The following is an 89,766-nucleotide window of genomic DNA, read 5'->3' as shown; positions in this document are numbered from 1 at the left end:
CACTTCTTCAAAGGCTTTGAGAATCGGGTAGAGCAGGTTCGCCGCCTGCAAGCGCGAGACCTGCCGGCGGAAGTCGAACTTTTCGAGGATGTCCTGCACGTCGGGGCTGAAGCCGTTGAAGTAGGCGACCAGATTTTGCGCTAGGTCGCTTGGAGCGTTCAACAAACGTTCCCAATCGAACTCGGAGTAGTTGTAAACCGACGAGTTGCCCGCCGCTTTCGACAGCACAAGATGGAGATTTTCCAGTTTGCCTTTGTACGTATCATAGGCTTGGCGCACAGCGGCGCGGGTGGGCGCCATCGCCTAGTCGAGGCGGCGCAGCACCACCAGCGGCAAAATCACATCGGCGTACTCGTGCGGCTTGTAGTCACCGCGCAGCAGGTTGGCAAGGTTCCAAATCAGGTCGGCTTTTTCGCGGAAATTATTCATAGGACTGATATCCTGACGTGCAGCTATTGAGCTATAGCATTGTTACCCAACTCGCTAACCGGTAGCGCAATGCACTGATAGCAAAACTGTACATTATGCAAACGTCCACGTAGGTGCAGGTATAACAGTCACCCTATACGATTTGCCGATCATCAAACTAGCAGTATGCGGCAAACAGACGTTTGCGCGCAGCATACTGCCAGTACTGAATAACCCCATCTATATTACAGCACAACCGGTAGAAACGCACAACCGTGCGTCTCTACCGGTTACGGGCCAACCATCATCGCATAGCCGGCGGCCTTCCATGCGCGCATACCGCCGGCGACATTGATTGCCTTAAAGCCGCGTGAACGCAGCAGATCGCACGCTACTGCACTGCGATTCCCTGATCGGCAAATGCAGACAATCGGCTTATCGGTGGGCAATTCGTTCAAACGCTGTTCAAGTTCTTGCAGCGGGATGAGCGTCGCCTGCGCGATCCGTCCGTCTTGGACAAATTCCTGCGGCGTGCGCACATCAAGCAAGAAGAAATTTTCATTCTGATCAAGCATCGTTTTCAGGTGGGTTACGTTGATTTCTGCCGGCAGCTTGGTCGTCGCCGCCGGTGCGGTGTTCGTCGTAGTGGCTGGCCCGCAGGCGGCAAGCGTGACTAACACCAAGAGGAATACACTGATGAAAAAGCGTCGCATGGGTGTACCTTTCAAATCAGATAGCGACGTAGCACAACGATGCCGTTATGGAGTGCGGTCGTTCAACTGCCGCACAGCTCAGTAGAATTCGCACCGGCCGCCCCTTCCAGTAAAAGCGCGCTCCCCTGCGTAAGCAGGGGACGCCACCCAACACGATAGTTACGATATGTCAATCTCGGCATCCCAAGGCCAACATCGCAGCGTGGGTCGTCATGTGAATATGATCTTGGCCAATCTTATCGAGCAACTCCGACTGCTTGAGCCGATCCATGACCGGCCCTTTAATATCGGCAAGATGGAACTCGACGCCGGCGTCGTGCAGACTATCGATCAGACTGTCGAGGGTATGCAAGGCGCTTGAGTCAATGAAGTTGATTGCCGAACCGATCAGTACCAGATGCTTCACTTCTGGTCGTTCGGCCACAATCCGCAGCAGGGTCTGCTCGAGATAGCGCGTGTTGGCGAAATAGAGGCTCTCGTCAACCCGCACCGCGACCACGTGCGGCCATGTCTTAACCGGATGCCGCTCAACATTGCGGTAGATCTCACTCTCCCCCAATCGCCCCACAATCGCAATGTGGGGCCGGCTCGTCCGCCAGAGGTAGAGCACAAGTGCCGAGGCCACCCCAACAAAGATGCCGGTCTCGATGCCAAGCGCCAGCACCGCGACGAAGGTGAGCAACCACGTGAAGGCATCGCCGCGGTTCGTGCGCCAAATCCGCTGCGGCTCGCGCAGATCGACTAACCCAATCACCGCGACGATCACAGTCGCGGCCAACACCGCCTGCGGCAAGTAATAGAAGATCGGGGTGAAGAAGAGCAGGATCAGGGCGATGCCGGCGGCGGTAATCAGCGACGCCAAACCGGTAATCGCACCAGCCTGCGCATTGACCACCGAACGGGCAAAACCGCCGGTCACCGGATAGCCGCTGAAGAAGCTGGCGGTGATGTTGGCTGCTCCGAGCGCAACCAATTCCTGATCGGGATCGATGGCTTGCCGGCGCTTACTGGCCAGCGCCTTCGCCACCGCAATGGATTCAACCACGCTCACCAGTACGATGGTCAGCGCCGTTGGCAGCAAGGCTTGCGCATCGGCCATCGTCATGGCAGGCATGCTGAGCGGCGACAAACCGGGAGGAATCGCGCCAACCACGGCCACCTTTGCCGTCTGATCGAGCTGAAAGGCCTGTGCGATCACAATGCCGAGAATGACGGCCAGCAGCGGCGCACCGCTCACGATCAGGGTAACGGCCAGCGGCGGCAACCCCGCCCGCCGCAGCAACGGGCGTAACCCCTGCCGGAAGAAGAGCAGCAGGCCAATGCTGCCCAACCCAATCGCCAGCGTTACAAGATTGGTCTGACCTAAGCCGGCAATCGCTTGGGCAATCGTCTCATAGATATGTTCGCCGCCAATTCGGTAGCCAAGAATATATTTCAACTGGCCAACTGCAATGATTAGCGCCGAGGCGCTTGTGAATGCTGCCAGCACTGGGTGCGAGATAAAGTTAAGGATCGCTCCCAGTCGCAATACCCCTAACGCCAACTTGATTGCGCCGACCATGAACGCCAACAAGAGGACTAACTGGATATAGCGTTCGCTACCCGGCGTTGCCAGTGGACTAACACCACTGAAGACCAGCAGTGAGGTAATTGCCACTGGTCCGACTGAAAGCTGACCCGACGTACCGAGCAAGGCATAGACGATCAGCGGTGCTACCGAGGCGTAGAGGCCGATCTGCGGCGGCAGACCGGCCAACTGCGCGTAGGCCATGCTCTGGGGAATGAGCATGATGGCGGTGACAATGCCCGCCACTACGTCGCTCGGCAAATGCTCGCGCTGGTAGCGACGCAGCCAGTTCAGAAACGGTAGATAACGGTAGAGCGCCGCCAGCAGTGCGGCTTGAACGCCGGACTGGCGAGCAGAAACGGGCGCCATAATATCCCCCTACCCCTGCATACCAACGCGCTCGAAGAAGTCACCCGCGCAAAATGCAAACGTCTCCATCGCATCATCATCGTAGCCGGCAGCGCGTAGTTCGGCCTCGGCCTGCTCGCGCGTCCATCCTTGATGCATCATCCGGTAGAGCATCCAGATCAGACCGACACGAGTCGCGCTACGACAGTGGAAGATGAGCTTACCGGTTTCCGGGTCTTCGACAATGCGGGCAAACTCGGCCAGATGCTCCGGTTCAAGCTCGTAAGCCGGCCACGGTGCATGAATATAGCGCAAACCGGCAGCGCGGGCATTGGCCGCCTGCACTGCCGCCCGCTCAGGATCGCTACGGATATTCAAAACCGTTTTGTAGCCCGCTTCGGCAAAGCGTTGCCAGTCTTCCGGCTGCGGCTGCGCTGCGAGCAAAACCTGCTCGGTGACCGCATAGCTGCGCAGCGGCGCGACTTCAGTTTGGTGTTGTAAGGCGTTGCAAGAAGTCTGATGATGCATAGGTGTATCCTCGGCGAGGGCGATGCAGTGCGACGCCCCCACAACATGCGAATCTGTACAACGTACCGTTGGCGATTATCGAGGGCGGTAGAGACGTTGCAATGCAACGTCTCTACTGTTGGCGATGGATGGGGTAGCCGGCCCGTTGCCATGCTACCATCCCACCGACCACATTGGTCACGTTGGTGAAGCCATGGCGCTGGAGTATCTCACAGGCCACTTGGCTGCGGTTACCCGACCGGCAGATGCAGACGATCGGCTGATCCTTGGGCAATTCATTCATCCGCATCGCCAGCATCGGCAACGGCAACAGCCGCGCCCCAGCCACATGGCCGTCATAGGCAAACTCTTCGGGCTGGCGAACATCAACCAGCACCATCAGCTTGTGGGAGTCCAACTGGGCTTTCAACTCTTGCACGGTCATCGTGCCAATTTGATTGGCTTGCGTTTCACGTGGATTGCGAAATAATTGACGAAACATTGTCTCATTACCCTTTCTCAATAAATGACGGCGCGCCCTCTTTGGCCGAGTGATCGCGCCGTCGTCGATCAGATTTTGCTTTTGGCCTGCCTTGGCCCTTCTGTTAAATGAACAGGGTCACTTTGGACCGGGCGGCATCGCCAAGGAAAGTCGCCACACCACCGGTTTCCAACCCTTCGACCAGCTCTTCATCTTTGATGCCGAGCAACTCGCGCGACATATCGCAGACAACCATCCGCACCCCCAACTCACGCGCCATTGCAAAGAGTTCTTCTGGCGAAGCAACATCGTGCTGCTTCATCAAGCCTCGGATGATTTGTGCGCCGGCACCGAAGAAGTTCATCTGCGACAGACCCAGCTCACCCAGCTTGCCCGGCAGCATCGCGGTGAAGCCTTGTTCGAGCAGGTTTTTGCCGCTGAAGACCTTCTGCTTCTTGACCGCGCTGATACCCCAGAAGGTGAAGAACATGCTCACTTCGAGACCCATCGAGGCGGCGCCGGTGGCGATGATGAACGCGGCGATTGCCTTGTCAAGATCGCCAGAGAAGACGACCATTGCCAGCCGATCTTCGATCCCCTGCGCCGGCGACTGCTCAAGCGCGGCGACGCGCTGCTCGAGTTCGGCAATCCGGGCTAGCAGAGCTTGCGTATCAACGGCTTCCGTCATCGGTGTTGTCATTGATTTTCCTTCCTTCACGTATGTATTCCACCTGCCGGAGCAACCGCTTTGGGTTAGGCCGTGCGGCGCAGATAGTGAATGTACAGCTCCTGCCCATTCTCTTGCACGGTCTCTTGCGCAATCAGCTCGACATTCTTGGCCGTCTTGACCCACCCCTGAAAATCGGCCACCGAACCGCGGTCGGTCGAAATAACCTGCAACACCTGCCCCACCGGCAGCTCAGTAATCGCCTTGCGGCTCTTTACTAGCGGCATGGGGCACTTCGCGCCCTTTACGTCCAATGTCTGATCAAAATGCGGCATGTTGGTCTCCTCCTCTATTCACCGGCGGCAGGCGTATCACCTGCCGCCCAACTATTCTCTATTGTACGATACTCACCCGGCCAATGCACAGATATTCTTGCCCAACTCCAACTCGTTTGCCTTGCCCTCGCACGGTTCGACCAGCCCAATATTGACCCGCTTGATCTCGACGTATTCCGGCGGGAAGACCGGCAGGTGGCTGAGCACGAAGCTGGTGAACTCTTCCAGCGTGCGCGGCTTGAGGCTGTCGTTCTGCGCCAACACCTGCTTGTACGGCGCGGCAAAGATCCCGTTCCCGGCATCTTCATCAAGGGTGCTAAAGTGAGCCGGCAAGATCACGGTATCGTCGGTCAGGTGACGTGGCAGCCACTCGAACATGCTGCGGTAGAGGATCGGCGTCCACGCCTCACCTTTGCCACCGAGGTCAGGCCGGCCAAACGAGCGCAGGAAGATACCGTCACCGGTAAACAGGTAGCGACCGCCGTCCGGCGTTTCGGCAAGGAAGTTGACTTGGCCGAGCGTGTGGCCCGGATACCAAATCGTCGTCATCCGTACCTGCCCGATCTGAAAGACCTGCCCGTCGCGCAGCGGTTCGTAAGCAATCACAGCCGGCAGCATATCAATCGGGTGAATAGCATCGTAGGGGTGGATGTAATACGGCGCGCCGGTCTCTTTGGCCAGCGCTGGGCCACCACTGATATGGTCGGCGTGGACGTGGGTATCGAGAATAGTGGTGAGCTTCGCGCCGGCACCATCGATCACTTCGCGGTAGACATTGATGTGACGAAGCGGATCGACGAGTGCGGCCTGCCCATCGCTGATAATGGCAAAGCTGAGATCACCGCGTGCCGGGCGAGCAATCTGAACGATCCGCCCCCAAGCAGCCTTCACCACATCACGCACATCGTAGTAGTTACCCCATCCGATCATGCCCTCGCTCAACGACACTGCCCGGTAGCCGTGGTTGTTCAGCACCTCAGCCACGTACTGCGAGGCGCCGCCCTTAGCGCAGATGACCACCACCTCTTCGACATCCTTCGGCAAGCGAGCCAGCGCAGCCTCTTCATCTTCGATAAAGTCGTAGTACGGCAGATTGAGCGTGCGCAACGTCGCATGCCCTTCAACCGGCATACGCTTAAACTCATCTTCGTTGCGCACATCGAGGATGAAGAGCGGCTGCGCACTTAGCAAGCGGGCATACAGTTCGCGTGGCGAAATCTCAGTGACGGTTGATTGATTCTGGGTGAATGTCATTGCTCTGCAACCCTTTCATTCTTTGTGAACCGATACACTTTTTTGGTTCACTGGTAGCATACCGCGCCAGCGTTAGAGCTATACGAGGGTTTTGTAAGGGTTTGGTAAGGAAAATGACACCGTTAGCCACTTCTTTCCGCTCGTCGATCAGAGAGCGTGCAACGCTTGTCCTTACCTCTCTCCTATACGAGATGATGCTCTCATTGACACGAGCCAGCATTTTCCCATCTTCCGTAACAACAATTCTCGCGTTTTACTACGATCACCAGCTAAACCTGAGGTATACTGAAAAATAGATCGCTATCCAATGAAAGGAATGACCATGGTTCGCCCACTCGTACCATTGACCGATACGTTTCTCAATGAACTCTTCCGACCGCGCGGCCCGACCAACGTACCACCGGTGGGCAGTGTCGCGCCCGACTTTACCCTACCTTACGCTCAATTTCTCAGCGGCCCGCCTGAAGATCGCGTTGAATATGGCCGCACCATCACGCTCAGTGCGCTGCGCGGACGACCGGTCGTGCTCAATCTCACCCGTATTTTCAGCGAACGAGTCTTCTGCCCCAACTGCGCACCGCACTTGGCTGCCCTACGCACCCAGTACGAAGAGTTTGCCCGTCGGAATGTTCATTTGCTGGTTGTTAGTAGCACCGATCTTGAGACAACCAGCTACGTCGCCGAGGTCTTGCGCGCGCCATACCCAATCCTGAGCGACCCAGAGTGGCGCGTCTTTACCCAATACGGCATGGGATCAGCAATGGGAGCACCACTCCCCGGGGTCTTCATTATCGACGCACAGGGCATCATCCGCTGGAATTGGGCCGCCCCCTTTTCACCGATCTTTTCACCGCCAGACATCGATGAATTGACCACCGTGCTCGATAGCCTTAACAACTAATAACCTCCGTTGTACGGGCACAGCACTACTGTACCCGTACAGCGTACCCTGCCGCAACAGGAGAACCCAATGGCACGACCCTTTATTCCGCTGACCAACAAATGGCGCCAAGAATTCATCCGCCCGCGCGGCCCGGCCAACGTGCCGCCTGTCGGTAGCGAAGCGCCCGATTTCACCCTCCCCTACGCCCAATTCCTTAGCGGCCCGCCCGAAGACCGGGTTGAATACGGTCGCACTATCACCCTCAGCGCCTTGCGCGGGCAACCGGTAGTGCTTAACCTCACCCGGATTGTCAGTGACCGCTTCTTCTGACCGCATTGCGCGCCGCAACTGGATGCGTTGCGGGAGCAGTACGAGGTCTTTGTGCAGCGCAATGCCCATCTGCTCGTGGTCAGCAGTACCGACCTCGACATGACTAGTTATGTGGCCGAAGTGTTACGCGCACCGTACCCTATTTTGAGCGACTCCGAATGGGGGGTGTTCTACCGCTACGGTGTCGGATCGTTACTGGGAGTGCCTCTCCCCGGTACCTTCGTCATTGACGCGCACGGCATCATTCGCTGGAGCTGGGTAGCGCCACTGGCAGTCGTGTTTACGCCGCCAAACCCGACAGAACTGGCGGCGGTGTTGGATAGGGTTGCTTCGTAGCCACTAAAACAGCAGGTGTGCCAGTTCACCCATCTGGCGTTGGAGCCATTCGATGGCATCACCCGCTTCTGAGCAAAAACAGCACCCTTCTCCTGCATAGCAGGAGAAGGGTAGGAGTAAGGGCAGACTCCCAATCGAAACCCTATGTCGCAGCTACAGGATGCGGTCAAGCGGCATATCTGGCCTCACGGACACACTACCTCGCCACCAACGGCACATACACCTCACGGCGCGTGCCGATCGTGAAGCTCATCGTGTACGGCGCTGCCAATGCATTCCCAGCGACATCCTTTACGCCTGTTGTTACGGTGACGCGGTAGACACCGTTGTGCAACAGGCTGCGTGGCGTTACCACTATATAATTGGCGCCACTGTCAAAGCGCACGCTCGCCGCCACCGATGTACCGTCACGGGTCAGCGTTACCGTCGTTGGTGTCAGCGTTGTCTCATCAAGCGCCTCCGACACCTCCACCAGCACAACCGGCCCATACACCACCCCCTCGGTATCAGTATAGATCGGCGTAGAAGCCAACCCGGTGGCATCCGCAAGGTTGCTCCATAATACCCGTGGCGGTGTTGTGTCGCCCTGCGGCGTCACCTCAATGCTCACCTGCGCCGCTCGGCTCGTGGACGTGCCGTTGCTCACGCGGAAGGTAAACGCATCAACGCCGGTGAAATCCGCGGATGGCGTGTAGGTCAAGTTCGGCGCCGTCCCGGTTAGGGTACCGCCGCGCGGCTGCTCCACCACCTCATACGTCACCGGCAGGTCACTGGCCTCACGTCCGCGTAACGTGATTGCACGCGACGTGCGGTACGTCGTGGTGATAGATTGCGGCTCGGCCACCAGCGGCGCCACCAGATTCACCCACGTATTCGTCGGTGTCTCTTCCGGCACGCTGGGGAAATAGACCACCGCTTGGTTCGCCACCACCGTCCCCGACGCTAGACCGCTGCGCAATTGGACGGTGTAGGTAATGATTCCCTGCGAATCGGCGGCCCCCTTCGGGCCAAGCTCGCCAATGGTCCAGACCAGCTCACGAGTGGCGGGCAGATACGTCCCGCTGCGATTGACGAACGTCACGGTATTCGCATCGAGCGCGTCGGGCAGTTGATTGACTACGTACACCCCGTAGGCCCGCCCATCACCCTCGTTCTCGTAGCGAATGGTGTAGGTGATGGTCTGGCCGGGCAGCAGATCGCCTGCTGGGCCGGTGATGTCATTGGGGTCGCGCGCAATGACCAAGCGACTATTCTTCTGGCAATTTACGCCTGATTGCGATGAGGAGGCGCATCCCACGCCGGGCACACAACACTCATTCAGCGCGCATGGCAACACTTCCGGCTTCGTGTAACAACCGCTTACACAGCGCCAAACGGTGCGGTTCGGCACGCCGACCCATTGATACAAATTCCACCACGCCTCTTCGCACGTCGTCAGATCACCGGTGCAATCATGGCTACTCGGATTCCCGGCACATTCGGCAAGACACTCGGTAAGATCCGCAATTTCGCCAAACACCGGCACATTATCAACCTTGACGAGATCCGACTTGATATCAGCCGCGCAATTGGCCAAATCAGCCACCTCTCGGCTTCTGAGCGCCATGACACAGTTCACGCCGGTGAGGGTGATGTCGATAGCATCCGCCAATTTACCGGCTACCGTCTTCAAAGCTACCTTGCCGATGCAGTTACGCAAACAACAACCGCCATTGCTGCACAACTCCGGACTCATCAGAGTACCGGGCCACGCCGCTTGCCCGATCGCATCCCACGTGCCCCAGAAGCGTTCTTGGTCAGTGGCAATATTCCATTCCATGCCGCCAGTGCCATCGGTCACGCTAAACGAGCGGGCAGCAAAGGTAGACGCAAATGCTTTGGCACCATCGCTTTGGATCAAACGAATACTCCGCTGTTGCGGATTGATAAACACCGCTTGGCTCACGATGCCAGTGTTCAAGGTGATTCGTTCGGCGCTGGCCCAGAGGTAGCCAGCCGCCAGCGCTTGGGCATGCAACGCTTGCAACTGCGACATACTCGCTGCGAAGGAATCCCATTGACTCCGGCTCAGGGTTTGGTACGCCGTCATCGTGGTGGGGGTGTAAGACAGATACGGCTCTAGATTGAGCAAGCCGGCATTGTAGTTTTGCGCGCTCAAAACCGTCGCCACGGTGTCAGGCTGATTGGGCGGAATGCCCCACCGGTACTGCACCCGCACCCACAACCGCCCTTGGGCACCGGGCATCATATCGCCTAACCGCCAAATCACCTGATGGCGCGCCGGCCAATAGACCCCGCCATCACTGCTCTCGATGTAATACGCCAATGACGGTAAGCGCATCATGACGACGGCGCCTTGCACCGTCATGGTCATCGGATTGAGATATTGCACCACGTAATCAACAATCTCACCGGGACTGTAGCGTTCCGGGCCGCCAGTGCGCAAGAGAATATCGGTTGCGGGCGCCTCACCGCTCTGCGGCGTCCTCAGCCACGGATAGAAGAGGATATTGTCGCCGACATCATCCCCTTGCCCACCGGGATTCTGGGTGGAGTGGTACGGCCCGCTGGAGTGGTCCCAATAGTTGTTGCGCGCATCAAGCACCGGCACATTTCCCCAATTGGCAACCGCTACTTCAGCCGTATCGTGCAGATGGTTGTACTGCAAGATTGGCGGCGTAGGCACATTCACGCTCTGGAAGTCAAAGCGTACACCTCGACTGGCCGAATGGTGAATTTCGCAATTCTGAATATTCACGACCGGCAAACCAACGTCAGGATAGCCCCAGCTTAGATCGACGCTAGCCCGTGTACGCCCGCCGCCATACGCCACCTCACAGTGGCGCAGCGTGACCGTCGCCCGCTGATAGGCAGAGATGCCCTCCCACCAACCCGGCGTTGGTGTGTTGGCGGTAAAGATAATTGGTTTCTCAGCCGTGCCCAGCGCTATTAGCGACGCCTGATCCGACACTTCTAGCCGGGTTTCGCCGTTGTATTTGTTTTTATCGAAGCGCAGGACAGTCCCCGGCGCCAACGAGAGCAGCGCATTGGATGAGAGAACAATATGATAGGTGACGCGAACCGGTATGCCGATGCCGTCGAGATCCCATTGCCGCCCGCGGCTCACCGTGCAACCCGGGATCGTCAATTCGTCAGTGCCGTTGCCGGTGGCCGTCAGGTTGCGCGCCGTGATCGAGCCATTGCAGTACCAGAGGAAAGCCGGGCCAACGTTGTAGGCAAAGTGCAGATCGCTTACGGTTGCATCGACGTTATGGTCATCCCAGTAAATGCCGCCACGATGATAATCCGTGTCGGCGCGCGTGCCGTTATTGGCGATTGTCAGATGACGCAACGTGGGTGAGATAATGCCATTCCTAGTATAGCTCCCGAATCCCGCCCAGCCGTTGTCGGCGATGCGGCCGCCGTCCCACGTTACATTCAGCACGCCGCCACTGCTTGTTTCTAGGTCAACACCAAACTTCCCGTTATCGGTAACGTCAACGTTGGTCAAGACAGCCGCCGCCGTACTGTTGCTGGGGGCGTATAAGAAGAGACCAGTCTCTCTATTATGGTGAATCCGACAATTCTCGACGGTAGCGTCGGTCGTATTGATTTCAAGACCGCCGTCGCCGAAGTTACCATCATCACCATAGCTGATGTCACAGTGGCTCAGACGCAGGGTGCTGCCAGACTGCGCCCACAACCCAAGCCAATAGGTTGGCGTCTGAGGCGACGCGCTGGTGAACACAATCGGCTGGTCTGCTGTGCCGACGGCCCGCAACGTGCCGCCATTGGCCACAGCAATGCCAAATCCGGGTTCAAACTGTAACCATGTCCCCGGCGCGACCGTGAGCGTGCGACCCGCCGGCACGATAAGCTGACAAAGCGAGAAACCGCATTTGGCGCCAAACACTGCCCCACCGAGGGTCACATCTTGGGCCAAGGGGCGGTTAAAACCGTCAATCGTCACCTCATTGCGCGTGTTGCCGCTAAAGGTAATATCACGGTAACTGGGCTGCATATTGATGGTGGATTGGAGAAGAGCATACCGCCAACTATTACCGGTATTCGCGTGGTCGGCGATATGCACCGAATGGATCGTTGGCGTCAACCCATCACCATTCAGGTAGATGCCCATCCGTCCGCCGGCGCGCACCTCACTGTTAGTCATCGTGAACTGCGCCCCGGCTTTGACTTCGATCTGCGCGTCACTCCAACGATCGAGTATACCGTTAAATAAGTCACCGCCCGCATAGCGCACCTGTACGTGATCGAGCATGGTCTCGCTACCCGACGTAAGCACCATGCCGTACCAGTCGCCCGCCGCAGGCACTGTGGCGCTGCTGTCGCCGTTGGTATCGCCACCGGCGCTATCGTCGGCGAGGCTGGTAAAGATAATCGGCTGTGCAGCGGTGCCCTGCGCAATCAGCCGGCCATCTACCCGCAGGCCGTCGCTCGTAGGGCCGAACTTTACAACCACCCCCGGCTGGATAGTCAGGGTCGCGCCGGCTTGCACAATCAGCACGCAGTTGTTCACCACATACACATTGCCGGTTACCCACGTCGTATCAGTCGTAATCGGGCTACAGGCCGGGATCACAGCTTGCAGATAGATGCGCCCCTCAGCAGCCGGTTGCACAGGCAGCACCGGTAATGATAGCGCAAGTATGAGCAGCAGTGAACTGAGGAATGAGGAACGGAGTACGGGGCGCATCACCTGCTCCTTTCTGCCATTCGAGCAAATTGACAAGGAGATGATAAGAGGAAATGAACGGGTGGAGACGGCGCCGTATCTATAAGGATGTTGCAATGATTGTACAGTTAACCAACAACATTATCCAGAAAAAGGAACTTTCCTGCCGGTTAACAAACATTATCTATCTTGATTTTGATGAAATATTTTTAATAAAATCGCAATAAATCTTGTGATTGTTTGAACTAAAAACTTTTTGTTGATAAAACACTAAAACAAGAGCATCCAAAAAATTAAAGACACGCTCCTAGCGCACGATTATTAACCGTTTATACACCAAAAAGCGAAGGCCACTAACCTTCGCTTGACAGAGAAAACATTGACCCACACTCGGGATGATGCCCGGCTACCTCCAGCTTCCATGCTGCACTGATTAGCGCTACACTACTGACAGGATCACGTGATAGCGGTGAGAGGATGAACAAATGAACCATACGCCAACCACAGTCATTTTCCCCACGCTGCTAGCCCGCAACCTCAACGGGCGCACGCTCACCTTGCCGGCAGAGTTCGGCGGCGCGCTTAACATCGCCATCATGGCGTTTCGCCGCTGGCATCAAGCGCTCGTTGACGCTTGGTTTCCGTTCCTTAACCCGCTGCTTGCCGCCTATCCTGACCTGCGAGCCTACGAGCTGCCGATCATCGGACGGCAATACACCCTTGCCCGCCCCTTCATCGACGGCGGGATGGCGTTTGCTATTCCTGATCCAGAAGTGCGCAATCGGACACTGACGATCTATAGCGATGTGCGGCAGGTGACGGCAGCGTTACAGATTCCCACCACCGAGACGATCACGCTACTTTTAGTTGATCGCACCGGACGCATCTTCTGGCGCGACACCGGCCCCTACACCGCCGAACGAGCGGCGGGGCTTGAGCAAACGCTGGCCGGACTGCGGCAATAATGGCTGATCGGGGTAAAACGGCGCTAAGCGATCACCGCCTGCACAATCAGCGCAATATTGAGCAAAATGATCACCGCAGTGATCACACTCGCGACAACAGTCGTCAGCCACCGATTGCGCAAACTGCCCATGAGGTGACGCTGGCTAGTGAACCAAATCAGCGGGATTAACGCAAAAGGCAGCGCAAAACTGAGCGCCACTTGGCTTAGCACCAACGCCCACGTGGGGTCGATCCCCAACGCAATGACCACAAGTGCCGGCGCCATGGTGATGATCCGCCGTACCCAGAGCGGCGTTTCCCAACGTAAGAACCCCTGCATGATCGTCTGACCGGCCAACGTACCTACTGCTGACGATGAAATCCCAGCGGATAGCAACGCTATCCCAAAGATTATGCTCGCTGATGAACCAAACAACGGCGTCAAACTCTGATATGCCCCCTCAATGGTGGCCACATCGTAGAGACCATGGCGATAAAAGGCGGTTGCAGCCATAATCATCATCGCGGCATTGACCAAACCGGCAATGCTGAGCGCAATGATCATGTCAACCAGCTCGAAACGATAAATAGCGCGCCGCTCAGCTTCGGTACGACCTACAATCCGTCGCTGCGTGAGTGCCGAATGGAGAAAAATCGCGTGCGGCATCACGGTGGCGCCAAGGATACCGGCCGCAAGGATGAGACTATCGGTTCCAGCAAGCTGGGGCACGACGGCATGAAAACTGACCTCACGCCAGTCAGGACGACCAAACGCCAGCTCGGCGACATAACAACCGGCAACGGTAAACAACAACCCCGCAATCACTGCTTCGAGGCGGCGAAATCCACGACGCTCCAAACCAATGATCAGCCACGTCACCAACGCTGTCAGCACACCACCCAAGAGCAATGGTAAGCCGAAGAGCAACTGAAAGCCGATTGCCGCCCCGATAAATTCGGCTAAATCAGTGGCAATAGCCGCTAGCTCGCTGATAAGCCACATCACCCAAACCACCGGCTGCGGAACGTGCTCACGACAGAGTTCAGCAAGACTATGACCAGTAGCAATCCCAACCTTCGCTGACAACGCTTGGATCAACATTGCCGCTAGGTTGCTGGCAACAACCACCCAAAGCAACATCACGCCAAAGCGGGCACCTGCCTGCACCGCGGTGGCAATGTTGCCTGGATCGATATATGCCACCGCTGCTACAAAGGCTGGCCCAAGGAATGGCAAGAGCCGAAGCACCCTTTGGTAGAACGACTCGAGATGAAAGAGTTTAGTACGGCTTGGGCGTGTATGAGGAACAGCATCCATCTTTAACCCGCCGGTAACAATGCTTAGGAAGCAGTAGGATCGTATCGGTATGGCAAGATTTTGTTTTAGCCAGACCTAAATCTCAATTTCTATCCTACCGTAATAACTGGGCAGCGTCAAGCGTATCGTTATCAATCAACGACATATCGGTAAGAAATCTTCCTTCACCAGCACGGGCTATAGGTGTGCCAAACCAATCCATTCATTTCGTCAAGCAGTTGCTGCGTTTCGTGCCAACATAGAACGAGCGCCGATCTGTTTCCAGATCGGCGCTCTATCCTCGATGGCGCCCCCGGCGCGACTCGAACGCGCGACACGCAGTTTAGGAAACTGCTGCTCTATCCCCTGAGCTACGAGGGCATTGCCCGTCCGAGTCTACCATACTCTGGATTGCCGTGCAAGATAGGTCACACTAGCACAAAACTTACCGCCACGGTCAAGATCGTCACCGGCAGACCCACCTTCAGGTAGGCGCCGAAGCTCACCTGCACTCCCCAGCGCGCCGCGAGTTCGGCCACGATCAGATTGGCGACCGAACCGAGCAGGGTGAGGTTGCCGGCTAGCGTTGCGGTGGCGGCTAGTGTCAGCCACGCGCGCTGCTGATCGGCAAAGGCCGGAATTAAGCCCTGCAACAGCAACACTGCCGGGACGTTGCTGATCAGGTTCGAGAGCACGACCGACACCAACCCGAACGGTACCATCCCGGCTTGAGCAAGTGGAGCTAGGGCCGTGAAGAGTAGCTCCGTCCACCCTTGCGTTGCTAGCGCATGGGTGACCACAAACAACCCGACAAAGAAGGTAAGTAACCCCCAGTCAATCGTCTTGAAGACTCGTTCGGGCCAGATGCGGCGGGTGGCGAGCAGCGCTCCGGCGGCAACAAAGGCGGCCAGCGGCACCGGTATGCCAACCAGAAAGGCGATCAGCATGAGACTGATCACGATCGCCGCTTTGCGTAGCAACGGACGGTAGACCCGCGTGCGCAAGACGTTGGGCGCCGCCAGCGCTCCGCCGCGAAATTCGTCGCGGTAGACGAGCGTTACAACAACCCAACAGATCACTAATCCGATCAACGCGGTCGGTGTTAGCGCAGCGGCAAAATCAAGGTAGGGAATCTTTGAGGCGCTGCCAATAATAATATTCTGTGGGTTACCGGTGATAGTGGCAGTTGAGCCGATATTGGCTGCAACCGCCAACCCGATCAAGTAGGGCAGTGGGTTGCGCCGCAAGGCGCGGGTCACATCGAGCACGATCGGCGTCATCATCAGCACAATGGTGTCATTCAAAAACAGCGCCGAGAGCACGCCACTTGCGCCGATGACTAACGCTAACAATGAGCGCGGGCCGCGGGCGAATTGCACCACGCGCTGGGTAACGATGCCAAAAAAGCCGGCCAGAAAGAGGCTACCGTTGATGACCATCATGCTAAACAGTAGCAAGATGGTGTTGAAATCAATCGCCTCATACGCTTGCTCTAGCGACATCGCACCGATGCCAAGCAGCAGCGCCGCTCCGATCAATGTGATCGTGGTGCGGTCGGCGCGTAGCAATGGCCAGCGCCCCGCTGCCACGCCAACAATCGTCGCGATCACAATCAACAATGTTAGGACAGGAACGATCATATGTCTGTGTGGAAACCCAATTGCCGGCTACATGCAAGTGCGGCCGCCCGCACCCGCGGCCCAAGCGCCTCGGCCCGCACCCGATCAAGCCGGTTGGAAGGCCCCGACAAGCTGATTGCTCCTACCACCTGCCCACGTCGATCAAAGATCGGTGCCGCGACGCAGCAAACACCTTCCTCCCGCTCTTCGTCATCGATGGCAAAACCACGTTCGCGCGCGATGGCTAGCTCGGTACGCAGATGGTCACGGTCGGTAATCGTCTTGTTCGTCCATCGCTCGAAGCGACCGGTTGCGAGGTACTGTTCGAGTTCAGACGCTGGCAACGCCGACAAAATAGCTTTGCCACCGCCAGTACAGTACAACGGCGTGCGTTGGCCGACTTCGGTGAACATTCGCACTAAGTGCGGGCTAGGGATTTGCTCTTGATAGACTGCGGCATCGCCCTGTCGAATAATCAAATTACTCGTCTCGCCGGTCTCAGCAGTAAGCTTCACCAGCTCGGCTCGCACAATGCGGATGAGGTCAAACCGACGGCTTTGCGCCGCACGCGCGGCAATTTCCAGCAATCGTGGCCCCGGCCCATACCGACGCGTACTTGCTTCTTGCGTTACATAGCCTCTGGCCGCTAAACTAGAAAGGAGACGATGCACTGTCGCTATCGGCAGATTGAGACGCTCGCTTAATTCTGAGACACTGAGATCATCATTTGCCAGCGCGAGCGCCTCTAACACATCGAAGGCACGATCAATTGACTGTACCATACATTTTCCGCCATCCAAAACATTTTTCCACTATAGTGTAAGGGAAAGCGCTATTTTTTGCCAGTTTCCGTTAGCTTCGCTGCTTACATCAACACTACTTGTTGAGAGTGTGGTCGGGACTATAATACAGGTACGTTCCTGATGATATCTCGCTACTCTATACCCACCTATGACCAACAGCATCGATTGTATCCACCCTGATGGCCTCGGCTCAACCGCCGAGCGCAAGGCCCGCCTGCGTAGCGCACCGCTACCCGGCCCGCACAATGCGCTCTGGTACTTTCCCCAATTGGCCGGCGGGTATCCGCGTATTATTCGCAATGCCGCGCTGATCCAAGTGGCTCGCTATACGCCGAGCATTCCGCTCAAGAACACGATCTATCGGCTACTTGGGGTTAACGTCGCTCCGCACGCTAGTGTCGGCCTGATGGTGATGTTCGATATCTTCTTCCCCGAAGACATTACCCTCGGTGAGAATTGCGTGATCGGGTACAATACGACTATTCTGTGCCACGAGGTGACCCGCTCTGAGTGGAAGCGTGGCCCGGTAGTGATTGGTGCTGACGTGACAATCGGTGCAAATTGTACCATTTTGCCGGGAGTAGTTATCGGCGCCGGTGCGACTGTTTCGGCCATGAGTCTGGTTAATCGCGATGTGCCACCGGGAGCGTTCGTGGGTGGAGTACCAATCCGACGGCTGGATCGATGAATGGTAACACCCCACGGTACTACCCACGGCTGGGCGGCTCCGATGATGATAATGGTACCGCCACACGGCGTGCGGCTCCATAATGAGTAGTGACAGAGGATCACATGCGCCACATTCGCCAATTTATCGACTGGGTATATGCATTTATCACCGGCCATCCGTTCATTTTCTGGATGTGTATGGCGCTCAATCTGTTCGGTGTCGTCTGGGGCGGGATTGTCTGGTATGGGCCGATGTTGGCCTCATCGCCGCTATGGGCATGGATCTTTATCCCCGACTGCCCAGCCGCCGCACTCTATGCCACCATTGCCTTCATCTTGATCCGCTATGGCCGCGCTGTGCCGTGGTTTACCGCCTTTGCTGCCTTCGCCTGCATGAAGTACGGCTTGTGGACATTGGCCTTCTGGTCGCGCCATTGGCTCGGCGCCGGCGCCGTCGAACCGCTCGAGCTGATGCTGTTTGTGTCACACATTGGCTTAACGTGCGAGGGTATTTTACTCGCGACGCGCATCGGCCCGCTTGGGATGGGCACCCGCGCTGCCGTAGCCGGCTTCTTTAGCTTGTCAATTGTGGTTGATTATGGCCTCGGTTTTCATCCGCCACTGACGTGGGTGGTCACGCCAGCCTTTGCCATGTGGACGGCAGTGATATTGACGAGTGGGCTGGGCTTCTGGCTGACCCGGCCGTCAGTCGTGGTCGCGCAGCAGATCGAGGCGCGCGGGTTGCAGCTTAAGAGTGATTACGGCGCACCACAACAAGATTGACGCAGGTCCCAATCACGTTGCGCCCTTTGCGCTCTTCGCATTTACATTGTTCTGTGCGTTCCAAAACATGCTCTAAGTCTGTCCCAATCACGTTGCGCCCTTTGCGCTCTTCGCATCCTTGCGTTGTCCATCCCTTGCACCTTCACGTCACTCGCTGCGCCAGCCATGCTCGCAGCTCGTGCCGGCGGAGCTTGCCTGCCGCTGTGCGCGGCAGTTCATCCACAACCACAATCGTGCGCGGCACTTTGTAGCCGGCCAGCCGCGCGCGGCAATGCGCAATCAGCTCCTCACTTGTCACTGGCTGGCGCAGCACCACCGCCGCAACCGGTTGCTGGCCCCATTCGGGGTCGGGTAACCCCACCACACCTGCTTCTGCTATAGCCGGATGCGCGAGCAGCGCCGCTTCAACCTCAGCCGGATAGATATTCTCACCACCAGCGATAATCAGATCACTGCGCCGGTCAACCACGTAGAGGTAGCCTTCCCCATCAAGATAGCCCACATCGCCGGTGGGCAGCCATTCGTCAGGCTGACGCGGCGACATTCCCAGATACCCCGGCGAAATGGTCGGCCCCCGCAGACAGATTTCACCCACCTCACCCGGCGCCGCGTCGTGGCCGTCTGGCGTCACAATCCGCAGCTCAACCGGCAACAGCGGCTTGCCCGCCGAACCGAGCCGCTGTAAGGCTTCGGCAGGAGCAAGCGTCGCCGCTTGCGACGCCGCTTCGGTCATACCGTAGGTCTGCGTCACCGGAATCCCGCGCGCTGCACACTGTTCGAGCAACGGTCGCGGCGCCGGGCCGCCGCCGAGCAAGACACAACGCAGGTGCGGCGGGAACGGCGCGGAATCAACGGCGAGCAACCGCTGCAACATCACCGCCACCAACGAGACGATGGTCACGCGCTGCACATCAAGATCACGCCGCACCAATGCCGGATCAAACCGTTCGTGCAAGATGACCGGAATGCCGTAAATCACCCCGCGCAGCAAGATGCTCAAGCCGCCTACGTGGAAGAGGGGCAGCACTGCAAGCCAGCGGTCGTCGTCGTGCAAACCAAGGTTGAGCATGGAGCCGATTGCGTTCCACCAGTGGTTACCGGCGGTGAGAATCGCACCTTTTGGCTGCCCGGTAGTGCCCGACGTGTAGATGATCGTATGCGGCGCGCTCAGGTTGATTGGCGGCGCCGGCGGCGGAGGCGCCGCTGCGGGGGCGGCCAGTTCTTCCAGCGTGATAATGGGCACAGCCCCCGCCGCTGCGCGCGCTGTCGCTATCAGTTCACGTTCGGTGATCAACAGGGTCAGCGCGCTGTCGCGCACTTGAAAAGCTAGCTCGGCAGCGGTAAGCCGGGTATTGAGCAGCACCAGCGTCACGCCGGCGCGCGGTGCAGCATGCACAACTACAGCGTATTCCGGCCGGTTGCGCGCTAGCAACGCCACGCGCGATCCCGGCGGCACGCTTTGGCCCAGCCGCACCGCCACCGCGCCCGCCCAGCAGTCAAGTTGGGCAAAAGTGTAGGTCGCTGCCGCGCCGATCAGCGCCGGCTGATGGGGACGCAGAGCGGCTTGCCGTGCTAGCCAATCGGGGAGTTGCATCATCACAGAAACAACAGCCTCTACCCTAACAACAACCCGATGGCAAAGAGCACCCCAAAGAACAGGTGCAACCTTCCGGTTCCGACCAATGCCTTATTCAACGCTCGCCCGCGCTCACGGTTGACGAAATCGATCAGGTTGAGCGCCATCGGCGCGGTGAGCCAAGCCAGCAGCGTGAACGGCGATTCACCGCCCCACATCCACGCCAGTGGCAACAACACAAAGGCGCCGATCACTAGCACCGCAAACTCGCTGCGAGCAAAGCGTTCGCCGAAGATCACCGCCAGCGTGCGCTTGCCCGCTTTGCGGTCAGTTGGCGCATCGCGCAGATTGTTCACCACCAGAATCGCCGTTACCAGCATCGCCACCGGTAACGCAGCCCACAATGCCACCCAACGGAATTGGCCGGTGTGGGCGTAGTCGGTGCCAATCACGGCCACCAATCCGAAAAAGACAAAGGTGAACAGATCACCAAGACCGTTGTAGCCGAGCGGAAACGGGCCGGCGGTGTAGAGGATGCCGGCGGCAATCGATAGCAACCCGATCACGAGGATCGGCCAGCCGGCTACGACGATCAGATAGATGCCGGCTATGGCCGCAATGCTAAAACTGATCAGCGCCGCCGCCAGCACCGTTTTGGCCGGCAACAGGCCGAGCTGCGTCACCCGTGGCGGGCCAAGCCGCTCACTGGTATCGGCCCCCTTCTTGGCGTCAAAATAGTCGTTAGCCAGATTGGTACCGATCTGGATAAAGAGCGCCCCTAGCAAGGCCGCCAGCATCACCAGTGGCTGAAACTGACCGGCGCTAAACGCGAGTGCCGAACCGACCAGCACCGGCACCACGGCGGCTGGCAACGTCGCCGGACGAGCGGCCATCAGCCACACCTTCAACCGTGACGGCGGCGCTGCCGGAGCTGCTTTAGAGGTCATCCTTGGGCTCCCTTTTGTGCATCAACGAGACCTGCACTCTCGCATCTTTGCGGTATCCTTCTTCACGGATAGCGCCGGAAGCGACGGAAGTTTGGTTTACGCTTTTCGAGAAATGCTTGCTTCCCTTCCTGTGCTTCCTCTGTGAGATAGTAAAGCAAGGTCGCATCACCGGCCAACTGCTGCAACCCGGCATAGCCGTCGGCGGCAGCATTGATGCTCGCTTTGAGCATTCGGATCGCTAGCGGGCTATGCTCCAAAATCTCACGCGCCCACTGCACCCCTTCGTCTTCTAGCCGCTCAAGCGGCACCACTGCGTTCACCAAGCCCATGTCTAACGCTTGCTGGGCATTGTACTGCCGACACAAGTACCAAATCTCGCGCGCCTTCTTATCGCCGACCATGCGGGCCAGCAGGTTCGAGCCGTAGCCACCATCGAAGCTGCCCACCTTCGGCCCGGTCTGGCCAAAGATGGCGTTATCGGCAGCGATGGTCAGATCGCAGACCACGTGCAACACATGGCCGCCGCCGATGGCATAGCCGGCCACCAGCGCGATGACCGGCTTGGGAATAATCCGGATCAGGCGCTGGAGATCAAGCACGTTCAGGCGCGGAATCTGGTCTTTACCGACATACCCGCCAACACCGCGCACGCTCTGATCGCCGCCCGAACAGAACGCCTTATCACCAGCGCCGGTAAACAGAATCACACCGATCCGCTCGTCGTCGCGCGCGCGCGAAAATGCGTCAATCAGCTCATTAACCGTTTCAGGCCGAAACGCATTACGCTTTTCGGGCCGGTTGATCGTGATTTTGGCAATCCCCTCGCCAGCCGCGTCGTGCTCGTAAATAATGTCAGTATAGTCGTGAACTTTGACCCACTCGATTGGCATACATCTCCTCGCTGTTGTCAGATTGGCAGCCTATAGATAATGTACCACAACCTTATCCGACCAACGTTCCCTATCATCTATTTCGGCCCGAAGGGTAAATGATTTGCTGTTCGATGTTCAATCGGAGAGCCGCACGGCCGTGCGGCTTTCCGGTCGGCAGGATGCCCGCGTTCCCGGATGGCCATCCACCGTTGTCGCCCGTTGTCACCCAGATGCCCACATTCCTAAATGGGGGGCTATTCACCATTCGCTATACATCATCAATCCCGCCACTACTTCTGGCTGCTCCAAATGTACGGCGTGACCGGCATCCGGCACGATCACGTGACGCGCATGTGGCATCAGCGCCGCCATCTGCGCTGCGATGGCACAGAACTTTTCGTCAAGTGCGCCGGTGATGAGCAGCGTGGGGGTAGCGATGGCTGGCAACGCCGCCCACAACGACGGCTGCCGCCCAACACTCAGGCCACGGAGAGCGTTGGCGTAGCCATGGGCGCTGCCGGCTAAGCGTTGTGCCCGCTGCACTGCGCGTACTGCCGCTGGTAAGCGTTGTTGCGTCGCAAAGATTGGTTGCTCCGCCCAGTAATCGACAAACCACTCAAGACCCTCGCGCTCGATCCGGGCCGCCAGCGCCTCATCACTCGCTAAGCGGGCTGCTCGTTCGGCTGGATCGGCCAAGCCCGGCGAGGCACCGATCAAGATTTGCCGCCTGACTCGTTCCGGTGCATGAGCAGTCAACAATAATCCGATCCGGCCGCCCATCGAATAACCGCACAGATCAACCTGTGCCAAGTGCAGGTGATCGAGCAGCGCCAGCAGATCGGCCACGCACTGCTCGATCGCATACCGCGCCGGATCAGCGGGAGCGTCGCTCTGGCCATGCCCGATCAGATCAACCATCACCACCGTGTAACGGGCAGCAAGGGCCGAAACCAGCGGTTGCCACGTCTGAACGTTGCCGGTAAAACCGTGCAGTAAGAGCAACGACGGCCCCGCCCCGACGAGTTCGACGTGCAAAGTAATGCTATTGAGCGAAATCTTCACCGTATTCTTTCCGTGAACAACCAACAAGTAACGCGCAATCTGCCAGTATATGCTACACTGAACATACAATATATACCAATGCGCAGGCATATTGTCCATCGTATCTGTCGGCCTGCGCAGGAGCGAGGCTATGACCACGACTCCGGCCAATGAACAATCGACATCACCTGTGACCGACACAACGCTCGTCGAGCGTCCGGTGTTGCCTCTGCTCGATAGCGTCCTCTTTCCACAGATGCTAGCGCCGCTCTTCGTTAATGATGAGCGCGCAATCAATGCGGTAGAGCAAGCAGCAGCTGGCGACCGCATTGTCCTCGCAGTTGCTGCCCGTGGCCCGACCGAAGACTTCTCGGTTGGGATAAATGACTTGTACAGTGTTGGTGTAGAAGCCGTGGTACAGCGCCTGCGCCGCCTTCCGGACGGTACGCTGAGTATCGTGCTTGAAGGGCGACAACGCATGCGGATCGTTCGTGTGGTGGCTGAACACCCGGCGCTGCGTGTGCTGGCCGCGCCACTCGAAACCCCGCCGCTCGATGAAGATGCGGCACTGATGGTCGAGGCGCTTAGCCGCACGATCTTGACCACCTTCGAGAAGATCGTGCGTCTGTCGCGCAATTTGCCCGACGATGCCTACCTCACCGCCCTCAACAGTGCCGAACCCGGCGAGTTGGCCGATATCATTGCCGCCTTGCTGCCTATCTCGGTCGAAGAGCGGCAAAAGATCCTCGAATTGGTCGACGTCGAGCAACGTTTGCGTCAGCTCGAAATCTTGCTGGCAAAAGAGTTAGACCTGCTTGAACTCGAAAACCGTATCCATAGTCAAGTACAGCAGGAGGTTGACCGCAGCCAGCGTGAACTGTTCTTGCGCGAGCAGTTGCGCGCCATTCAACGCGAACTCGGTCAAGAGGATCCGTCGCGCCGCGAGATTGCGCTCTTGCGCGAACGGGCTGCCGCTGCCGGCCTACCTGCACACGCGATGGCCCGCTTCGAGGAAGAATTGGCCCGGCTCGATCTTATCTCGCCAATGTCACCCGAACATGGTATGTTGCGCACGTATCTCGATTGGCTGATTTCGCTGCCGTGGAGCAATGCTAGCCCAGAGAATCGCGATTTGCGCGCAGCCGCAGCGGTGCTCGAACGCAACCATTACGGTTTGCGCAAAGTTAAGGATCGCATCCTTGAGTACATCGCCGTGCGCCAACTGGCCGGCCCCGCCCGTCGCGCGCCCATCCTCTGCTTCGTCGGCCCGCCCGGCGTCGGCAAGACGAGCCTCGGTCAGAGCATCGCCGAGGCGCTAGGCCGCCGCTTCGTCCGCCTCAGCCTTGGCGGCGTGCACGACGAGGCTGAAATTCGCGGTCACCGCCGCACCTATATCGGCGCACTGCCCGGACGCATCTTGCAGCGGATGAAGGTGGCCGGCACGATCAACCCGGTCTTTATGCTCGACGAGGTTGATAAGCTGGGCAGTGATTTTCGCGGCGATCCAGCGGCAGCCCTGCTTGAGGTGCTCGATCCAGAACAGAACAGCACCTTTAGCGATCACTATCTCGATCTGCCCTACGACCTCAGCCAGACCCTGTTCATTACCACGGCCAACGTCGCCGACGCCATCCCTGACGCGCTGCTCGACCGTATGGAACTGGTGGAGTTGCCGGGTTATACCGAGGATGAGAAGCTACATATTGCCCGCCGCTTCCTCATTCCGCGCCAAATGACTGACAGCGGCCTGCCGCCGGCGACGATCCGGTTCGGAAATGAAGCGATCCACGCGATTATCCGCAATTACACCTACGAAGCCGGCGTGCGTAACCTCGAACGCGAGATTGGCGCGATCTGCCGCAAAGTCGCTCGTCGCATCGCCGAGGGCAAACGCTACCCACGCCAGATCACGCCACGCGCCTTGCCGAAACTGCTCGGCCCGCCTCGTTTTGAGATCGGTAAGGTTGATCCGCACGATCACGTAGGGGTAGCGATCGGTATGGTCTATACCAGTGCTGGTGGCGACATTATGCCGGTAGAAGTGGTGTTGATGGACGGCAAAGGCAACCTGCTGCTGACCGGCCAGCTCGGTGAGGTGATGCAAGAGTCGGCGCAGGCTGCGCTCTCGTTTGCCCGCGCTAACGCTGCGCGTCTGGGCATCGAGGGCCGCCACTTCGATAAGCTCGATGTCCACGTCCACGTCCCCGAAGGTGCCACCCCAAAAGATGGCCCGTCGGCAGGGGTGACTATCGCCACGGCGCTGATCTCAGCATTGACCGGCCGCACCGTGCGCCACGATATTGCGATGACGGGCGAGATTACCTTACAAGGGCGCGTTTTACCGATTGGTGGGGTAAAAGAGAAGGTACTTGGCGCGTACCGGGCCGGCATTCGCCAGATCATTCTACCTAAGCGCAACGAGCACGATCTGGCCGAGATTCCGGCAGTCTTGCGCCGGCAATTGACGATCCATCTCATTGAGCGGATTGAACAGGCGCTCGATCTGGTACTTGGCCCGCCACCACCGAAAGAGCCACGTCGTGCGCCGCGCGTTATCCCGCGCCGGTTGGATAATGACGATTAACGGGCAAGTCGCAGGGGCATAGCACGCTGCTATGCCCCTAGGTTAGGCCCCTCTCCGCTCGCCGGATCAGTCAGTATTGCCGCCATCGCCATGGCCAACGCCACCACATCGACTCCGCGATAGACTGCCGGCAATTGCGCTAGCCGGCGCTGCGCTTTGGCCCAATTGAGCCGCAAACCGCGCAGATTGCCCTGCCGCCACTTTACTAACGCCGCTGCGGTCTGGATCAAAGCCTTGTAAAACTCGGCCTCTTCCCCCTGCGCCGCGCGCCAGCAGATTTCCCATTGCTCGTGGGCATGCCAATACTCGCCGGCGTTGAAGAGCTGCATACCAGCCAGAAAGGGATCGGACACAAGGGTTGGTTCGGTCGTATGTTCCATCGTTTCAATCCATTATCAATGCCTCAAGCGTCCGCCGCGCACACGCTTCCCACGTGAACTGGCGCGCACGCGCCAAACCGCGTTGCCGCAGATCAGTGCGCAAGGCCGTATCATCATGCATGCGCACGATCGCGGCGGCAATAGCATTCGTATCGAGCGGGTCAACCAGCAACGCCGCATCGCCGGCCACTTCCGGCAGCGACGAGATCGTGCTGGTAATGACCGGCGCACCGCATGCCATCGCCTCTAGAACTGGTAAGCCAAAGCCTTCGTAGAGCGAAGGAAAGACAAACGCCAACGCACCGGCCAGTAGCGCGGGCAGATCGGCATCGGCTACATAGCCAGTAAAACGAACCCGATCGACAACGCCTAACTCGTTGGCCCGCCGTTCGATCGGTTCGCTCAGCCAGCCGCGCTTGCCAGCCAGCACCAGATCAAGATCGTAACCGGCAGCCAATACGGTCGCCAGCGCCTCAATCAGCCGCGCCAGATTCTTGCGCGGCTGCACCGTACCGATATACAAAAGATATGGACGTTGCGCCAAGCCGTAGCGCGCGCGCACAGCCGCAACACACTGCGGATCGTCCGGCGGTCTAACTTCCGCGCTCAAGCCAAGGTGCGTGACCATAATCCGGTCGGGATCGATCCCATACCAATTGACCAGATCGCGCTTGGTGGCATGGGAAACGGCCAGCACGCGCCGGGCCGCGCGTAAACTCCATCGCGTCGTCACCTCGAGTTCGAGCCGACGGCGAGCGGTATGCGCCTCGGGAAAGACCCGATAGCCTACATCGTGAATGGTCACTACCGTAGGCGGATGGAGCAGCGGCACGACATGCGCCGGCACAAACAACACCTGCGGGCGTGCGCGCCAACTGGCCGGCCCAAGGCGCAGATGCGTCCACAGTCGCGGCCAGCGAATATCGCGCACCTGCACTCGCTGGCTCAGCGGCGGTAACCGATCGTGCCCACCGTTGATATAAAGGCGAAATTGCACCTCCGCCGGCGCGATCCGGTCTAAGGCCGCAATCACCTCATAGCTGTAGCGTTCGGTACCAGTGCGCTGAGCAACCGTCGCCCGGCTGGCATCGATGTCAATGGTGATCATAACGTGGGTATAGTAGCATATCTTAGTAAACGCAAAGGCGCAGCGGGCGCCGAGAGCGCAAAGGTTTTTTAGGACGCACGGGCGCTGATAAACTGCCCGTTCTCCGCGCCGACCCACGCAAAGGTTTTTTGGAAAGCTGCTCCCCGTTTGTTATTGCGAGCTGCGCGTAGCGCGGCGAAGCAATCCCCACGAGAGCGAGATCCATCCCTACACGCATTGGTGTGTGCGAGAGCAGGAGCTGGCTGCGGCCAATCCGCCCCGCATAATCACAGCCAGCACACGGCCCTGCCTAACACTTGACATCCACGCATCGCTAGTGTCGCTTTGCGGCTATACTATCTATAACAACCGCGTATCGATGTTACTAGCGGAGAACGCTATGAACTATCCCTTCATCTACCCCGGCGCAATCCACATGCATACCACCTACTCGGACGGATCGGCTACCTTTCCGCAACTCATTGCCGCTGCCCGTGAGGCTGGCCTGCGCTGGGTGATTGTCACCGACCACGACACCCTCGAAGGCTTGCCCTTTGCCGGCTGGCACGACGATGTATTAGTCATCGTCGGCCATGAAATCACCCCTAATCACAACCACTTCCTCGCCCTCAACGTTGACACGGTGATTAGCAACCAACTGCCACCGCAACAATTCATTGATGAAGTGTACAATCGCGGCGGCTTCGGCATTATTGCCCATCCCGACGAGCGAATCCGCAATTCGTTTAAAGACATCTACCGTTGGGATGACTGGACGATTGATGGACCAAGCCAGCGCGAAGGGCGCGTCGTTGGGCTAGAGTTGTGGAATTTGATGAGTGATTGGGGCGAGCACCTAACCGAGCGCAACAAACTGGCGCTGGTGCTCAACCCGCGCTTGGGCCTGAGCGGGCCGACGCTGGCGACTTTGTGGTGGTGGGATCGGCTGAATATGGCCGGTCGGCGCACCTTCGGTATCGGTGGCGTCGATGCCCACGGATTCAAACGCCAAGCGCCATGGGGCGAGATCGAGGTCTTTCCCTACCCGTGGATCTTCCGCACCCTTACCAACTACCTTCTACTTGCCGAACCGCTCAGCAGTGATGCGAAAGAGGCCACCAATCAGGTCTATGCTGCGTTAACCGCCGGACGTTGTTACTTTGCCAACCGGCTTGATGGCGAAGCGCCATCGATCATCTTCCGTCTCAGCCGGCCCGGTGAAACAGCGGAAATGGGCGACACGATCAGCCTCGCCGGCGGACCGTTGCTGGTAGAAGTTGATGTTGGCGTCGATGCGTATGCGCGTTTAATTGTGAACGGCGAAGTGATGACCAGCGGCATTCGCCGCATCCGCCAAACGGTTGACGACGACGGCATCTACCGCGTCGAAGCGTATTGGGGCGGCAAACCGTGGCTCTTTACCAACCCGATCTTCGTGACCGCTACGACGTAACTGCCGGCTCCTCAGTCTCAACTTCGATCGTGCGGGCCAAGCGTCGATCAAGCGGCACCGGGGCGGTATCGCAAATCTGCACCGTCAACGGCCCGTCAAATGGCGCACTGGCCATTACCACCACCCGCGCCCCGGGCACAAGACCGAGATCGGCCAGATAGCGCAGCCGTTCAGCCGCCTGATCACGCACCCGCGCAATCCGCGCCGGTTGGTGGAGCGGCAGATCGGCCAGCCGGATGGCGCGGGTGGCAGGCAACGCCCCATCAACGCCGGGGATCGGGTCACCGTGCGGGTCAAAATCCGGGTAACCCAGTCGTTCGGCAATCCGCGCCTCGAGCTTCTCGCTGATGTGGTGTTCGAGCCGCTCGGCCTCTTCATGCACCTCATCCCAACTATAACCGAGCGCTTCGACAAGGTAGAGTTCGAGCAAGCGATGATGCCGGATCACCTCCAATGCAATTCGCTCGCCAGCGGGCGTCAGCACCACGCCTTGATAGGGCGTATGCTGCACCAGATTCATCTCGGCCAGCTTCTTAATCATCCCAGTAACCGAAGCTGGGCGCGACCCGCGCTGCTCGCCGAGCATCGTTGTCGTCACCGCACCGACCTGTTGTTGTAGCAGATAGATCGCTTTCAGATAATCTTCAATGGCCGGCGTAATCCGGTTGGACAGATTGGCATCTTCGACAGGGGTCAAGGCGCGTCTCCTTCTGGCGGCGCAAAACCCGGTTTTGCTGGCTTCAATGTACCATAGAGCAGCTACTTCCTGCAACGGGCGTGGTACAATCGGGTTACGACAACTAACGTAATGATGCTGCATTGTAATATCGTTGCGCATTTACCGCCGTATATGAAGGAGCAACTGTCATGAGCGACGAACCATTGATCATCAGTACAATCGAAGGCCCAATCGCGATCGTAACTCTCAACCGGCCACAGGCGCTCAACGCCCTCAGCCCAGCACTCATCGATGATCTTATTCGCCATCTCGAGATGTATGACGCCGATGACTCGATCCGGGTCATCATCATCACTGGGGCCGGACGGGCTTTCGCTGCCGGCGCTGACATCAAAGCAATGGCCAACGCCACACCAATAGAGATGCTTACCAGCGGTATGATTGCCCGCTGGGCCAAAATTGCGGCCATCCGCAAACCGATGATTGCCGCTATCAATGGCTACGCGCTCGGCGGCGGCTGTGAGCTGGCAATGATGTGCGACATTATTTTGGCCAGCGAGACGGCCCAATTTGGCCAGCCTGAAATCAACATTGGCATCATTCCGGGCGCCGGCGGCACCCAACGCCTCACCCGCGCCCTTGGCCCCTATCGCGCCATGGAGATGGTCTTGACTGGCGCGACGATCAGCGCCCAAGAAGCCTACGCGCATGGGTTAGTGAACCGGGTCTGCCCGCCGGAAACCCTGCTTGACGAAGCGCGCCGAGTGGCGCAGACGATCGCCGCTAAATCGCCGCTTGCCGTGCAATTGGCCAAAGAAGCGGTGCGCGCCGCCGCTGAAACGACCGTGCGCGAAGGGTTGGCCATTGAGTTGCGCAATTTCTACCTCCTCTTCGCCAGCGAAGATCAGAAAGAGGGCATGCGCGCCTTTATCGAAAAACGTGCCCCCAACTTTAGCGGGCGGTAACTATGTTAGAGCGACCAACCAACCGGATCAAACCTTCCGCAATGCTCAGAGGACACAGTTATGGATATACACGAGCGATTGCGATCTCTTGAACGCGAAAATGCCATCTTACGTCAACAGCTCTCAATCCTCCGCGCACAGTTTACCGCGAGTTTGGCCGCTCAAGAGTTGCCGTTCGATATGGTCTTTCATCAATTGCCCATCCCAATGGTGTTGTTTGCACCTGATGGGCTGTCAGTGGCAATGAATCGGGCCAATGAACAATTGGTGGCGACCCCCATTGATCAGATTGTTGGGCGCTACAACATCTACCACGATCCGGCAGCCCAGAAGCGCGGCTTCGTCGCTGCCTTCGAGGCTGCTCGCCGCGGCCAAATCGCTGCTATGCCGCCAACTCCCTACGATACCGCCGAAGCCGAGATCGAAGGTCGAACTATTGATCAACAATTTTGGTCAGAAACAACCTATTTTCCGATCTACGATCACATGCACCGGCTAGTGCTCATCGGTGAAATGAACCGTGACGTGACCGATTGGGTGCGGATCCGCGAAGAAGAACAACGCCTTGCCGCCGAACTGCACGAACGCGAACGGCGCTTTGCCGCACTGTTTGATCAATTGAACATTGGGATTGTGGTCATTGAAGAGAGTGGCCGGATTATCGACTGCAACCGAGCCATCGCGACGCTGTTGGGGTTTGAGCGCGAAGAGCTGATCGGCAAGATGATCTTGCATCGCACCCATCCCGATGATCGCAACACCGATTTGCTGCTGTGGGAAGAATTACTCAACGGCAACCGCGATAGCTATACGATCGAAAAACGTTACCTGCACAAAGACGGTCATATTGTTTACGGTCGCATGACCTGTTCGGCGGTGCGTGACGAAGAGGGCAAGATTACGTTTCTTGTCCGCTTGATCGAAGATATTTCCGCCCAACGCGCTGCCGAAGCTGCGGTTGAAACCAGCCGCCGGTTGTTGCAAGACATTATCAATCAGATACCGGCTCTGATCTTTGTCAAAGATGCCGAAGGGCGCTATCTGATGGTCAACGAACGATTGGCTAAATTTTCTGGCTACGAACCGCCGGCAATGATCGGCAAGCGTGATGAAGATCTGTTTCCGCCGGCACTCGCCGATTACTACCGCTCGTTCGACCGTGAAGTCATGCGTCATCGCCGCCCGATCCAACGCGATGACGATCGCTGGACGGCTAATGGGTTGACGGCGTTTACCACCATCAAATTTCCGCTATTCGATCACGAAGGGAAGATCTACGGCATCGCCGGCATTGCAATCGACGTCACCGAACGGCGCCGGATGGAGCGCGAACGAGAACGGATCGAGCAGCAACTGCGCGAGACTCAGCGTCTTGAGAGTTTAGGGGTTATGGCCGGCGGGATTGCCCACGATTTCAATAATCTGCTCGTCGGCGTGTTAGGCAACGTATCGCTCGCCCTCAACGAACTACCAGACGATCACCCTGCTTATCCATTACTGGTGCAAATCGAACAAGCTGCGTTACGCGCCACCGAGCTGACTAATCAATTATTCACGTACACTGGCCGCCACCAACCCGAAATGCAACGGCTTGACCTGAGCCGGGCCGTGGAAGAGATGCAAACATTGCTGCGCAGTATCTTACCCAGACGGGTTGATCTGATCATCCAACCCTCCCCAACTCCATTACCAATCGAAGGCAATATTGCCCAGATCCAGCAGGTGTTGATGAATCTGGCCATTAACGGCGCAGAAGCCATTACCGGTAACGGCACCGTAACCATTATGACTGAGGCGCGTGAGGTCAGCGCCGATGAGATGGCCACGATGCAGATCGGCGCTGACCAGCCACCCGGATGTTACGCAGCGCTGATTGTCAAAGATACCGGCCATGGGATGGACGAAATCACCAAAGCGCGCATTTTCGATCCGTTTTTCAGCACCAAATTTACCGGTCGCGGCCTTGGCTTAGCGGCGGTGAATGGAATTGTGCGCGCCCACCACGGCGCGCTGCATATTGAAACCGAACCGGATCATGGCACAACGTTTACCGTCTTTTGGCCAATGACAACCCTTTCTGATACTATCTCAACCCCCCTCAAGAGTCGCAACCGATGCAAGCAGTGATTGAACAACCGTTGGCTCAAATCGAACGATTGGCATTGGTCGTTGATGATGAGCCTGACGTGCGTGTGGTGGCGCAACGGATGTTGCGCCGGCTAGGATTCACCGTCTACGAAGCCGCTAGTGGCACCGAGGCGCACCAAGTGCTCGACCAGCATGGCTACCAATTAGCGCTCGCCCTCATCGACTTGACGATGCCGGGCCAAACGGGTGATGAGCTGGCGACCGAAATCCTCAGTCGCTACCCATCCTTGCGGATCGTTCTGATGAGTGGCTTCTCACAACAAGAATTACCGGCACATTTGCGAGCGAGCGGTATGGTCTCTTTTTTGGCTAAGCCGTTTACGTTAAGCTCACTCACTACGACAGTAACAGCAGCTCTTTCATCGCATGCGTTATAATAGTCGAGATTCAGGTTGAACGATGACCCAACCCAGCGCTGTGTAGAAAGACGATCTCACGCTATGATCATCACCCCCGTTGTGACTTCGCTCCGTATGCAGAGCGATCTGCGCGCGCAATGGCTAGCTGAACGCTTGACGCTGCTGTTACCCGAACTAATGGAACGCGCCAAAATCGATTTGTGGATGGTGACTGCGCGTGAATACAATGAAGACCCAGTCATTATGACGTTGCTTCCAGCGCCGGTGATGAATGCCCGTCGCCGTACAATTCTGCTCTTTGCCCGTCGCCCTGATGGCACGGTCGAGCGACTGACGCTTGATCGCTACGGTTATGGCGATCTCTACCGGCAGGCTTGGGATCCTGACACCGAATCACAAGATGACTGCTTAGCCCGCCTCGTTGCCGAGTATGATCCGCAACGGATCGGGATCAATATGTCTCCAACCTTTGCTTTTGCTGATGGTCTGACCTACACTGAATACCAACGTCTCTGCGCCACCCTTGGCCCTCGCTACGCTGAACGTTGCGTAAGCGCCGAAACGATTGTCATCGGTTGGCTCGAACGCCGTATTCCAGCCGAATTAGCAGTCTACCCGGAATTAGTTGCGCTTGGTCATCGGATCATCGCTACCGCATTTTCGCGCGCCGTGATTACACCCGGCGTCACCACAACCGATGATGTCGTTTGGTGGCTGCGCCAAACGATGCACGAGGCCGGTGTGCAAGCTTGGTTCCAACCAACGGTCAACCTTCAAGCTCGTGGCATGCCATTTGACGCCCCGCCAACCCGCAACCGAATCTGGCCCGGCGATTTGATCCATTGTGATGTTGGATTTTGCCACCTTGGCCTATGTACCGACCAACAACAGCATGCGTATGTATTAGCGCGCGATGAAACCGCACCGCCTGCAGGGCTGATCGCCGCGTTAGCCCAAGCAAACCGGTTGCAAGATATCTTGTTAGCCGAGATGCGTGTTGGGCGTACCGGCAATCAGGTGTTAGCGGCAACCCGTGCGCGCGCGCTGGCCGAAGGTTTGCAACCTTCGATTTATTCGCATCCGCTTGGTTATCACGGCCATGCTGCCGGGCCGGCGATTGGATTGTGGGATCACCAAGAAGGTGTGCCCGGCGCCGGCGATTATCCTCTGTACGACGAGACTGTTTACGCCATCGAGTTAAATAATGTGGCGCCCGTGCCCGAATGGGGTCATCAACCGGTACGCATTGCCCTCGAAGAAGATGCTGCGCTGATCGGGGGCACTATGGTATGGTTGCATGGCCGGCAAACGCAATTGCACGTGATCGAATAACGATGGGTTCAGAGCAGGCATTGCTATAAAGGCGGTTCCCTTCCATTCTTTATCTGCTATCCCTTGATTAGCGATGAAGGAGGTCGCATGACTTCGGTGGCCGTGCCCGAAACCGATACCCGCCGCGCGATTATGACCGTGTTGTTCGTGGGTGTCTTTATGTCAGCGCTCGACTCGGCAATCATTGGCCCAATCGTGCCAGCGTTGCGGGCTGCATTTGCGATTGACAACACGCAAGTGGTGTTGGTCTCGATTATCTTTACCCTCTGTTCGCTGAGCAGCACAACGTTGATGGCCAGTCTAAGCGATCGCTACGGGCGCCGCAATGTCTACCTGCTCAATGTCTTTGGCTTTGCTATCGGTTCGCTGATGATCGCGCTGGCATCCGATCTGACGATGGTGTTGCTGGGGCGCGCCGTGCAAGGTGTCTGCGCCGGTGGCATTACCCCCACCGCTAGCGCCGTGATCGGCGATGTGCTGCCCTCGGCGGAACGGGCGAAGGCGCTGGGCTTAATTGGCGCGACTTCGGGGATGGCTTTTCTGGTCGGGCCGGTAATGGCTTCATTGATACTGGCCGTTGCCGATTGGCACTGGATCTTTTTACTCAATTTGCCGGTCGCCGCAGTGGTCATTTTTCTCGGGTGGCGCGCCTTGCCCCGCTCGGCTGCCCATCACGAAGCGGCCAATGGCGCTTTCGATTGGCAAGGGCTGGTGCTGCTGGTGCTGATCTTGGTCAGCACCACGCTCGGCATTAACCAATTGCTCGATCGCATCTTTGGGATGACCATTTGGCCGTGGCTCTTCCTCTTGGTCGCAGTGCTGACCCCTTTGCTCGCATGGCGCGAAACGCGCGCGCCGGCACCCCTGTTGCCACCACGGCTCTTTACGAACCGCCAATTGCAAGTGGTCTATCTGCTGGCCGTCGGTTCCGGCATCTCGATGGGCAGCATTATCTTCATTACTTCGGTCGCGGTGAATTTCGGCGTGCCAATTAGCCAAGCCGGCTTCTTCCTGCTGCCGCTAGTCTTCCTTGCCTCGGTGACATCGGTGATCGCCGGACGGTGGTTGCCGCGCATCGGTGGGCGGATGACGATGGTGACCGGCTACAGCCAATTGACGGTCGGCACTGCCCTGTTGGGTCTGCCCGAAGCGCCGTTCTGGCTCTTTGTCGTCGCAACGCTCATTATGGGTAGCGGCTTGGGCATTGTGGTCGGCGGCGCGTTGCGCGCATTGGTACTGGAAGAGGTGGCCGCCTCTGATCGCGGTGTCGCCCAGAGCGTCATCAATATCACGATTAGTATCGGCACGCTGATCGCCGTGGCGCTAATGGCCAGCATCGCCGACAGTTTTGACTTCCCAACCGCTTACCTTGTCTGCGCTGGCGCGATGGCGCTGATGACAGCGATGAGCTTCGCTCTCCGCCGCCAATACAGCAGGTAAACGCAACCGCAGGAATGTGCTATCCTATCCGGCAACGGCAACCGGCCGGATAGGATAGGTGTTGGCTATGCAGGTCGCACTGGTACACGACTATCTGAACCAATACGGCGGCGCCGAGCGCGTGCTCGAAGCCCTCCACGAGCTGTTCCCGGTAGCGCCGGTCTATACCTCGATTTTCGATCCGGCAACCATGCCGGCTGCTTACCAACACTGGGATATTCGCACCTCGTTTATGCAGCGCTTGCCGGCATGGCGCACCCAGTTTCGCCGCTACGTGCCGCTGTATCCCACTGCCTTCGAGCAGTTTGATCTGCGAGCCTATGATCTCATTATCAGTAGCTCGAGCGCCTTCGCTAAAGGAATCATTCCCCGACCGGGAGCGTTGCATATTTGCTATTGCCACACACCGATGCGCTTCGCTTGGCGCACCGGCGATTATGTCGCTCGTGAACAGATTAGCGGCCTCCAAGCACGATTGTTGCCGTTGCTACTCAATTATCTGCGTATGTGGGATGCTGTCAGCACTAATCGGGTCGATCTCTTTGTGGCCAATTCACGCGAGGTCGCCGGACGGATTGCCCGCTACTACCGCCGCCCGGCGATGGTGATCCCGCCGCCGGTCGATCTGCCACCCTATGAGCCACGCCAGCCCGAAGACTTTTACCTCGCAGGTGGGCGGTTGATCCCCTACAAGCGGCTGGAATTGGCGATCGAGGCGTTTAACCATCTGCGCCTGCCGCTCAAGATTTTTGGTGATGGCCGTGATCGCGCGCGGCTCGAGCGGATGGCCGGCCCCCATATCGAGTTTCTCGGCTGGGTTGATGAAGCAACCCGGCTCGATCTGTTCGCCCGCTGCCGCGCCTTTATCTTTCCCGGCGAAGAGGATTTTGGCATTACCCCGCTGGAAGTATTGGCGGTTGGCCGGCCCGTCATCGCCTATGCTGCTGGCGGCGCACTCGAAACGCTCGTTGAAGGCGTAACCGGACGCTTCTTCTACCAGCCGACCGCCGCCGCGCTGGCCGCCGCCGTTGCCCTCTCTCGCACCGATCCAGTCGATTCGCTCACCCTGCGCCACCACGCCGAACAGTTCAGTCGTGAACGCTTCCTTACCGCTATGCGATCTTTTCTCGATGAGGCGTTGGCTGCCCAACGCGCTGGACGCCTGCTTGAGTTTGAGCAGAGTCTGTATCGCCAATCGGTTGCAGCAGGATGATCAGCAACGCAATGGCTAAAGTATAGTAAGATGAGCGAGAGCGGCAACGTCGCTGATCACTGTCGCTATCCGACCCCGCAATCTTGCATAAGACGCTATTATCTACACTATGGAACTCATCACGCTTATTCGCATTGCCCGCCGGTTTTGGCTGCTTATACTGCTGCCGGCACTGATTGCCGGCGGGTTGAGTCTCTGGTTCGATCTGCAAAAACCACCGCGTTATGCCGCAACATCCCGGTTGTTGATCACTTATCCGATTGTTGGGGCAGAAGACACGGTTGATAACTGGCAGATCACTGAGTTCTTGCTCGATGACTTGCCGCAAGTCTTGAGCAGTGCCGCGTTTGCCAACAAGCTACAGCCACTACTTGCTGCGCGCAACGTCCCCTTGACGACGGCTGAAATTCAGCAGGGGCTGCGCGTAACCCTACTACACCGCACCGTTGATCTACGTGGCGAGGCTGCCTCACCGCAAGCGGCCCAAGCATTGGTCGAAGCGGCAATTACGCTGTTGCAAAGCGACGGTCTCACCTTTTGGGGCCGCACCAACGCTCAGTTGAATGTGGTGGTACTCGATGGGGCTAGCGAGCCACAACCGATCGCTTCATTGCGCACGACGTTGTTCGATGCCGCCCTCCGCGCTGCGTTGGGCTTCGTTGCCGGGTTTGCGCTCGCGGTCGTCGCCGCTGTGCTGCGCCCGGCCCAAGGGGAACGCTTATGGAAATCCGCGACTATGTGAATGTGCTGATCAAGCGCTGGTGGGTGATTGCCCTCACTGCAATCGCGGCAGTGGTCGGCGCGTATGCGATCAGTAAGCTACTGCCGCAAACCTTCCGCTCGCAGGCAGTCTATCTAGCGCTGGCCAATCAAGCTGACAACGGCCTCAACATTGTGCTGCGCAACTCGATGAACAGCTACCGCGAGCTGGTGATGCAACCGAGCGTGCTCGACCAGATCAGCCAGCAGATCGGCCTCGACATCAGCGGCGAACGCCTCATGCGTGATGTGAACATCCAACCGCGCCCCGATGAGCAGAAGATTGTGATCGAAGTCGATCTGCCACGCCTCGATCAATCACAGGCGCTGGCCGATGCGGTCGGCGAACGGATTGTTGCCGAAGTCAACCGAATCAACGCCACCCTCGAAGGCACCGCTCGGATCAACGTTACTCGCATCCAACCGGCCCGGCTGGTCGAGATCCGGCCTAATACCCGGATCAACATGCTGGCCGGCGCGATCCTTGGCTTGGTGGTAGGCGTATTGCTGGCGTTTGTGCTCGAATACCTCGACGACACGCTCAAAACGCCGGAGGATGTGGAACGCTTTGTCGGCCTGCCAACCCTAGGGGCGATTCCGCTGGCCGAGAAGTGAGTTTTTCAGATGAAGGGCGGCAACGCTACTGCTGCGCCGCCCACCGCTTCACGCCTTCACGCTTATTGTAAAGACAGGCAGGAGTGATGCTCGTGACATCGTCGCCCGAGCAGATGTTGATCACGCTGCGCGAACCGGCCTCCGCCGCCGCCGAAGCGTATCGCACGCTGCGCACCAATATTCTCTTTTCGAGTCTCGATAAGCCGATCCATACGTTGCTGCTGACCGCCGCCGAGCCAACGCCGGAAAAGAGTCTGACCGCCGCGAATCTGGCCGTTACCATGGCCCAAGCCGAACAGCGAGTCTTGCTGGTCGATTGCGATCTACGCCAGCCGGCCCTACACACCATCTTCGGCATCTCGAACGAACAGGGTCTCACCAGTTCGATTCTCGATCAAGATGCGCCGCTCGCCATCCAGCCGACCGAAGTGCCGGGATTGAGCTTGTTGCCCAGCGGGCCGCTGCCTCCCCGTCCCGCCGATCTGCTTGGCTCACGCCGTATGGAAGGGCTGCTGGCCCGCCTGCGCCAAACCGCCGACATCGTGATCTTCGATACGCCGCCGGTGCAAAGCTACACCGACGCACTTGTTCTGTCTACTCGCGTCGATGGCGTCTTGCTCGTGGTGCAAGCCGGTCGCTCGCGCCGCGACCGCGTGCGCGAGGCGCGCCAAAAGCTTGAGAAGGTCAAAGCCAACCTGCTCGGCGTCGTTCTCAGCAACGCGCGGACGTGACCATAGCAGTGGCATAGCAGTGCTATACCCTATGCGGCACAGCAATCACTCCCCTTTCCCACTTGTCATTGCGAGCCGCACAGAGGGGCAGCATGGGGCCAGCGCCCTGCAGCGAAGCAATCTCTTGCAAGCGCAGAACCAGCCTGCTCAGGCATGCGCTTCGCTAAAGGGGGCTGACTGCGGTCGAGCAACACCCAGCGCGGCTAGACGCCGCCGCTCCCTCGCCATAGCGACATTGCCCCCGATCACGGAATCAGTCCGCTCCGGTATAATGCGCTTTAACAGAAGAATTTGCTGCGGGGACAGGGTACACCACGCTATTGTGTACCTCCATCATTTCCTCGCAACGACCCAAGAGCAGTCAAGCCGCGCGATATAGCCCATCCGGTAGACCACCTTGTCGCCAACGGTGAGGGATCTATGCAACCGACCATCCTCGTCGTCGATGACGAAGCCAGCATTCGCAACGTCGCCAAAGCCTACCTCGAACACGCTGGGTATCGTGTCTTATGCGCTACCACCGGCCCCGAAGGCTTGCAGATGGCGCTCGAAGATCAGCCCGATCTGATCGTGCTCGACTTAATGCTGCCCGGCATGGACGGGATGGAACTCGCTGCCCGCCTGCGCGAACGTTCCGACGTCTTCATTTTGATGCTCACCGCGCGCAGCGACGAGATGGATCGCGTCGCCGGTTTGCGCGTCGGCGCTGACGATTATTTAACTAAACCATTCAGCCCACGCGAGTTAGTTGCCCGCGTGGAAGCCATCTTGCGCCGGCGCCGCGGCAAACCGGCCAAGAGTTCGATTATGCGCTTCACCCACGTCGAAATCGACCCCGACACCCGCGAAGCGCGTGCCGCCGGCCAATTGCTCGAACTCACCCCCACCGAATTCGACCTGCTGCTGGCGCTCGCTCGCAACCACAACCGCGTTCTCAGTCGCGAAGACCTAATTGAAAAAGTATGGGGTGCTGACTTTTACGGCACCGACCGAGTTGTTGATGTCTACGTCAGTCAAGTCCGGCGCAAAATCGAAGCCCTTACCGGCGAAAACCTCATCCGTACCGCCCGCGGCGTCGGCTACCGATTCGTTGATACGCCGGCGTAGGAGGCAACCCTTAGGTTGCCAATCCCTAGGGGAGCCGCACGGACGTGCGGCTTTATGGAACGGATCGTTAGCAATGGGGTAGGAGCTGCACAGCCATACGGCGCTGCAGAACGATGTCATTACCCAATTTAGTTATTGATCGGCATGCCAAAATGACTCACTTCTGGCGACAACTCCGCTGGCAAATCATCGGCGCCCAAATGCTGGTCGTTGTCGTTGGCGTGGTGGCACTCAGCCTCACCGCCAACGCCCTACTCGAACAGACTGTCTCTCCCGATCAACTTGCCACCGTGCGCGCAACCGTCATACAAGCCCTTACTGTCGCAGCGATCGCCGCTACCATCGCTGGCCTCACCACCAGCATCCTGCTCGTGCAAGTCATTTTGCGCTCGCTGCGCAGCATTGCCCGCAGCAGCCAGCGCATCGCCGCCGGTCGTTACGACGAGCGCGTACACGTGCCGGCCAGCGACGAACTGCGCGCCGTCGCCGAAAGCTTCAACCAGATGGCTGAAGCGCTCGAACAGATCGAACAGCGCCGCGTTGCCATGATCGGCAACGTCGCCCACGAACTACGTACCCCGCTGGCCGGCATCGAAGGCTACCTCGAAGGCTTAATCGACGGCGTATTGCCCAATGCCCCCGAAACCTTCATCGACATGCAACACGAAGTGCGCCGCTTGCGCCGCCTAGTTGACGATTTGCAGACACTATCGCGGGTCGAAGCTGGCCAAATATCCTTGCATTTCACTACGTTCGACATCAACGATGTCATTAGGCGCGTCGTCGCTCAACTGAAACCACAAGTGCTCGACGGCTGTCTACGGATCGTCTACGAATATAATGAATGGCCACTTCTTACCTACGCTGACCCCGACCGCGTCGCTCAAATCTTGCTTAACCTTATCGGCAACGCGATACGCTACACTCCCGAAGGTGGTTGCATTACCATCCGCTCTACCATCGCCGACGAACAAGTACAGGTTAGCGTGACCGACACCGGCATCGGCATCGCCCCCGAACACTTACCTTACATCTTCGAGCGCTTTTACCGAGCTGACCCGTCGCGCTCGCGGGCCAGTGGCGGCAGCGGCATCGGCCTCACCATCGCCCGCCATCTTGCATGGGCCATGGGCGGCGACATCAGCGCCGCCAGCGCCGGTCTTGGTAAGGGAAGTACCTTCACCGTCACGTTGCCACGAGGATCAGAGGGGTAACGTAAGGTATGCATCACGCCTGCCATCACGAGCGAAGAGATGGAGAATCAAAGCCTCACCTAAGGCTTGGCGAGAGCGAGGGAGATGCGACCATCACCAAACAACAACGGTTAGCAGTGCTAACATCGCTCTGTCTGGCTCCACCAGAATGGATACGTGTTTGCTCTACCGTGGTAACACTGGACAGAATGGCGGCGGATTTTCTGGCGGAGTGATCCCGAAGTAGGCCTGCATGATCTGCGTCACCGCCGGCACGGCAATCGTTGATGAACCATCATTGAGGTCACCGACACCTTCCACCAACACAACCACAACGATCTCAGGGTTTTCGTAGGGGGCAAATCCAACAAACCATGCATGACTTTGCCGTACCAACCGGCCATCGGCAGTGGTGAGCAACGGCCCAAATTCGGCTGTACCCGTCTTGCCGGCAATCCGCAAACCCGAGCAGGCTTCCCGTGCTGCAACACCCAAACCGTCAGTGATCGAAGCCCAGAGACCTTGCCGAATCGTCACCAGATGTTGTGGATCGATCGGTGCTTTTCCGATTGGCTCTGCTTGGATTTGCTGCACAAGCTGGCCATTCTCATCAACGATTCGGTCAACCACGTGCGGGCGATAGAGGGTGCCATCGGTGGCTATTGCACCGGCAGCCACCGCCAGTTGCAGTGGCGTCACTTCGAGATAGCCCTGACCGATCGCGGTATTGTAGGTATCACCGGTCGTCCACGCTTCACGCAAGACCTGCGCCTTCCACGCCCGCGTCGGCACTCGCCCGCCAGCCTCACCAACTAGATCAATCCCGCTTGGCCGGCCAAAATTGAACCACGACAACCCCTCGACTAGTTGGTCAATACCGAGACCAGTGATCCGCAAGGCACGCTGATCAAGGTTGGTCGCCTGATCGTTGCCGCCAGCAATACTGGCGAAAAAGACGTTTGACGAGAGGCGCAGCGCATCACGCACATCAATCAGCCCATTGTCACGATTGCGCACCGAGTTGGGCAAAATAAACTCAGCGCCACTGCGTTCAATCAGGCGTAGCAGACCGGGATCACGGAGTTTCGTATCGGCAGCAATCACCCCTTGCTGCAACGCTACCGCTCCCACGAACTGCTTTAGTGTTGAACCGGGCGGATATTGACCGGCAATAGCGCGATTGGTAAACGGCGCTAGCCGCTGCAACTCGCGTTGCGCTTCGGCGCTCGGCGGTGCTAGCAATGCCCGCAGATCATTGGCCCGCGCCGGATCAACCCAGATATTGTTGTCGTAATCGGGCAGGCTGACCATCGCCAGCACTCGTCCGTTGCGCGGATCGAGTGCAACTGCAACCCCAGCCACGATGGGATCATATGCCCGTTTGTGCGCTTCGCGCACCGTTTGCCGCCGCTGCTCGCCTTCATTGATCCAGCGCTGTAAGATGCGCTCAACTTCGGCCTGAAACCGAGCATCAATGGTCAGCACCAGATCATGACCGTTGGCGACCGGGCGCAGCGTAGTAACATCGCTGACCGGGCGCTGCAACGCATCAACGAGCAATGAGTCAATACCCATCTGACCGCGCAACACCTGCTCATACGCGCCTTCAAGGCCATCTTTGCCAATCTGATCACTCGGCAAATAGGGCGGCAACCCAACACTGGCCGGATCAATGCGCTTGGTCATCAGTCCGCACGTTGGCGCGTTGGCCGTAATATCAACCAAACCTCGCAGCCACGAACTGGCCGGATTCACGACCACTAGCTCGCAGGCATTGATCCGGCCCACGTAACCGAGCAGGTGCGACAGCGAGGGAATGGCACTGCTCAACGGGTAACGCCGGCGGAAACCTTCGATCACTCGCGCGCCGGGCAAGTAATTGGCGTTTTCGCGCAATGCTAATACCAACTCCGGCGAAATATCCTCTTTAATCACGACCGGCTGGTAACTCCGAGCGTTGGCCTGTTGCAAAAGCTGTTCGACCGGATTGGCCAGTATTGCGACGTCGCGATAGGTTTGGCTAATCGTTAGTGCACGCAAGATATCGGGCGGAGCAATGGTAAGCGTGAGGGTCGTAGTTGACGTGAGCGAAGGCAGTGTCCCCAATACTGCTAACTCGGTGCGCAAGCCGGGGGTCGTTTCAATTGCGCTGGCAGGATCAATAATGAGAGTTGCCGGCAACCCGGCAATCTGCGCCAGCCGGGCCAACGTCAACGCCCGCTGCTCAGGCGCGCTGCTTGCTGACGGCAATTGGCCCGGCACCACTGCCAGATTATAGATCGGCACGCTCTCGGCAAGTAATGCCCCGCGCGCATCGAAGATCTCGCCGCGCCGCGGTTGGTTGGTCAGATACCGACGGGTGGTGACTTCAATATCGGCGCCAAACCGCTGCGCATCAGTTTGCACCAGTTGCAGTTGCGCCAGCCGCGCCACCAGCACAACCACCACGAGCAATAAGACACTCCGTAGCGCAATGATTCTCGCCATAACTGGGCATCAGCCTTTCGCTTATCTACCCATCCGCTCGCACCAACCGGTAAACAATCGCCACCGCCGGCAGGGTTGGAATCAAAGCCAGCAGCACCGATGGGGCCACCACCACCAACCCATACCTCTGCCAATCTGCGATTACCGGTGAGGTAATCAAGGCCAGCGTTACTTCGTAGATAACCGTACCAATAGCCACGGCTAGCAAAGGTACGAGCGGACGTTCTACGGCAAACCGCCGGGCAGCTAAACTGACAATGACCACTGCTAGGAGTTGGGCCACGGCATGGCTGCCGAGCGGCATAGTGCCCAACACATCAAGCGCCAACCCACCGTAAAATGCCCACCACACCCCGCGCATCAACCCGCGCACCGGTTCGGCAGTGCCGGCGCCAACCAAGGCGCGCGCAATTGCCAGTACCAGCAGGATCGGGACACTAAAGCCTGCGAGGCCCGTCAGCAACGTTACCTGCACGAGCGCCAGCGCCAGCAAAACCAAGGCCAGCCCCAGCTCGCGCGCCAGCCGTTCTTCTATTCGTCTTGGCTGAGAATCACCCACACGTAGCGCACCTGATCCGGATCGACAAAGGGCCTGATCGCACCTATCTGGCGCTGTCCCTCTTGCTGTACCGTCTCGATCGCACCGATCGGCACGGCTGCCGGCATCGCCGCCAGATCGAGTGGCAGATCAAGCGCCCCGCTCAAACCGGCGGTCACCACCCGCTCGCCCACCCGCATCGTTACGTTGCGATCGATTAATTCCACCCGTAAACGCGAGCCGCGCTGCCATTGACCTTGCATCAACCCTAACGGTGCGCCATCGGCCTGCAACAAACGCACGCTGAGCTGGCTACTGATATCGGTAATCATCAACACATCGGCGGTGCGCGGCCCCACAGCCTCTACGACACCAATGAGGGCCGGTGAGCTACCCGGTTGCTGCCCGATCACTGCCATTCCTACCCGCACACCATCCTCAGCGCCGCGCGCGATGGTTAACACTCGCCGCGCCGCATCGGGCGCGCGCACCATCACCTCAGCGCCGAGGATTTTCCATGGGTACGTGCGGGTAATGGCCAGTTGCTGACGTAAAAAGATATTCTCAACTCGCGCCTGTTCAAGTCGCAGCACTTCACTGTTGAGGCGCGCATTTTCCGCTTCCAGTTCAGCAATCCGGTTTTGCAACGCCGCCACGTCACGCGGTGTCGCCCACCACGACTCGATCATAGCACGGCGCTCGCTCAACCAGCCGGCTAGCGGTTGCACCGCCTCGCGCACTGCCAACCGCGCCGGCGCCACAATCCCTTGCCGGTCGAGGATGATTAGCAGTACGCTGATCAACGCCAACCCAACCGCTAGCGCGACTACTCGCCAATAATGACGATCGCCGCTGCGATCACGGCGTAATTTCAGTGGGCGATCATCAAGAAAGTCGCGCATGCGCTATCTCCGTACCCGCCTTCGCCTGCTAGTCAAGGGTAATCTGCTGTCGAGAAAGTCGCGCATGCGCTATCTCCGTACCCGCCGGCTCGTTTGCGCGCGCGTCAGAATATCTTGATAGACGCTATTATCGAAGTGTTCGACCATCTTGCCGGCGCCGCGAGCCACACACGAGAGCGGGTCTTGCGCGATATGCACCGGCATGCGCGTCTCAGCTGCAATCCGCTTATCAAGGCCATGCAGCAACGAGCCGCCGCCGGCCAGCATGATCCCATGCTCCATAATATCGGCCACCAGCTCCGGCGGCGTCTCTTCGAGCGCGGCCCGCACTTCGGCGACAATCGCATTCACCGGGCCGGCAATGCCCTCGCGTAACTCAACCGAGCTGATCTCGATCGCTTTGGGCAAGCCGGTTAGCAGATCGCGCCCGCGCAACACCACTTTAATCTCTTCATCAAGCGGATAGGCCGAACCCGCGGCAATTTTCGCTTTTTCAGCCATCCGTTCACCAATCAAGAGGTTGTATTCGCGGCGGGCAAACTGAATGATCGCCTCGTCAATCTCGTCGCCGGCGATCCGGATCGAGTGATTGATGACAATGCCGCCAAGGGCAATCACCGCAATCTCGGTGGTGCCGCCGCCAATATCAACGATCATCGATCCAATTGGCTCTTCGACCGGCAACCCGGCCCCGATCGCAGCCGCCATCGGCTCTTCCACCACGTAAGCTTCACGCGCTTTGGCATTCAGCGCCGCTTCGCGCGCCGCGCGCTTCTCGACTTCCGTCACACCCGATGGCACGCCGACCACCACCCGCGGGCGGGGATCGACTAACGGCAATGCGGCATAGGCATGCGCTTTCTTGATAAAGTAGGCTAGCATCTGCTCGACCACATCGAAATCGGCGATCACGCCATCCTTCAATGGACGCACCGCCACGATATTAGCCGGCGTTTTGCCTACCATCGCCTTGGCTTCCGCCCCGACCGCATGAACCTTCTTGGTGCGCGTATCGATGGCCACCACCGATGGTTCGCTAATCACAATGCCCTTGCCGCGCACATGCACTAACGTGTTGGCAGTGCCCAGATCAATGCCAAGATCGCGGCTAAAAGCGCCAAAAATCGTATTGAAGGGGTTGAAACCCACGAGTACACTCCACGTCTTACCCGCCGGCAGCCCGCTGCTGCCGTCACCAAACTCAACGCCGGGATAAGCCCGGATTGAATCGCTATATTATAGCATACTGGCCCACCGTAATTCAGACACGGATCCGTGTCCATCTACGTCCCATTCCTCCACCCGCGTTCATCCGTCTCCCATTCTCCCCTGATCACGCACAGCGTCATTTGACTTTTCGGCGGCTTTATGACACAATTGCTATGATGCTTCGTTGCAAGCACGTGGACGTGTTCGCTGTAAGCATTGCCGTAGGTCAAGTTTGCTCGCCGGATGATGAAGATGCCACATCCCAACATTATGCGGCATTGCTGCTATGGCTTCTGGCTCGCATTGAGCTAGAAGATTTTTGTTGTCGTGAATATCACAAGCCTTCCGCAACGACCGGTCTATCCATTCTCCGCCATTGTCGGCCAAGAGCGGCTCAAACGCGCTCTGATTCTCAATGCGATCAACCCCCGCATTGGTGGCGTGCTGATTCGCGGCGAGAAGGGGACGGCCAAATCAACCGCGGTGCGCGCGCTGACGCGCTTGTTGCCATCGATCAACGTAGTGGTTGATTGCCCCTACAGTTGCGATCCCGACACGCCGGCGACGCTGTGCGCTTCTTGCCAAGCCCGTCTCGCGCAAGGGCCGCTGCCAACGATGGTGCGCCCGATCCGACTGGTGGAATTGCCGGTTTCAGCCTCGGAAGACCGGGTGGTAGGCTCGCTCGACCTCGAACACGCGATTACCGAAGGTCAACGCCGCTTTGAGCCGGGGTTGCTGGCGCAAGTCAATCGCGGTGTGCTCTACGTTGATGAGGTCAATCTGCTTGACGATCATCTCGTCGATCTGCTGCTCGACGCCGCAGCGATGGGCGTGAACACCGTCGAGCGCGAGGGTGTGAGCGTGTCGCACCCGGCCCGCTTCATCCTCGTCGGCACGATGAACCCCGAAGAAGGTGAATTGCGCCCGCAGTTGCTCGACCGTTTCGGCTTGGCGGTGGAAGTGGTTGGCCTGACCGATGTGAATGACCGTGTGGCCGTTATCGAGCGGCGCATGGCCTACGAAGCCGATCCGTTCGGCTTCATCCAGCAATGGCACGAAGCTGAGGAATCATTGACGCAACGAATTGCCGCTGCCCGCGCCTTGCTGCCTCAAGTGCGGATCGATCGCACCGACATGGCGGTTGTCGCCAGTCTCTGCATTGAGATGGGGGTTGATGGCCACCGCGCCGATCTGACCATCCTTGAAACGGCCCGTACCCACGCGGCTTGGAGTGGCCGGCGCATGCTGCTCGCCGAAGATATCCGGCTGGCCGCCGAACTGGCCCTGCCCCACCGTATGCGCCGCCAACCGTTCGGCGAAGTCAAGCTTGACGAGCAACGGATGGCCAGCATCCTTGACCAATATGGCAAGCGGGTCGAAGAGGTCAGTGCGCAGGCTGAAGTAAAAAAAAACCCTGACCTCACCGATGTGAGCAATGGCAACGATGAAGGCGGCAATGAGAGCGGCGGCGGCAGCGCCACGGTTTCGGTTGGCGGGGCCGGTACGCCCGAAGCGACCACGCCAACCGATGATCGATCAACCGGCGGTGCTGAATACAAAGCTGGGGACATCTTTAAGCCGCGCCGCCTCGAAGCGACGCCTGATCGCCGTCAACGTCACGCTCCCGGTCGCCGCTCGCGCTCGCGCACGACGCGCAAGCAAGGGCGCTACATTACCAGCCGTCGCGCCGCGCGTGTGACCGATTTGGCGCTCGATGCCACCTTGCGCGAAGCGGCGATCTATCAGCGTAAGCGTCGCACTGAGTTGATGCATACCATTGGCTCGCCCCATCGCCGGCATCCAAAAGTGTTGATTAAGCGGTCTGATCTCCGCCAAAAGGTGCGGGTCCGCCGCACGCGCAATGCGGTGTGCTTCGTGGTTGATGCAAGTTGGAGCATGGCCGCCGAAGAGCGAATGCAAGCCACCAAAGCCGCTGTCCTCTCGCTGCTGCGCGATGCTTATCAACGCCGCGATCAGGTGGGTTTGGTCAGCTTTCAGCGCGATTATGCCCGCGTGCTATTGCCGTTGACCAACAGCGTCGATTTGGCGCAACGCCGCTTGCAATCGCTGCCGACCGGTGGCAAGACGCCGTTGTCACGCGGTTTGATTACCGCCTTCGAGTTGCTCGAACGCGCTCGCCGGCGTGATACAGAAGTGGTACCGCTGATGGTACTATTAACAGACGGGCAGGCAAATGTGGCGCTGTCGGACTTGCCGCCCCAGCAAGAGGCGTACCGGATCGCAGAGATGATCGCCGCGCATCAGATCCATTCAATTGTGATCGATACCGAGCACCCGAATTTCGATCGGGGCCTCTCGCGCCGGCTGGCCGAATGTTTGCGCGGTGTGTACTATCGGTTGGAAGATCTGCATGATGACGGCCTTGTCCGTGCGGTGCGGCAGCAAATGCGCTCGTAATATACGTCGGTGTGCGTCCGGCAACGTGGTTGCTTGATGCCACAACCATAGCTTCGGTAATCGTTTACGTGAGGAGGAAGGTAGGAAATGACGGATCAGGTACGTAGGGATGAGGTCGCTGCGGGCGAGCTGCCTGACACGCCTCTCGCGGCAGCTACTGCTCCGGCGGCTGAGGCTGCCGTCGCCGCGCTTACTCAGCCGGCAGAGGCGGTAGCGCCTACCCCTGAGCAGGAGGCGGACCAGCCCGCCGCCGCAGGGGAGGCTGCTGATGCTCCGGCGGCAATGGCTCCAGCCACCGCAGATGAAGGTGCGCCCTCCGCGGCGGAACCGGCCGGCGCAAGTTTTACGCCGGTGGGTGAACAACAACTGCAAAAACCGCGCCGGTTGAAGGATTTGCAACCCGGCATGGAACTGGAAGGCAAGATTACGTCGATCGCGTTGTACGGCGTCTTCGTCGATATTGGCGTGGGCCGCGACGGTCTCGTCCATATCTCAGAAATGAGCGATCGCCGGATAGAGACGCCTTCGGAATTGGTGCAGATCGGCGATACGGTAAAGGTGTGGGTCAAGAGTATTGATACCGATGCGCGCCGGATCAGCTTGACGATGCGCGACCCTGCCCGGGCGGAAACGCCGCGCCGTGCGCGCCAACCGCAGCAACAATCGCAGCCGCGCCGTCAAGAGATCGACCGCGAGAAGCTGGCCAGTCTGCGCGTTGGTGATGTCGTCGAAGGTGTGATTACCGGCTTTGCCCCCTTCGGCGCCTTCGCCGATATCGGCGTCGGCAAAGATGGCTTGATCCACGTCAGCGAACTGGCCGAAGGTCGGGTTGAGAAGCCGGAAGATGCGGTGAAGGTCGGTGAGCGCTATCAGTTTAAGGTGCTTGAGATTGATGGCGAGGCTGCCCGCATCAGCCTGAGCCTGCGCCGGGCGCTGCGCACCCAGCGTATGCAGCAGCTTGAGCCGGGCCAGATTGTCGAAGGCACCGTTAGCGGTATCGCTACCTTCGGCGCTTTCGTTGATATCGGCGTTGGCCGCGATGGCCTCGTCCATATCTCGGCGCTCGCCCCGCACCGCGTGGCCAAGGTTGAAGATGTGGTCAAGGTCGGCGATAAGGTGAAGGTGAAGGTACTCGGCGTCGATCAGCAGAGCAAGCGGATCAGCCTGACCATGCGCCTTGAAGAGGAGCAGCCGGAAGCAGCGGCGAGCGCTGAGGCAAGTGAGCCGGCGGAAGAGGCCGCGCCTGCCCGTGGTGGCCGCAGTAACTTTGAGCGCTATACCGCGGCCGCACAGGCAGCCCGTGAGCGGGGTGAACGCGGCGAACGCAGCGAGCGCGGCGAACGCAGCGAGCGCGGCGAGCGGCGTGATCGCCGCGAACGGCGCAGCGCCCAGCCGGCTCCTGAAATGTATGTCGTCGGCGAGGAAGATGAAGACACCTTTGAGGGCAATGCTACCATTGAAGACCTGTTGACGAAGTTCGGCGGGCCGAGCAATCGCCGCGATCGTGACCGTGATCGCCGCCGCCGCGACCACGATGATGATGAAGACGAGATTGAGCGCCCATCGAACCGCCGCCAGCGCGATGCGATCCGGCGCACGCTCCAGCAAATTGGTCACGATGAATAAGCGCACCGCTTGAGGATGTTAACTGGCCTGCCGGCGACGTTGCCGGCAGGCGACTATTTGACATGCATCCAGCGCGACGAGTATAATGGCAACAGTTTTTGTCAATAAAGAGATAATCTCTGAGGAGTACATACAATGCCCAAGCGAACATGGCAACCGAAGCGTATCCCGCGCCGCCGCAAACACGGCTTTCGGGCGCGGATGGAGACCAAAGACGGGCGCGCAGTGCTCCGTCGCCGGCGTCTCAAGGGGCGCTGGAAACTGACGGTGAGTGATGAGCGGCGAGCGGTGCGCCGCGGACACCGCTAATGACGGGATGGGACGGGTTATCGCCTACAGAGTCGCCCTCAGCGGCTGGTCATTGCGCCATCTGTGGCCGATAGCCCGTTTGTTTTTTTACCTATGCGACGCGCAAATCGGCTCCGCCGGCCCGAACAATTTCGCCGCGTCCGGCAAGAAGGTCGCACCGTTACGTCACCGTGGCTGGCCCTAACTGCCGCACCGGGCCGGCGCAATGCAGTGCGCTGCGGGTTCGTCGCAGGCCGGCGGATCGGCGGCGCAGTGCAACGAAATCGGGCTCGCCGGCGCGTCCGTGAGGCAGTTCGCCTGTTGCTACCATCATTGCAGCGCGGCTACGATTTGGTCGTTATCATCCGCTCGCCTGAAGTGGTTGAAGCGCCCTTTAGCCAGTTACAAGCTGATATTGCCGCACTTCTGCGACAGGCCGGTCTCTTAAACACGCCGGAACCCGAATCAACTGCATCGACATCGGCAACCTCACATCCACAATACGAACGGGGATCATCATGAACATTTGGTCGGCATTTGTTGGTTTGCTCGAACAATTGCTGCTCTTCTTCTCATCATTGACTGGCAACATGGCGCTAGGGATCGTGCTCTTCACAATCGCGGCGCGCCTCGTTATTCTGCCCCTGACGCTCAGTTCGCTCCGTTCGAGCCGCCGTATGCAAGAGGTGCAGCCGATCTTGAAGGAGATCCAGCGCAAATACGGCAAAGATCCCCAGCGCCTCCAAGAAGAGACGCTGCGTGTCTACCGTGAACATAAGATTAATCCGGTCGGTGGATGTTTGCCGCTCTTGCTGCAATTGCCGATCTTTTTCGGCGTGTACCAAGCGGTGTATCACCTGATGGTGCCCGAACAACGGGTCAACCTGAGCGCCGCCGCCGCTGAAATGCTGAAAGACGAACGGCTGGCCCAGATCCTTGCCGCCCCCTTCTTTGGCATGGATCTCGGCGTTCCAGCCTTTGGCCCTAATGGGTTCGCCGGCTTCGCCTATCTTATCTTGCCGGTGCTCTCGATCGTCTTGCAGTTGATGCAACAGTTGATGGCGACGCCGCGGGTGCAAGATCCGCAACAAAAGGCGTTTACGCAGGCAATGTTGATTATGCCGTTCGTCTTCGGCTACATTGCCTTTACCTTCCCTACTGGCGCAGTTCTGTACTGGGTCATTAGCAGCGTCATTGGCGTCATCCAGCAGTATTTCACCTCGGGTTGGGGATCGTTGGCCAATTACCTGCGCTTCCTGCCCCCCGATAACCGCCCTGCCCCAGCATTATCGTTTGCGCCGGCACCTGCCGGTCAGGCGGCTGAAGCGCAACCTGAAACTCCAAAGGTTGATTTCTGGTCGGTGATGCGGCCGTTGACTGAAGCGCCGGTAGAACCGAGCGAGACCGCTGGCGAAGAGCATCGCGCAGCGCGCCAGCACCCAAACCCGCGTCGCCGTCGCTAGGGACAAGATACGTTTAAGCAACCGGTCACAGTGACCGAGAGGTGTCTATGAAGCGCATCGAGATCAGCGCGCGCACCGTCGCCGAAGCTGTCGAGCTGGCGTTGGCCCAATTGGGCCGCGATCGCGATGAAGTGGCAATTGAGGTGCTTGATCCGGGCGAGAATGGTGACGAAGCATTGGTGCGCGTCACCGTTGTCGAAGATGAAGAAGAGCGACCGTCCATCGAGAAGGTGAGCGCTATTGCCCAACGTATCCTCGAAGATCTGCTCGAACGCATGGATATCCATGCGTATGTGACGGCTGTTGTCGCGCGGGTGCCCGGCCCGCAGGGTGAACCGGAAGATACAATTACCTTGCACGTTGAGGGTGCCGACGAAGAGGCGATGGGGCTACTGATCGGACGCCGCGGCGAGACGCTGCGCTCGCTCCAGTTTTTGCTAAATCTGTTGGTGAGCCGGCGCGTGCATGCATGGCCGCAGTTGGTGGTTGATGTGGGCAACTATCGCCAACGCCGCCAAGAGTCCCTCGAAAGTCTTGCCCGCCGGATGGCGGAACGGGTGCGCCAGACCGGCCGGCCGATTATGTTGGAACCCATGGCTGCCTACGAGCGACGGATCGTTCACCTTGCCCTGCGCGACGACAAGACGATTTATACCGAGAGTTCCGGTGAGGGCGAGAATCGTAAGATTGTGATCTATCCGGCAAAATCGTAACCGGTAGGGGGCTGGTTGCTAACTGGCCCCCGCTTGTTTCTCGTTGACGACCTATCTCGCTTTTACGTCAAACGCGCCACGAGCGAGTCGTCGCCGTAAACTGTTGTTTCTCGTCTACGACCTATCTCGCCTTCACGTTTGCGCTGGCACCCTATGATTGATTTTGTTGCTATCGGCCACGTGACCCGCGATTTGCTGCCGGCTGACGCAACTGCCGCTGGCGGCACCGCTCGCTTCGCTGCGCTGCTGGCACAACGGCTTGGCTTGCGTCCGGCGATTGTCACCGCTAGCGCCGAACCGGCCCCCGTCGGGGTGGCATGGGCAAACATTGCGACCCACATTAGTTCAACCTTTGAAAACCGCTACACGCCTACTGGCCGACGCCAGTGGCTTCATGCAGTGGCACCGGCAATTAGCGCGACCGCTATCCCACTTGGCTGGCGCACTGCCCCCATCGTCTTGCTCGGCCCGGTCGTGCATGAATGCACCCCGACATTAGCTACAGCTTTTCCGAGCGCCTTGATCGGCGCCACAGCCCAAGGATGGTTGCGTGACTGGAACGATGACTTGCCATCACCTATTCGGCTGCGCCGCTGGCAACCCGCGCCCAAAGAACTGGAGCGCCTGCATGTGCTCAGTCTCAGCAGCGAAGATGTGGGAGGCGATGATGAATTAGCCGCCTATTATGCCGGCCTCACGCCGATCGGCATTGTCACCTACGGCGCACGCGGCGCGACGATGTTCTTGCATGGCAAGCCTCACCATATCCCCGCCTACCAAGCCCAAGAGTGCGATCCCACCGGCGCCGGCGATGTCTTTGCCACCGCCTTCCTCATCCGGCTGTGGGAAACTGGCGATCCCTTTGCTGCAGCCCGATTCGCCGCCGCCGCTGCGGCCTGTGCTGTAGAAGGGGTCGGTGATACGGCATTGCCCGATCGGGCGCAGATCATCCAGCGTATGGCTGGAGGTAACCGAGCAATTGATCATATCACGAGAAGATCGTAGGGGCATACACTGTGCGCCCCTCTCAACAAAATCACCGCTCTAACCGATACGGCACACTGGTCACGACATTGCCGCGTAATCGCAGGGTAGTTTTGATCAACAAACCGGTCTGGTTGTGCAACAGGTGTTCCCACCAACGCGCCGACACAAATTCGGGCAAGATCACCGTGATCACATCATCACCATAACGCGTCTCGACCTCTTCGATGTAGCGCACAATCGGGTTGATCAGCGAGCGGAATGGCGATTCGAGCACGACCAGCGGAATATCGCACCCCCAATCACGCCAGCGCGTGCGTAACTTCTCGGTTGCATCAGGATCAAGATCGACGTATACAGCGGTAACATTGTCGGGCGCGATCGAGCGAGCGTACTGTAACGCCGGCAATACCCCTCGATGAATGCCGCTCACCAGCACAATCGCCGTGTGACGGCGCAGTTCGGGCGGCAAGATGGCGCCGCTCAACGACAATTGCTCGGCCACGCGGCGATAGTGCAGGTTGATGGCGCGGAACATCAAGACCAGAATCGGGATGGCCGTGATCACCATCCACGCGCCATGAACAAACTTCGTGACCATTAAGATCACCAGCACGATCGCCGTGAGGAAGGCGCCGAAACCGTTGATCATGGCACTGTGCAGCCACCCCGGTTGGCGCAAACGCAAATGACGGCGAACCATGCCCGATTGCGAGAGGGTAAAGGAAGTAAATACACCTACCGCATATAACGGCAGCATAGCAATCTCATTAGCTCGAAAGATAACCACCAGCAGGGCTGAAAACATTCCCAGCACCAGAATCCCATTTGAGAAGACCAACCGGTCGCCTCGCGAGGCAAACTGGCGCGGTAAGAAGCGATCGCGTGAGAGGAAGGAAGCGAGGCGCGGGAAGTCAGCAAAGGCCGTATTCGCAGCCAATACCAAAATTAAGGCAGTCGCTACCTGAATGAAGACGTACACTGGCCCCACGCCAAAGATTGTACGCGCAATCTGCGAGACGATCGTCTCGTGAGTAAACTCATTCGGTACCGCTTGATGCGTGTACGCCAGCCACGTGATACCTAGAAACATCGTGACTAACAGCGAGATCATCCACGTGAGGGTGATCGCCGCATTGCGCGCCTCTGGCGGTTTGAACGCTTGCACGCCATCGCTGATCGCCTCAATCCCAGTCAGAGCAGTACAACCGGCGGCAAAGGCACGCAAAATCAACCACAGCGAGAGCGCCTCGCCGGTGGGAGGAATGTCCGGATCAATTGAATGCGTCACCGGCTCGGCGCCAAATACGAGATCATGCCCGACACCGACGACGATCATCAAGAGAATGCCGGTGATAAACCCATACGTCGGGATGGAAAAGATCACGCCGCTCTCTTTAGCGCCGCGCAAATTGGTAATGGTGACGATCAGAATGCAGACGAGGGCAATCTCAACTGCATGATCGCGGAGCGCCGGAAAGCCCCAGTTCGTTGCCAATGACGTGATTGCAGCGACACCAGCCGAGATGCTGACCGCGACGGTCAACACATAATCGATGAGCAACGCGCCGGCGGCTACTAAACCCGGCATATCACCAAGATTATCGCGCGTTACGATGTAGCCGCCCCCGCCTTGCGGATACGCTTTGATCGTCTGCCGGTAAGAAAAACCAACGATCAGCAACAACAACGCAATCGCGCCAGCAATCGGCAACGAGAGACCAAGCGCCGCACTCCCGCCAAGAATGAGAATAGTGAGGATGGCTTCGGTTGCATACGAGACTGAAGAGAGCGCATCTGATGAAAAGACTGCCAACGCTGTCGTTTTGCTGAGCCGTTCTTGGTGTTGGTGTTCGGTAGCAATCGGACGGCCAACCAGAATGCGCTTGATCTGGGCAAATATAGCCGCAGGTTCCTTGCTAATGTGCGAACGCAACAGTTTTGGGCATAGAAAGACGGAACGCAATCTGCGCGCGGCAGTCGGCGTTCCGTCGGCTGTCGAACGCATGGTCGATTACAATCAACCTGCGCATCGTCATTGACGCTTGCCGTGCGATCATAGCACTATCATCAGTGAAAGTCAATCCCTGTGACGGTTCTCACAGATGGGCTTGACATCACTGCACAGGCGCGTTATGCTCTGAAAGAGTTGGAGCCTGATGACCAAGGCACGGTGATGAACGAACACGCTGTTGAAACACAGACGCTGGTCAAACGGTACGGCACGGTAACGGCGCTCGATCGCGTCAATCTCCAAGCACCGGCCGGGCGGATCTACGCTTTGCTCGGCCCAAACGGGGCGGGCAAAACGACCCTGCTCAGTGTTCTCACCACCTTACTCCCACCGACTTCCGGCAGCGCGCGCATTCTCGGTTATGATGTCGTGCGCGATGCAGCCGAAGTTCGCTGCCGGATCGGGGTAACTTTTCAAGAGATGGTGCTCGATCCGCTGCTGACTGGGCGTGAGACGCTCGATTTTCACGGTCGCCTCTATCGCCTGCCAGCCGCTGTGCGTCGGCAACGGATTGCTGAATTGGTTGAGTTGGTGCAATTGACCGATGCCATCGATCGGCCGGTCAAGAGCTATTCTGGCGGGATGAAACGGCGGCTTGAATTGGCCCGTGGTCTAATGACTGATCCGCAGGTGTTGGTGCTTGACGAACCAACGCAGGGCCTCGATCCGCAAAATCGGGTTAATATCTGGAGCTATGTGCGCGATCTGAACCGCCGCCGTGGAATGAGCATCTTGCTTACGACCCACGCGATGGATGAAGCCGAGGCTTTGGCCGACCTCGTAGGCATCATCGACCACGGTCGCCTCATTGTCGAAGGCAAGCCGGGTGATCTGATCGCTTCGCTCGGTTCTGATGTCATCCGAGTGCGCGGGAATGGTGATTTTCAGCATCTGGCCACGGTTGCCACTGCAATTGATGGCGTGAACCGGGTCGAGACTGACCCAGCCGATGGCTTGGCCCTGATTTATACCGACAACGGTAGTCGTCGTTTGCCGGCGGTGCTGAATGCGATCAGCAACAACGGCTTCGCCATCGAAGATGTCACTCTTGCCCGCCCATCGCTCGGCGATGTGTTCTTGCACTATACCGGCACTGCACTGCGTGATTAACGCTTTCATACTGCGAGAGGAGCACTCGATGTACGCCACGTATGTGATCTGGACGCGGCACATGCGCAAATTCGTTCAGCAGACCGAAGAGCTGGTTGGGTTGGCGCTGCAATCTGTCTTGTGGGTGGTGCTCTTCGGGGTCGGCATGCGCGGGATGATTAGCGATGTTGGCGGTAGTGATTATATGTCATTTATTCTGCCGGGCATCATTGCCCTCAGCGCATTGGGCGGCGCAGTTGGCGGCGGCATGGTATTGTTGGATGAGCGGCTGCGCGGGATTGTGAAAGAGTATCTGGCCGCACCGATCCCACGCTTGAGCATTTTGTTGGGTAGTGCGGCGAGTACCGCAACCAAGGCGCTCTTTCAAGCGACGCTAATGTTAATCATTGGGTTGCTTATGGGGGCGCGCTTGGCGATCAACCCAGTTGGCTGGTTAGGTGCGCTCGTTTTGCTCGCGATCTTTGCCATCGGCTTCAGCGGGCTGGCACTCGGTGTAGCGGCTATTTCGCGCAGTATCGCCGGCTATCACGGCATGATTTTTCTCTTTAACCTGCCGCTGTTGTTTGCCTCGAATGCACTCTACCCGCTATCAGTGTTGCCGGGATGGATGCAAGTAATTGTGCTCATCAATCCAGCAACGTATCTGATCGACGCTGTGCGCGCTTTGGCGTTCGGGGTGGAAGCCACCCTGCCGCTGTGGGCCAGCGGTCTGGTGCTGGCCGTTTTTGCTGCTGCGAGCATGGCCTTCGCCCTGTCGCTCTTCCAGCGTTCGTTGCGGGCGTGAAGAATAGCCGCGAAAAGACACAGAAAACACAAATGATTGCGGCTTAACACAGAACAAGGTGCTTGCCTGTAACTGTTTTGATGGCAACACCCATTGAAACCGAACGCTAGCAGCAGCCAGATGGTGGTGTAGTGGTACTGGTTCATCCAACGATGTTCGTGCTGTTTGCATCTTTTTGCGGCTATTATCTCCCCCCACACCCCACCAATGTCGTCGGATCAATATTGACATCGCCGCGCCAGACTTGATAATCAAGGTGCGGGCCACTAGCAAAACCGGTACTGCCCATTAAGCCGATCACTTCGCCGGCCCGCACCTGCTGCCCATCAATCACCGTCACAATCGCCAAGTGCGAGTAGCCGGTGCGCCAAACTCCGTCCGCTGCCAATACCCAGACGTGGTGACCAGCAGGATAGCTATTCAGGGTCACCCTCACCACCCCATCGTGGGTAGCAACAACCGGCGCATACCAGCTCGGCCCCGGCTCGGCCAACCCATCGCCGTCGCCGTCAACTGCCAAATCGATCGCACCCCAAATATGGGCCGGCGCGTGGGTGCCAACGCCATACCCTTGGGTGATGACAACTTGGCCTGATGAAGGCTGCACTGGGCAACCGTGGGGACCAGCTTCATCGAGGTAAAATTGGGGAACCGCTGGAGGGGTTAGCACAAGTGGCGGCGCGGGAGCGATGAAGGGTGCCAGCGCATCGGGCGTAGGGGTCGCCAACGCGACGGGACGCGCACGACTCACTGCCAGTTGCGTTGGCGCTGCTGCCGGCAAGGCCGCTGTAGGGATGGCTTCGATGAGACGAGCGCCGACCTGATTGAGCAGAGAAGCCTGCAATTGACGTTGGAACGTGGGAGCGACGTCTGTCGCCAGCGGTGTCACCGCCAGCGTCGCAGCTAACCCAGCCGTTAATGCGAGCGGCCAGACGTTTGCTGGTGGCGATGGTCGCGGTAGCGACGGCAGTAAAGCTGCGGGTGACAAGCCCAACACCAATGCAATCGCCTCAACCTCACCGCGGCTGAGGCGACGCATCCCATATTCGGCTTCGGCAATAACCCGTGCCGGGATCCCGGTTAGAAGCGCCAAATCAACAAAGGTCAAATCGCGAGTGCGGCGAAGCTGGCGAAGTGTCTGCATCTTAATCCTCTTGGCACAACACAGTTAGTTGGAAGATAGCACAACCATGCTGCGCTCAAGATGACAAGATGCCTACAAATGCTGCTTAATCGCCGTTCACACGCCGTTCTTTTGCCGCGTACTCGGCCTCAAGCTCGGCTAACTTGCGCCGGCGTTCACGCTTCTCAAGCCGATTAAGGGTGATGTAGCCCGCTAAAATCGAGACAAACAACGCTGGCCACATCAACCAAGCAAGGCTAATTTTAATGCTAATCGCAAAGAGCAGCCCAAATAGGCCGATGAACACCCCGCCGGCCACCATATACACTTCAAAGCTGGTGCTGGCAAGATAGACCTCATCGCGCGGGCTAAACCGTTGCTGTCGCGCCATACGCAACCTCTCATCACTGACGAACCTGCTATCCTGATAGCTGTATGCTAGCACAGGGTTGGATTGCATTGTAGTAGATGAAACGATGCAGTTTTTGTGCAATATCTGTGCTTTTATGCAAATATCAATCACAAAATGATAAGGGCGGGTGTGAAACCCGCCCTTACGATGCAGAGCACCCACTCTGCCAATCTTCCCACCTCGCGCCATCACTAACAGGCGATCGCGCCGCCACTAGCGCGACTGGGCCGCTGCCGGTTTGCCACTGCCTTCGATAATCATGCGCAAGCGGTCAAGCTGGATACGCATATCGAGCGAGGCAAAGATCTGGCCGATGCCTACGACGAACACCCGCAGACTAGGATCGGGCACTTCGTACTCCACCCGATTCTGCACAACCGTGCGATCGCCATCAGCAAACCAACGCCAGAGTTCTTTGCCGCACCACAGACCATCGATCGTCAGCAAGATATGGCCGCTATCGCGTTCGGTGACAGTGTAGGTCGCACCGGCTAGCGCCAGCGACTTGAGGCGCAGTTTATGCTTGCTGCCCAACGCCATCAAGTCACCCTCAATCGGATCGAGCACCACCAACGGCGAGCGCCACTGGGCCATCAATTCGGGATCGGTCAAGTAACGCTCGACGGTGGCAGGTGGCGCTTTAATTGAAACAAACTGTTCCTGCACGATCATAATCATGCTCCTATCGCTCAGGCGCTTTCAATGGTAGCGCGGTAATACTCTTCAATTCCCCGTTTCAGCATGAGCGCCGGATACCCCATCACCGGCACACCTAATGCGCTCCCGATAGCATCATTTGGCCCTAATGAAACAACTTCGCCGAGCTCGACCGGCTCGTAGGGCCTTGGCGCTTCTCCCCGCGCTTCAGCCGCCAGTTCTGCGGCCAAATGGGCACCCTGCCGAATGGCGTATGATGCGGCGGGCGGCAAGACACCTCCCCGACCATCAGACACAGCGGCGCAATCGCCAATGGCAAACACGACAGCTTGCCCATTGACCCGCAAGTAGCGGTCAACCAGCACCCGCCCGATCCGATCGGTTGGGAAGCCGGCCTCGGCCAAGAGGGCTGGCGCGCGCACGCCAGCCCCCCAGACAATCGTTCCGGCGCGTAAGATCCGGCCATCGGCAAAGCGCAAGCATTGCGGCTCGACCTGCGTTACCGGCGTTTTAAGAAACACATTCACACCGAGGCGTTCCAAGCGGCGCACAGCCTCCTGACTTGCCCACTTGCCGAGGTGCGGCAGCACATGATCTTCGCGTTCAATCAGGGCAATGCGCACTTCCTTACGGGGCGCACCGGTTTGCTGGCACAGATCATCGGCCCATGCCGCCAACTCGCCGGCCAACTCACAACCGGTATAGCCACCGCCAACGATCGCTGTTGTCATCGTGATCCGCAACTCGGTCGGATCAGTTAACGACGCCGCTTTAGTAAATTGAGCGATGATGTGTTTACGCAACGCGACGGCGTGGGCGAAGGTATGAAGTGGCAGCGCATACTCACGGGCGCCGGGCACATTGAAAGAGGTCTCACTGCCTAGTGCCAACACCAGCCGATCGTATGGCAAGCTCCGGCCGTCGGCCAACGTCACCGTGCGCTCAAGCGGATGGATTGCCGTCACGCGCCCTTCCACCCGCTCGATATCACGGCCTTGCAACAAATGATCGAGTTGATAGATCGACTTCTGATCGGCAATCCCGGCGGTTGCGGTCAAATGCAACAACTGGATTAACTGGTGATACGGATGTTGATCAACTAAGCGGATGGTAATATCAAGCCCTTGTTCACGGCGGAAACGGGCCAGATCAAGCGCTGTGCGCAAACCGGCATAGCCGGCGCCGAGAATAACGATCTGCATGGTCACAAAGCTCCGTGGACTGGTCACGACAGGCGGGTGTAGATCACGCTACATCCCCTCTTTACAGAATACCACGGCTCGGTTGCCGGTCAACCGCACAACAGGCGCAGATCACACACCTTTGGCAGCGAGAGACAGACGCAGAGGAATGGGTGCGTCTCGCCGCATCCCACCCCTCTGCGTCAGCCACAACTCCACCGAGCGATCACGGCGCCGGCGGCGTCTTGGGCGGCGTCTCAACCCACTCATCAACCTTGGCTGCACCCTGCTCAACCGCGTCGGCAGCCCGTCCGGCAGCCCGGCTAAAGCTCGTGCCAAGCTCTTCCGCCGCGCGCGACAGCCGCTCGGTAAACGAGCGCACCTGCTCGCCAACCTGCTTCGGGCTCGGCAACGAGATCTGCGGTGGCTCAGCCGCGACGATATCATCAACTACCCGCTCTGAAATATTGGCCAGCTCTTTCGGAAATGCCACCACCGCCATTGCTACCTCGGCCATCGCCCGGCGCACGCGGCGGCGCGAATTGCGCGGCAACAGCACCAGCGGCACCGAAGCAACTGTCAGGCCAATCCGGGTTGCCCCCCCGACAAAACTAGCCGCCAGCTCAAACAAGCCATCACGCTCGTTGGTCGTCTCATTGCTCATACGTCTCTCCTCCTCTGCTCACAGAGAGCAACCGGCGTTACTTCGCCTCAGTCTTTTCTTCGCCCTCAGCCGCCCATTTCTCGATGCTCTTGCCAGCGATTTCGGCGAAATCACGCGGCAACGAGGCGAAGGCGTACATCAGCTCCTTGGTCGCATTACGCATGTGCTGGCGCGACTCTGGCGGCAGCAGCGCGAAGGGCAGCGTAAAGACCGACATGCCAAGGCGAACTACGCCGCCGCCGAACTCCATCGCCGACTCGACAAAGCTGTCACTGCGCCGCACCGGGACGCTGCGCACTCGGACCTCACCTTCAGTCTCCGTCATCTTCGCACCTCCTTAACGGTCAGCCAAAATAGCCGCCCACCAGAAAACCCGAGACAATCTGGATCAAGGCCACAAATGGGTTGGAGGCTAGCAGGTAACGCACGTAATTCTGCTGGTTTGGTTCACGGTAGAGCTTAATCTGATTATAGATCGGCACTACCAATGCCAGCAGAATAAACGCTGCCACCCAGTATTGCCCCCACACCAACGCCAATATCATCAGCATTGCCTCGAAGCCGTTAATCGTTGCGTAAGCCACAATTAGCGTGCGCTTCACGCCAATCGCAACCGTGAGTGATTTCAGGCCCAACCTGCGATCACCCTCAACGCTCTTAATATCGTTAAGAAAGAGCAAGCCGGCCGCTAAACCGCCATTGATCAACGCTACCACCACGCTTTGCCACGTCAATGGCGCAAATATCAGATGGCCAGCCATCCAGCTCATACTAACGTAACCCAACCCGACTGCCGGCGGCCCCAACCAGAAATGTTTCTTCAGCTTGATCGGCGGCATGCTGTAGATTACCGACAGCACGATACCGACAAAGGCGAAGAAGACGATCAACGGCTGACCAAAGACCAGCGACACCAGCATGGTTGCTGTGCCGAGTACGATCCAATTCCAGCGTGCCTCATTCAGCGTCACAATGCCGGCCGGAATCGGGCGTTGTGGATCGTTGATCGCATCCAGTTCACGATCGAAATAATCGTTAATACTCTGGCTGAAGCCGGTACCGAGCGGGCCGGTCATCAACGCGCCCAACAGTATGAGCCACCAGTGATCGGGCCGCGTCCAGTCAAAACCTCGCTCGTAGCCTGACGCCAGTGCGCCACAGAAACAGACCAGCACCGGCGAAATCCACGTCACCGGATCGGCAAGCTCGATATGGGCCCGGATTTTTCGGCTGAGCGAGACGTGCTGTTCAGTCGAAATCATAGTTGCTTACCGCATTGCCGGGCAGAAGCTGCACCGGTCACACATGGCTGAACCTTCGTTTACGGTTTTACCGCCTGATACAAAACGTGTTCGTACCCCTCATCGAAGGTCACGTCGGTAAACCCGATTTGGCGCAGCAGATCAGGGTAGATCGCGTGATCCTTGAACTCAAGCACCGAAAAGCCCATCCCAATCGCGCACAGGTAGTGGGTCAGATAATCGTAGTTTGGATGCTGCGGATCGCTGATTACCATATCGAGGATCAGCACCTTCCCGCCACTCGGCAACGCATCGTAGGCCTTCTTGAGCAACATCGAGCAGAACTGCGCATTCATCGGGTAGAGAATGCGCGAGAAGAGCACTGCATCACCGGGAGGATACGGCTCGCGGTACATATCGACCGCCACCGGCGTAATCCGGTCACTCAGACCTTTGGCCGCTACATTCTCGCGCACTAGATCGAGCGCGCTGGGCAAGTTGATCAACTTCACCTTGAGATTGGGGAAGGCTTGACAGAGGGCCGCCGCAATATCGCCAATGCCGCCGCCGACATCGATCAGCATCTGCACATCGGCCAGCCGTGCCCGCTTGACTAACAACTCGACGAAGAGCTGGATATTCGAGCGGTGCAACGTCTCGTAAAACAGGCTATCTTCGCGAGTGCGCGGCGGATGCGGCACAATGCTGGTAAAATCAACCTTCCCGCGCACCACATCAGCCAGCCGCAGGTAGTAATTCTCGATTAAATCGGAAATATAATCCACGAACGGCACCATCGTCATATTGCGATGGCGTTCGGGATCGGCAAAGAATTGCTCGGCGAAGGGGGTGAGCTGCCAGCGATCATCTTTCCGCGCCGCCAGACCTACCTGCTCGAGCGTAATCAAGAACTTCTCTAGCCGCGACGGCACTGTCTCGGTCAAGGTTGCCAGATCAGCCAGCGTGCGCGGTTCGGCAGCCAACAGATCAAACAGCCCCAAATCTTTTGCCGCCTTAATCACGAAGAAATCCACCGTGCCCTTAAACACCATATCATAGGCACGGTTGGTTGCGGCAAATAGCTCTTGTTGCTCAAGCGCCGCGGTGCCCGTCGTGGTTGGTTCAACCGAAGGTGAAGTCGTCATGCGGTCCCCCTCGCGCACAAGTGCGATGTAACTTAAGAAATAACCGACTCTGAACCCTGCTTAGATACTGCTGCTTGCCGGTTCAACCACGGCTGGAAGAAGATCGGAATAAAACTCAGCCACCAACTGACATACCCTAGCCATGCAAAGAAGCGATGCAACCGGCGTTTCTGCGGATCATCACGCATCGACTCGCCCCAGCGATGGCCGGTGATCATCGCTCCAACCATACCGATGGTTGGCAACGGGCCAGTAATCATGAAATAGATCTTCAACCAGCGTGGTTGGTGTTGCCCGCCAAAATGCTCTTCACGAAAGAGCCGGCCAATCCCGACCACTGCGACCATTACGTTCATCAGCCAATCGAGCGCATGCGCGATATTCGCTAACCGATTGCGCAATGCTGCACGCTCTGGATGATGCGTATTCACCTCTTGCCGGCAGAGATAGAGCACTGCGGTATAACACGCAAGCGATACACCCGACACAGCCGCCATAGCGTACAGAATAAACCGGTCAATGTGCGATGATTTCATGCAATTTGTATTATAGTACAAATCAGCGACATTTCAAACAACAACTGATGAGGATCCCAACAACACTCGTTGCCAGTATCTTAACCCTTCCGGGTCGCCATACCACGGACGACCGTGGATAGGAGAGTGATGCAACCCGGGCACGACCAAATACTCGGCGCCAGCTAGCGCTGCGCAGGTCAGCGTTGTAATCCCGTCACCCCACGCCTGCGCGCCGGCAGGGCCGTCGATCAGCACGTAGCTGTTATACGCCATCCGCTCAACCCAGCGTCCTCGCCGATTGGCCTGAATGCTGCGGCCAATAATCGAGGTATAGCGGATCTGATCATAATACGCGCCGGGATAACAACGATTAGTAAACCCGACGGTCTGGCGCGTCCAGAACTCTTGGCTATGGTGCGGCGTACCGAGCATGATCAAGTGATGCACGAACCGGTGGCCGCCATAGATGTCACCTTTGTACGGCTGATCACCGAGATACATGCGCGCCACCGTGCCACCGACACTATGGGCCAGAAGAGTCACGGTTTCAGCGCCGGTTTCGCGCAAGGCCCGAGCGACCGTGTCGCGCACAATCCGCAACACCGGCCGAAAATCCCAATCACGGGTTAAAGCCCAGCGCATACGACCGATTGGGGTCACGAAGACGCGAAAACTAAATGGTGGTTGTTCGAGCGTCCGCGCCAGTGCCGCAAAATCGCTCGGACTGGTCAGATAACCGCCAATAATCACCAGCGGACGGGCCATAGCACTCCTGATCAATCCTCAAACCACAGCGGCACTACATCCCGTGCGCCGTACCACGTCGCCGGCGCGTTATACGGTGCATGGCGCGCACCCTCTAAGATCAAGTTGTCGGCACCGGCCAGATAGCACGCTGCTGTCGGCACAATCCCATCGCCAACCAAATTCCCATTGCCGAACGAAACCTCATAGGAACGATAGGCAATCATCTCTTCGGGATTGCCGAAACGACGGCCACGCACACTCCGCCCTGCTACAGCGCGATACTTGACGTGAGGAAAAGCTGCGCCGGGATACCGCGCCTCAAGCCAGTCGGCAAACTGTTTCACCCAGATCTCCGACGTGGCATGGGCCGTCCCCAACGTGGTTAAGCTTGCTACCACCTCATGGCCGGCATAACGCACCCCTTGATACGGCTCATCGGACAAATAGGCGCGCGCAATCCGACCGCCGGCGCTATGGCCGATCAAATCAACTTTATCAGCGCCGGTTTCTTCAAGCGCAATCCGCACCGTCGCTGCGAGCGCATCAAGCGCCGGCCCGAAATCAGGATCGCGCAAGCGTGCCCACGCTAACCGGCTGAAATCAACCACATACACGATCCGATTGTATGGCGGCGAGGCTAGCACGCGCGCCATACCGAAGTAATCGGCGGGCGACGACAGCCACCCGCCCATAATCACTACCGGACGGGGCATAGTCTACTCTTTATCTTTGTCTTCGGAACGAGACTTAGGCTCATCCGTAGCCACTGGCGTTTCGGCGGCTGGAGGAACCGTCGATGGCATTGATTGGGCCGGCGCCACCGCAGCAGAAGCGACATCATTACCATTGCCGTTATCAGCGACCACCTTAATCCGCCGGATCGTCTGCGGCTGTTGCTTGGTCTTCTCGCCGGGCAAGGCATCAACTGCGGCATTAAACAGGTCACAACCGATGCGAACCAGCTCCTCGGTCTGGAAGCGAATCCAATGACCGTAGAAGTTCAGCACCTTCTCAGTCGTCGTGCGCACCTCGCGGGTAAAGGCCTCAAGCCCCTGCGGCGGCAAGGCCCCGCGCGCATACGAACGCAGCAGATATCCGATTGGCTGCACATCAGGCGGCAACTCATCACCGGCGAGGCTCAGGCGGGCTGGCGTGGCAGGCACCTCCTCGCTGGCCGGCCGATAGGTTGCTGGAGCAAAGCTGCGCGGCGTAAACGAGGGCGTGCCGGGCGTGTATGATGCCGCACCGGGCGTATACGAACCCGACGGCGGCGGATAGCCATACGATGGCCGGCTCGGCGCAGCCGGCTCCGCTTCGCCAGCATACGGCACTGGCGTGTCATCCAAATTCAACAAACGCTTCAACCAATTGGGCATCCACTGATACCGTGCATCGATACTGCGACGGGGGTCTTCATTACTCAGACCAAACCACCGGCGCGCAAATCCGGGCATCCAACGAACAGTCGGGTTTTCTTCTTCGAAGCGATTCATACGCGCTCCTCTCTATCACGAGCCAAAAGCGAAGAGACGGCGACGCTGCGGCACATACGGCGCGAAACAGAAATTGATAATGCGCTCAAGATCATCATTTGGATAGCGCCGATCAAGCGTAGCGATTGAATCAAGGACATACATGAGTTGCTCCACCGGCGTTTCCGGTTTGCACCGCACCAACTTTTTAATCAGGTGGCGACGCAGATCTAGGCTGTAACGCAGCGATGTGCTCGCCAAGCGGGCTAACAATTGATCCCGCACATCAACATTTTTCGTCAGGCGATCAAGCCAACGCGCTAACCCCAACCGCTCGCTGCGATCCAGATAGTAATTAATCAGATCGGCTAACCCAGCCGCCGACGTCACGCTGACCACCTCGGCCCACCGCTTGCTGAACGCCATCCGGCTAAAGGCCGGCAACTCTTCGAGTTGTTCGATCAACTGGCATGCTGAATGGTACGGTTCGCGCTCAAACGTGCGGCGCAGACCGGCTTCGCGTTCAGCCAGCATCGCGAGCGCCTCGCGCACCACACCATCGCTATCATCGTAGCCACCGTGGCGCAGGTGCATTTCATGGGCCAACTCGTGCAATGCAATCCCCACACTTCCGTCTTCATCCCAGCGCCCAAGCAGCACGGTCGAACCAGAGCGCGGTGAAAAGCTGCCGCTATCGCCCCACGCCGTCTCGCGCCCGTTATCCAGCGCCTCGAAGGTCAGGCGCTCATCGAGCACTGACGAGGGCATATCAGGCCACATCTTAGCGACCAGCCGGCGCACCTTGCCGGCCAATCGGCGGGGCCGGTAGGTATACTGGCCGACCGACAGCGGGCGGTCATCAGCCCGCTCCATATCGATGATCATTTGTTGGCCGCCAGAACGAAGCAACAACTGCATACACCGACCTCCCTAGCGAACGCCTTTCAAGAAGAGGCGCATAATTTGAATGACGTGCTCGGGCAATTCAAACAAAATTAGATGACCGCACTTCGGCACTTCCAAAAATGAACTATTGGGGGCGAGCGCCACCAATTTGCGCCCATCGGCCGGACGCATGATCGGGTCGTTGGCGCCGGCCACCAACAAGAGCGGCTGCTGGATCGTCTTGGCTTGCTCGGCCACGGCGGCCAAAATCTCGGGGCGCGACAATTCGGTCGCCGATACCCGCACTGCTGCCGGATCGCAATAGCGCAAACCGAGCGTGCCGAGCCGAATATCGCTAATGGATGGGGTATTCTGCGCCATCACTAGCCGGGCATAGATAAAGGGCAGCCACCACAGATTACGCCGCTCGATCGGGCGCAACACCCTGTTAAACACGGTATCGAGCAAGCGCGGCACAAACTGCGAAGCAAACTTATTGTACGGCAGCAAGCTAAAGTTAAAGAAGATCAGCGAGCGCACTAATTCGGGTTGGTGGGCTGCCACGTGCAGCCCAATAAACGCACCGAGCGAGAAAGCAGCCACGTGGGCCGGACCAAGATTCAGTGCGCGTGACAACGCCTGCACATCGGCGCTAAACCCGGCCACGGTATAATCTTGGCGCGGATCGCTATCAGAAAAGCCGTGCCCTTTCAAATCGTAGCTCACCACGCGGTAACCGGCTTGCGCTAGTGGATCGATCACGTGATGCCACCAAAACGACGAACAATCCCAGCCGTGGATGAGCAGCAACGGTTCGCCATCGAGCGGCCCGACATCTTGATAGTGATGCACAACGCCGTTCAGCTCGATAAAGCGGGCGCGGGCCAAGAGCGCGCGTTCACCTTCCAGCCGGCGCCGTTCACGGGCACTCAACTTGCCGGCAAGGCGTGTCGCCACCTCATTGACATACTCAATATACTTGGCCGTTGGCGGCGCATCGATCGGTCGCGCCGGCGGTCGATCGATCGGGATCGGCTGGGCAAGCACTGACATAGGCGCCCCCCTTCGCTACTCTACCCACAACCGCAACAATTCACCCTCGACCCGCGCCCGTAAGCGACCGCCATCAACCAACCCCGGCAATAACACATGCCGGCGCAACTGGCCGAGTTGGACGACAACCTCTTCGCTTGCCACTGCAATATCGAGCGATTTGGCATCGAGGAAAGGGATCAGCAGGCGCAGATCACGCTCATTACTCACCGGACGCGGCGGTTCGACAGTGAAGATGTCACCATCACGGTAGAGCGCCGCTCCGCGCAAAGCCCACGTATCGCGATCAGCCGGCGTCAGCTCAAGCTGACCAACCCGCAACAACGGACGCGCCCGGCTGGTCTCGTGGCTGAAATCGTGGCGGCTTTCGTCATCGACTTGGTCGGGCTGGCCATTCACAATCACTTCATCGCTAGCTAACCCGAACAGACCAAAGGCGGTTAACGCCGCACGCAGCGGCGGCAAGCGCAACTCTGGCGGCAACGCCACCATCCGCACCCGCGCCCCGCTCTCGGTTTCGAGGCGAGCGCGTTGTTGCTCAAGCTCAATTCGTAACTCTTGCAAGGGCGCAGTCGCGCTAGGCGCCACGATCGCTGCCGGAATCATTGCCTGCTCTTGCGACGCACGCGACTTACCGGGACCGCGATCAAGGCCGAAGATCAGGCGCACTGCCCAGCGCAGCACATCAGGCAACGTCAACGCCCGGATGAGAGCGTCAGGTGACGGGCCATCGAGAATCAACAGATCGAACCGACCAGATTGCCGGGCACGTTCGGCGACCAACATCACCGCCACCGCATCAATGCCGGGGAAGGCCGGCAGCTCATCAGGACCAAGATCGCGCAGGCGGGCCACCAGCCCGCTGCGCAGCGACGGACGCACTTGCTCCCAACGGCGGGCAACCTCCTCGTGGGGATGAATCTCCATCGCCGCGAGGTTCGGCTCAAGTTCCAGCGGGCGTGAACCAAGCACTTGGTAAAGCAGATGGCCGAGCAGATGGCTGGGGCCACTCGAAGCCACCAAGGTACGATACCCACGCCGAGCGGCGTGGCAAGCCGTCGCGAGCGCAGCCGCGCTCTGTTGGAGTTGATGATAGGCAGTAAAGATCAGCGTGCGCATGCAGAGTGCTCGCAACCGGTGCACAATGCAACCGGAATAGACAACGGAGAGGCGGTAGCAATCACGTTAGGCCGCCTCAACTTGCTGTTTGCCGCTGGCGCGGGCAGCGCTAGCCTCGTAGAAGGCCAGCCGCAAGACGCCATCTTCATAGCGATGTTCACCGAGGACACAATCGTACAACACCCGTGGCAAGGCAATTGTGCGCTCGATCCGCCCGACCGTAATGGTCAAATCGGGACCGCTATGGCTTACTTCGATCGACTCACCGACATCAAGGAACGGCAACCGCAAACAGAGATCATATTGGCCGGGTTCGCCATCTTCGCTCCACTGCTCGAGCCAGATCGGCCGTTCATCGTAGAGCAGCGCCCCCGGATCGACATCGCCGAAGGTCAGCCGGCCAACGTGCAACAGCGCATCAACTCCGATCGGTTCACCACCTTGCAACACGGTACGGAAGATTGGCGTCGGCGCAAAGCTCGCCTCAATCTCAGCCAGATACTGCTGCTGGAGGTTGACCCAGTAATCAAAGTACGGGCCAAGATCAGTGCGGTGTGGCAAAATCTTATTCACCAGCACCGCATCGAGTTGCAGGCCATACAGGCTTAGGAAGGTATAGGCACGGCGTGTCTCAAGCAACGGCAAGCGCTCCGGATTCAGCACCAACCGCACCGAAACCGCCGAACTGACCAAAAAGTTGGCCAGTTGATCCATCCGTTCGAGCAGCTTGCCCACCTCTTCAAAGAAGCGGTCATCGGGCAAATCACGCCGGAACGGGCGGGCGACATTCGCGATCCCGCGATAGACGCGGAATAACCGCTTTCCAGCTTCACCGCCGATGATCATTTCGGGGTAGGCCAACAAGCGCAACGTATTGCCGGTCGGCGCGGTATCAAGCACAATCGCATCCCAACGACCGCTCTGCGCTTCATCCATCACCCGTTGCAACGCGAGGATTTCATCAAGACCGGGCTGATTGGCCAGTTCAGCAGCCGTTGAGCGTTCAATACCACGAGCCGAATAGGTCGCTGTCACGAACTGCTGAAAGCCACCCAGATTCTGGCGCCACTCATAGATCGTATCCACTTCGAGACCATAGAGATGGGGAGCCAGCGGTGTTGGCCGATCGCGGCTGATCGGTATCCCCATCACATCGGCCAGCGAGTGAGCCGGATCGCTCGAGAGCACCAGTGTGCGGCGGCCAGACTGCGCCAGAATCACTGCTGTCGCCGCCGAGAGCGTCGTCTTACCAGTACCGCCCTTACCGGAATAGATAATGACTCGCGTCATAGTGCCTCATTCGCCTGCTGCAACCTTATTCCCCGCCCACGTTCGATCACTGCGCTTCCGGCTCATCATCCGATCGGCCATTGAGCGGTTCACGCGCCGACGTACCGGCGCCGCTGCCACTAACTGCGGCAGGGCGGTCGGTGCGATTGACCACCACGCGGCGCACCGGCATCGACGAGCCAGTCTCCTCGACCGGCGGTTCGACCCGGCGCACACTAATGGCGCGGCGCACCGGTTGCGGGCCGGCGGTTTCAGGCGCCGGCGATGCCGCCGGTTCAGCCGCCGCCGGCGAAGGCGTTGCTTGCCGTACCGTGGCTCGCACCGCAATCCGGCGCTGCACCGGCTGCTCGGCGCCTGACTGTGGTTCGGTTGGTTCAGCAAACCGGACAGCAGCGCGCACCACCGGCCCCACAGGAGCCAATGGCCCGCCCTCCGCCTCTTGCTGGGCAGCAGCATAATAGATGCCACGCATCGCATTACGGCGCACGCGCGGATCTTGCATATTGTTCAGCAACTCGGTCGCGCCGCTCATGATCTCGCTCGCCCGCCGCAGACCGCGCGCCAACCCGCGTGGCACCTCAAGCATCAAGCGCAACGACCGACTCACCTCGTACATATTGGGTTGTTCGGGTAACGTTGGCAATGGGCCGACCGGCGCCGGCGTCACACCAGCCGGAGCACCGCCCCGCTGGCTCTCGTAAGCAGCGATCAGATTGCTCGGTGAAGCGGGAGCAGGCTCTTCTTCCTCCTTGGCAGCGCCAAACTTCCACCATGGCTTCTTGGCCGGCTTCTTCGGCTCTGGTTCCGGCATCGGCGGCGGAGCCGGTTCGCTCATAAAGAACGGCGGCAGGGGCTTGCGTTCCACGGCTGGGAACTCAGCCTCAAAGGCCTTCACCAATTCTTCCCCGCTGACACCGGCCAACACTTGGTCACCGACCCATGCCACCATTTTGGCCAGCATATCAACATCTTCCGCCGGCATGTAATCGAGCGTATTCACAATCACCCGCTCAGGTTGGCCGGGGTCTTGCACCTCGCCGAGCGCAACGCGGCGCTTGCGTGGTGGCGTTGCCGGAATGCGCAGCGCAAGGCTGACGCGACCATGCCACGGATCCCATGTCTCGGCGCGCACCACATCAACATCGCTCCAAGGAAAACCATCGACGGTATCGTTAAAGAAGCCGCGCGCCCACAGAATCAGCCGGCGGTCGGTCAACGCGACAAAATCAGCCAGCGCAAGACCGCCAACCCGGCGGCGATTCTCATCGAGCAACGTACCATCGAAGAGAGCAAGCAGCGTCTCGCCTTCCTCCAGCAAATCGCGCTGGCGCAATTCCTCGACGCTCGCCATGCTCACATTGACACCGAGAAATGGGCTCATACCTGCTCCTTAGGGCGGTTGCGACCGCCAATGCTACCAACAGCTATGCTTGATCGTGATCGGCATCACCCGAACCGCTCAACGCTGTGAGTGGCGCGCGGCGAACCGGCGTGCTCCGGCGGCGGAGCGGAATTTCACGCCGATCCGGCATCTCGATGGATGACGCCCGCTTGGTCAGCGGGATTGGCGCTGACGGCTGCGACGCTGGCGTTTCTGGCGGCGCCGGAGTACGTCGACGCAACGGTATTTCGTGATAACGCGGCCCAGCCGGCGGCGCGGGAGACGGCTCCGTCACCGGTGGCTCGACGACCGGCGACCCCGCTGGTTCAGCTTGGGCTTGGCGCGTAGCCGCTTGGCGGTTTAAAAACGCCATCGCCATCTGCTGGGCAGCAGGATTACTGGTGACAGTTTGGACTAAGTCATTAACAGCACGGATGGCTTCGGTCAATTCACGGATACTTGCCGGACTCAAGTCAAACGGTAAATCTGCCTCACGCAACGTGCGGCGCAGGGTATCCCACGCTGAACGGGCGAGACGGCCGGCAGTAAAGATTTGATTAGGCGGCAAATTTGCCGGGTCAACTACAAAGGGCGCATTTGGCGTCGCCGGCGTGCGTGGCGCACCGCCGGGCCAACGATAGGGCATTTCATCGGGACGCAACGCATCTTCGGAACCATAAATTGCGGCACCAAGTGCTGTCATCACCTCAGGCGCCGCTTGGCGGGCATCCATGCCGGCAGCCAACGCCGCACGCGCTGTTTCAGCCGCTGTGCGCAACAAGATCATCAACGCCGGCACATACGCTTGCGGCACCAGCGTGAGCGTGAAGACTTGCGCTTCGGCATCAGGCGCGCTAAAGCCGAGCGTCACCATCCCGTGAATCGGATCGATTCCCCGGCCATCGATCAAGGTCAATTCGCTCAACGGAAATGCAAAACACAGGTGGCGCCCATAATCACGGGCCCACAACACCACCCGCAAATCGGTAATCAGGCAATAGTCGTGCAGCGTGGGGCCGCTCAGCCGGCGCCCCTGCTGATCGAGCAGCACGCCATCAACCGCGACTAGCACCTGCTCATCAGGATCGAGCACATCAAGCCGCGTAATCTCTTCGAGGTGAGCTGGAACGGTAGTATGGCTGTAATAGAGCAGGTTAATCATAACGCTCCCAAGGGATCGGCGTGAGGTGGCGAGCAGCGCACCTCACGCCTGCCCGCCAACCTAGCGGTTGAAGCGCGAGCGGATGCGCTTCGGACGGAAGCCGTTGCTCGAGCTGCTGCTGAAGCCGCTCTCGCCCGAGCCGCTCCGGGACACGCCCGGGTAAGCATTGCGGTTGATGTTGTCAACCGCGGCCGCGGTGGCTTGCAGCGCATTCGAGACCCACTGCCAGTGGCCTTGGAACATAATGTCGCCGATCTGCGCCACTTGCGCCGACGACTCCGAGAACCAGCCTCTCGTCGCCATGCACACACCTCCTTAACAATGCGAACTCCCCATATTTAGGTCACCGGAGGCATGCCTCCGAGAAACCCCACCATCAAGCTGCCTTAGCGCGACGCCATCTGCGGCGCCATGAAGGGTACGCTCAACCACTCACCCTCCATCTCCGCCTGACCGGCTTCGAGGCCGGCTAGACTAGTCGGCAGCGTCAACACCCGCCGGAAATCACCGATCTGCACCACCAACTCATCACCGTTCTGATACAGATCGAGCTGGGAAACGTCGGCGAAAGGCAACCGGATCTTCACTCGATAGTACTTATCGCCGACCTTGGAAATATCGAGCGGCGCGCGATCGTAGAGCACAGCGGTCGGATCCATGTCGCCATAGATATCGTCACCCATCTGGCGCAACTTCTCAAGCCCCACCACCTCTTCGGGGTAGTACGGTACCCGCCGGATGGGCAACGGCACAAAGGAGTGCTCGACATCTTGCAGGTAGCGCTGTTGCACATCGCGCCAGTGGTTCAGATAGCCGCTGTCTTGATCAAGCGGAAGGATCTTGTTGACCACCACCATATCGACGGTCATACCATACATCGACAGGTAGGTCAACGCTCGCTGGCTCTCTTTGATCACCATCTTTTCGGGATTCATCACCAGCCGGATCGAAGTCTCAAGCGGATTCGCCAGCGTCGCCGTCACGCCCTCCAACTGGCGGAACATATCATCAACCGCCTCGTACACCTCCGGCGGCGCAACCATCTTATTGAGGGTCGGATTAATCTTGCTCATCGGGCGGAGGATCGGTTTGATCACAAACCGCTCGGCACCACGCAGCATATTAATCGCCCACTTAAACGTTTCGGGCGCTGAGAGCAGCCGCAGCGTCTCTCCGGTCGGCGCGCAGTCGATCACGAGCAGATCGTAATCACCGCGCTCCTTGTGCTTCTTGATCCGAATGAGTGGGAACGCCTCCTCCATGCCCGGCAAGACGCTCATCTCATCGGCTAAAATGCCCTGCACGCCCTGCTCGGCCATGAGCTGAGCGAAGTGTTCGCGCACGATGCCCCAATTGCTCTCGATGTCGTGGTAAATGCTGACTTCGAGCGCGTCAAGGTTCTTGGTGATCCGAACGGGTTCAGGGCCGAGCGGCCCCTCGAGATCGAGCGAGTCGGCCAGCGAGTGGGCTGGATCGGTGCTCATCACCAACGTCTTTAAGCCACGATCCGCAGCCCGGAGGGCCGTTGCTGCCGCGACGCTTGTTTTGCCAACGCCGCCTTTTCCGGTGAAGATCAGAGTGCGCATCAGGGCCTTTCCAGGAGCTTACTGCTCGGCTGTCATCGACCGCCGCCGTGGCGGCGTCCAGAGGTTACGATCGAATACCACATGGAGTTTTTGCTTAAAAGCCAAAACCTGCGACTATTCGGCTGATTTTGGCCTGTACCGCAATAGTAGCACGAATATCGGCAAGTGTCAACAAATGTTGCTCATATGTATCAGAAAGAGATCACAACCTTACCGCATTCTGATGATGTACAGCGCTTTATCGCGCTTGTGTTGGAGCAGTGCAGCATAGCTCTTTCTTGCAATATAACGGCTCAGTCGCTCAGTTTCTTCTCACTGGAGAGCAATATTTCTCGTGGTATGATTTGCAACGAAGCAATCGCCATCACACCACAAACAACATCGCGCTCTGGCTGGCTGCCCATCTCATATCTGCTATTACTCTGTACCGTGGCCGTTATTATACCAGCTCCGCCGCCATTTTGGCGAGGGTTTTGAAAAGATCTTCGCGATCTATGTGGCTTGGCCATGGCGCTACGAGCCATACCTCATTGTGCGTGACGACAGCGCCGGGATCTAAGCGCTGCAATGGCGCAAGCGTTTCTAATTCGGTACAGCCTTGGTCATAGTAGATTTCGAGGTTACTGTTGCGATCAGGGTAGGTTTGATCAGGATGATAGGCAACCTGCTTGAGAAACACCACACCGTGATGCAGATAGGCTAACCAACCGGCTTGGCTATGCGCGCCGATCTTGGCCGGTGGGCCGCTTAACGAGGTGTTGATGAGGATGTAGTCGGCAGTGAGGTGGAGCCGCGGGTCGGGTAACGGGGTGTAGGGCCATAGGGCAATCTGGCGATCAGGCACGAGTGGATTCGCCAGCGGCTGTTCATTATGCAGCGGCAATATCGCTACCCCGCCCGGCGCCAGTTGGGTGATTGCCCACGGTGCCAATTCCACCGGCCACAGGCCGTGATTAGTCAGGGTGTGGCACAGATGCACGCGCGGTTGCACTGGATCAAGTGTGATTGTAATCGTTTTGGCAATCCCGCCCGGATCAACGGCGCTGCGCAAGACGATGCCGCCTGCTACCGGCTCGGCGGCGGGGCCATCGAGATCGGGCCAATAGCTGCGCGGAAAGGCTTCAGGGGCATGCCAGAGCCGGTGGCCACCGAGTAAGGCAAACTCGCCCCACGGTGTTGCCCAACGCGCCGCCGGTGTTTCGGCCAAGAGGTTGGGGCCGCCGTCAAGCTGTAAGCCGAGAATGCGCGGCCCGCCGGCGGCCAGCACGGTGAGCCGCAGACGTTCAGTAGCGATAGACAGGGTGGGGTAGGTCATAGCGGCTGGTGTCTGATATGGAGTGCAGCAGTTTGACTGCCGCACTTCATCGGGAAACGCTTTCGGGCCGGGTTCGCCCCGGCAGTCGTTTGTGGCTCTCCAGAATGATCTAGAATACGGACGAACCACTGGACTTATGGTAGCATAAAAACAGCGCCGGCGACGGCGCAACAGCGATGATCATGTAGTGCAGGCATTCCTATGAGCGCACCAACCATTTATGAGCAGATCGGTGGCGAACCCACCTTCCGCCGGATTGTTGATAGCTTCTATGCGCGGGTGGAGGCTGACCCGCGCCTTCGCCCCATGTTCCCAGCAGATCTTGAGCCGGGCAAAGAGCACCAACGGCTCTTTCTAATGCAATATTTTGGCGGCCCGCGTACCTATAGCGAACGGCGCGGCCACCCACGATTGCGGATGCGGCACGCGCCGTTCCCAATTGGGCCAACCGAACGCGATGCGTGGCTCGAACATATGCTGGCTGCGCTCGATGAAGCTGGCGTGCCGGAACCGGCTCGCAGCGTGATGGCCGAATATTTTCGCAATGCAGCGCAGGCGATGATGAACCAGTGGGATCCGTCGTCGCCGTAACAACGACGACGGATCCAACATTAGGCGGGCAATTGCCGTAACCACGGCAGCAAGATGTCGAGAAACTCCTGCGGGGTCTCGTCGAAGGGACAATGACCGCTATCGGAAATGATCTTGATCTCGGCATGCGGAATCATACGTTGCTTGATAATCTCGGCATGCGCCGGCGGAATCGACTGGTCTTCCGCCCCCCAGATCAGCAGCGTGGGCATCTGAATTTCGCCCGGCGTGAGATCGAGCACGAGATTGGCAAATTCACGACTGACCTTGAGGTACGAACCGGCGCCATAGCGACGCAACGGGCCGCTAAACGTCTCCACCAACTCCGGCGTCACACACTCTTTGCGATGGTAGGCTGAGAGCAAGCCTTGCCGCACGCCCCAGCGATTACCAAAGACACCGGCTAACGCTTCACCGATCAAAGGCGCGCCAATCGCATCAAGCATGAGCCGGTCAATGGGACTGAGCGGGCGGGCCTGCAACTGGGCACCTGAACTATTGACCAGTATGAGTGCCTTGACTAGATCGGGGTAGGAGCGGGCGAGTTGGGCGCTAACGACGCCACCCATCGAGTGGCCGACCACCACGGCAGGCTGGCCAATAGTATCGCGGATGAACGCCGCCGCCTGCGCCGCCCATCGCTCGCGGCTGGGCCGCCCTTCAGGACGGGCAGAATAGCCGAAGTAGTAGAGATCAATTGCGTAGAGGGTGTGTTCACCGGCAATCGGCCGCATCACCGGGCGCCAATGATCGATTAACGCACCGTAGCCGTGGATCAACAACACTGGCAAGCCTTGTTGGGGCGATGAGATCCATGCCCGCATTGGGCCGTCAGGGCCGTTGCGGTATTCTTCGCGAATTTCAAATCGGCGTGTAGACGGTACGCTTGTCTTTGGGTGCATAGTTGCCATCTATGAATACTCCATGATAAGTGCTGCATAACACAAACGTGGTTTGCTCATCATCAGCATACCACGTTTGCATATATTTTGCACAGATTTTGCAAGGAGAGACGTAGCACTGCTACGTCTCTCCTATGGTGAACGAAACCGCACGGTGATGTCGCCCGACGTTGATGTTACATTCAGGTCGGCCCCACCCTCACCGATCCTCATCGTCAGTGAACGTCGATTGACAACCTGCGCTGCAAGAGGATCAGGCACATTGATTCGTCCGCTAACGGTGCTGAATACCAGATGAGCATTGGTCAATGATTGCAGGGTAAGGTCAATATCACCGGAAATAGTATTCAACTGCTGCGGTGCAGCCAACAAACGACCGGTAAACGATATCTTACCGTTGGTGGTACTCACCTCCAACCGAACCGGCTCATCCGTTTCGATATTGACATTGCCAGAGACAGTCGTGATCTGGATTGTGCCCAGCGCACCGCGCAGCGTTACGTCACCGCTGGTCGTTTGTACTCTCACATCATCAAGCTGGCCAGTAGCGGTGAGATCACCACTTACGGTCGTCACCCGCACTAAGCCGCGATAATCGCGCAGATCGAGATCACCGCTCGTCGTATTGATAGTCAGTTGGCCGCGCGCACCGTCGGCGATAACATCACCGCTCATTGTGCTGATCGTTCCGCTCGCTGCGGTCTGGCGCAGCGTCACATCACCCGACACAAGTGAAATGTTGAACGTCACATCAGGCGGCAAGGCTAGCTCAAGGCGGGCATACGGGTTACGGCCAAAGCTCCATGGCGCCCATGGTTGATGATTGACATTAATGTAGAGGGTATCGCCGCGCTGCTCGATATGTACATCAATTTGGGCGGCAGCATCGGCAGCCGCGTTCGCCGCCCAGCCAAACCCCAGCCGCGAGCCACTGACGATCACTTCTTCGCCGGTCGTACCGTTCACTATGACCTGATCGTTCATGCCGCTCACTTCAACTCGCGCCACTGTGAATCGTTGCGCTGGAATGGTTTGCGCGCTATCAGAACGGGCAAGATTCAGATCAATCCCAGCAATCGTGCCCCGGCTCAACAGTTCAAACAACAACCAGCTCAGCCCGCCGAGGATCAGAGCAATCCCCAACAATCGCCGGCCGATGCGGCGCTCGACCGGACGTTCCGGCCCGATCGGCAGATCAGTTATACGCATCGTTCATCCCCCTCGCGTTATGCACTTCACTGCATCCGACGCTTTGCCGGCAGTGAGAGTTGCAACGTCGCCCAGTTCCGCACATACGCGACCTGCGCCGGCGTCTCGGGACTATGGGGATGAACGGCGGCTTTAGCGACAGTTTGCCACAGGCGCGCCAATGTTGCCAACGCCGAATCACCGGTGTGGCCGTGACGCACCAACCAACACCCCACTGCCATGCCAGTGCGGCCAATCCCGCCGCGACAATGAAGATAGACGGTCGCGCCGCGATCACGCGCTTGGTCAATCGCGTCAAGGATCGCGTTCATCACGGCCGGCGACTCCGGCAGACCAAGATCGGGGATAGGAAAGCGAAGATGCCACACAAGAGACGGCAGCGCAGCGGCGTAAGCCCACGCTTCTTCGGGTTCTGTCAGATCGATAAAGCACGTGACGCCAACCGTGACATACCGCTCAAGACGAGCAGCATCAGCCGCAGTGTGAGCAGGATATTCGCCGGCAAGGAAGCGCGGCGCAACGAGATATGAGTTAGGATGGGGCAGCATGTATGGTATCCCTTTGTCATTGCATGCTATCGTGCTCCGCTTGTTATTGCGAGCGAAGCGACCCAATTCCTCAGCGTTCGTTCTCGCTAGAGCAGGGGATTACGGCGGGCGCTCCGTACCCTCGCAATGCAAACCGACACGCAATCAAACACCAGCAGCGCAAGCCACATATCAGGTACAATAGAGACATGCCTATTTTAATCGACGGTCACAACCTGATTGGCCAGATGCCCGACATCGAATTGAGCGATCCCGACGACGAGGCGAAGTTGGTTGCCAAACTTCGCCGTTACGCTGCGCGCAAGCGTGGCCGTAAGCTTGTGGTCGTCTTCGACGGGGGCGTGTACGGCCACCCGCAGAATCTGAACGGCTACGGGGTTGAGACGCGCTTCGCCAAACCGCCGCAAACCGCCGATCACGAACTTATCCGGCAGATTCGGGCTATTCGCCGGCGGGAAGAGTGGTTGGTCGTTTCCTCAGACCGGGCTATCGTCGGCGAAGCGCAAGTGCGCGGCATTTCGGTTATTTCGGCGCAAGAGTTTGCCCGTCGCTTGCAAGCTCTTGATCAGCCGCGCGTCAATGCCCGCGATAAACGCGCCGATCGCCCGCTGAGCAAGGCTGAGATTGAGGAATGGTTGAAGTTTTTCGGCGTTGATGAAGACGAAGATACCCACTATTATTGAGCACAGACCGATGATACCCGACCCGATCACCGAACAAAATCGCCGCTCGTGGAATGCGGTGGTGCCGGCCCATACCAGCCATCGCGCCGATGAGGCGGCCTTTTTGCGTCATGGCGGTTCGACGTTGTTCCCGGAAGAGATGGCGCTGCTTGGCGAGATTCGCGGTTGCCGGCTGCTGCACCTGCTCTGCAATACCGGGGCCGATAGCCTCTCGCTGGCAGCGCAGGGAGCGATTGTTACCGGCGTTGACCTTAGCGACGCCGCGATTGCCTATGCGCGGGAGCTGAGCGCGGCGAGTGGCATTCCGGCCACGTTTGTGCAGGCTGATATCTACGAATACTTGGCGACGGCGGTAGCAGATGGTCTGCACTTTGATCGCATCTACGCTGGTTACGGCGTGATCTGCTGGCTGCGCGATCTCAATTCCTTCGCCGCCGGCATCGCCCGCATGCTCGCTCCCGGCGGGCGGTTTGCGCTGATGGAGTTTCACCCGGCCTCGAATATGTTTAGCGCCGATTGGCGGCTGGCTTACAATTACCCGCAAGGCGGCGAGCAATTAACCCTGCCGGGAGTCGGCGATTACGTCGGCACGGCTGAAGGCGGGTTGTCGCCATCTGGATTCCTGCCCGGTGTACGCGATTTTGCCAACCCAGAGCCATGCATCCTCTACCGCTGGGGAATTGGCGAGGTTGTCACTGCCCTCGCACAGGCCGGACTACGACTCTGTGAACTCCATGAATACACCTATACCAATGGCGAACGACCATTCGAGCGGATGGTACAAGGAGAAGGCCGCCGGTGGCACGCGCCGCCCGATGTGCCGGCGATCCCGCTAATGTATGGGTTGGCGGTAGAAAAGGATCGTGATAATGAGTGATTGGGGAATCGGCCACGACCGGATCATCTTGAGCGGGATGCAATTCATCGGCTATCACGGCACCCGCCCGGAAGAAAACCGGCTTGGCCAGCGGTTTGTGGTTGACGTGGCAGTAGAACTCGATCTGCGTACCGCCGGTGCAAACGATGACCTTGGTCAAACGGTTGACTACAGCCAGATTCACGAGCGCGTGCGCGAGATTGTCTGCGGGCCGGCGTTGCAATTGACCGAAGCGGTTGCCGAACGGATTGCAACAGCAGTGCTCAATGACCATCCACAGATCCGCGCAGTGGCGGTGCGGGTGACGAAACCGGGCGTGCGGCTCGGCGATACCATCCTCGCCGGATCAGTAGTTGAGATTGTACGCCGACGATGAACCGACCACGAGTCACCCTCAGCTTTGCCCAAACACTCGACGGACGAGTGGCGGCAGTTGATGGCAGCTCGCAGTGGATCAGCGGATCCGAATCGTTACGCTTCTGCCATAGCGTCCGCGCTGCCCACGACGCGATCATGGTCGGTATTGGCACAGTATTGCGCGACGACCCACGTTTGACAGTACGGCTAGTGGACGGGCGCAATCCACTGCGGGTGATCGTCGATAGCACGCTGCGCACACCGCCGACCGCAGCGGTGATCCGTGATGGCGCAGCGCGTGGCACAGTGATTGCCTGCACTGACGCAGCGCCAACCAAACGGTGCGAAGCGTTGCGGGCGTGTGGCGCGACGGTGCTGAGCTTCCCGGCAACACCAGACGGCAGAGTCGATCTGGCGGCGCTGCTGGTCGCACTTGGTGAGTGCGGCATTGCCAGCGTGATGGTTGAAGGCGGCGCACGACTGCTGACCAGCCTGTTGCGCGCACGTTTAGCCGATGCCGTCGCCATCACTATCGCACCGCTGATTCTCGGCGCGGGGCCGGCAGCGATCGGCGATCTCGGCATTACAGCGCTCGGTCAGGCGATCAAGGTGCGCAACGCAACGTGGACAACCTACGGCGCTGATGTGGTGGTGGAGGGGCAGATTGAATACTGAACACTCCTTAGCGAGCGCATCAATGCCCGCCGATGCTATCTGGGTTACTGCACCGCGCACCGTAGTGGTACGCCGCGAAACTGCACCACCGCCGGCAGCCGGCGAGGTGCGGGTAGCTGCCATTGCCTCGTTGATCAGCCATGGAACTGAACGGCTAGTGTATCGCGGTCAGATCGACCCGACATTGCCCCTTGACCTGCCGACGCTCAGCGGCAGCTTCGCCTTCCCGATCAAATACGGCTACGCGATTGCCGGACGGGTGATCGATGTTGGCCCCGGCGTAGACGGTCTCAACATCGGCGATGCAGTCGCCGCCTTACACCCTCACCAGAGCGTCTTTACTCTGCCGGCACATCTGGTCAAGCGGCTGCCGGCCAACCTCGATCCAGCATTGGGCGGATTTTACGCTAATGTCGAGACGGCGCTCACCATCTGCCACGACGCCGCGCCGCGGCTGGGCGAAACGGTGGCGGTGCTGGGGCAAGGCGTGGTGGGGTTGCTGGTGACGCAGCTCTTGCTCCGCACCGGCGCGCGCGTGATTGCGATTGACCCCGACCCGTACCGGCGCGAGCTGGCAGAACGCTTTGGCGCGATCACACTGGCCCACGCCGACCCGGCAGCGATTGTTGAACTGACCGGCGGAAAGGGAGCTGACATCGCCATCGAGGTGAGCGGCGCGCCAGCGGCGTTGCAACAGGCTATTGACGCGGTAGCCGTTGAAGGGCTAGTGGTAGTGGCCTCGTGGTATGGGCAAAAACCGGTCACACTCACGCTCGGCGGCCATTTCCACCGCGGGCGAGTGCGCGTGCGCTCATCGCAGGTAGGCTGGCTAGCGCCGGAAACCCTGCCCCGTTGGGACTACGCCCGCCGAACGGCGACAGTGATGGAGTTGCTTCCCCAACTTCGACTCGCTGAGTTGGTCAGTCACCGTTTCCGGCTCGCGCAAGCAGCAGATGCTTATGCGTTGCTCGATATATCACCGGCAGGATTGATCCAGATAGCGTTTGAGTACGATTGAGATGTAAAAAACATACAATGGGGGGGTCAGTCGAAGTATTCACGTAACGCAGCAAGCGTCATCTTTGCGAACACCCCCTTGAGACTACACAGCAACCGATAGATTACTATTCGCCACCAGTTACCCCTATCTTGCCCTATAACCCTATACAGCCGGTGGCAAGTGAGCCGGCAAACGACTCTACCGCCATCATCAGATTGAACACCAGCGCCTGTTTGATCTTTGTCAGCAGGTACGTGGCAATGTGTTGCTCACGTACAATGAAGAAGAAGTAAAAGAACTGGTCCGAGCGCATGGATTTAAGATGCGACTCGTGCCAATGAAAAAACACTCATCATGCGACAATGTATGAGTTAGTGATTGGACGTTCTCTGGCATAGCTTGATAACTTGCCGGTCATTCGCGAGGGACGAGGCAATGATTGGGTGCAATCAGATGGCTTGTAAAGAGGAGCGTCTCGCTGCACGTCAATGTATTCGCTCAGCGCGTATCCACCGCCAACCGTATCAATTCATAGCCCTATGCAACCCGTGTCGGTTGCTGTCTGAAAGCGCCAACAATGAGCACAAGACCGCCGGTTACCGAGCCAACTCCCAAGCAGACAACCAGCATTGCCAATCTCTGCGCAGCGAGGTCAGTCAACTCAGAGCGGGGCAGGTACCACGCCCAGTGATCAACAAGGTGTTGGTTCGGCGGATCGTAATACCATGCCCAACGCGGCAACGGATGTTTGGGCAGTGGTGCAATTGCGGTGTCAACCACGTTCAGCGTCGTTTCACCAATCGTAACGCCTTGAAACGAGACGATGATCGGGCCGAGCGGATCATTCCGATCACTAAAACCTGCCGTGAGCGGGTTCCATGGCCGAGCGATAATCTCTAGACGCACGTGCCCGGGTTCGATAAGGATGTTGTACACCCGTCGCTGCCCCTGTGGCTGACGCCCCAAATCATACCCATTGAGACGAAACCGTACCCCGCTTGTAGGCGCCGAGTGTGGACGTCGGTCATCGAGGATAAACCTGAGCCGAGCACCCTCCACCGTGGTACAATTCACGATACCGTGCGCACCGGTACGCCGAGGAAAGATCGCTCCATCCGTTGCTTCGGTGGCGTACAGGCCGTCACCTAAGTGACATACCGGCGGCGCTGCACCATAACGCTGCCAGCGCTCGACCAGTAACCGCCAATGGCCAACAAGAGGAGAAGCAGCCGGTTGGTAGAACTGCTCCTCGGCTGGATACAGCACAACATACGTATCAAAATTCAACAGCACGCCACCCAAATTGCCGGCAAAACCGAGGAGTCCGGTGAGAACGGCCAGCGCTACACGCCGGTACGTGACAGCCGGTTGCAGCGCCTCACGTAGAAACACACCGGCCCCGAGAACAACGAGCGGCGCTACCACGGGAAGCAGAAAACGTGGCCCCCACACACCTCCACCCGGCCACTGTCCCCAGCATGCATACAACACTACATGTGACCCGAACAGTCCAAGCATAAACAGCACAACCGTCCGTTCACCCCGCCGCCAGAGTGCGATCCCGCCCGGTAGCGCCAACAAGATCGGCGGCGCAAAGAGAAATACACTCTTGCCGGAACTGAATAACAGACCGATGAGACCCTCTTGTAACGGTGTAGTGAACGTGTATGCCTCACTCGCATAGCCGGAAGCAAGCGGTGTGTCAAACCGAGCAAGGTTGTACCACATAAAGAGCAACAGACCGGGAATTGTGCCGATAATCCACAGGGTTAGAGCACCGGCGGTATTGACAACACACCTGATCCTGCGAGCAGAACCGGTGAACTGCAACGCACTCGTCTCGTCTAACGAACGGCGCCACGCTTCCCATAAGACATACCCACTAATGATTGGCAGCACGACACCGGCCGCGATCCGTGTCGTTAGCAAGAAACCTGCTGCTAAGCCAGAGATAAGGAAGGAAGTCCAGCGGGCAGGCGGTCTGAGATACCGCCATGCCGCATAAGCACGCTCGGCAGCGATCAGGATCAGCAATCCGGCCAGTGGTTCAGAAAAGAAAGTACGAGCATACGGCCATGCGAAAGTTGCCAACCCATAGAGCAACGCAAGTATAGCAGCCCATAGCGTTGATGCCCCAAGCTGCCAAGCCCAGCGAGCCAATACAGCGCATGTTGCAGCAGTGACGAAACTATTGAGCATCGTCACAGTGAAACGGGTTGCAAAGTCAGCCGAGCGGCCGATAGGAGCAATCAACTCGCCAAGGCGATGGAACGGGATGGCGAGCAGAGAAGGGAGAAGGCCATACGGTGAATAGGGTTGCTCATTGCGACCGGGACGTAACGCGGCAACCGGAGCGCCGTCTTCCACTAATACAGCCACATCACCCCGCTCAATAAGGCTGCGAGTCACCGCGAGCATCGTTTCTTCATCGGCTGAATAGGTATGGCCGCTCATCGTGAGCAGATAGAAACCGCAGAAGAGTAGAAAGATCGCGCCTAGGAGACGCATAGCAATAGCCTTGTGCTAGATGCGAGACTGCCTAACTGATTGCTAGGCGCAACGCAGCGATTATACCAAATAGACATCCTAGGCGCTTGCGCAGGAGATTGCGGCGGACGCTGCATACCCTCGCAATAACATCAGCCCGTTGGCCTACACACCATCTTGCCCCTCTCCCGCCGCTCCCCGCTGAGGGAAGGGGGGGGCAAGCGGTTTACCGCAGCGAATGCCGAGTATGCAGAGGGTGAAGGTGCAGAGGACGCAAAGGGTTTTATGCGACCTCTGCGCCCTTTCGTTAAAACTCTGTGCGCCCTCGGCGTCTACGATAGCGCACATTCCGCTTGCCCGAAACATAGACAAGACCTTGACAAATAAAGCAGGCTGTGAGATAAGGTGCTAACTTTCCACGACAACGAAATGCAGCAGCACGCTATCGCATCAACTGGCCATTATCCAAGACAGGAGTACCTCCATGTACGAAATCGGCGTCAATGCCCAATTTGAAGCTGCCCATCGGCTTGAAGGCAACTTCGGGCCGGCCACCCGGATGCATGGCCACACCTACCGGCTGGAGGCGATCGTGACTGGCCCGCACTTGCAACCCGACGGCACACTCTTCGACATTACCCGCCTGCACGAGGCGGTCAACGCGATTGTGGCCGATCTGCATTACCGTGATTTGGGCACCATCGAAGGGTTGCGTGACGTGAACACGACCGCCGAGAATGTCGCTCACTACTGTTGGGAACGCATCGCCGCTGCGCTGCGCGGGACCGGTCTCACCACGTTGACGGTTCGGATTTGGGAAAATCCGCAGGCGTATGCGGCGTATAGCAGTACGTTAGAATGAGGAGGGGCGTACTCAGCGGAAATAGCCTACGAGCCGGCGACCCGCGTCCTGATGCACTGAGATCGCGTGCGGGCTGGCGGCCTGCGCTCTTTACGCGCTGCGATCGCATGCGGGTCGGCGGCCCGCACTTCGTAGATGCGAGAGAGGCTGATAAGATCTTAGCGTTCTCTGCACCCTCTGTGGTTAACAAATGGACACTATGAACCTACACCTCGCCTTTCTCACCGTTGGCGATCCGAACCGGCTCACTGGCGGCTACCTCTACCACCGCGAAGTCTTCTGGCGCTGGCGCGCGCAGGGCCACCGTGTTGACGAAATCGCGTTAGGTCCGGCGGATGTCGCCGGGCAATTGGCGGCTGCGCCGCTAGCCGGGACACGAGTGGTCGCTGAACGCTACGACGCGCTGCTGGTTGATGCCCTAGCACGGGCCGTGGTTGCGCCATGGCTCGATCAGTGGCGCGCGCAGCGTCCGCTGATTGCGCTGATCCACGAATTGCCGGCAGTAGCCGGGGCGAGCGATTCGCGAGAACAGGAATGGGAACAGGCCCTGCTGCATGCCGATGCGCTCGTCGCAGTGAGTGATGACGGCGCTGCGACGCTCATTGCCCGCGGCGCCGATCCGGCGCGGGTCTTCGTTGCATCGGGTGGATACGACCGTCTGTTGGCTCGCTTGCCGGCAGGTATGCCACGCGAGCCGCTGGTGATCGCGGTTGGGCAATGGATCCCGCGTAAGAATCTGGCTCACTTGGTGCGGGCATGGGGGCAAGCCGCGATTCACGATTGGCGATTGGACCTGATCGGCGAGACTAATGCTGATCCAGCCTATGCCGCCGAAGTTTGGCAAGCGGTGCGTAGCTGCCCGGCCCAAGTCAGTGTACGCGGCACGCTTGATGACGATGCGTTAGCAAACCTCTACGCGCGCGCCAGCGTCTTTGCCCTTCCCTCACGCTTTGAAGGCTACGGCTTGGTCTTCGCCGAGGCGCTGGCCTGCGGCTTGCCAGTGATTGCTGGCGCGGTAGGGCCAGTGCCAGCGCTGGTAGGCAATGGCGGCCTGCTCGTGCCGCCCGACGATGAAGCGGCGCTAGCCGCAGCGTTGCGCGCCATCACCACTGATCCTGCCCTGCGCGCGCGCCTCAGCGCCGCGGCTCGGCAACACGCTGCTGGCTTGCCGTGTTGGGATGATACTGCGGAGCGATTGTTGCAGGCGGTGGTATGGGCTTGCCGACAATGAGTTGTCACCCGCTGCTTATCACTTTATACCTCTTGCAACGCTTGGCGTCAGTTGCTAGGAAGCCTTCGACACTGATAGAAAGACCTGCAAGCCGCCTAGACTAGGTACATAAGCGGACCAGCACTATCTCACTTCACCGCATCGCTCCAACCCAAACCTGACAAAATCTTCATCCAATCTCCCTTGTGAGACCCTCTCTCGCATGCTACAGTGACAAACGTCAACTACGCTTCAGATCGCGATTAGTGGGGAGCAACTTCCGATGATCACCACCCGCAGCATCTTAACTCTGCTCAGCATTGCCCTCGTGGCGCTGCTCGCCGCCTGTGGCGGCGGCACAGCCAGCAATTCTTCACCAACACCAACCACGGAAGCCCCGCCGACCCGCACACCCCGCCCAACGGTAGCGGCAAATCCAGCAGCTACCGCAGCGCCAACGACGGCAACCGAGCCAACCGCTGCTGCGGGAGGTGTAACTGAACGCCCGCCGGTTACCAGCACTGAGACCGACTTTACGGCGCTTGGCAATGTGCAGGTCGAGATGAAGATTAACGGTTTGCTGAAGACCGAGGGCCAAGCCGATGAACCGATCAAACTGACCTTCCTCGAAATCTGGCTGCAAAATGGCAATCGCAGCCTCACCATTGAGTCTGATTCACCAGATACAGGATTTTCGCGCCTCATCTACATACAAATAGGCGACCAAGCATACCAGTATGTCGAGAGCGGCACTGATCGGAACTGCCTAAACATGACCGGCAGCGACATGTTCGCCGGCAGTATCTTGACCCCTGATTCGCTGATTGGCGACCTGAACGATGCCCGGCTCGCTGAACGCGGCGTACAGGTCAACGGCTTTACCACTGATCGCTACACCTTCAATTTAACTGAACAAACGCTTGGCTATCAGGGGCAAGCCAACGGTGAGATCTGGGTATCATCCAATCCGGCAGTGGTTGTGCGCCACATCGGCGAACTCACCGGCACTATTACTGATAATGCGCTCGACGAAAGCGGCGCACCGTTGCCGTTGCCCGGCGCGCTCAGCAACCTGCGCTGGGAGTACAACGTCACTAAGCTTCCCGGCAATGCCACTATCACCTTGCCCGAGGTATGTGCGCAACAGCAAGCCACCGGCGCTGACATTCCGCTACCGCCTAATGTCAGCAATCAGTTGCGAATGGGTAATCTGATCAGCTTTGAGACAACCGAATCGGCGGCGAATATAGCAGCCTTTTACAGAACAGAAATGGCTGCTAAGGGCTGGAAGGCCGGGGAAGAAGTGGAGTACGGTGGTACCTTCCAACTCTCATTCACCAAAGACGGACGCAGTGCAGCGATTACCATTTCGACTGCTGATAACAAGACAACGGTCATCATTTTGCTCTCGTCGTCGTAGACAACAAGGGTGCCATTTGCTGTGTTCCCCTGGGAACAACGCACGGTGTGACGGTGGATTTAATGATTCAATCCGGTACCGAGGGCACAGCGATGCTGTGCCCCTACTGGTGCCTTACGTTCTGACCTGCTGTCCCGTCGCCGCCCCCGCCCCGCCGCATTGCCTCCCTCTGTCCCGTCGCCGCCCCCGCCCCGCCGCGTTGCCTCCCTCTGTCCCGTCGCCGCCCCCGCCCCGCCGCGTCGCCTCCCTCTGTCCCGTCGCCGTCCCCGCCCCGCCGCGTCGCCTCCCTCTGTCCCGTCGCCGCCCCCGCCCCGCCGCGTTGCCTTCCTCTGTCCCGCC

General features: G+C 58.6%; 85 protein-coding genes, 1 tRNA gene and 1 pseudogene. 36 read left to right on the top strand and 51 right to left on the bottom strand.

Annotation, left to right across the window (positions count from 1 at the left end; genetic code table 11):
• The 8 genes and pseudogenes from Q1A59_RS08105 to Q1A59_RS08070 form a co-directional block, all read right to left on the bottom strand.
• A pseudogene (locus Q1A59_RS08105) lies at positions 1 to 429 on the bottom strand (type I restriction-modification system subunit M N-terminal domain-containing protein); the annotation flags it as partial.
• 269 nt (positions 430 to 698) lie between these two features.
• Positions 699 to 1,121, bottom strand: a complete 423-nt coding sequence (locus Q1A59_RS08100; RefSeq protein ID WP_298404054.1) for a rhodanese-like domain-containing protein — start codon at positions 1,119 to 1,121, stop codon at positions 699 to 701.
• Positions 1,122 to 1,290: 169 nt separating this feature from the next.
• Positions 1,291 to 3,057, bottom strand: a complete 1,767-nt coding sequence (locus tag Q1A59_RS08095; protein WP_298404051.1) for a SulP family inorganic anion transporter — start codon at positions 3,055 to 3,057, stop codon at positions 1,291 to 1,293.
• Between the two features lie 9 nt (positions 3,058 to 3,066).
• Entirely contained in the window at positions 3,067 to 3,564 is a 498-nt protein-coding gene (locus tag Q1A59_RS08090; protein ID WP_298404046.1) for a protein tyrosine phosphatase family protein, read from the bottom strand.
• Positions 3,565 to 3,676: 112 nt separating this feature from the next.
• Positions 3,677 to 4,045, bottom strand: coding sequence for a rhodanese-like domain-containing protein (locus Q1A59_RS08085; protein ID WP_298404043.1), 369 nt, complete (start codon positions 4,043 to 4,045; stop codon positions 3,677 to 3,679).
• A 103-nt stretch (positions 4,046 to 4,148) separates the two neighbouring features.
• Positions 4,149 to 4,724: a DsrE/DsrF/DrsH-like family protein gene (locus Q1A59_RS08080; RefSeq protein ID WP_298404040.1), complete on the bottom strand. Its 576-nt coding sequence runs from the start codon at positions 4,722 to 4,724 to the stop codon at positions 4,149 to 4,151.
• 53 nt (positions 4,725 to 4,777) lie between these two features.
• Positions 4,778 to 5,026: a sulfurtransferase TusA family protein gene (locus Q1A59_RS08075; RefSeq protein ID WP_298404037.1), complete on the bottom strand. Its 249-nt coding sequence runs from the start codon at positions 5,024 to 5,026 to the stop codon at positions 4,778 to 4,780.
• 72 nt (positions 5,027 to 5,098) lie between these two features.
• On the bottom strand, positions 5,099 to 6,280 hold the full coding sequence (locus tag Q1A59_RS08070) for an MBL fold metallo-hydrolase (protein ID WP_298404035.1): 1,182 nt from the start codon (positions 6,278 to 6,280) through the stop codon (positions 5,099 to 5,101).
• Between the two features lie 322 nt (positions 6,281 to 6,602).
• Here Q1A59_RS08070 and Q1A59_RS08065 point away from each other — a divergent pair, with 322 nt between their 5' ends.
• Positions 6,603 to 7,181, top strand: coding sequence for a peroxiredoxin family protein (locus tag Q1A59_RS08065; RefSeq protein ID WP_298404032.1), 579 nt, complete (start codon positions 6,603 to 6,605; stop codon positions 7,179 to 7,181).
• Positions 7,182 to 7,250: 69 nt separating this feature from the next.
• The gene (locus Q1A59_RS08060; protein WP_298404030.1) at positions 7,251 to 7,829 is read left to right on the top strand and encodes a peroxiredoxin family protein; all 579 of its coding nucleotides are present in this window, start codon (positions 7,251 to 7,253) and stop codon (positions 7,827 to 7,829) included.
• 196 nt (positions 7,830 to 8,025) lie between these two features.
• On the opposite strand, the gene Q1A59_RS08055 is transcribed toward Q1A59_RS08060, so the two are convergent.
• A complete protein-coding gene (locus Q1A59_RS08055; protein WP_299644765.1) occupies positions 8,026 to 12,543 on the bottom strand; it encodes a right-handed parallel beta-helix repeat-containing protein in 4,518 nt (1,505 codons plus the stop codon).
• A gap of 464 nt (positions 12,544 to 13,007) precedes the next feature.
• Here Q1A59_RS08055 and Q1A59_RS08050 point away from each other — a divergent pair, with 464 nt between their 5' ends.
• Positions 13,008 to 13,487 (top strand): hypothetical protein, encoded by a 480-nt coding sequence (locus Q1A59_RS08050; RefSeq protein ID WP_298404024.1) that lies wholly within the window; start codon positions 13,008 to 13,010, stop codon positions 13,485 to 13,487.
• Between the two features lie 23 nt (positions 13,488 to 13,510).
• Here the strand turns inward: Q1A59_RS08050 and Q1A59_RS08045 are convergent, their stop codons facing one another.
• From Q1A59_RS08045 to Q1A59_RS08030, 4 genes are all read right to left on the bottom strand, one after another.
• On the bottom strand, positions 13,511 to 14,785 hold the full coding sequence (locus Q1A59_RS08045; protein WP_298404021.1) for an Nramp family divalent metal transporter: 1,275 nt from the start codon (positions 14,783 to 14,785) through the stop codon (positions 13,511 to 13,513).
• Positions 14,786 to 15,069: 284 nt separating this feature from the next.
• Positions 15,070 to 15,145 (bottom strand) — tRNA-Arg (locus Q1A59_RS08040).
• Positions 15,146 to 15,192: 47 nt separating this feature from the next.
• Entirely contained in the window at positions 15,193 to 16,404 is a 1,212-nt protein-coding gene (locus tag Q1A59_RS08035; protein WP_299644762.1) for an anion transporter, read from the bottom strand.
• Complete coding sequence (locus Q1A59_RS08030) at positions 16,401 to 17,165, bottom strand: IclR family transcriptional regulator (protein ID WP_298404016.1); 765 nt, start codon at positions 17,163 to 17,165, stop codon at positions 16,401 to 16,403. Before Q1A59_RS08030 ends, Q1A59_RS08035 begins: the two co-directional genes overlap by 4 nt.
• A 169-nt stretch (positions 17,166 to 17,334) precedes the next feature.
• On the opposite strand from Q1A59_RS08030, the gene Q1A59_RS08025 reads away from it, so the two are divergent.
• Together Q1A59_RS08025 and Q1A59_RS08020 are read left to right on the top strand one after the other, a co-directional pair.
• Positions 17,335 to 17,874 carry a DapH/DapD/GlmU-related protein gene (locus tag Q1A59_RS08025; protein WP_298404015.1) on the top strand — a complete coding sequence of 180 codons (540 nt, stop codon included), beginning with the start codon at positions 17,335 to 17,337 and terminating at the stop codon, positions 17,872 to 17,874.
• 104 nt (positions 17,875 to 17,978) lie between these two features.
• Positions 17,979 to 18,638, top strand: coding sequence for a DUF1405 domain-containing protein (locus tag Q1A59_RS08020; RefSeq protein WP_298404013.1), 660 nt, complete (start codon positions 17,979 to 17,981; stop codon positions 18,636 to 18,638).
• 142 nt (positions 18,639 to 18,780) lie between these two features.
• On the opposite strand, the gene Q1A59_RS08015 is transcribed toward Q1A59_RS08020, so the two are convergent.
• From Q1A59_RS08015 to menH, 4 genes are all read right to left on the bottom strand, one after another.
• Positions 18,781 to 20,232 carry an o-succinylbenzoate--CoA ligase gene (locus Q1A59_RS08015; RefSeq protein WP_366144829.1) on the bottom strand — a complete coding sequence of 484 codons (1,452 nt, stop codon included), beginning with the start codon at positions 20,230 to 20,232 and terminating at the stop codon, positions 18,781 to 18,783.
• 20 nt (positions 20,233 to 20,252) lie between these two features.
• Positions 20,253 to 21,161, bottom strand: a complete 909-nt coding sequence (locus tag Q1A59_RS08010; RefSeq protein ID WP_298404011.1) for a 1,4-dihydroxy-2-naphthoate polyprenyltransferase — start codon at positions 21,159 to 21,161, stop codon at positions 20,253 to 20,255.
• 62 nt (positions 21,162 to 21,223) lie between these two features.
• Positions 21,224 to 22,051 carry a 1,4-dihydroxy-2-naphthoyl-CoA synthase gene (gene menB, locus Q1A59_RS08005; protein WP_298404008.1) on the bottom strand — a complete coding sequence of 276 codons (828 nt, stop codon included), beginning with the start codon at positions 22,049 to 22,051 and terminating at the stop codon, positions 21,224 to 21,226.
• Between the two features lie 240 nt (positions 22,052 to 22,291).
• Positions 22,292 to 23,095 carry a 2-succinyl-6-hydroxy-2,4-cyclohexadiene-1-carboxylate synthase gene (gene menH, locus Q1A59_RS08000; protein ID WP_298404005.1) on the bottom strand — a complete coding sequence of 268 codons (804 nt, stop codon included), beginning with the start codon at positions 23,093 to 23,095 and terminating at the stop codon, positions 22,292 to 22,294.
• A 130-nt stretch (positions 23,096 to 23,225) separates the two neighbouring features.
• On the opposite strand from menH, the gene lon reads away from it, so the two are divergent.
• Positions 23,226 to 25,658 carry an endopeptidase La gene (lon, locus tag Q1A59_RS07995; RefSeq protein ID WP_298404002.1) on the top strand — a complete coding sequence of 811 codons (2,433 nt, stop codon included), beginning with the start codon at positions 23,226 to 23,228 and terminating at the stop codon, positions 25,656 to 25,658.
• Between the two features lie 29 nt (positions 25,659 to 25,687).
• On the opposite strand, the gene Q1A59_RS07990 is transcribed toward lon, so the two are convergent.
• Together Q1A59_RS07990 and Q1A59_RS07985 are read right to left on the bottom strand one after the other, a co-directional pair.
• Positions 25,688 to 26,038 (bottom strand): DUF309 domain-containing protein, encoded by a 351-nt coding sequence (locus Q1A59_RS07990; RefSeq protein WP_298403999.1) that lies wholly within the window; start codon positions 26,036 to 26,038, stop codon positions 25,688 to 25,690.
• Positions 26,039 to 26,042: 4 nt separating this feature from the next.
• Positions 26,043 to 27,146: a glycosyltransferase family 1 protein gene (locus Q1A59_RS07985; protein ID WP_298490008.1), complete on the bottom strand. Its 1,104-nt coding sequence runs from the start codon at positions 27,144 to 27,146 to the stop codon at positions 26,043 to 26,045.
• Between the two features lie 379 nt (positions 27,147 to 27,525).
• Between Q1A59_RS07985 and Q1A59_RS07980 the strand changes: the two genes are divergently transcribed.
• A complete protein-coding gene (locus Q1A59_RS07980; protein WP_298403994.1) occupies positions 27,526 to 28,578 on the top strand; it encodes a CehA/McbA family metallohydrolase in 1,053 nt (350 codons plus the stop codon).
• On the opposite strand, the gene Q1A59_RS07975 is transcribed toward Q1A59_RS07980, so the two are convergent.
• Positions 28,568 to 29,275, bottom strand: coding sequence for a metal-dependent transcriptional regulator (locus tag Q1A59_RS07975; RefSeq protein WP_298403992.1), 708 nt, complete (start codon positions 29,273 to 29,275; stop codon positions 28,568 to 28,570). The genes Q1A59_RS07980 and Q1A59_RS07975 overlap by 11 nt on opposite strands.
• A 170-nt stretch (positions 29,276 to 29,445) precedes the next feature.
• On the opposite strand from Q1A59_RS07975, the gene Q1A59_RS07970 reads away from it, so the two are divergent.
• The 11 genes from Q1A59_RS07970 (at position 29,446) to Q1A59_RS07920 (ending at position 41,140) form a co-directional block, all read left to right on the top strand.
• Entirely contained in the window at positions 29,446 to 30,222 is a 777-nt protein-coding gene (locus Q1A59_RS07970) for an enoyl-CoA hydratase-related protein (RefSeq protein ID WP_298403989.1), read from the top strand.
• A gap of 60 nt (positions 30,223 to 30,282) precedes the next feature.
• Positions 30,283 to 32,349 carry a PAS domain S-box protein gene (locus Q1A59_RS07965; RefSeq protein WP_299644756.1) on the top strand — a complete coding sequence of 689 codons (2,067 nt, stop codon included), beginning with the start codon at positions 30,283 to 30,285 and terminating at the stop codon, positions 32,347 to 32,349.
• The gene (locus tag Q1A59_RS07960) at positions 32,337 to 32,747 is read left to right on the top strand and encodes a response regulator (protein ID WP_299644754.1); all 411 of its coding nucleotides are present in this window, start codon (positions 32,337 to 32,339) and stop codon (positions 32,745 to 32,747) included. Before Q1A59_RS07965 ends, Q1A59_RS07960 begins: the two co-directional genes overlap by 13 nt.
• A 63-nt stretch (positions 32,748 to 32,810) precedes the next feature.
• Positions 32,811 to 34,061, top strand: a complete 1,251-nt coding sequence (locus Q1A59_RS07955) for a M24 family metallopeptidase (RefSeq protein ID WP_298403985.1) — start codon at positions 32,811 to 32,813, stop codon at positions 34,059 to 34,061.
• Positions 34,062 to 34,148: 87 nt separating this feature from the next.
• On the top strand, positions 34,149 to 35,501 hold the full coding sequence (locus Q1A59_RS07950; RefSeq protein ID WP_298403983.1) for an MFS transporter: 1,353 nt from the start codon (positions 34,149 to 34,151) through the stop codon (positions 35,499 to 35,501).
• 67 nt (positions 35,502 to 35,568) lie between these two features.
• Positions 35,569 to 36,714 (top strand): glycosyltransferase, encoded by a 1,146-nt coding sequence (locus Q1A59_RS07945; RefSeq protein ID WP_298403981.1) that lies wholly within the window; start codon positions 35,569 to 35,571, stop codon positions 36,712 to 36,714.
• A gap of 109 nt (positions 36,715 to 36,823) precedes the next feature.
• A complete protein-coding gene (locus tag Q1A59_RS07940) occupies positions 36,824 to 37,456 on the top strand; it encodes a lipopolysaccharide biosynthesis protein (protein ID WP_298403979.1) in 633 nt (210 codons plus the stop codon).
• Positions 37,435 to 38,088 carry a YveK family protein gene (locus Q1A59_RS07935; protein WP_298403975.1) on the top strand — a complete coding sequence of 218 codons (654 nt, stop codon included), beginning with the start codon at positions 37,435 to 37,437 and terminating at the stop codon, positions 38,086 to 38,088. The genes Q1A59_RS07940 and Q1A59_RS07935 overlap by 22 nt, the downstream gene beginning before the upstream one ends.
• Positions 38,089 to 38,174: 86 nt before the next feature.
• Positions 38,175 to 38,819 carry a CpsD/CapB family tyrosine-protein kinase gene (locus tag Q1A59_RS07930; protein WP_298403973.1) on the top strand — a complete coding sequence of 215 codons (645 nt, stop codon included), beginning with the start codon at positions 38,175 to 38,177 and terminating at the stop codon, positions 38,817 to 38,819.
• 420 nt (positions 38,820 to 39,239) lie between these two features.
• The gene (locus Q1A59_RS07925) at positions 39,240 to 39,926 is read left to right on the top strand and encodes a response regulator transcription factor (RefSeq protein ID WP_298403971.1); all 687 of its coding nucleotides are present in this window, start codon (positions 39,240 to 39,242) and stop codon (positions 39,924 to 39,926) included.
• Between the two features lie 113 nt (positions 39,927 to 40,039).
• The gene (locus Q1A59_RS07920; RefSeq protein WP_298403968.1) at positions 40,040 to 41,140 is read left to right on the top strand and encodes a cell wall metabolism sensor histidine kinase WalK; all 1,101 of its coding nucleotides are present in this window, start codon (positions 40,040 to 40,042) and stop codon (positions 41,138 to 41,140) included.
• Positions 41,141 to 41,305: 165 nt separating this feature from the next.
• On the opposite strand, the gene Q1A59_RS07915 is transcribed toward Q1A59_RS07920, so the two are convergent.
• The 4 genes from Q1A59_RS07915 to Q1A59_RS07900 form a co-directional block, all read right to left on the bottom strand.
• The gene (locus Q1A59_RS07915) at positions 41,306 to 43,606 is read right to left on the bottom strand and encodes a penicillin-binding transpeptidase domain-containing protein (RefSeq protein WP_298490010.1); all 2,301 of its coding nucleotides are present in this window, start codon (positions 43,604 to 43,606) and stop codon (positions 41,306 to 41,308) included.
• Between the two features lie 25 nt (positions 43,607 to 43,631).
• Positions 43,632 to 44,165: a rod shape-determining protein MreD gene (gene mreD / locus Q1A59_RS07910; RefSeq protein WP_298403962.1), complete on the bottom strand. Its 534-nt coding sequence runs from the start codon at positions 44,163 to 44,165 to the stop codon at positions 43,632 to 43,634.
• Entirely contained in the window at positions 44,138 to 45,046 is a 909-nt protein-coding gene (mreC, locus tag Q1A59_RS07905) for a rod shape-determining protein MreC (protein WP_298403959.1), read from the bottom strand. The genes mreD and mreC overlap by 28 nt, the downstream gene beginning before the upstream one ends.
• Positions 45,047 to 45,115: 69 nt before the next feature.
• The gene (locus Q1A59_RS07900) at positions 45,116 to 46,195 is read right to left on the bottom strand and encodes a rod shape-determining protein (protein ID WP_298403956.1); all 1,080 of its coding nucleotides are present in this window, start codon (positions 46,193 to 46,195) and stop codon (positions 45,116 to 45,118) included.
• Positions 46,196 to 46,582: 387 nt separating this feature from the next.
• Between Q1A59_RS07900 and Q1A59_RS07895 the strand changes: the two genes are divergently transcribed.
• The 7 genes from Q1A59_RS07895 to Q1A59_RS07865 all read left to right on the top strand — a co-directional run bounded on the left by Q1A59_RS07895 (position 46,583) and on the right by Q1A59_RS07865 (position 53,768).
• Positions 46,583 to 48,673, top strand: coding sequence for a putative cobaltochelatase (locus Q1A59_RS07895; protein WP_298403953.1), 2,091 nt, complete (start codon positions 46,583 to 46,585; stop codon positions 48,671 to 48,673).
• A gap of 87 nt (positions 48,674 to 48,760) precedes the next feature.
• Complete coding sequence (locus Q1A59_RS07890; RefSeq protein WP_298403950.1) at positions 48,761 to 50,299, top strand: S1 RNA-binding domain-containing protein; 1,539 nt, start codon at positions 48,761 to 48,763, stop codon at positions 50,297 to 50,299.
• A 135-nt stretch (positions 50,300 to 50,434) separates the two neighbouring features.
• A complete protein-coding gene (gene rpmH, locus Q1A59_RS07885) occupies positions 50,435 to 50,608 on the top strand; it encodes a 50S ribosomal protein L34 (RefSeq protein WP_298403947.1) in 174 nt (57 codons plus the stop codon).
• 93 nt (positions 50,609 to 50,701) lie between these two features.
• Positions 50,702 to 51,109: a ribonuclease P protein component gene (rnpA, locus tag Q1A59_RS07880; protein WP_298403945.1), complete on the top strand. Its 408-nt coding sequence runs from the start codon at positions 50,702 to 50,704 to the stop codon at positions 51,107 to 51,109.
• The gene (locus Q1A59_RS07875) at positions 51,106 to 52,050 is read left to right on the top strand and encodes a YidC/Oxa1 family membrane protein insertase (RefSeq protein ID WP_298403943.1); all 945 of its coding nucleotides are present in this window, start codon (positions 51,106 to 51,108) and stop codon (positions 52,048 to 52,050) included. Before rnpA ends, Q1A59_RS07875 begins: the two co-directional genes overlap by 4 nt.
• Positions 52,051 to 52,097: 47 nt before the next feature.
• Complete coding sequence (gene jag, locus Q1A59_RS07870; protein WP_298403940.1) at positions 52,098 to 52,763, top strand: RNA-binding cell elongation regulator Jag/EloR; 666 nt, start codon at positions 52,098 to 52,100, stop codon at positions 52,761 to 52,763.
• Positions 52,764 to 52,916: 153 nt separating this feature from the next.
• Positions 52,917 to 53,768, top strand: a complete 852-nt coding sequence (locus tag Q1A59_RS07865) for a PfkB family carbohydrate kinase (protein ID WP_298403937.1) — start codon at positions 52,917 to 52,919, stop codon at positions 53,766 to 53,768.
• A 31-nt stretch (positions 53,769 to 53,799) separates the two neighbouring features.
• Here the strand turns inward: Q1A59_RS07865 and Q1A59_RS07860 are convergent, their stop codons facing one another.
• Positions 53,800 to 55,650, bottom strand: coding sequence for an APC family permease (locus Q1A59_RS07860; RefSeq protein WP_367280894.1), 1,851 nt, complete (start codon positions 55,648 to 55,650; stop codon positions 53,800 to 53,802).
• 186 nt (positions 55,651 to 55,836) lie between these two features.
• Here Q1A59_RS07860 and Q1A59_RS07855 point away from each other — a divergent pair, with 186 nt between their 5' ends.
• Both Q1A59_RS07855 and Q1A59_RS07850 read left to right on the top strand, forming a co-directional pair.
• Positions 55,837 to 56,871 carry an ATP-binding cassette domain-containing protein gene (locus Q1A59_RS07855; protein WP_299644744.1) on the top strand — a complete coding sequence of 345 codons (1,035 nt, stop codon included), beginning with the start codon at positions 55,837 to 55,839 and terminating at the stop codon, positions 56,869 to 56,871.
• 28 nt (positions 56,872 to 56,899) lie between these two features.
• Positions 56,900 to 57,655: an ABC transporter permease gene (locus tag Q1A59_RS07850; RefSeq protein ID WP_298403929.1), complete on the top strand. Its 756-nt coding sequence runs from the start codon at positions 56,900 to 56,902 to the stop codon at positions 57,653 to 57,655.
• Between the two features lie 184 nt (positions 57,656 to 57,839).
• On the opposite strand, the gene Q1A59_RS07845 is transcribed toward Q1A59_RS07850, so the two are convergent.
• The 21 genes from Q1A59_RS07845 to Q1A59_RS07745 form a co-directional block, all read right to left on the bottom strand.
• The gene (locus Q1A59_RS07845) at positions 57,840 to 58,799 is read right to left on the bottom strand and encodes a peptidoglycan DD-metalloendopeptidase family protein (protein WP_299644741.1); all 960 of its coding nucleotides are present in this window, start codon (positions 58,797 to 58,799) and stop codon (positions 57,840 to 57,842) included.
• An 85-nt stretch (positions 58,800 to 58,884) separates the two neighbouring features.
• Positions 58,885 to 59,169, bottom strand: a complete 285-nt coding sequence (locus tag Q1A59_RS07840; protein WP_298403923.1) for a hypothetical protein — start codon at positions 59,167 to 59,169, stop codon at positions 58,885 to 58,887.
• 234 nt (positions 59,170 to 59,403) lie between these two features.
• Positions 59,404 to 59,862: an SRPBCC family protein gene (locus Q1A59_RS07835; RefSeq protein ID WP_298403921.1), complete on the bottom strand. Its 459-nt coding sequence runs from the start codon at positions 59,860 to 59,862 to the stop codon at positions 59,404 to 59,406.
• 17 nt (positions 59,863 to 59,879) lie between these two features.
• Complete coding sequence (locus Q1A59_RS07830; protein WP_298403919.1) at positions 59,880 to 61,049, bottom strand: NAD(P)/FAD-dependent oxidoreductase; 1,170 nt, start codon at positions 61,047 to 61,049, stop codon at positions 59,880 to 59,882.
• Positions 61,050 to 61,254: 205 nt separating this feature from the next.
• Complete coding sequence (locus Q1A59_RS07825) at positions 61,255 to 61,692, bottom strand: hypothetical protein (protein WP_298403917.1); 438 nt, start codon at positions 61,690 to 61,692, stop codon at positions 61,255 to 61,257.
• A 37-nt stretch (positions 61,693 to 61,729) separates the two neighbouring features.
• Positions 61,730 to 62,017: a hypothetical protein gene (locus Q1A59_RS07820; protein ID WP_298403915.1), complete on the bottom strand. Its 288-nt coding sequence runs from the start codon at positions 62,015 to 62,017 to the stop codon at positions 61,730 to 61,732.
• A gap of 19 nt (positions 62,018 to 62,036) precedes the next feature.
• Entirely contained in the window at positions 62,037 to 62,954 is a 918-nt protein-coding gene (bchG, locus tag Q1A59_RS07815) for a (bacterio)chlorophyll synthase (protein WP_298403912.1), read from the bottom strand.
• A 59-nt stretch (positions 62,955 to 63,013) separates the two neighbouring features.
• A complete protein-coding gene (bchU, locus tag Q1A59_RS07810; protein WP_298403909.1) occupies positions 63,014 to 64,078 on the bottom strand; it encodes a bacteriochlorophyllide d C-20 methyltransferase BchU in 1,065 nt (354 codons plus the stop codon).
• A gap of 32 nt (positions 64,079 to 64,110) precedes the next feature.
• Positions 64,111 to 64,614 (bottom strand): hypothetical protein, encoded by a 504-nt coding sequence (locus tag Q1A59_RS07805; protein WP_299644737.1) that lies wholly within the window; start codon positions 64,612 to 64,614, stop codon positions 64,111 to 64,113.
• A 33-nt stretch (positions 64,615 to 64,647) separates the two neighbouring features.
• Complete coding sequence (locus Q1A59_RS07800) at positions 64,648 to 65,361, bottom strand: triacylglycerol lipase (protein WP_298403903.1); 714 nt, start codon at positions 65,359 to 65,361, stop codon at positions 64,648 to 64,650.
• Between the two features lie 11 nt (positions 65,362 to 65,372).
• Positions 65,373 to 66,056 (bottom strand): triacylglycerol lipase, encoded by a 684-nt coding sequence (locus Q1A59_RS07795; protein WP_298403900.1) that lies wholly within the window; start codon positions 66,054 to 66,056, stop codon positions 65,373 to 65,375.
• Between the two features lie 3 nt (positions 66,057 to 66,059).
• Complete coding sequence (locus Q1A59_RS07790) at positions 66,060 to 66,836, bottom strand: hypothetical protein (protein ID WP_299644731.1); 777 nt, start codon at positions 66,834 to 66,836, stop codon at positions 66,060 to 66,062.
• Between the two features lie 15 nt (positions 66,837 to 66,851).
• Positions 66,852 to 67,733 carry a hypothetical protein gene (locus Q1A59_RS07785; protein WP_066783726.1) on the bottom strand — a complete coding sequence of 294 codons (882 nt, stop codon included), beginning with the start codon at positions 67,731 to 67,733 and terminating at the stop codon, positions 66,852 to 66,854.
• Between the two features lie 12 nt (positions 67,734 to 67,745).
• Positions 67,746 to 68,753 (bottom strand): alpha/beta fold hydrolase, encoded by a 1,008-nt coding sequence (locus Q1A59_RS07780; protein ID WP_298403894.1) that lies wholly within the window; start codon positions 68,751 to 68,753, stop codon positions 67,746 to 67,748.
• Between the two features lie 15 nt (positions 68,754 to 68,768).
• Entirely contained in the window at positions 68,769 to 69,872 is a 1,104-nt protein-coding gene (locus Q1A59_RS07775) for an ArsA-related P-loop ATPase (RefSeq protein ID WP_298403891.1), read from the bottom strand.
• 66 nt (positions 69,873 to 69,938) lie between these two features.
• Complete coding sequence (locus Q1A59_RS07770; RefSeq protein WP_298403888.1) at positions 69,939 to 71,162, bottom strand: ArsA family ATPase; 1,224 nt, start codon at positions 71,160 to 71,162, stop codon at positions 69,939 to 69,941.
• Positions 71,163 to 71,208: 46 nt separating this feature from the next.
• Positions 71,209 to 72,543, bottom strand: coding sequence for a hypothetical protein (locus tag Q1A59_RS07765; protein ID WP_299644726.1), 1,335 nt, complete (start codon positions 72,541 to 72,543; stop codon positions 71,209 to 71,211).
• Between the two features lie 43 nt (positions 72,544 to 72,586).
• On the bottom strand, positions 72,587 to 73,705 hold the full coding sequence (locus Q1A59_RS07760) for a hypothetical protein (protein WP_298403881.1): 1,119 nt from the start codon (positions 73,703 to 73,705) through the stop codon (positions 72,587 to 72,589).
• A gap of 60 nt (positions 73,706 to 73,765) precedes the next feature.
• Entirely contained in the window at positions 73,766 to 74,008 is a 243-nt protein-coding gene (locus tag Q1A59_RS07755) for a bacteriochlorophyll c-binding family protein (RefSeq protein WP_066783739.1), read from the bottom strand.
• A gap of 83 nt (positions 74,009 to 74,091) precedes the next feature.
• A complete protein-coding gene (locus tag Q1A59_RS07750; RefSeq protein ID WP_298403874.1) occupies positions 74,092 to 75,291 on the bottom strand; it encodes an ArsA family ATPase in 1,200 nt (399 codons plus the stop codon).
• Between the two features lie 439 nt (positions 75,292 to 75,730).
• On the bottom strand, positions 75,731 to 76,606 hold the full coding sequence (locus tag Q1A59_RS07745) for a hypothetical protein (protein WP_298403871.1): 876 nt from the start codon (positions 76,604 to 76,606) through the stop codon (positions 75,731 to 75,733).
• Positions 76,607 to 76,807: 201 nt separating this feature from the next.
• Between Q1A59_RS07745 and Q1A59_RS07740 the strand changes: the two genes are divergently transcribed.
• The gene (locus tag Q1A59_RS07740; protein ID WP_298403868.1) at positions 76,808 to 77,197 is read left to right on the top strand and encodes a globin; all 390 of its coding nucleotides are present in this window, start codon (positions 76,808 to 76,810) and stop codon (positions 77,195 to 77,197) included.
• A 20-nt stretch (positions 77,198 to 77,217) separates the two neighbouring features.
• Here Q1A59_RS07740 and Q1A59_RS07735 read toward each other — a convergent pair whose 3' ends face one another.
• The 3 genes from Q1A59_RS07735 to Q1A59_RS07725 form a co-directional block, all read right to left on the bottom strand.
• The gene (locus Q1A59_RS07735; protein ID WP_298403865.1) at positions 77,218 to 78,108 is read right to left on the bottom strand and encodes an alpha/beta fold hydrolase; all 891 of its coding nucleotides are present in this window, start codon (positions 78,106 to 78,108) and stop codon (positions 77,218 to 77,220) included.
• A 123-nt stretch (positions 78,109 to 78,231) separates the two neighbouring features.
• Positions 78,232 to 79,308 carry a DUF4097 family beta strand repeat-containing protein gene (locus Q1A59_RS07730; RefSeq protein WP_298405788.1) on the bottom strand — a complete coding sequence of 359 codons (1,077 nt, stop codon included), beginning with the start codon at positions 79,306 to 79,308 and terminating at the stop codon, positions 78,232 to 78,234.
• A gap of 26 nt (positions 79,309 to 79,334) precedes the next feature.
• Entirely contained in the window at positions 79,335 to 79,856 is a 522-nt protein-coding gene (locus Q1A59_RS07725) for a fused DSP-PTPase phosphatase/NAD kinase-like protein (RefSeq protein WP_298405790.1), read from the bottom strand.
• Between the two features lie 188 nt (positions 79,857 to 80,044).
• Here Q1A59_RS07725 and Q1A59_RS07720 point away from each other — a divergent pair, with 188 nt between their 5' ends.
• The 5 genes from Q1A59_RS07720 to Q1A59_RS07700 are packed head-to-tail and all read left to right on the top strand — an operon-like array spanning position 80,045 to position 83,466.
• A complete protein-coding gene (locus tag Q1A59_RS07720) occupies positions 80,045 to 80,539 on the top strand; it encodes an NYN domain-containing protein (RefSeq protein WP_298405792.1) in 495 nt (164 codons plus the stop codon).
• A 13-nt stretch (positions 80,540 to 80,552) separates the two neighbouring features.
• Complete coding sequence (locus Q1A59_RS07715) at positions 80,553 to 81,416, top strand: class I SAM-dependent methyltransferase (RefSeq protein ID WP_366144830.1); 864 nt, start codon at positions 80,553 to 80,555, stop codon at positions 81,414 to 81,416.
• Positions 81,409 to 81,792, top strand: a complete 384-nt coding sequence (gene folB / locus Q1A59_RS07710) for a dihydroneopterin aldolase (protein ID WP_298405796.1) — start codon at positions 81,409 to 81,411, stop codon at positions 81,790 to 81,792. The genes Q1A59_RS07715 and folB overlap by 8 nt, the downstream gene beginning before the upstream one ends.
• Positions 81,789 to 82,448, top strand: a complete 660-nt coding sequence (locus Q1A59_RS07705; RefSeq protein ID WP_298405798.1) for a RibD family protein — start codon at positions 81,789 to 81,791, stop codon at positions 82,446 to 82,448. The genes folB and Q1A59_RS07705 overlap by 4 nt, the downstream gene beginning before the upstream one ends.
• A 22-nt stretch (positions 82,449 to 82,470) precedes the next feature.
• The gene (locus Q1A59_RS07700) at positions 82,471 to 83,466 is read left to right on the top strand and encodes a zinc-binding alcohol dehydrogenase (RefSeq protein WP_298405800.1); all 996 of its coding nucleotides are present in this window, start codon (positions 82,471 to 82,473) and stop codon (positions 83,464 to 83,466) included.
• A 136-nt stretch (positions 83,467 to 83,602) separates the two neighbouring features.
• Here Q1A59_RS07700 and Q1A59_RS07695 read toward each other — a convergent pair whose 3' ends face one another.
• Both Q1A59_RS07695 and Q1A59_RS07690 read right to left on the bottom strand, forming a co-directional pair.
• Positions 83,603 to 83,761 carry a hypothetical protein gene (locus tag Q1A59_RS07695; RefSeq protein WP_298405802.1) on the bottom strand — a complete coding sequence of 53 codons (159 nt, stop codon included), beginning with the start codon at positions 83,759 to 83,761 and terminating at the stop codon, positions 83,603 to 83,605.
• Between the two features lie 224 nt (positions 83,762 to 83,985).
• Positions 83,986 to 85,956 carry a hypothetical protein gene (locus Q1A59_RS07690; protein ID WP_299644716.1) on the bottom strand — a complete coding sequence of 657 codons (1,971 nt, stop codon included), beginning with the start codon at positions 85,954 to 85,956 and terminating at the stop codon, positions 83,986 to 83,988.
• A gap of 463 nt (positions 85,957 to 86,419) precedes the next feature.
• Here Q1A59_RS07690 and Q1A59_RS07685 point away from each other — a divergent pair, with 463 nt between their 5' ends.
• The 3 genes from Q1A59_RS07685 to Q1A59_RS07675 all read left to right on the top strand — a co-directional run bounded on the left by Q1A59_RS07685 (position 86,420) and on the right by Q1A59_RS07675 (position 89,427).
• Positions 86,420 to 86,797, top strand: coding sequence for a 6-carboxytetrahydropterin synthase (locus Q1A59_RS07685; RefSeq protein ID WP_298406485.1), 378 nt, complete (start codon positions 86,420 to 86,422; stop codon positions 86,795 to 86,797).
• 199 nt (positions 86,798 to 86,996) lie between these two features.
• Positions 86,997 to 88,028: a glycosyltransferase family 4 protein gene (locus Q1A59_RS07680; RefSeq protein ID WP_298406483.1), complete on the top strand. Its 1,032-nt coding sequence runs from the start codon at positions 86,997 to 86,999 to the stop codon at positions 88,026 to 88,028.
• Positions 88,029 to 88,290: 262 nt separating this feature from the next.
• Positions 88,291 to 89,427 (top strand): hypothetical protein, encoded by a 1,137-nt coding sequence (locus tag Q1A59_RS07675; protein WP_299644712.1) that lies wholly within the window; start codon positions 88,291 to 88,293, stop codon positions 89,425 to 89,427.
• The last annotated feature ends 339 nt before the right edge of the window (positions 89,428 to 89,766 follow it).

This window comes from uncultured Chloroflexus sp. (assembly GCF_937951745.1).
GTDB lineage: Bacteria > Chloroflexota > Chloroflexia > Chloroflexales > Chloroflexaceae > Chloroflexus.
The sequence above is the reverse complement of the archived record's forward strand: the minus strand, read 5'-3'. Positions and strand labels throughout refer to the sequence as shown.

Bases quoted from the DNA above. Each gene is read 5' to 3' on its own strand.
- Q1A59_RS08100 (WP_298404054.1), bottom strand. From the start codon at position 1,121: ATGCGACGCTTTTTCATCAGTGTATTCCTCTTGGTGTTAGTCACGCTT.
- Q1A59_RS08095 (WP_298404051.1), bottom strand. From the start codon at position 3,057: ATGGCGCCCGTTTCTGCTCGCCAGTCCGGCGTTCAAGCCGCACTGCTG.
- Q1A59_RS08090 (WP_298404046.1), bottom strand. From the start codon at position 3,564: ATGCATCATCAGACTTCTTGCAACGCCTTACAACACCAAACTGAAGTC.
- Q1A59_RS08085 (WP_298404043.1), bottom strand. From the start codon at position 4,045: ATGTTTCGTCAATTATTTCGCAATCCACGTGAAACGCAAGCCAATCAA.
- Q1A59_RS08080 (WP_298404040.1), bottom strand. From the start codon at position 4,724: ATGACAACACCGATGACGGAAGCCGTTGATACGCAAGCTCTGCTAGCC.
- Q1A59_RS08075 (WP_298404037.1), bottom strand. From the start codon at position 5,026: ATGCCGCATTTTGATCAGACATTGGACGTAAAGGGCGCGAAGTGCCCC.
- Q1A59_RS08070 (WP_298404035.1), bottom strand. From the start codon at position 6,280: ATGACATTCACCCAGAATCAATCAACCGTCACTGAGATTTCGCCACGC.
- Q1A59_RS08065 (WP_298404032.1), top strand. From the start codon at position 6,603: ATGGTTCGCCCACTCGTACCATTGACCGATACGTTTCTCAATGAACTC.
- Q1A59_RS08055 (WP_299644765.1), bottom strand. From the start codon at position 12,543: ATGCGCCCCGTACTCCGTTCCTCATTCCTCAGTTCACTGCTGCTCATA.
- Q1A59_RS08050 (WP_298404024.1), top strand. From the start codon at position 13,008: ATGAACCATACGCCAACCACAGTCATTTTCCCCACGCTGCTAGCCCGC.
- Q1A59_RS08045 (WP_298404021.1), bottom strand. From the start codon at position 14,785: ATGGATGCTGTTCCTCATACACGCCCAAGCCGTACTAAACTCTTTCAT.
- Q1A59_RS08035 (WP_299644762.1), bottom strand. From the start codon at position 16,404: ATGATCGTTCCTGTCCTAACATTGTTGATTGTGATCGCGACGATTGTT.
- Q1A59_RS08030 (WP_298404016.1), bottom strand. From the start codon at position 17,165: ATGGTACAGTCAATTGATCGTGCCTTCGATGTGTTAGAGGCGCTCGCG.
- Q1A59_RS08025 (WP_298404015.1), top strand. From the start codon at position 17,335: ATGACCAACAGCATCGATTGTATCCACCCTGATGGCCTCGGCTCAACC.
- Q1A59_RS08020 (WP_298404013.1), top strand. From the start codon at position 17,979: ATGCGCCACATTCGCCAATTTATCGACTGGGTATATGCATTTATCACC.
- Q1A59_RS08015 (WP_366144829.1), bottom strand. From the start codon at position 20,232: ATGCAACTCCCCGATTGGCTAGCACGGCAAGCCGCTCTGCGTCCCCAT.
- Q1A59_RS08010 (WP_298404011.1), bottom strand. From the start codon at position 21,161: ATGACCTCTAAAGCAGCTCCGGCAGCGCCGCCGTCACGGTTGAAGGTG.
- menB (WP_298404008.1), bottom strand. From the start codon at position 22,051: ATGCCAATCGAGTGGGTCAAAGTTCACGACTATACTGACATTATTTAC.
- lon (WP_298404002.1), top strand. From the start codon at position 23,226: ATGACCACGACTCCGGCCAATGAACAATCGACATCACCTGTGACCGAC.
- Q1A59_RS07990 (WP_298403999.1), bottom strand. From the start codon at position 26,038: ATGGAACATACGACCGAACCAACCCTTGTGTCCGATCCCTTTCTGGCT.
- Q1A59_RS07985 (WP_298490008.1), bottom strand. From the start codon at position 27,146: ATGATCACCATTGACATCGATGCCAGCCGGGCGACGGTTGCTCAGCGC.
- Q1A59_RS07980 (WP_298403994.1), top strand. From the start codon at position 27,526: ATGAACTATCCCTTCATCTACCCCGGCGCAATCCACATGCATACCACC.
- Q1A59_RS07970 (WP_298403989.1), top strand. From the start codon at position 29,446: ATGAGCGACGAACCATTGATCATCAGTACAATCGAAGGCCCAATCGCG.
- Q1A59_RS07965 (WP_299644756.1), top strand. From the start codon at position 30,283: ATGGATATACACGAGCGATTGCGATCTCTTGAACGCGAAAATGCCATC.
- Q1A59_RS07960 (WP_299644754.1), top strand. From the start codon at position 32,337: ATGCAAGCAGTGATTGAACAACCGTTGGCTCAAATCGAACGATTGGCA.
- Q1A59_RS07955 (WP_298403985.1), top strand. From the start codon at position 32,811: ATGATCATCACCCCCGTTGTGACTTCGCTCCGTATGCAGAGCGATCTG.
- Q1A59_RS07950 (WP_298403983.1), top strand. From the start codon at position 34,149: ATGACTTCGGTGGCCGTGCCCGAAACCGATACCCGCCGCGCGATTATG.
- Q1A59_RS07945 (WP_298403981.1), top strand. From the start codon at position 35,569: ATGCAGGTCGCACTGGTACACGACTATCTGAACCAATACGGCGGCGCC.
- Q1A59_RS07940 (WP_298403979.1), top strand. From the start codon at position 36,824: ATGGAACTCATCACGCTTATTCGCATTGCCCGCCGGTTTTGGCTGCTT.
- Q1A59_RS07935 (WP_298403975.1), top strand. From the start codon at position 37,435: ATGGAAATCCGCGACTATGTGAATGTGCTGATCAAGCGCTGGTGGGTG.
- Q1A59_RS07930 (WP_298403973.1), top strand. From the start codon at position 38,175: ATGCTCGTGACATCGTCGCCCGAGCAGATGTTGATCACGCTGCGCGAA.
- Q1A59_RS07925 (WP_298403971.1), top strand. From the start codon at position 39,240: ATGCAACCGACCATCCTCGTCGTCGATGACGAAGCCAGCATTCGCAAC.
- Q1A59_RS07920 (WP_298403968.1), top strand. From the start codon at position 40,040: ATGTCATTACCCAATTTAGTTATTGATCGGCATGCCAAAATGACTCAC.
- Q1A59_RS07915 (WP_298490010.1), bottom strand. From the start codon at position 43,606: ATGGCGAGAATCATTGCGCTACGGAGTGTCTTATTGCTCGTGGTGGTT.
- mreC (WP_298403959.1), bottom strand. From the start codon at position 45,046: ATGCGCGACTTTCTTGATGATCGCCCACTGAAATTACGCCGTGATCGC.
- Q1A59_RS07890 (WP_298403950.1), top strand. From the start codon at position 48,761: ATGACGGATCAGGTACGTAGGGATGAGGTCGCTGCGGGCGAGCTGCCT.
- rpmH (WP_298403947.1), top strand. From the start codon at position 50,435: ATGCCCAAGCGAACATGGCAACCGAAGCGTATCCCGCGCCGCCGCAAA.
- rnpA (WP_298403945.1), top strand. From the start codon at position 50,702: ATGCGACGCGCAAATCGGCTCCGCCGGCCCGAACAATTTCGCCGCGTC.
- Q1A59_RS07875 (WP_298403943.1), top strand. From the start codon at position 51,106: ATGAACATTTGGTCGGCATTTGTTGGTTTGCTCGAACAATTGCTGCTC.
- jag (WP_298403940.1), top strand. From the start codon at position 52,098: ATGAAGCGCATCGAGATCAGCGCGCGCACCGTCGCCGAAGCTGTCGAG.
- Q1A59_RS07865 (WP_298403937.1), top strand. From the start codon at position 52,917: ATGATTGATTTTGTTGCTATCGGCCACGTGACCCGCGATTTGCTGCCG.
- Q1A59_RS07850 (WP_298403929.1), top strand. From the start codon at position 56,900: ATGTACGCCACGTATGTGATCTGGACGCGGCACATGCGCAAATTCGTT.
- Q1A59_RS07845 (WP_299644741.1), bottom strand. From the start codon at position 58,799: ATGCAGACACTTCGCCAGCTTCGCCGCACTCGCGATTTGACCTTTGTT.
- Q1A59_RS07840 (WP_298403923.1), bottom strand. From the start codon at position 59,169: ATGGCGCGACAGCAACGGTTTAGCCCGCGCGATGAGGTCTATCTTGCC.
- Q1A59_RS07835 (WP_298403921.1), bottom strand. From the start codon at position 59,862: ATGATCGTGCAGGAACAGTTTGTTTCAATTAAAGCGCCACCTGCCACC.
- Q1A59_RS07830 (WP_298403919.1), bottom strand. From the start codon at position 61,049: ATGCAGATCGTTATTCTCGGCGCCGGCTATGCCGGTTTGCGCACAGCG.
- Q1A59_RS07825 (WP_298403917.1), bottom strand. From the start codon at position 61,692: ATGAGCAATGAGACGACCAACGAGCGTGATGGCTTGTTTGAGCTGGCG.
- Q1A59_RS07820 (WP_298403915.1), bottom strand. From the start codon at position 62,017: ATGACGGAGACTGAAGGTGAGGTCCGAGTGCGCAGCGTCCCGGTGCGG.
- bchG (WP_298403912.1), bottom strand. From the start codon at position 62,954: ATGATTTCGACTGAACAGCACGTCTCGCTCAGCCGAAAAATCCGGGCC.
- bchU (WP_298403909.1), bottom strand. From the start codon at position 64,078: ATGACGACTTCACCTTCGGTTGAACCAACCACGACGGGCACCGCGGCG.
- Q1A59_RS07805 (WP_299644737.1), bottom strand. From the start codon at position 64,614: ATGAAATCATCGCACATTGACCGGTTTATTCTGTACGCTATGGCGGCT.
- Q1A59_RS07800 (WP_298403903.1), bottom strand. From the start codon at position 65,361: ATGGCCCGTCCGCTGGTGATTATTGGCGGTTATCTGACCAGTCCGAGC.
- Q1A59_RS07795 (WP_298403900.1), bottom strand. From the start codon at position 66,056: ATGCCCCGTCCGGTAGTGATTATGGGCGGGTGGCTGTCGTCGCCCGCC.
- Q1A59_RS07790 (WP_299644731.1), bottom strand. From the start codon at position 66,836: ATGAATCGCTTCGAAGAAGAAAACCCGACTGTTCGTTGGATGCCCGGA.
- Q1A59_RS07785 (WP_066783726.1), bottom strand. From the start codon at position 67,733: ATGCAGTTGTTGCTTCGTTCTGGCGGCCAACAAATGATCATCGATATG.
- Q1A59_RS07780 (WP_298403894.1), bottom strand. From the start codon at position 68,753: ATGTCAGTGCTTGCCCAGCCGATCCCGATCGATCGACCGCCGGCGCGA.
- Q1A59_RS07775 (WP_298403891.1), bottom strand. From the start codon at position 69,872: ATGCGCACGCTGATCTTTACTGCCTATCATCAACTCCAACAGAGCGCG.
- Q1A59_RS07770 (WP_298403888.1), bottom strand. From the start codon at position 71,162: ATGACGCGAGTCATTATCTATTCCGGTAAGGGCGGTACTGGTAAGACG.
- Q1A59_RS07765 (WP_299644726.1), bottom strand. From the start codon at position 72,543: ATGAGCCCATTTCTCGGTGTCAATGTGAGCATGGCGAGCGTCGAGGAA.
- Q1A59_RS07760 (WP_298403881.1), bottom strand. From the start codon at position 73,705: ATGATTAACCTGCTCTATTACAGCCATACTACCGTTCCAGCTCACCTC.
- Q1A59_RS07755 (WP_066783739.1), bottom strand. From the start codon at position 74,008: ATGGCGACGAGAGGCTGGTTCTCGGAGTCGTCGGCGCAAGTGGCGCAG.
- Q1A59_RS07750 (WP_298403874.1), bottom strand. From the start codon at position 75,291: ATGCGCACTCTGATCTTCACCGGAAAAGGCGGCGTTGGCAAAACAAGC.
- Q1A59_RS07745 (WP_298403871.1), bottom strand. From the start codon at position 76,606: ATGACCTACCCCACCCTGTCTATCGCTACTGAACGTCTGCGGCTCACC.
- Q1A59_RS07740 (WP_298403868.1), top strand. From the start codon at position 76,808: ATGAGCGCACCAACCATTTATGAGCAGATCGGTGGCGAACCCACCTTC.
- Q1A59_RS07735 (WP_298403865.1), bottom strand. From the start codon at position 78,108: ATGGCAACTATGCACCCAAAGACAAGCGTACCGTCTACACGCCGATTT.
- Q1A59_RS07730 (WP_298405788.1), bottom strand. From the start codon at position 79,308: ATGCGTATAACTGATCTGCCGATCGGGCCGGAACGTCCGGTCGAGCGC.
- Q1A59_RS07725 (WP_298405790.1), bottom strand. From the start codon at position 79,856: ATGCTGCCCCATCCTAACTCATATCTCGTTGCGCCGCGCTTCCTTGCC.
- Q1A59_RS07720 (WP_298405792.1), top strand. From the start codon at position 80,045: ATGCCTATTTTAATCGACGGTCACAACCTGATTGGCCAGATGCCCGAC.
- folB (WP_298405796.1), top strand. From the start codon at position 81,409: ATGAGTGATTGGGGAATCGGCCACGACCGGATCATCTTGAGCGGGATG.
- Q1A59_RS07705 (WP_298405798.1), top strand. From the start codon at position 81,789: ATGAACCGACCACGAGTCACCCTCAGCTTTGCCCAAACACTCGACGGA.
- Q1A59_RS07700 (WP_298405800.1), top strand. From the start codon at position 82,471: ATGCCCGCCGATGCTATCTGGGTTACTGCACCGCGCACCGTAGTGGTA.
- Q1A59_RS07695 (WP_298405802.1), bottom strand. From the start codon at position 83,761: ATGCGCTCGGACCAGTTCTTTTACTTCTTCTTCATTGTACGTGAGCAA.
- Q1A59_RS07690 (WP_299644716.1), bottom strand. From the start codon at position 85,956: ATGCGTCTCCTAGGCGCGATCTTTCTACTCTTCTGCGGTTTCTATCTG.
- Q1A59_RS07685 (WP_298406485.1), top strand. From the start codon at position 86,420: ATGTACGAAATCGGCGTCAATGCCCAATTTGAAGCTGCCCATCGGCTT.
- Q1A59_RS07680 (WP_298406483.1), top strand. From the start codon at position 86,997: ATGAACCTACACCTCGCCTTTCTCACCGTTGGCGATCCGAACCGGCTC.
- Q1A59_RS07675 (WP_299644712.1), top strand. From the start codon at position 88,291: ATGATCACCACCCGCAGCATCTTAACTCTGCTCAGCATTGCCCTCGTG.